Annotated in this window: 78 protein-coding genes, 1 other RNA gene and 1 riboswitch (1 of these 80 running past the window's edge); of the genes, 37 read left to right on the forward strand and 42 right to left on the reverse strand. The window is 73.5% G+C overall.

Translation table 11 applies throughout. The features are described 5' to 3' along the window. Nucleotides 1–1,954 carry the 3' portion of a DHA2 family efflux MFS transporter permease subunit gene (locus tag ACH4J0_RS04450; RefSeq protein ID WP_396236181.1) on the forward strand. Its footprint begins 149 nt before the window's first position, so the window shows 1,954 of its 2,103 coding nt (coding positions 150–2,103); its start codon lies beyond the left edge, outside the window; it ends in the stop codon at nucleotides 1,952–1,954. Nucleotides 1,955–1,978: 24 nt separating this feature from the next. Here the strand turns inward: ACH4J0_RS04450 and ACH4J0_RS04455 are convergent, their stop codons facing one another. Next, nucleotides 1,979–2,455, reverse strand: a complete 477-nt coding sequence (locus ACH4J0_RS04455; protein WP_396236182.1) for a MarR family winged helix-turn-helix transcriptional regulator — start codon at nucleotides 2,453–2,455, stop codon at nucleotides 1,979–1,981. Nucleotides 2,456–2,517: 62 nt separating this feature from the next. On the opposite strand from ACH4J0_RS04455, the gene ACH4J0_RS04460 reads away from it, so the two are divergent. Next, nucleotides 2,518–2,928: a cupin domain-containing protein gene (locus ACH4J0_RS04460; protein ID WP_396236183.1), complete on the forward strand. Its 411-nt coding sequence runs from the start codon at nucleotides 2,518–2,520 to the stop codon at nucleotides 2,926–2,928. Between the two features lie 146 nt (nucleotides 2,929–3,074). Here ACH4J0_RS04460 and ACH4J0_RS04465 read toward each other — a convergent pair whose 3' ends face one another. After that, nucleotides 3,075–3,248 (reverse strand): hypothetical protein, encoded by a 174-nt coding sequence (locus ACH4J0_RS04465; protein WP_396236184.1) that lies wholly within the window; start codon nucleotides 3,246–3,248, stop codon nucleotides 3,075–3,077. A gap of 210 nt (nucleotides 3,249–3,458) precedes the next feature. On the opposite strand from ACH4J0_RS04465, the gene ACH4J0_RS04470 reads away from it, so the two are divergent. After that, nucleotides 3,459–3,785 carry an antibiotic biosynthesis monooxygenase family protein gene (locus ACH4J0_RS04470; protein WP_396236185.1) on the forward strand — a complete coding sequence of 109 codons (327 nt, stop codon included), beginning with the start codon at nucleotides 3,459–3,461 and terminating at the stop codon, nucleotides 3,783–3,785. A gap of 107 nt (nucleotides 3,786–3,892) precedes the next feature. Here ACH4J0_RS04470 and ACH4J0_RS04475 read toward each other — a convergent pair whose 3' ends face one another. Beyond that, a complete protein-coding gene (locus ACH4J0_RS04475) occupies nucleotides 3,893–4,771 on the reverse strand; it encodes a LysR family transcriptional regulator (RefSeq protein WP_396236186.1) in 879 nt (292 codons plus the stop codon). A gap of 148 nt (nucleotides 4,772–4,919) precedes the next feature. On the opposite strand from ACH4J0_RS04475, the gene ACH4J0_RS04480 reads away from it, so the two are divergent. After that, the gene (locus ACH4J0_RS04480) at nucleotides 4,920–5,345 is read left to right on the forward strand and encodes an MFS transporter (RefSeq protein WP_396236187.1); all 426 of its coding nucleotides are present in this window, start codon (nucleotides 4,920–4,922) and stop codon (nucleotides 5,343–5,345) included. Nucleotides 5,346–5,358: 13 nt separating this feature from the next. Continuing rightward, the gene (locus ACH4J0_RS04485) at nucleotides 5,359–5,760 is read left to right on the forward strand and encodes a hypothetical protein (protein ID WP_396236188.1); all 402 of its coding nucleotides are present in this window, start codon (nucleotides 5,359–5,361) and stop codon (nucleotides 5,758–5,760) included. Nucleotides 5,761–5,886: 126 nt separating this feature from the next. On the opposite strand, the gene ACH4J0_RS04490 is transcribed toward ACH4J0_RS04485, so the two are convergent. From ACH4J0_RS04490 to ACH4J0_RS04515, 6 genes are all read right to left on the reverse strand, one after another. Next, the gene (locus tag ACH4J0_RS04490) at nucleotides 5,887–6,834 is read right to left on the reverse strand and encodes an ECF transporter S component (protein ID WP_396236189.1); all 948 of its coding nucleotides are present in this window, start codon (nucleotides 6,832–6,834) and stop codon (nucleotides 5,887–5,889) included. A gap of 102 nt (nucleotides 6,835–6,936) precedes the next feature. Next, nucleotides 6,937–8,538 carry an ABC transporter ATP-binding protein gene (locus ACH4J0_RS04495; RefSeq protein WP_396236190.1) on the reverse strand — a complete coding sequence of 534 codons (1,602 nt, stop codon included), beginning with the start codon at nucleotides 8,536–8,538 and terminating at the stop codon, nucleotides 6,937–6,939. Next, nucleotides 8,535–9,641 carry a CbiQ family ECF transporter T component gene (locus ACH4J0_RS04500; protein WP_396236191.1) on the reverse strand — a complete coding sequence of 369 codons (1,107 nt, stop codon included), beginning with the start codon at nucleotides 9,639–9,641 and terminating at the stop codon, nucleotides 8,535–8,537. The genes ACH4J0_RS04495 and ACH4J0_RS04500 overlap by 4 nt, the downstream gene beginning before the upstream one ends. A gap of 21 nt (nucleotides 9,642–9,662) precedes the next feature. Then, on the reverse strand, nucleotides 9,663–10,352 hold the full coding sequence (locus tag ACH4J0_RS04505) for an SCO2322 family protein (RefSeq protein WP_396236192.1): 690 nt from the start codon (nucleotides 10,350–10,352) through the stop codon (nucleotides 9,663–9,665). Further along, nucleotides 10,352–11,608 (reverse strand): prenyltransferase/squalene oxidase repeat-containing protein, encoded by a 1,257-nt coding sequence (locus ACH4J0_RS04510; RefSeq protein WP_396236193.1) that lies wholly within the window; start codon nucleotides 11,606–11,608, stop codon nucleotides 10,352–10,354. The genes ACH4J0_RS04505 and ACH4J0_RS04510 overlap by 1 nt, the downstream gene beginning before the upstream one ends. Before the next feature lie 106 nt (nucleotides 11,609–11,714). Then, nucleotides 11,715–11,788, reverse strand: a riboswitch (cobalamin riboswitch). Between the two features lie 102 nt (nucleotides 11,789–11,890). Continuing rightward, the gene (locus tag ACH4J0_RS04515) at nucleotides 11,891–12,538 is read right to left on the reverse strand and encodes a TetR family transcriptional regulator (protein ID WP_396236194.1); all 648 of its coding nucleotides are present in this window, start codon (nucleotides 12,536–12,538) and stop codon (nucleotides 11,891–11,893) included. Between the two features lie 261 nt (nucleotides 12,539–12,799). Here ACH4J0_RS04515 and ACH4J0_RS04520 point away from each other — a divergent pair, with 261 nt between their 5' ends. The 3 genes from ACH4J0_RS04520 (at nucleotide 12,800) to ACH4J0_RS04530 (ending at nucleotide 16,061) form a co-directional block, all read left to right on the forward strand. Then, the gene (locus tag ACH4J0_RS04520) at nucleotides 12,800–14,110 is read left to right on the forward strand and encodes a glycosyltransferase family 4 protein (RefSeq protein ID WP_396236195.1); all 1,311 of its coding nucleotides are present in this window, start codon (nucleotides 12,800–12,802) and stop codon (nucleotides 14,108–14,110) included. 143 nt (nucleotides 14,111–14,253) lie between these two features. Then, a complete protein-coding gene (locus ACH4J0_RS04525) occupies nucleotides 14,254–15,003 on the forward strand; it encodes a class I SAM-dependent methyltransferase (RefSeq protein ID WP_396236196.1) in 750 nt (249 codons plus the stop codon). Continuing rightward, entirely contained in the window at nucleotides 15,000–16,061 is a 1,062-nt protein-coding gene (locus ACH4J0_RS04530) for a prenyltransferase (protein ID WP_396236197.1), read from the forward strand. The genes ACH4J0_RS04525 and ACH4J0_RS04530 overlap by 4 nt, the downstream gene beginning before the upstream one ends. Before the next feature lie 127 nt (nucleotides 16,062–16,188). On the opposite strand, the gene ACH4J0_RS04535 is transcribed toward ACH4J0_RS04530, so the two are convergent. The 4 genes from ACH4J0_RS04535 to ACH4J0_RS04550 form a co-directional block, all read right to left on the reverse strand. Continuing rightward, nucleotides 16,189–17,112 carry a hypothetical protein gene (locus ACH4J0_RS04535; protein ID WP_396236198.1) on the reverse strand — a complete coding sequence of 308 codons (924 nt, stop codon included), beginning with the start codon at nucleotides 17,110–17,112 and terminating at the stop codon, nucleotides 16,189–16,191. A gap of 209 nt (nucleotides 17,113–17,321) precedes the next feature. After that, the gene (locus ACH4J0_RS04540; protein ID WP_396236199.1) at nucleotides 17,322–18,302 is read right to left on the reverse strand and encodes an N-acetylmuramoyl-L-alanine amidase; all 981 of its coding nucleotides are present in this window, start codon (nucleotides 18,300–18,302) and stop codon (nucleotides 17,322–17,324) included. A 7-nt stretch (nucleotides 18,303–18,309) separates the two neighbouring features. Beyond that, complete coding sequence (locus ACH4J0_RS04545; protein WP_396236200.1) at nucleotides 18,310–19,566, reverse strand: hypothetical protein; 1,257 nt, start codon at nucleotides 19,564–19,566, stop codon at nucleotides 18,310–18,312. 193 nt (nucleotides 19,567–19,759) lie between these two features. Further along, on the reverse strand, nucleotides 19,760–20,413 hold the full coding sequence (locus ACH4J0_RS04550) for a class I SAM-dependent methyltransferase (RefSeq protein WP_396236201.1): 654 nt from the start codon (nucleotides 20,411–20,413) through the stop codon (nucleotides 19,760–19,762). Nucleotides 20,414–20,589: 176 nt separating this feature from the next. On the opposite strand from ACH4J0_RS04550, the gene ACH4J0_RS04555 reads away from it, so the two are divergent. Then, nucleotides 20,590–21,672: an alcohol dehydrogenase catalytic domain-containing protein gene (locus ACH4J0_RS04555; RefSeq protein ID WP_396236202.1), complete on the forward strand. Its 1,083-nt coding sequence runs from the start codon at nucleotides 20,590–20,592 to the stop codon at nucleotides 21,670–21,672. Between the two features lie 84 nt (nucleotides 21,673–21,756). Here ACH4J0_RS04555 and ACH4J0_RS04560 read toward each other — a convergent pair whose 3' ends face one another. Further along, nucleotides 21,757–21,930, reverse strand: a complete 174-nt coding sequence (locus ACH4J0_RS04560; protein ID WP_396236203.1) for a hypothetical protein — start codon at nucleotides 21,928–21,930, stop codon at nucleotides 21,757–21,759. Between the two features lie 201 nt (nucleotides 21,931–22,131). Continuing rightward, a complete protein-coding gene (locus tag ACH4J0_RS04565) occupies nucleotides 22,132–24,165 on the reverse strand; it encodes an alpha/beta hydrolase family protein (protein ID WP_396236204.1) in 2,034 nt (677 codons plus the stop codon). 396 nt (nucleotides 24,166–24,561) lie between these two features. Between ACH4J0_RS04565 and ACH4J0_RS04570 the strand changes: the two genes are divergently transcribed. From ACH4J0_RS04570 to ACH4J0_RS04580, 3 genes are read left to right on the forward strand one after another with little or no spacing between them, the layout of a single operon-like run. Next, entirely contained in the window at nucleotides 24,562–25,398 is an 837-nt protein-coding gene (locus ACH4J0_RS04570) for a Nif3-like dinuclear metal center hexameric protein (protein WP_396236205.1), read from the forward strand. A gap of 23 nt (nucleotides 25,399–25,421) precedes the next feature. After that, nucleotides 25,422–26,165, forward strand: coding sequence for a zinc ribbon domain-containing protein (locus ACH4J0_RS04575; protein WP_396236206.1), 744 nt, complete (start codon nucleotides 25,422–25,424; stop codon nucleotides 26,163–26,165). 4 nt (nucleotides 26,166–26,169) lie between these two features. Then, on the forward strand, nucleotides 26,170–27,360 hold the full coding sequence (locus tag ACH4J0_RS04580) for a bifunctional RNase H/acid phosphatase (protein WP_396236207.1): 1,191 nt from the start codon (nucleotides 26,170–26,172) through the stop codon (nucleotides 27,358–27,360). A 16-nt stretch (nucleotides 27,361–27,376) separates the two neighbouring features. On the opposite strand, the gene yaaA is transcribed toward ACH4J0_RS04580, so the two are convergent. Further along, a complete protein-coding gene (gene yaaA / locus ACH4J0_RS04585) occupies nucleotides 27,377–28,162 on the reverse strand; it encodes a peroxide stress protein YaaA (protein WP_396236208.1) in 786 nt (261 codons plus the stop codon). 20 nt (nucleotides 28,163–28,182) lie between these two features. On the opposite strand from yaaA, the gene ACH4J0_RS04590 reads away from it, so the two are divergent. From ACH4J0_RS04590 to rnpB, 3 genes are all read left to right on the forward strand, one after another. After that, nucleotides 28,183–28,620, forward strand: a complete 438-nt coding sequence (locus ACH4J0_RS04590; protein ID WP_396236209.1) for a type II toxin-antitoxin system death-on-curing family toxin — start codon at nucleotides 28,183–28,185, stop codon at nucleotides 28,618–28,620. 175 nt (nucleotides 28,621–28,795) lie between these two features. Beyond that, nucleotides 28,796–30,304 carry an MFS transporter gene (locus ACH4J0_RS04595; RefSeq protein ID WP_396236210.1) on the forward strand — a complete coding sequence of 503 codons (1,509 nt, stop codon included), beginning with the start codon at nucleotides 28,796–28,798 and terminating at the stop codon, nucleotides 30,302–30,304. A gap of 13 nt (nucleotides 30,305–30,317) precedes the next feature. Then, nucleotides 30,318–30,715, forward strand: an RNA gene (rnpB, locus tag ACH4J0_RS04600) — RNase P RNA component class A. 78 nt (nucleotides 30,716–30,793) lie between these two features. Here rnpB and ACH4J0_RS04605 read toward each other — a convergent pair. Together ACH4J0_RS04605 and ACH4J0_RS04610 are read right to left on the reverse strand one after the other, a co-directional pair. Further along, the gene (locus ACH4J0_RS04605; protein ID WP_396236211.1) at nucleotides 30,794–31,051 is read right to left on the reverse strand and encodes a Prokaryotic metallothionein; all 258 of its coding nucleotides are present in this window, start codon (nucleotides 31,049–31,051) and stop codon (nucleotides 30,794–30,796) included. Between the two features lie 93 nt (nucleotides 31,052–31,144). Next, nucleotides 31,145–31,543, reverse strand: a complete 399-nt coding sequence (locus ACH4J0_RS04610; RefSeq protein WP_396236212.1) for an ACT domain-containing protein — start codon at nucleotides 31,541–31,543, stop codon at nucleotides 31,145–31,147. Nucleotides 31,544–31,712: 169 nt separating this feature from the next. On the opposite strand from ACH4J0_RS04610, the gene ACH4J0_RS04615 reads away from it, so the two are divergent. After that, a complete protein-coding gene (locus tag ACH4J0_RS04615) occupies nucleotides 31,713–32,378 on the forward strand; it encodes a PadR family transcriptional regulator (protein WP_396236213.1) in 666 nt (221 codons plus the stop codon). A 56-nt stretch (nucleotides 32,379–32,434) separates the two neighbouring features. Here ACH4J0_RS04615 and ACH4J0_RS04620 read toward each other — a convergent pair whose 3' ends face one another. Together ACH4J0_RS04620 and ACH4J0_RS04625 are read right to left on the reverse strand one after the other, a co-directional pair. Beyond that, entirely contained in the window at nucleotides 32,435–32,644 is a 210-nt protein-coding gene (locus ACH4J0_RS04620) for a hypothetical protein (RefSeq protein WP_396236214.1), read from the reverse strand. A gap of 44 nt (nucleotides 32,645–32,688) precedes the next feature. Beyond that, entirely contained in the window at nucleotides 32,689–32,907 is a 219-nt protein-coding gene (locus ACH4J0_RS04625) for a hypothetical protein (RefSeq protein ID WP_396236215.1), read from the reverse strand. A gap of 428 nt (nucleotides 32,908–33,335) precedes the next feature. Here ACH4J0_RS04625 and ACH4J0_RS04630 point away from each other — a divergent pair, with 428 nt between their 5' ends. Beyond that, the gene (locus tag ACH4J0_RS04630) at nucleotides 33,336–34,034 is read left to right on the forward strand and encodes a bifunctional DNA primase/polymerase (RefSeq protein WP_396236216.1); all 699 of its coding nucleotides are present in this window, start codon (nucleotides 33,336–33,338) and stop codon (nucleotides 34,032–34,034) included. A gap of 75 nt (nucleotides 34,035–34,109) precedes the next feature. On the opposite strand, the gene map is transcribed toward ACH4J0_RS04630, so the two are convergent. After that, nucleotides 34,110–34,955, reverse strand: a complete 846-nt coding sequence (gene map / locus ACH4J0_RS04635; protein WP_396236217.1) for a type I methionyl aminopeptidase — start codon at nucleotides 34,953–34,955, stop codon at nucleotides 34,110–34,112. A gap of 106 nt (nucleotides 34,956–35,061) precedes the next feature. Between map and ACH4J0_RS04640 the strand changes: the two genes are divergently transcribed. Beyond that, nucleotides 35,062–35,292: a hypothetical protein gene (locus ACH4J0_RS04640; protein ID WP_396236218.1), complete on the forward strand. Its 231-nt coding sequence runs from the start codon at nucleotides 35,062–35,064 to the stop codon at nucleotides 35,290–35,292. 192 nt (nucleotides 35,293–35,484) lie between these two features. Here ACH4J0_RS04640 and ACH4J0_RS04645 read toward each other — a convergent pair whose 3' ends face one another. Continuing rightward, nucleotides 35,485–36,813: an MFS transporter gene (locus ACH4J0_RS04645; protein ID WP_396236219.1), complete on the reverse strand. Its 1,329-nt coding sequence runs from the start codon at nucleotides 36,811–36,813 to the stop codon at nucleotides 35,485–35,487. A 46-nt stretch (nucleotides 36,814–36,859) separates the two neighbouring features. Then, nucleotides 36,860–37,471, reverse strand: coding sequence for a hypothetical protein (locus tag ACH4J0_RS04650; protein WP_396236220.1), 612 nt, complete (start codon nucleotides 37,469–37,471; stop codon nucleotides 36,860–36,862). 47 nt (nucleotides 37,472–37,518) lie between these two features. Here ACH4J0_RS04650 and npdG point away from each other — a divergent pair, with 47 nt between their 5' ends. Both npdG and ACH4J0_RS04660 read left to right on the forward strand, forming a co-directional pair. Further along, a complete protein-coding gene (gene npdG / locus ACH4J0_RS04655) occupies nucleotides 37,519–38,211 on the forward strand; it encodes an NADPH-dependent F420 reductase (protein ID WP_396236221.1) in 693 nt (230 codons plus the stop codon). Between the two features lie 111 nt (nucleotides 38,212–38,322). After that, on the forward strand, nucleotides 38,323–38,517 hold the full coding sequence (locus tag ACH4J0_RS04660) for a hypothetical protein (RefSeq protein WP_396236222.1): 195 nt from the start codon (nucleotides 38,323–38,325) through the stop codon (nucleotides 38,515–38,517). Here the strand turns inward: ACH4J0_RS04660 and ACH4J0_RS04665 are convergent. After that, nucleotides 38,514–39,329: a site-2 protease family protein gene (locus ACH4J0_RS04665; protein WP_396236223.1), complete on the reverse strand. Its 816-nt coding sequence runs from the start codon at nucleotides 39,327–39,329 to the stop codon at nucleotides 38,514–38,516. The genes ACH4J0_RS04660 and ACH4J0_RS04665 overlap by 4 nt on opposite strands. 194 nt (nucleotides 39,330–39,523) lie before the next feature. Here ACH4J0_RS04665 and ACH4J0_RS04670 point away from each other — a divergent pair, with 194 nt between their 5' ends. Then, a complete protein-coding gene (locus ACH4J0_RS04670) occupies nucleotides 39,524–42,916 on the forward strand; it encodes an AfsR/SARP family transcriptional regulator (RefSeq protein ID WP_396236224.1) in 3,393 nt (1,130 codons plus the stop codon). A gap of 139 nt (nucleotides 42,917–43,055) precedes the next feature. On the opposite strand, the gene ACH4J0_RS04675 is transcribed toward ACH4J0_RS04670, so the two are convergent. The 3 genes from ACH4J0_RS04675 to panB all read right to left on the reverse strand — a co-directional run bounded on the left by ACH4J0_RS04675 (nucleotide 43,056) and on the right by panB (nucleotide 45,967). Beyond that, nucleotides 43,056–43,880 carry an ABC transporter permease gene (locus ACH4J0_RS04675; protein WP_396236225.1) on the reverse strand — a complete coding sequence of 275 codons (825 nt, stop codon included), beginning with the start codon at nucleotides 43,878–43,880 and terminating at the stop codon, nucleotides 43,056–43,058. Next, nucleotides 43,877–44,902, reverse strand: a complete 1,026-nt coding sequence (locus ACH4J0_RS04680) for an ATP-binding cassette domain-containing protein (RefSeq protein ID WP_396236226.1) — start codon at nucleotides 44,900–44,902, stop codon at nucleotides 43,877–43,879. The genes ACH4J0_RS04675 and ACH4J0_RS04680 overlap by 4 nt, the downstream gene beginning before the upstream one ends. A 195-nt stretch (nucleotides 44,903–45,097) precedes the next feature. Continuing rightward, the gene (gene panB / locus ACH4J0_RS04685) at nucleotides 45,098–45,967 is read right to left on the reverse strand and encodes a 3-methyl-2-oxobutanoate hydroxymethyltransferase (RefSeq protein ID WP_396236227.1); all 870 of its coding nucleotides are present in this window, start codon (nucleotides 45,965–45,967) and stop codon (nucleotides 45,098–45,100) included. Nucleotides 45,968–46,248: 281 nt separating this feature from the next. On the opposite strand from panB, the gene ACH4J0_RS04690 reads away from it, so the two are divergent. The 3 genes from ACH4J0_RS04690 (at nucleotide 46,249) to ACH4J0_RS04700 (ending at nucleotide 50,023) form a co-directional block, all read left to right on the forward strand. Further along, the gene (locus tag ACH4J0_RS04690; protein ID WP_396236228.1) at nucleotides 46,249–47,892 is read left to right on the forward strand and encodes a DHA2 family efflux MFS transporter permease subunit; all 1,644 of its coding nucleotides are present in this window, start codon (nucleotides 46,249–46,251) and stop codon (nucleotides 47,890–47,892) included. Nucleotides 47,893–48,134: 242 nt separating this feature from the next. Next, nucleotides 48,135–48,752 (forward strand): TetR/AcrR family transcriptional regulator, encoded by a 618-nt coding sequence (locus tag ACH4J0_RS04695; RefSeq protein ID WP_396236229.1) that lies wholly within the window; start codon nucleotides 48,135–48,137, stop codon nucleotides 48,750–48,752. Nucleotides 48,753–48,979: 227 nt separating this feature from the next. Next, complete coding sequence (locus tag ACH4J0_RS04700; RefSeq protein ID WP_396236230.1) at nucleotides 48,980–50,023, forward strand: endonuclease/exonuclease/phosphatase family protein; 1,044 nt, start codon at nucleotides 48,980–48,982, stop codon at nucleotides 50,021–50,023. Nucleotides 50,024–50,038: 15 nt separating this feature from the next. On the opposite strand, the gene ACH4J0_RS04705 is transcribed toward ACH4J0_RS04700, so the two are convergent. After that, on the reverse strand, nucleotides 50,039–51,793 hold the full coding sequence (locus ACH4J0_RS04705) for an NAD+ synthase (protein ID WP_396236231.1): 1,755 nt from the start codon (nucleotides 51,791–51,793) through the stop codon (nucleotides 50,039–50,041). Between the two features lie 175 nt (nucleotides 51,794–51,968). On the opposite strand from ACH4J0_RS04705, the gene glnA (ACH4J0_RS04710) reads away from it, so the two are divergent. Together glnA (ACH4J0_RS04710) and ACH4J0_RS04715 are read left to right on the forward strand one after the other, a co-directional pair. After that, on the forward strand, nucleotides 51,969–53,330 hold the full coding sequence (glnA, locus tag ACH4J0_RS04710; RefSeq protein WP_380419757.1) for a type I glutamate--ammonia ligase: 1,362 nt from the start codon (nucleotides 51,969–51,971) through the stop codon (nucleotides 53,328–53,330). Nucleotides 53,331–53,528: 198 nt separating this feature from the next. Then, complete coding sequence (locus tag ACH4J0_RS04715) at nucleotides 53,529–54,233, forward strand: class E sortase (RefSeq protein WP_396236232.1); 705 nt, start codon at nucleotides 53,529–53,531, stop codon at nucleotides 54,231–54,233. 397 nt (nucleotides 54,234–54,630) lie between these two features. Here the strand turns inward: ACH4J0_RS04715 and ACH4J0_RS04720 are convergent, their stop codons facing one another. Next, the gene (locus ACH4J0_RS04720) at nucleotides 54,631–54,804 is read right to left on the reverse strand and encodes a hypothetical protein (RefSeq protein WP_396236233.1); all 174 of its coding nucleotides are present in this window, start codon (nucleotides 54,802–54,804) and stop codon (nucleotides 54,631–54,633) included. Between the two features lie 69 nt (nucleotides 54,805–54,873). Here ACH4J0_RS04720 and ACH4J0_RS04725 point away from each other — a divergent pair, with 69 nt between their 5' ends. Both ACH4J0_RS04725 and ACH4J0_RS04730 read left to right on the forward strand, forming a co-directional pair. After that, nucleotides 54,874–55,170, forward strand: coding sequence for a hypothetical protein (locus ACH4J0_RS04725; RefSeq protein ID WP_396236234.1), 297 nt, complete (start codon nucleotides 54,874–54,876; stop codon nucleotides 55,168–55,170). A gap of 112 nt (nucleotides 55,171–55,282) precedes the next feature. After that, complete coding sequence (locus tag ACH4J0_RS04730; RefSeq protein ID WP_396236235.1) at nucleotides 55,283–58,309, forward strand: bifunctional [glutamine synthetase] adenylyltransferase/[glutamine synthetase]-adenylyl-L-tyrosine phosphorylase; 3,027 nt, start codon at nucleotides 55,283–55,285, stop codon at nucleotides 58,307–58,309. 63 nt (nucleotides 58,310–58,372) lie between these two features. On the opposite strand, the gene ACH4J0_RS04735 is transcribed toward ACH4J0_RS04730, so the two are convergent. Further along, nucleotides 58,373–59,338 (reverse strand): phosphatase PAP2 family protein, encoded by a 966-nt coding sequence (locus tag ACH4J0_RS04735; protein WP_396236236.1) that lies wholly within the window; start codon nucleotides 59,336–59,338, stop codon nucleotides 58,373–58,375. 317 nt (nucleotides 59,339–59,655) lie between these two features. Between ACH4J0_RS04735 and pulA the strand changes: the two genes are divergently transcribed. The 3 genes from pulA to ACH4J0_RS04750 all read left to right on the forward strand — a co-directional run bounded on the left by pulA (nucleotide 59,656) and on the right by ACH4J0_RS04750 (nucleotide 70,127). After that, nucleotides 59,656–65,196 carry a pullulanase-type alpha-1,6-glucosidase gene (gene pulA, locus ACH4J0_RS04740; protein WP_396236237.1) on the forward strand — a complete coding sequence of 1,847 codons (5,541 nt, stop codon included), beginning with the start codon at nucleotides 59,656–59,658 and terminating at the stop codon, nucleotides 65,194–65,196. 574 nt (nucleotides 65,197–65,770) lie between these two features. After that, nucleotides 65,771–68,101 (forward strand): M4 family metallopeptidase, encoded by a 2,331-nt coding sequence (locus ACH4J0_RS04745; RefSeq protein ID WP_396236238.1) that lies wholly within the window; start codon nucleotides 65,771–65,773, stop codon nucleotides 68,099–68,101. Between the two features lie 289 nt (nucleotides 68,102–68,390). After that, nucleotides 68,391–70,127: a carbohydrate-binding module family 20 domain-containing protein gene (locus ACH4J0_RS04750; protein WP_396236239.1), complete on the forward strand. Its 1,737-nt coding sequence runs from the start codon at nucleotides 68,391–68,393 to the stop codon at nucleotides 70,125–70,127. A 115-nt stretch (nucleotides 70,128–70,242) separates the two neighbouring features. Here the strand turns inward: ACH4J0_RS04750 and ACH4J0_RS04755 are convergent, their stop codons facing one another. Continuing rightward, entirely contained in the window at nucleotides 70,243–70,995 is a 753-nt protein-coding gene (locus ACH4J0_RS04755) for an SDR family oxidoreductase (protein ID WP_396236240.1), read from the reverse strand. 433 nt (nucleotides 70,996–71,428) lie between these two features. Here ACH4J0_RS04755 and ACH4J0_RS04760 point away from each other — a divergent pair, with 433 nt between their 5' ends. From ACH4J0_RS04760 to ACH4J0_RS04770, 3 genes are all read left to right on the forward strand, one after another. Beyond that, nucleotides 71,429–72,487, forward strand: a complete 1,059-nt coding sequence (locus tag ACH4J0_RS04760) for an alpha/beta hydrolase (protein ID WP_396236241.1) — start codon at nucleotides 71,429–71,431, stop codon at nucleotides 72,485–72,487. Between the two features lie 173 nt (nucleotides 72,488–72,660). Then, on the forward strand, nucleotides 72,661–73,455 hold the full coding sequence (locus tag ACH4J0_RS04765; protein WP_396236242.1) for a hemerythrin domain-containing protein: 795 nt from the start codon (nucleotides 72,661–72,663) through the stop codon (nucleotides 73,453–73,455). Nucleotides 73,456–73,667: 212 nt separating this feature from the next. Continuing rightward, nucleotides 73,668–74,069: a hypothetical protein gene (locus ACH4J0_RS04770; RefSeq protein WP_396236243.1), complete on the forward strand. Its 402-nt coding sequence runs from the start codon at nucleotides 73,668–73,670 to the stop codon at nucleotides 74,067–74,069. A 210-nt stretch (nucleotides 74,070–74,279) separates the two neighbouring features. Here the strand turns inward: ACH4J0_RS04770 and ACH4J0_RS04775 are convergent, their stop codons facing one another. Further along, nucleotides 74,280–74,894, reverse strand: a complete 615-nt coding sequence (locus tag ACH4J0_RS04775; protein ID WP_396236244.1) for a DUF6891 domain-containing protein — start codon at nucleotides 74,892–74,894, stop codon at nucleotides 74,280–74,282. A 69-nt stretch (nucleotides 74,895–74,963) separates the two neighbouring features. Between ACH4J0_RS04775 and ACH4J0_RS04780 the strand changes: the two genes are divergently transcribed. Next, nucleotides 74,964–75,926: a DUF1152 domain-containing protein gene (locus ACH4J0_RS04780; RefSeq protein WP_396236245.1), complete on the forward strand. Its 963-nt coding sequence runs from the start codon at nucleotides 74,964–74,966 to the stop codon at nucleotides 75,924–75,926. 12 nt (nucleotides 75,927–75,938) lie between these two features. Here the strand turns inward: ACH4J0_RS04780 and ACH4J0_RS04785 are convergent, their stop codons facing one another. The 3 genes from ACH4J0_RS04785 to ACH4J0_RS04795 form a co-directional block, all read right to left on the reverse strand. Further along, nucleotides 75,939–76,484, reverse strand: coding sequence for an FHA domain-containing protein (locus ACH4J0_RS04785; RefSeq protein WP_396236246.1), 546 nt, complete (start codon nucleotides 76,482–76,484; stop codon nucleotides 75,939–75,941). A 125-nt stretch (nucleotides 76,485–76,609) separates the two neighbouring features. Further along, nucleotides 76,610–77,149, reverse strand: a complete 540-nt coding sequence (locus ACH4J0_RS04790) for a DUF1697 domain-containing protein (RefSeq protein ID WP_396236247.1) — start codon at nucleotides 77,147–77,149, stop codon at nucleotides 76,610–76,612. A gap of 127 nt (nucleotides 77,150–77,276) precedes the next feature. Next, entirely contained in the window at nucleotides 77,277–77,633 is a 357-nt protein-coding gene (locus ACH4J0_RS04795) for an arsenate reductase family protein (RefSeq protein WP_396236248.1), read from the reverse strand. 131 nt (nucleotides 77,634–77,764) lie between these two features. Here ACH4J0_RS04795 and ACH4J0_RS04800 point away from each other — a divergent pair, with 131 nt between their 5' ends. Beyond that, nucleotides 77,765–78,982: a cytochrome P450 gene (locus ACH4J0_RS04800; RefSeq protein ID WP_396236249.1), complete on the forward strand. Its 1,218-nt coding sequence runs from the start codon at nucleotides 77,765–77,767 to the stop codon at nucleotides 78,980–78,982. Between the two features lie 635 nt (nucleotides 78,983–79,617). Here ACH4J0_RS04800 and glnA (ACH4J0_RS04805) read toward each other — a convergent pair. Continuing rightward, the gene (gene glnA, locus ACH4J0_RS04805; protein ID WP_030282683.1) at nucleotides 79,618–81,030 is read right to left on the reverse strand and encodes a type I glutamate--ammonia ligase; all 1,413 of its coding nucleotides are present in this window, start codon (nucleotides 81,028–81,030) and stop codon (nucleotides 79,618–79,620) included. A 306-nt stretch (nucleotides 81,031–81,336) separates the two neighbouring features. Between glnA (ACH4J0_RS04805) and ACH4J0_RS04810 the strand changes: the two genes are divergently transcribed. After that, the gene (locus tag ACH4J0_RS04810) at nucleotides 81,337–81,804 is read left to right on the forward strand and encodes an RDD family protein (RefSeq protein ID WP_396236250.1); all 468 of its coding nucleotides are present in this window, start codon (nucleotides 81,337–81,339) and stop codon (nucleotides 81,802–81,804) included. Nucleotides 81,805–81,915: 111 nt separating this feature from the next. Here ACH4J0_RS04810 and ACH4J0_RS04815 read toward each other — a convergent pair whose 3' ends face one another. The 6 genes from ACH4J0_RS04815 to ACH4J0_RS04840 form a co-directional block, all read right to left on the reverse strand. After that, nucleotides 81,916–82,614: a DUF4191 domain-containing protein gene (locus tag ACH4J0_RS04815; RefSeq protein WP_396236251.1), complete on the reverse strand. Its 699-nt coding sequence runs from the start codon at nucleotides 82,612–82,614 to the stop codon at nucleotides 81,916–81,918. A gap of 100 nt (nucleotides 82,615–82,714) precedes the next feature. Further along, nucleotides 82,715–82,921 carry a hypothetical protein gene (locus tag ACH4J0_RS04820; protein ID WP_396236252.1) on the reverse strand — a complete coding sequence of 69 codons (207 nt, stop codon included), beginning with the start codon at nucleotides 82,919–82,921 and terminating at the stop codon, nucleotides 82,715–82,717. 240 nt (nucleotides 82,922–83,161) lie between these two features. Then, a complete protein-coding gene (lipA, locus tag ACH4J0_RS04825) occupies nucleotides 83,162–84,115 on the reverse strand; it encodes a lipoyl synthase (RefSeq protein WP_363436186.1) in 954 nt (317 codons plus the stop codon). A 153-nt stretch (nucleotides 84,116–84,268) separates the two neighbouring features. Further along, on the reverse strand, nucleotides 84,269–85,066 hold the full coding sequence (gene lipB / locus ACH4J0_RS04830) for a lipoyl(octanoyl) transferase LipB (RefSeq protein WP_396236253.1): 798 nt from the start codon (nucleotides 85,064–85,066) through the stop codon (nucleotides 84,269–84,271). 213 nt (nucleotides 85,067–85,279) lie between these two features. Continuing rightward, nucleotides 85,280–87,211 carry a helix-turn-helix domain-containing protein gene (locus ACH4J0_RS04835; protein WP_396236254.1) on the reverse strand — a complete coding sequence of 644 codons (1,932 nt, stop codon included), beginning with the start codon at nucleotides 87,209–87,211 and terminating at the stop codon, nucleotides 85,280–85,282. Nucleotides 87,212–87,340: 129 nt separating this feature from the next. Continuing rightward, nucleotides 87,341–88,714: an MFS transporter gene (locus ACH4J0_RS04840; protein WP_396236255.1), complete on the reverse strand. Its 1,374-nt coding sequence runs from the start codon at nucleotides 88,712–88,714 to the stop codon at nucleotides 87,341–87,343. Nucleotides 88,715–89,010: the final 296 nt, after the last annotated feature.

Raw genomic sequence — 89,010 nt, forward strand, 5'->3', positions numbered from 1 at the left:
CCTCGACCAGACCATCGTCTCCACCGCGCTGCCCACCATCGTCAGCGACCTCGGCGGCCTGGACCACCTGTCCTGGGTGGTCACCGCCTACCTGCTGGCGTCCACCGCCGCCACCCCGCTCTGGGGCAAGCTCGGCGACATGTACGGCCGGAAGCGGTTCTTCCAGGCCTCCATCGTGATCTTCCTGATCGGCTCGGTGCTCTGCGGACTCTCCCAGAACATGGGCGAGTTGATCGCCTTCCGGGCCCTCCAGGGCCTGGGCGGCGGCGGCCTGATGGTGCTCTCCCAGGCGATCGTCGGCGACCTCGTCGCGCCCCGGGACCGCGGCAAGTACCAGGGCCTCTTCGGTGCCGTCTTCGGCGTCACCAGCGTGCTCGGACCGCTGCTCGGCGGCCTGTTCGTCGACCACCTCAGCTGGCGCTGGGTCTTCTACGTCAACCTGCCGATCGGCGTGGTCGCCCTGGTGGTGATCGCCGCGGTGCTGCACGGGCGGGAGGTCCGGCGCGAGCACCGGATCGACTACCTCGGCACCGCGCTGATCGCCGCCGTCGCCACCTGCCTGGTGCTGATGACCTCGCTCGGCGGCACCACCTGGGCCTGGGACTCCTGGCAGATCGTCGGCCTGGGAGTGCTCGGGATGGCGCTGCTGCTCGCCTTCGTCCAGGTGGAACGGACGGCCGTCGAACCCGTCCTGCCGCTACGGCTGTTCCGCTCGCGGACGTTCAGTCTGGTCGCGGTGATCTCCTTCGTGGTCGGCTTCGCGATGTTCGGCGCGCTCACCTACCTGCCGACCTTCCTCCAGGTCGTCCAGCAGGTCTCGCCCACCATGTCCGGCATCCACATGCTGCCGATGGTGCTCGGCATGCTGCTCACCTCGATCGGCTCCGGCCAGATCGTCGCCCGCACCGGCCGCTACCGGATCTTCCCGATCGCCGGGACGGCCGTCACCACGATCGGACTGGTGCTGCTCTCCCGGCTGGACGAGCACAGCGGCACCGCCGAGATGAGCCTCTACTTCCTGGTCTTCGGCCTCGGGCTGGGCCTGGTGATGCAGGTGCTGGTGCTGATCGTGCAGAACTCGGTCGGCTACCAGGACCTCGGCGTGGCCACCGCCGGCGCCACCTTCTTCCGCTCCATCGGTGCCTCCTTCGGCGTCTCCATCTTCGGAACGATCTTCGCCGGCGGCCTGCGCTCCCGGCTCGCCGACGCCCTGGCCGGCCAGCCGCTGCCGCCGGGCTTCCAGGCCGAGCAGATCGGCGCCGACCCCCGGCTGATCACCCGGCTGCCCGCCGCCGCCCAGGCCGGGGTCCACCACGCGTACGCCGAGTCGATCACCCGGGTGTTCCTGTACGCGGTGCCCGTCGCGCTGGTCGCCTTCGTCCTGTCACTGTTCCTGCGGGAACAGAAGCTGCGCTCCACCGTGACCGCGCCCGACCTGAGCGAGTCCATCGGGATCAACCCGGTCGAGCGGTCCTCCCTGGACGAGATCGCCCGCGCCCTGTCCGTCCTGAGCACCCGCGAGGCCCGGCACGACCTGTTCCGGCGGATCACCGCCACCGCCGGGCTCGACCTGCTGCCCGCCTCCAGCTGGCTGCTCCTCCAGATGCACCACCACGGCTCGGTGGAGCCCGCCGAACTCGCCGAGCGGCGGGTCGTCCCGTTCGCGGTCGTCGAGGAGGCCGTCCGCGAGGTGGAGGGCCGGGGCCTCGCCGCCCGCACCGGCGGCCTGCCACTGCGCCTCACCGAACCCGGCGAGGAGGCCGCGCTGCGCCTGGTCGACGCCCGGCGCACCCAGCTGGCGCAACTGCTGGGCGACTGGGACGAGCAGCAGTACGACGACCTCGCCGCCCTGCTCACCCGGCTCAGCACCGCCCTCTGCGCCGACCGGCGCGACCGCCCCGACCCGCCGACCGACCCCCAGTCGCCGTACCACGGCGAGGGGCGGTCGTTCTAGCCTCAACGCCCCCACGGACCTGGCTCACGGACCGCCGAACCACCGAGGGGTGTCGAGCCGGAACGGGTCCCCGGGGGCCAGCTGCCGCAGGCCGTCCTCGATCCGGCGGAGCTGCTCCTCACCGAGGGTCTGCGACCACTCCGCGCGCAGCTCGTCGAAGATCCGGGCCGAGCGCACCAGGCAGTCCACGCCCCGGCCGGTGAGCCGGACCACCTTGCGGCGGGCGTCGGCCGGGTCGCTGCCGCGCTCGACGTAGCCGAGCTGCTCCAGGTTCTCGATGGTCTTGCCCGCCGCCTGCTTGGAGACGCCGAGCCGGCGGCCCAGCTCGACGGCGGTGGTGCCCTGCGGGCCGATCGCCTGGAAGACGAAGCCGTGCATCGGCCTGAGGTCCGGGTGCCCCTCGCGGGCGATGCGCTCGTGCAGCTCGTCGATGATCGTCCGGAAGGCGAGCAGCAGGCGCAGCGGCAGCTCGAAGCCGGGCGGGGCGGGTTCGCTTGACACGATAGACAACCTCATTGACCATATAGACAACGCCATTGACCATCTTAGGGGGTTGCTCCGCCATGCCCGTGATCCGATCCGCCGACGCCCGCCGTACCGAGACTCCGAACGCCGTCATGACCACCCACGCCTCGCCCACCCAGGGTTCGACCTCCCTCGCCCAGTGGCGGGTCGAGATGCCCGCCGACCGGCAGGGCCCGCTGCACGCCATGGACACCGAGCAGATCTGGACCTTCCTGGCCGGCTCGGCGGAGGTGGACCTGGCCGGGGAAACCGTCGCGGTCGCCGCCGGTGACACGCTCGTCCTCCCCGCCGACGCCCCGCGCCGGATCGCCACCGCCGAAGGCTTCACCGCCGTCGTCGCCTCCCCCTCCCCGTCCCACGCCTACAACCCCGACGCCCGCACCCCCGACGGCGCCTGCGCCCTCGCGCCGCGCGACGCCGAGCGACTCCTCCCGCCGTGGGTCGCCTGAGCCGCGACGGCCGGCCGGGCATGACGGCGGGCCGGGCGTGACGGCGGGCCGGGCGTGACGGCGGGCCGGGCGTGACGGCGGGCCGGGCGTGACGGCGGGGACGGCCGAGGGGCTCACCCTCGGCCGTCCCCACGCGGCGATCGTCGTTACTGCTGGTCCTCGATGTCGTCCCGCAGGTCGTCCAGGTTCTGCTGGCCCTTCTGCCGGGCCTCGGAGGCCTTCTGCTGGGCGTCCTCCCTGGGCTGCTGGCCGCCCATGCGCTGCTTGGCTTCCTCCTCGGCCTGCTGTGCCTTGTCCTTGAACCGGTCGCCGACACCCATGATCGCTCCCAGGTGGTTGGATTCGGGGGTCCTCCACCAGGCTGGCACGCCCTTTCCGCCCCTGCACGTCGGCAGTCGGCTACCAACCGTCACCAGTGCCCGACCGCTCGGGCCGTCGCGCGTGAGGTGTAGGAGACTGCTGGCCGTAGGCAGCAACCGGGCCGGCGGCCGCGCCGTGGGCGCGACCCCGGCGGATCAGTGAGGAGCGGCATGTCCGTCGTCAAGATCAACGTACTGACGGTGCCCGCCGAGCAGCGCGAGGTGCTGGAGCAGCGCTTCGCCTCGCGGGCCGGCGTGGTGGAGAACTCCGACGGCTTCGAGTGGTTCGAGCTGCTGCGCCCGGTCGAGGGGACCGACCAGTACCTCGTGTACACCCGCTGGCGCAGCGAGGAGGACTTCAAGGCCTGGATGGAGGGCCCCATGAAGTCGGCCCACCAGGGTGGCGGCGAGGGCGGCGAGGCGCCGAAGCGGCCGGCCGCCTCCGGGTCGACGCTGTGGTCCTTCGAGGTCGTCCAGTCGGCGGGACCGAAGGCCTGACGGCGCCGGGGTAGGACGGGCGGCGCGTCCCGGGGTTGCGGGGCGCGCCGTTCGCCGGTCGCTCGATCGATCCGGTCGTCCTCAACGGAGCTGTGCGGCGGGCGCGTTCAGGCCGCGGCGGCGTAGAGGACTTCGCGCAGGCCGGGGACGGACTCGCGGTCGGCGCGCCAGACCAGGCGCAGGTGCAGGGGCGGGGGGTCGAGGGGGAGGCGGACGAGGGTGCCGGCGGCCAGCGGGTCCCGGACGGCGAACTCGGGGAGGAGGGCGATGCCGAGGCCCTGTTCGGCGCAGGCGCGGGTGACGGCGACGCCGCCGGTGCGGACGCGTTCGACGTCGTTGCCGAGCAGGCGTTCGCCGGCGAGCCAGAAGGAGCAGGCCGGGGCGTTCACCAGGAGGCGCTGGCCGCGCAGGTCCTCGCGGGTGAGCGTGGTGGCGCGGCTGAGCGGATGGGCCGGGGCGGCGACCAGGGCGAGCGGGACGTCCTTGAGGTCGAGGTGGTCGAGCGGGGCGGGCGGCAGGTAGAACCCGAGGTCGCCGAGCGGGCCGGCGGTGTCCAGGATCAGCGCGGCCTCCAGGGCCCCGGCCGCCACGCCGCCGAGCAGGCCGTCGCGGGCGGTGTCGGTGTGCAGGGAGACGTCGAGGTCGGGCCGGCGTTCGGCGAGCCGGGCCAGGACGGCCGGGACATGGGTCGCCGCTATGGTCTCCAGGGCGCCGAGCCGGAGCCGGGCGCGGTCGGCGACCACCTCCCGGCGGGCCTGTTCGGCCTGGTCGAGCAGGCGGCGGGACCACGGCAGCAGCCGCTCGCCGGCGGCGGTGAGGGTCATTCCGCGCGGGGCCCGGTCGAACAGCTCGATGCCCAGGCTGCGTTCGAGGGTGCGGATCTGCTCGGAGACCGAGGAGGGCGCGAGACCGAGCGCCACGGCCGCCGCGGTGACGGTGCGGTGGGTGACCACGGCTTCGAAGACCCGCAACTGACGAAGTTCCACTGGTTTCTCCGGTTCCTGCACGTGTTGCGGGACAGCGTACGGCTGCGTTCGGGTATTCCGAACGGTGCGTGAGGGATCGGCGGTGGAGCGGGGCGGGGCCGCGGAGCACAGTGGGTGGCCGATCCCCCCAACGGCTTGGAGAAATCCGATGACCACCCCTGCCCTCCTCGCCGATCCACCGGCCGCGAGCCGTGCGCCGGCCCGTACGCGCGCCCTGCTCGGCATCGCCCTCGGCTACTTCATGGTGCTGCTCGACACCACCGTCCTCGCCGTCGCCGAACCCGACGTGGCGTCCTCGCTGGGCAGTTCGACGGCCGGGCTGCAGTGGGCCGTGACCGGCTACAGCGTCGCCTTCGGTGCGCTGCTGCTGTCCGCCGGGGCCGCCGCCGACCGCTACGGTGCCCACCGGGCCTTCCGCTTCGGCATCGCCGCCTTCGGCGCGGGCTCGCTGCTCAGCGCGTTCGCACCGGACATCTGGGCACTGGTGCTGCTGCGCGCCGTCCTGGGCGTCGCGGCGGCGGCCTGCGTCCCGGCGAGCATGGCGCTGATCACCCGGCTACCCCGAACCGGCTGAGCGGGCCGGGGCGGTGGCCGTCTGGGCCGCGGTCAGCGGCTGTGCGATGGCCTTCGGGCCGCTGGTCGGCGGGGTCCTGGTCGACCTCGCCGGGTGGCGGGCGGTGTTCCTGGTGAACGTCCCGCTCGCCCTCCTGGTAGTGGCCCTGGTGGCCGGACGGGCGGTGCACTGCCCGCGCGGGGAGCGGCGCATCGACTGGTGGGGTCAGCTGGCCGCCTGCGCGACCCTCGCGCTGTTCACGGACGCGCTGATAGCCGTCGGCAACGGTGCTTGGCCGCACGCGAGTTGCTCCGCCGCCGGGGCGGCCCTGGCCGCCGCGGCCTTCGTCCGGCGCGAGAAGCGGTGCAGCCCCGCGCGGCGGGCGGGCTGCTCAACGCCGTCCGGCAGGTCGGGGCGACGGTGGGCGTGGCGGTGACGGGCGCGTTCGTCGGTGGAAGCAGGGGAGGGCTGGCGGCGGCGATGCTGCTCCCGGCGGTCGTCTGTGCGCTGTCGGCGGTTCTCGTGCGGCGGAGCCGGGCCGCAGGCTGAGCGGCCGGTCGGCTCAACTGGGCCCGTCCACCCTCTCGGGACGGAGCCCCCCGTGCCGGTCGTCATCGCCACCCTCGGGACCGAGCCCGGCCGGCGGCGGGCGGAAGTCGACCGGCGCGTCGAAGGCCGCCCGGCGGGTGGCGCGGCGCAGGGCGCGCAGCACGGGCGTGCCGAGGGTGAGGCACAGGACGACGGTCAGCGCGGCGCGCGGCAGGTCCCAGCCGAGGGAGGTGGTGAGGCAGTAGGCGGCGAAGCGGACCAGGTTGGCGGGCAGCGGGTCGCCCGGGACGAAGGAGACGGAGCCGGCCATCCCGCCGATGTACGGCCAGCCCTGGAGGTTCATGACGGTGCCGTACGACACGGCCGACACCGCCCCGTACCCCGCCAGCAGCAGGAGTTCGTGGCGCCCGCGCAGGGTGGCGGCGCCGGGCAGCAGGCCCGCGCCGAGGCAGACCCAGCCCATGGCGAGCATCTGGAACGGCAGCCACGGCCCGACCCCGCCGGTGAGCAGCGCGGAGGCGAACATCGACAGCGAGCCGAGGACGAACCCGAAGCCCGGGCCGAGCACCCGCCCCGACAGCACCATCAGGAAGAACATCGGCTCCAGGCCTGCCGTCCCCGCGCCGAGCGGGCGCAGGGCCGCACCGGCCGCCGCCAGCACCCCCAGCAGGGCGACGGACTTGGCGTCCAGCCCCGGCGCACCGCCGCCCGCCGAACGGCCCTCGGAGATCTGCGCGACGACGACCGCGAGGAGCAGCGGGAGCAGCAGGGCGAACAGCCAGGGCGCGTCGGCGGAGTGGCCGACCAGGGCGGACCTGGTGGAGGCGAGCAGCGGCCAGCCGAAGGCCGTCACGCCCACCAGGGAGACCAGGGACAGCGTCGCGACGGACCGGCGCCCGAGCGGGACGGGACGGTTGCTCATGCGCCCACCTCGCTGCGCTCGGCAGGGGCCTTCGCCCATGCGCGCCTGTCGATGATGAGCTCGCTGCGCTCGCTCATGCGCCCACCTCGCTGCACTCGGCAGGGGCCTTCGCCCACGCGCGCCTCTTGATGACTCGCTCGCTCATGCGCTCAGCGCCTTCGCGACCTGCTGGACGGTGAGCCACGGCCCGGGCGCCAACACCTTGGCGACCTGCGGCGCGAAGGCGGGGGAGGAGACCACCACCTCCGCCGTCGGCCCGTCCGCGACGATCTCGCCCTCGGCCAGGATCAGCGTCCGGTGCGCCAGCTCGGCGGCCAGCTCGACGTCATGGGTCGCCAGCAGCACGGCGTGCCCCTCGCCGGCCAGCGAGCGCAGGATCTCCACCAGCCGGGCCTTGGCCGCGTAGTCCAGGCCGCGGGTCGGCTCGTCCAGGAGCAGCAACGGGGGCCTGGCGGTGAGGACGACGGCGAGGGCGAGGGTGAGCCGCTGGCCCTCGGAGAGGTCGCGGGGGTGGGTGGCGTCGGCGATGCCGGGCAGCAGGCGTTCGACCAGGGCGCGGCAGGTACCGGCGGCAGCGCCCGCGTCCGTGTCCGCGGCGGCGCACTCGGCGGCGACGGTCTCGCCGTACAGCAGGTCGCGCGGGTCCTGGGGGACGAGGCCGACGTGCCGGACCAGTTCCGCGGGGCGGGTGCGGTGCGGGGTGCGGCCGCCGACGGTGACGCTGCCGGAGGCCGGGGCGTGCAGCCCGACCAGGCCACCGAGCAGGGTGGACTTGCCGGCGCCGTTGCGGCCCATCAGGGCGGTGATCTCGCCGGGGCGCAGCGCGAGGTCGACCCCGCGCAGGGCCTGGACCGGGCCGCGTCGCACGGCCAGTCGGTCGGTGACGGCGATCGGCGCGGCCTCCGGGGTGCCGGCGGCGGCGGGCGCACGGCCGTCCAGCTCGGCCCGCAGCGGAGCGGCCTTGCGGCGGGCGTCGCGGACGGACAGCGGCAGCGGGCGCCAGCCCGCGAGCCGGCCGAGGCCGACCACCGGCGGGTGCACGGGGGAGTGTGCCATCACCTCGGCGGGCTCCCCCAGCACCGGTTCGGCGCCCGGGGTCAGCAGCAGCACCTGGTCGGCGTACTGGACGACCCGCTCCAGCCGGTGCTCGGCCATCAGCACGGTGGTGCCGAGGTCGTGCACCAGCCGCTGGAGGACGGCCAGCACCTCCTCGGCCGCGCCCGGGTCGAGCGCAGAGGTGGGCTCGTCGAGGACCAGCACGCGCGGGTGCACGGTGAGCACCGAGCCGATCGCCACGCGCTGCTGCTGGCCGCCGGAGAGGGAGCCCAGGGCGCGGTCGCGCAGGTCGGCGAGGCCGAGCAGGTCGAGGGTCTCCTCCACCCGGCGCCGCATGACGTCGCCCGGCAGGCCCAGGGACTCCATGCCGTAGGCGAGTTCGTCCTCGACGGTGTCGGTGACGAACTGCGCCATCGGGTCCTGGCCCACCGTGCCGACCAGGTCGGCGAGTTCGCGCGGCCGGTGCTCGCGGGTGTCCCGGCCGCCGACGGTGACCCGGCCGTGCAGCACCCCGCCGGTGAAGTGCGGCACCAGGCCGCTGACCGTGCCCAGCAGGGTGGACTTGCCGGAGCCCGACGGGCCGACCAGCAGGCAGAGTTCTCCCTCGGGGACGGTCAGGTCGACGTTCGAGAGAACCGGCTCGGCCGAGTCCGCGTACCGGACGGAGACCTGGTCGAAGGTGATCACGAAGCCCTCCGGGGCGGGGTCGGGGCGGCGAACGCCGGTACCAGGCCGAGGAGTACGGCCAGCACGGCGGCCAGCGGCAGCGCGGGGACGGTCGGCGGGATGACGGTGGGGGCGAAGGCGGCCGGATCCCGGGAGGCGAGCCAGGTGACCAGGGTGGCCACGGCGATGCCCGAACCGGCGGTCAGCCACTCGGGAAGCGCCCAGGGGTCGGGCCGGTAGCGTGTCCTGACGGACCGTCGGCTGCCGAGCAGCAGCCCGGCGAACGCGGCGGCCAGGCCGAGCAGGAGCACCGGCGGCGCCCAGCCGGTGCCGCCCGCGGTCAGCAGCCCGTAGGCGGCCAGGCAGACCCCGAGCAGCCCGGCCAGGGTCAGCGCGGCGGTCACCCGGGCGAGGCGGCGCGGGACGTCGGCGGTCCGGCCGAAGCCGCGGGTGTCCATCGCCGCCGCCAGGGCGATCGAGCGCTCCAGCGCGCCCTCCAGTACGGGCAGTCCGACGCTCAGCACGGCGGCGACGCCCCGGTCCGCGCGGCCGCGCAGTCGGCGGGCGGCACGCAGCCGGCGGACGTCGGCGACCAGGTTCGGCGCGAAGGTCATCGCCACCACCACGGCCACGCCCGCCTCGTAGAGCGCGCCGGGCAGCGCGCGCAGCAGCCGGGCCGGGCTGGCCAGCGCGTTGGCGGCGCCGACGCAGACCAGCAGGGTGGCCAGGCGCAGCCCGTCGTACAGGGCCGAGAGCAGGCCTTCGAGGGTGACCCGCCCGCCGATCCGCACCCCCTGCGCCCATACGGGGAGGGGGAGCTGGGGCAGGTTGAACAGCACGTGAGTACCGGGGACCGGCGACCCGAGCAGCACCGCGAAGACCAGCCGGATGCCGAGCACCAGCAGCCCGAGCCGCAGGAACGCCCCGTACGAGCGCGACCAGGGCGCATCGCCGCGGCGCGCCGCGACCACGTAACCGGCGGTCGCGGCGAGCAGCAGGAGGATCACCGGATTGGTGGTGCGGGTCGCCGCCGCGCCCAGCCCGAGCGCCCACAGCCACCAGGCCCCGGGGTGCAGTTGGCGCGGGCCGGTGGGCGGTCTGGTGCTACGGGCGGGGCTGCTCACGGAGACGTCCTGGGGAGGGGGTTAGGAGTGACGGCGGCGGCGGGCCTGCCAGACGGCGCCACCGGCGAGGACGGCCACCAGCGCACCGCCGGCGGCCGGGCCGAGGTCAGGGCCGAGGTCCGGGCCGCCGTCGTGCTCGGCGGGCTCGGCCGCCTTGGCGGACCCGCCTGCCGCGACCACCTGGTCGCCGCAACCCGCCTCGGGGTACCCGGCGATGGCGCACAGCAGGCCGTTGGAGTCGTAGCGCAGCGGCGGGGCGACGGCGGCCAGCACCTCCGCCGAGGTGGCCCGCGGCGCGACGCCGACGCAGGCCGTCCGCGGCCCGGGCGGCTGCGCGGCGGACGCCCCGGCGTCCTCGGCCGTCCCGAAGTCCAGCACCACGGCCACCCGCTTGCGGCCGTCCTGGGCGGGCGTGGCCGCACAGACCTCGTCGAACCGGGGCGCCGTCCGCGGCTCGGCGGCGTCCTGCCCGCCGTCCGGGCTGACGGCGAACCGCCACCCGTCCACCGCCCCGTCCGGCGGCACGGCGATCGCGGGTCCCTGCTGCTGGTACGCCCACGCCCCGCCGTCGCCGCCGCGCCAGAACGACCAGTACCGGTACCCGGCCGCGTGCGCGGGCGCGGCGGAGAGCAGCAGCACCAGCGCCCCGAGGAGGGGCGGGAGGGCGGCGCCCAGGGCCCGGCTCCTCCGGGGGTCAGGGGCGGAACGCATCAGAGGTTCGGGTTGCGCTTGCGCTGGAGGCTGAGCAGGAGGCCGCCGCCGATGCCGATGAGGAGGCCGACGATGATCAGCCAGAACTGGCCCATGCCGTCGCTCTTCTTCTTCGCCGGGGTGGCGTCCGCCGAGGTGGCCGCGTTGGCCTTGGGGACCGGGCCGAGGGCGGTGAGCTGGCCGGTGAGGTCGGCGGTGGAGCGGTGGGCGGCCTGGGAGACCAGCAGGAGGCTGGCGGTGGCGGCGGCGTCGGTGCCGTTCTTGGTCCAGGTGGCGCCCTGTCCCTCCAGCCAGTCCACGGCGTCGGTGGCCTGTTCGGGGTGGCCGCTCTGGATCAGGGCGAGGGAGGCCCAGGCGGTGGCGGTGTAGTCGGGCTTGGGGTCGGCGCCCGGGGTGGTGAGGGTGAGGTGTTCGTCGCCGGCCGTGAGCTGGGCGGCCAGGTAGGCGCCGACGGCCTCGCCGGACTCGGCGTGCGGGATGGTGGCGGGCGCGGAGCCGTCGGCGCAGACGAGGGCCGTGGGGGTCGCGTCCGCGTGCACCGAGGTGGCGACGGGCAGGTGCCCGCCGGCGGCGGCGAGGGCGGCCTGGGCGCTGGCCAGGGTGTTGGGGGCGAGGGTGCCGGCGGCCGGGTCGGGCTGGTAGGCGAAGGCGCCGCGCTGGTCGACGGGGGCGGTGCAGCCGAGCTGGAAGCGGGCGAGGCCGTCGAAGGCGTTCTTGCCGGCCGCGCCGCCGGTGCCCGGCTTGGCGACGCCGGCCGGGTCGGTGCGGGCGGCGAACAGCGCGTTGACGGCGAGTCCGGTGGAGTTCGCGTCGCCGGGGTTGCCGGGGTTGTAGGGCCAGCTGCCGTCGGCGTTCTGGTTGGCCTTGAGCCACTGCACGCCCTTGTCGACGGCCGGCTGGTGGCCGCCGAGGGCGACCAGGGCCTGGACGGCCACGGCGGTGGCGTTGCTGTCCTCGGTCTTGGCGTCGCAGGGCGCGCCGGCGGCCCGGTAGGAGGGCCAGCCGCCGTCCTCGCACTGCTGCCCGGTGAGCCAGTCCACCGCGGAGTCGGCCGGGGTGACCTTGGCCGCCGTCAGCGCCGTGAGCGCGAGGGACTGCCGCCAGACGCCGTCGTAGGTCGGGTCGCTCTTGCCGTACAGGCCGTCCGGGACGGCGGCGGCGGGCGACGGGCTGTCGGCGAGGGCCGGTCCGGCGGCGACGCCGGCGAGCAGCGCGGCGGACAGGGCGGCGGCGCCCAGGCGGGCGGCGGTCAGCATGGTGCGGGTGTGCCTTTCGGTGAGCGGTGGGGGCCCGGGCGGGGCCGTTCCGTAGTCCTCGACGGGTGCCGGGCGCGGGGGCCCGGCTCGCCGCTCGTCCCTCCCCGGGTGCTCCGGCTCGCCCGGCGCGCGGCCGGGCTCACGGTTGCGGGTCAGCGCCGGATTCGCACCGGCTTCCCCCGGGGGAGGAGCGGGATGGAGTTGTGCTGCCCGTCGACTCTAACCGCCGGGCCGCGGCCCGCGGGCCTCCCGGAGCAGGAACAGGTTCCAGTCGTCAGGCCGTCACGGCAGGGTCAGCAGCCGGGCCGCGGTGTGCAGGTCGGCCCGGACCTCGGCGATCGAGGCGCGCCCGGAGAGCCAGGCGACCAGGGCCGAGTGCCAGGTGTGCTCGATCACCCGGACGGCCGCGCGCTGGCTGTCGCTGGGCGGCCCGGACTGGCCGATCGCGTCCAGGATGAGCTGTCCGGTGGCGGCGCTGACCAGGTCCACCTCCGCGCCGACCGAGCGGTCCGCGAAGCACATCGCGCGGACCATCGCCTCGGCCAGCAGCGGTTCGCGCTGGAGCGAGTGGAAGGCCCGGGTGAGCGTGTCGGCGACCCTGGGCGCCGGGTCCCGGTCGGTCGGCGGGTGCCGCCGGATGTGCTCCTGGAGCTCCTGCAACTGCTCCAGCATGACCGCGACCAGCAGGTGGACCTTGGACGGGAAGTACCGGTACAGCGTGCCGAGGGCGACCTGGGCGCTCTCCGCGACCTCCCGCATCTGCACCGCCTCGTACCCGCCGCGGGCGGCCAGCGCGGTGGCGGCCCGCAGGATCCGGCGGCGCCGTTCGGCCTGGCGTGCGGACAGCGGCGGTTCGGCCGGGGGCGCGGCGGCGGGGCCGGCGGCGGAGGGGCTCGCGGAGGGGCTCACGGACGTGGTCGGCGACGACAAGGGTGCTCCCGGGGGCGCGTGGGTGGCGGCGTGCTCCAGAAAGGTCGGCCCGAAGGCGACCCGCGGTCGGTCGGGCGGGCGTGGCGGGAATCACCAGCCCTGGCTCCTGAGCGAAAGCTACGGGCCGGTATCTTCGAGGTCTCTCATTGTTCACACGGTCGATGAAGAGTTCCGCAGCCACTGAAACCTGATCTACTTTAGCGACCGGCGGCACCGATGGGGCCGCTCGCACCGAATAGCAGCCAGAGATGAGGGCCCAGGATGACCGCGCAGCCGCTGCGGATTGCCCTGCTGTCATACCGCGGGGACCCGTTCTGCGGCGGTCAGGGCGTGTACGTACGGCACCTCTCCCGTGAGCTGGCCCGGCTCGGCCACCACGTGGACGTGATCGGCGCCCAGCCCTACCCCGTGCTGGACGAGGTCGAGGGCCCCGGAACGGTGCGCCTGGTCGAGCTGCCCAGCCTGGACCTCTACCGCGCCGAGGACCCCTTCCGCACGCCCGCCCGCGGCGAGTTCCGCGGGCCGGTGGACGTGCTGGAGTTCGCGACCATGCGCACCGGGGGCTTCCCCGAGCCGCTCACCTTCTCGCTGCGCGCCCGTCAGTACCTGGCCCGGCACAAGGGCCGCTACGACGTGGTGCACGACAACCAGACCCTCGGCTACGGCCTGCTGGGCCTGGCCCGGCACGGCTTCCCGCTGGTCACCACGATCCATCACCCGATCACCGTGGACCGGCAGTTGGAGCTGGGCGCGGCCACCACGCGGGCGAAGCGGCTGTCGCTGCGCCGCTGGTACGCCTTCACCCGGATGCAGCGCCGGGTCGCGGCCCGGCTGGACCACGTGATCACCGTCTCCGGCACCTCGCAGCGCGAGATCGCCGAGCACCTGGGCGCCGCCCCCGGCGCGATCTCGGTGGTGCCGATCGGCGCCGACACCCGGCTCTGGTCGCCCTCCGGGGAGGTCACACGGGTCCCCGGCCGGATCGTCACCACCTCCAGCGCGGACGTCCCGCTCAAGGGCCTGGTCTTCCTGGTCGAGGCGCTGGCCAAGGTCCGCACCGAGCGGGACGCCCACCTGGTGGTGGTCGGCAAGCCGCAGAAGGGCGACGGGCCGGTGGCCGAGGCGGTGCGCCGCTTCGGGCTGGCGGAGCACATCGAGTTCCGCACCGGCCTGACCGACCAGGAGCTGGTCGACCTGTACCGCTCGGCCGAGGTGGCCTGCGTCCCGTCGCTGTACGAGGGCTTCTCGCTGCCCGCCGCCGAGGCGATGGCCACCGGCACCCCGCTGGTCGCGACCACCGGCGGGGCCATCCCCGAGGTGGCCGGGCCGGACGGCGAGACCTGCCTGGCCGTGCCGCCCGGCGAGGCGGACGCGCTGGCCGCCGCGCTCGGCCGGCTGCTGGACGACCCGCGGCTGCGCGCCGAACTGGGCGCGGCCGGCCGGGAGCGGGTGCTGGCCCGGTTCACGTGGGAGCGGGCCGCCGAGCTGACCGCCGACGCGTACCGGGCGGCGATCGCCACCGGCGTCGGCGCCCGGGCCCGCTCCGGGCCGGGCTGGCGGTACGTGCCCTGAACCGGGCGGCCGGGTGGTCGCGGCCGGCGCCGAGCCCGACCGCGTCGGCCCGGTGAGTGCGCGTGACCTGACGAAGCTTTCTGGCGAAGTGTCCTGACGAGACGTCAGGGACGCTTGGTAGCAAAAGGAATGGGAGCCCTGCAGTGCTGACCGTCGATTTCTCGCGCTTCCCGCTCGCCCCCGGCGACCGGGTGCTCGACCTGGGCTGCGGCGGGGGCCGGCACGCGTTCGAGTGCTACCGCCGCGGCGCCAATGTGATCGCCCTCGACCAGAACACCGAGGAGATCGCCGAGGTCAAGAAGTGGTTCGCCGCGATGGAGCTGGCCGGTGAGGCCCCCGAGGGCGCGTCGGCGGTCGCGATGGAGGGCAACGCGCTGGCGCTGCCGTTCGAGGACGAGTACTTCGACAAGATCATCATCTCCGAGGTGATGGAGCACATACCCGATGACAAGGGCGTGCTCAACGAGATGTTCCGGGTCCTCAAGCCGGGCGGCCTGCTCGCCGTCACCGTGCCGCGCTGGCTGCCGGAGAAGATCTGCTGGGCGCTGTCCGACGAGTACCACGAGGTCGAGGGCGGCCACATCCGGATCTACCGGGGCGACGAGCTGCTCGGCAAGCTCAGGGACGCCGGCCTGGAGCCGTACGGCACCCACCACGCCCACGCGCTGCACTCGCCGTACTGGTGGATCAAGTGCGCCGTCGGCGTGGACAACGACAAGGCGCTGCCGGTCAAGGCCTACCACCAGCTGCTGGTCTGGGACATCGTCGGCACCCCGGTGATCAGCACCCTCACCAAGGCCGCCGAGAAGGCCCTCAACCCGGTCATCGGCAAGAGCTTCGTCGCCTACGCGTCCAAGCCGAACCGCACGGAGCCCCGGCGGGCGGGCGCATGACCGCCGCCGTCCCCGAGGTGCTGCTGCTCGACGGGGTGCTGGACGCCGAACAGGCGGCCGACACCGTCCGCAGCATCCTGGCCGAGCAGCGCCCCGACGGCGCCATCCCGTGGTTCGCCGGTCACCACCTCGACCCGTGGGACCACACCGAGGCCGCGATGGCCCTCGACACCGCCGGCGAGCACGCCGCCGCCGAGGCCGCCTACCGCTGGCTGGCCGCGCAGCAGAACCCGGACGGCTCCTGGTACGCCGCGTACACCGACGGCGAGGTCACCGACCGGGCCAAGGAGAGCAACTTCTGCGCGTACATCGCGGTCGGCGTCTGGCACCACCACCTCAGCGCGGGCGACGACGCCTTCCTGGAGTGGATCTGGCCGGTGGTCCGGCAGGCGCTGGACTTCATCGTCCGGCTGCGGCTGCCCGGTGGCCCGATCGCCTGGCGGGTCGACGAGGACGGTGCCGCCGCCGAGGAGGCGCTGCTCACCGGATCCTCCAGCATCCTGCACGCGCTGCGCTGCGGCCTGGCCATCGCCGACTACCTGGAGGAGCCGCAGCCCGACTGGGAGCTCGCGGCCGGCCGGCTGCGGCACGCCATCGCCCACCACCCCGAGCGGTTCCTCGACAAGGGCCGCTACTCGATGGACTGGTACTACCCGGTGCTCGGCACCGGCCTGCGCGGCGAAGCGGCGCTGGCCCGGATCGAGCGGGACTGGGAGCGCTTCGTCGTCCCGGGCCTCGGCGTGCGCTGCGTCAGCGACCGCCCGTGGGTGACCGGCGGCGAGAGCGCCGAACTGGCTCTCGCGCTCTGGGCGATCGGCCAGTCCGACCGCGCGGTGGACATCCTGCGCTGGATCCAGCAGCACCTGCGCCACCAGGACGGCTCGTACTGGACCGGGTACGTCTTCGAGGACGACGCGATCTGGCCCGAGGAGCGCACCACCTGGACGGCAGGGGCGCTGCTGCTCGCTGTGGCCGCGCTCGGCGGGGACCCGGCGACCGTCGCGGTCTTCGGCGGGGAGCAGCTGCCCGCCGGGCTGGTGGTCCAGGACTGCTGCTGAGGCGTGTCGACGGTTCTCGCCGCGGCGCGAACCGTCGGACACGCCCTGGTCCACGAACGCCGAAGGGGCGGAACCGGTGATCCGGTCCCGCCCCTTCCGCACGCCCCGGGGCGTGCCGTGGGCGGCGTCAGCCGCGCTGGATGCCCGCGGTGTCGGCCAGCACGCCCTGGGTGCCGTCCGGCAGCTGGGCGACCAGGGCCGAGCCGCGCTGCTCGACGGCCAGGTACCAGGTGCCCGGCACGACCTCGCCGACCGGGGCACCGGCCGGGTTGTCCTTCGGGGCCAGCTGGCGCGGCACCGGGACGGCGAACCAGAACGGCTGGAAGTCCGCCGCCGGCGCGCCCGGCTGCGGGGCGGCGGCCGGCGCCGGCTGCGGGGCCGGGGCGGCGGCGTCCTGCGGCTGCACCGGCTGGCCGGGCTGCGGCTGGCCGGCGGCCGGGTAGCCGTAGCCACCGGGGACCGGCTGGGCGCCGAAGGCAGGCTCGTGGCCCTGGGCCGGGTAGCCGTACTGGCCGGGCTGGCCGGGGGCACCCGGGTGACCGGGCTGACCCGGCACCGGGTAGCCGCCCTGGTACGGGACGGCGGCCGGGCGGTCGCTGACCAGCGGGGCCTTCAGCGCGGGCACCAGCGGAGCCGCCGCGGCCGCACCGGCCAGCACGATCAGCGAGATGAGGCCGAGCCAGGCGCCGAAGCCGTGGCCGAAGCTGGGGTCCGACGGGCCACCGCCCAGCGACCAGACGGAGGTCCACAGCGCCGCGACGGCGAACGCGGTGCCCCACTGGTCCAGCCGAAGGCCGAGCACCTGGCGGTTGGCGGCGGCGGGGCCCTGGAAGCGCTGCACCAGGATCAGGACGGCGGCGGCGATGCCCAGCAGGAAGATCGAGGGCAGGATGGGGAACAGCTGGGTGCTCCACGCGTTCTGCGAGGTGTTGTCCCCGCAGTACCGGCTGCTGCAGGTCACGGTCCAGTAAGGCAGGAAGGAGGCGATGAACAGCAGGACGGCCGCGCCTGCGACGGCGGCGTCTCCCCTGGTGAGAGCGCGCAGATTCACTTACGTTCCCCTCGTTGACGTGTCGTGGACGGTGCTTCGCGCGGTCGGGCTGACCGGCCGAAACTCCCGAACGGACCAGAAGCCTAGGCCCAACCGTCCTGCTGGTGCACGGTGGGCTCGGGAACGGGTCGAAGTCGTTGCGAACCGTGCGGGCGTCGCGGTGGGTCGTCCACCGGGCCCACTCGTCCCAACTCCCTTGCCGGGCCCGCTCAGTGCGTGGTCAGGAAGGCGGTCAGCGCGTCGGCGATCCCCTGGGCGGCCTGCTGCCGCCACTGAGGGTCCGTCATCCGTCGGGCGTCCGCGGAGTTGCGCATGTTACCGCACTCGATGAACACCTTGGGAACGGCGGAGAGGTTGAGGCCGCCCAGGTCGGAGCGGGTGTCCAGGCCCTCGTTCGCGATGTAGTCGGCGTACGGCTCGCCGGTCGCGGCGTGGAAGCTGTCGCGCAGCAGCAGGCCGAGGCGGTGGGAGGGTTCGACGATCGCGGAGTTGTCCGCCTTACCGGCGACCACCTTGGCGGGCATGATCACGTGGAAGCCGCTGCCGCTCGCCGGTCCGCCGTCGCCGTGCACCGAGACGGCGACGTCGGCGTGCGCGTCGGCGCCCGCCCGGGCGCGCTCGTCCACGCACGGGCCCCAGGGGCGGTCGCCGTCCTGCACCAGCACCACCTTGGCGCCCCGGGCGGTCAGCAGGGCACGGGCCCGGCGGGAGACGTCCAGGGTGTAGTCGGCCTCGGTGTAGCCGGCGTTGGTCTCGGTGCCGGTGGTGTCGCACTCCTTGTGGCCGTTGCCGACGTCCACCTGGCGGTTGATCTCGGTGGGGTGGGAGAAGTTGCCGGGGTTGTGGCCGGGGTCGAGCACGACGGTGCGGCCGGCGAGGCCGGCGGGCGCGGTCTCGGTGGGCGTGGCCGTCGGCGCGTTGCCGGTCGGTGCGCCGCCGGCCGGCGTGCCGCTGGTCGGCGGTGCCCCCGGGGTGGCCGGCGCCTGGCCGGTGGGCGGTGCGGCGCCGGACTGCGCCGCGGCGCTGGGCGGCGCCGCCGTGGCGGCGGTAGTGGCGGCCGCGGGGTCGGAGTGGTCCAGGGCCCGCCAGCCGAACCAGCCCGCCGTGCAGAGCGGGACGACCGCGGCCACCACGGTGGTGGCGCGCAGCAGGGCGGAACGGCGGGGCGGTCGGGAGATCGGGCCGGTCACGGGTGGTTCAGATCCTGTCCGAAGTGGGCGCGGTGAGGCCGTAAGCGGTCGCGATCGGCTTCCACTTGGTCAGGAAGTCGTTCTTCGCCTGGGTGGCCTGCGGGTTGAGTTCGTCCGCCTTCTTCTTGTCCGCCGTGGTCGGCGCGGTGCCGGAGCAGCCCTGGCCGGCCACCGCGCGGGCCCAGCTCGCGTACGCCTTGTCGATGTCGGAGGACAACTGCCAGGCCGACTTGAGTGAGTTCACCGCGTCCGGGCCGCCCGGCAGGTCCGTGACGCTCAGTTTGGAGAGCTTGGCCAGCAGGCCGTCGCGCTGTCTGGCGCCGCTGTCGAAGACCTGCGCCGCGCTGTCGATGTCGGCCTTGGCGGGGCAACTGGTCACCTTGGCCACCGCGTTGCCGATCTGGGTGCGGGCGTTGCCGCCCTCGGTGAGCAGGCTGTCCAGCGCCTGGGCCTGGGCCTGCGCCTTCGGGCCGGCGGTGCTCGCGGTCGGGGAGGGCGTGTCGGAGGGCGCGGCCGTGGCGCTCGGCGCGGCGTCCGTACCGGTGGGCGCCGGGGCGGGCTGCGGGTTGCCGGAGCCGGTCGCGCCGGCGGCCGGAGGAGCGGGCGCGGCCTGGTCGTCCTTGCCGCCGCTCCCGGTCGCGTACAGCAGGCCGGCGCCGACCGCCACCACCAGCAGCAGCGCGAAGCCGATCAGCAGCGGGGCCTTGCGGTCGGCCGGACGGTCCCGCTCGTCCTCCTCGTCGACCGGCTGGGCGGGGTGGGACTGGCCGCCGTACCCGGGCTGCCCGTACGGGGCCTCCCCGTACGGGCCCTGCTGGTACGGGCCGGCCGTGGGCGGCGGCGGATAGACGTAGCCGGGGCCGGGGAGCTGATCGTCCCGGGAACCGCGGTCCTGCGGGGTCGCGCGGGAGGGGAACGGCGTGGACCCGTACGGTCCCGCCGCGGGCGGGGCGCCCGGGGGCGGCGGGGTGATCCGGGGGAGGGCGGTGGTGGGTGCCCCGGGGCCCGGCTCCGGGGTGGCCGTCGGGGCAGGGGCCGGTGCCGACATGTCCGGCGGCGGGCCGAAGCCCGGGGCGGTGGACAGGTACGGCCGGGCGCCCAGCGGCGGACCCTGGTCGCCGACCGCGCCCGCGGCGGGAGGCGACGGCGGTGCGGCGGGGGCGGACTCGGCGTCCGGGCGCTGCGGATTGCGGACCCAGCCGCCCGCGCCGCCGCGCGCGGTCGGGTCCCAGACCGCCGGAGCGGTGTTGTGCTGGTCCGTCATGTGCCGCTGGCCCCCACCGTCCGCCGATGCTCTGCCTGGTGCTGCCGCCCGTGCCGCAGCTGCCTGGTGCTGCGCGGACACCGTACCTTTCGAGCCCCCGCAGGACAGCCCCGGCACGACGTTAGAGCATCGGGGCGGGGCTGTGGGGGTGATCCCGCGGAGCGGTCGGGGGAGCGGCGGTCCGGCTGCCCGACTACCCGGCGGTGCGGCGCAGGACGCGCAGCGAGCCGGTCACCGAGACCTCCTCGAAGCCCTCGGCCAGCGCCCGCAGGTACACCCGGTACGGGGCCTGGCCCCCGTCCGCCGGGTCCGGGAACACGTCGTGCACCACCAGCAGGCCCTCCGGCGCCAGGTGCGGCGCCCACCCCTCGTAGTCCCCGGTGGCGTGCTCGTCGGTGTGCCCGCCGTCGATGAAGACCAGGCCCAGCGGCCGGCCCCACAGCGCGGCGATCCGCGGGGAGCGGCCGACCAGCGCGATCACGTGGTCCTCCAGCCCGGCGGCGTGCAGGGTGCGGCGGAACCGGGGCAGGGTGTCCATCCGCCCGACCTCCGGGTCCACCAGTGTCGGGTCGTGGTACTCCCAGCCCGGCTGCTGCTCCTCCGAGCCGCGGTGGTGGTCCACGGTCAGCGCGACCGTCCCCGCCTCCCGCGCCGCGGCCGCCAGCAGGACCGCCGAGCGGCCGCAGTAGGTGCCGATCTCCAGCACCGGCAGCCCGGTGCGCCGGGCCGCCGCCACCGCCGCCGCGTACAGCGCGAGGCCCTCGTCCACCGGCATGAACCCGGTGGCCGCCTCGAACGCCGCCAGCACCTCCGGCGCCGGGTGGGCGCCCTCCAGCAGGTCGGACATGCGGTGCTCCTCGGGTTCGGGCGACGGTCGGGACGTGCTCGGACCCTACTGGACGGTAGCGGCGAGCGGCGGTGGCGGGTGGCCCCGGCCGGTTCCGGAACGCGTTCCAGTGGCCGGCGGGCAGCCGTGCCAGAATCGGCCCGACCCTTGACCCGAGGCACACCGGGAGCAGACCCATGCGCGCAGCCGTCCTGCACGAGACCGGCCAGGACCGCCTCGACGTCCGCGGGGACGTCACGGCGATCGGCTTCGGACCGGGCACGGTGCGGGTCCGGATGCGCGCCGCCAGCCTCTGCCACTCCGACCTCTCCGCGATGAGCGGCGTCCTGCCGCAGCCCGCGCCGTTCGTCCCCGGGCACGAGGGCGCCGGGGACGTCGTCGAGGTCGGCGAGGGAGTGACCGGCGTCGCGCCCGGGGACCGGGTGGTGCTCTGCTGGATGGCCCCCTGCGGCCGGTGCGCCCACTGCGCCCGGGGCCGCGGCCACCTGTGCGTCGCCAGCCTGCGGCGGCTCGGCGCGCCCGGTTTCCGGCTCGCCGAGGACGGCACCGAGGCCTCCGGCTTCTACGGCACCGGCGCCTTCGCCGAGGAGGTGGTGGTCGCCGCCGACGCCGTCATCAAGGTGCCCGCCGACCTCCCGTACGAGGCCGCAGCCCTCATCGGCTGCGGAGTGACCACCGGCATCGGCGCCGCCGTCAACACCGCCCGGGTGGAGCCCGGCGCCACGGTCGCGGTGATCGGCGCGGGCGGCGTCGGGGTGGCCACCGTCCAGGGCGCCCGGGTCTGCGGCGCCGCCCGGATCACCGTCGTCGACCCGGTGGCCTCGCGCCGCGAGCGGGCGCTGGCCTTCGGCGCCACCGAGGCGATCGCCCCCGAGGAGCTGAGGGCGGCGGCCAAGGCGCTGCCCGGCGGCGGCTTCGACCACGTCTTCGAGGCGGTCGGCCAGGCGGCCACCGTCCGGGCCGGCTACGACGCGGCCCGGCGCGGCGGCGCGGTCGTCGTGATCGGCGCGGGCGCGCAGGACGACCTCGCGCAGTTCACCATGGGGGAGCTGTTCTTCAACGAGAAGCGGCTGCTGCCCTCGCTGTACGGCGGGGCGCCGGTGGCCCGCACCATCGCACTGGTGGTGGACCTGTGGCGCGCCGGGCGGATCGACCTCGACGGGATGATCACCCACCGGGTGGGGCTGGCGGAGGTGAACCGGGCGATCGAGCAGATGCGCAGCGGCGAGGCGCTGCGGACGGTGGTCTCGCTCGGGTAGCCCCGGATCACCGGGCGCCGGAACGCGCGAGGGCCCGCCGGTCGTCCTCGGCGGGCCCTCGCGGGTGCGGTTCGTTCCCCGGGATCAGCCCCGGGCGCCGGCCGCGCGGTGGCGACCGTGCGGGTCCGTCCCGGGAGTGTCGTCGGACGCGGAGCCACCGCGGTGGCGACCGTGCGACGCGGTGTCCTCGGCCGTCTTCTCGTCGGCGTCGGTCCCGGTCATCGCGGGTCCGGTGGTGTCGGTGAGGGTGTCGGACATGAGAATCGTCTTCCGTGCGGAGGGTGCGGGTCATCGGCGCCCGTCCGGCGCCTGCGGCACGGTCGGGTCCCCGATCGGGCGCTCGGTACGCGCCCACAGCCGGTGATCGCGGCCCGTGCCCCGGCCACCATAACGGCCGGGACTGACGAGATCCTATCGACTTCGTGGGGCGAGTCCCGCCCCGTCCGGGGGCGGGCGGGATCAGCCCGGCCGGCCGGTCCGCAGGAACCCGGCCAGCAGCTCGTGCAGCACGGCGGCGCCCTCCTCGGCGAGCACCTCGTGCCCGGAACCGGCCGCCTCCACGTACCGGAAGTCCGCGCCCTCGACCCGCCCGATCCGCAGCAACTCGTGCCGCAGCGAACGGGACTGGCTCACCGGCACCACCTCGTCCCGGTTGCCGTGCACCACCAGCAACGGCGCGCTCAGCCGGTGCGCCAGCTGGAGCACGTCACGCGGGCCGCGGGCGTCCAGGAGCGGCTCGCCGCCGCCGAGCCGGACGGCCAACGCCCGTACGGAGGGCGCCGCTTCGGCGAGCAGCCGGGCGCCGGACAGGAACGGCGCGACCACCGCGCAGCGGGCGACCTGCTCGGCCGGGGCGTGCGCGGCCGCCAGCAGCGCCAGGAACGCGCCGTAGCTGACCCCGAACAGGGCGGGCGGTTCCAGGCCGAGCGCCGCGCGCTGGCCGGCGATGCCCTCCAGCAGGTACAGCACGTCGTCCAGGTCGGGCCCGCCCCAGGCGCCCCGGATGGACAGCGCGTGCCGCACCCCGTAGCCGGTGGAGCCGCGCTGGTTGGGGGCGACCACCGCCAGTCCCTCGGCGGCCATCCGCTGGAGCGCCGGGTCGAACTCCAGCCGCCACGCGTCCGCCGGCCCGCCGTGCAGTGCCAGCACCAGGTGCGGGCTGCTCAGCCAGGTGTCGCCGCCGTACACCACGGCCTCCAACGGACCGGCTGGGCCGGCTAGTTCGAGACTCTGCGCGGGCTGCCAGCGGCCGCCGTCGCCGGCCGGGGTGCTGCCGTCCAGCCGCCAACCGGCGGGCGCGGTCCGGGCGCCGCGCGGCCCGCCGGACTGCCAGGGCGGCACGGCCTCCCGCCACGGGCCGGGCGACCCCGGTCCCAGCGGCGCGAGTTGGAGCGGCAACGGCATCGGGGCGGAACCGGCCGGCGCCGGTCCGTGCGCCAGCAGGGCGTCCACGTCCAGGGTGGCCAGTGCCGCCGGGTGGTCGGGCGAGGAGTACGGGATCCGCAGCCCGGCCTCGCCCCAGTGCCCGACCGCGCCCAGCCGCCCGGGCGGCACCGGCAGCGGGTCCAGCCGTCCGACGGCGGGCCGCCACAGGGCGAGCGCGGACCCGGCGCCGTGGTCGATCTGCACCGCGACCCGGGGGCCGTCCGCGCCCTGCCGCAGCGCGACCGGCCGCAGGAACATGCCCGCGACGTGCAGGCACTCCGGGAACCGCAGCGGCTCCCCGCCGCCCAGCACGCCCCAGCCCAGCCGGTCGGTGCCGGGCGCGTCGCTGCGCACCATCGCGAAGCCGCTGTCCGGGTCGAACAGCACCAGCCGGTCGTTGCTGTGCTCGCCGATCTCCAGCAGCGGGGTGGCGGTGCCGCTGCGCAGGTCCAGCACCACGCTGCGGACCAGCCCGCCGGCCACCCGGTCCAGCGCGAGCAGCGCGCCCGCGTGGTCCAGCCAGGTGCCACCGCCGTGCAGGCCGGGGACCTCGGCGACCCGTTCGGGCTCGCTGCCGTCCGCCCTGACCAGCCACGCGGTGGTCACCGGGCGGCTGTCCGTGCCGAGAGCGACCGCCACCGGAGTGCGCGGGCCGGCACCGGGCGGCACCGGGAGCGGCAGCAGCCGCAGGCCGGCCAGTCGGAGCGAGGCCACCTGCTGCTCCACGGTGCCGTTCTCCCCGGAGGAGAGGCGGACCAGGTCGTGCCGCTCGCCGTCGTGCCGGCAGACCAGCACCGAGCCGTCGGGCAGCGCGACCAGCTGCGAGCGCAGGTCCTCCGACCGGTTGCCGGGCAGCGGCAGCGCGGACGGTTCGGCCGGTGCACCGTCCGGCGGGAGCCGCCAACCCTCCACGTACCAGCCGCTGTCGGCGGCCGCCGCCAGGCAGGCCGCACGGCTGCCGTCGGCGGCGAAGGCGAAACCCGTCCGGCGCAGTGCCCGGGTGGTGGTGCGGGTGGCCACCTTCACGCCCCGCTCACCCTGATGTGCCACCACATCCCTCTCGTCCATGGCCGGGGCAACTCCCGTTCGCAGGAGTGAAGTTAGTTTCGAGAAAACCGAGGCCTCAACGCAGAGCCGGTCACTTCACCCGTAAGGGTGAGCAGGGGGCGGTTTCGAATTCGTCCGAGGGCATCACTGTGCGCCACGGGCGCCGGGCGTGCGGACGCGCACGGTCCGCGCGGGCCCGTACGAACGCCCCGCCGCAGGTTGACGCCGGGCCGCACCCGGGTTGACGCGCACCCGTACGCCCACGGGACCGGTGTCCGGACGACCACCGCACCGGTGTCCGGACGGCCACCCCGCCGGCGCTCGGACGACCACCCCGCCGGCGCCCGGATGACCACCGAGCCCGTCCCCCGATCGGCCGAGGCCCGACCGCCCCCGCGCGCACGGTAGTCTCGACAGGTGCCGAAACTGTCCGACGTCATCACCGCCCTCGAAGAGGTCTACCCCCCGCAGTGGGCGGAGTCCTGGGACGCCGTCGGCCTGGTCTGCGGGGACCCTCAGGCCGAGGTCGGCCGCGTGCTGTTCGCCGTCGACCCCGTCCAGGCCGTCGTCGACGAGGCCGTGGAGTGGGGCGCCGACCTGGTGGTCACCCACCACCCCCTCTACCTGCGCGGCACCACCAGCGTCGCCGCCACCACCTTCAAGGGCCGGGTGGTGCACATGCTGATCACCAACGGCATCGCGCTGCACGTCGCCCACACCAACGCCGACCACGCCGACCCCGGCGTCTCGGACGCGCTCGCCGAGGCGGTCGGGCTGCGGGTCACCGGCCCGCTGGTGCCGGACCCGACGGACCCGCTGGGCCGTCGCGGCACCGGTCGGATCGGCCTGCTGGAGCCCCCGCTGACGCTGTCCGCCTTCGCCGCGCGGGTCGCCGTGGGCCTGCCCGCCACCGCCGCGGGCGTGCGCGTCTCCGGCGACCCGAACCGGCTGGTGAGCCGGGTGGCGGTGTGCGGCGGCTCCGGCGACAGCTTCTTCGCCGACGTACGGGCGGCCGGCGTGGACGCCTACGTGACCGCCGACCTGCGCCACCACCCGGCCTCCGAGGCCACCGAGGCCGCGCCGGTCGCCCTGGTCGACGCCGCCCACTGGGCCACCGAGTGGCCCTGGCTCGGCCTGGCCGAGCGCGCCCTGCTGGCCGCCGCCGACCAGCGCGGCTGGGCCGTGGAGACCAAGGTCTCCCACCGGGTCACCGACCCGTGGACCGCGCACGCCCCTATGTCCTTCACCGCCTGACCCGATTCACAGGAGCTTTCCCCTTGAACGCCGCGCCCGCCGACCAGATCCGCCTGCTCGACCTCCAGGCCATCGACTCGAAGCTCGACCAGCTGGCCCACCGGCGCCGGGGCCTGCCCGAGCACGCCGAGATCGAGAAGGCCACCGCCGACCACACCGCGCTCAAGGACCTCGTCGTCGCCGCCGAGGCCCAGAAGGGCGACACCGCCCGCGAGCTGACCAAGGCCGAGCAGGACGTCGAGCAGGTCCGGGCCCGCGCCGCCCGCAACCAGCAGCGACTGGACTCCGGCGCGATCACCTCGCCGAAGGACCTGGAGAACCTCCAGCACGAGATCGGCTCGCTCGCCAAGCGCCAGGGCGACCTGGAGGACGTCGTGCTGGAGATCATGGAGCGCCAGGAGAGCGCCAAGTCCCGGGTCGAGGAGCTGAGCGCCCGCCTGGAGCACTCCACCGTGGTCCTCAAGGAGGCCGAGGCCCGCCGCGACGCCGCCTTCGCCGAGATCGACGGCGAGGCCGACAAGGTCAAGCGCGACCGCGAGACCGTCGCCGCCGTCATCCCGGCCGACCTGCTGAAGCTGTACGCCAAGCTGCGCGAGACCCAGGGCGGTGTCGGCGCGGCCCGCCTCTACCAGCGCCGCTGTGAGGGCTGCCGGACCGAGTTCTCGATCACCGAGCTGAACGCCATCAAGGCCGAGCCGGCCGACAAGGTCGTCCGCTGCGAGAACTGCTCGCGGATCCTGGTCCGCACGGCCGACTCGGGCGTCTGACCCGGTGGCGGCGCGCTTCATCGTCGAGGCGGACGGCGGGTCCCGGGGCAACCCGGGGCCGGCCGGCTACGGCGCCGTGGTCCGGGACGGCGACACCGGGCAGCTCGTCGCGGAGGCCGCCGAGTTCATCGGCCACGCCACCAACAACGTGGCGGAGTACCGGGGCCTGATCGCCGGACTCAGGGCGGCCCGCGAGCTCGACCCGGACGCCTCCGTGGACGTCCGGATGGACTCGAAGCTGGTCGTCGAGCAGATGTCCGGGCGCTGGAGGATCAAGCACCCCGACATGCAGCCGCTCGCCGCCGAGGCGCGCGCGGTCTTCCCGCGCGGCCGGGTCACGTACACCTGGATCCCGCGCGAGCGGAACAAGGAGGCCGACCGGCTGGCCAACGAGGCGATGGACGCGGGCCGCGACGGCCGCCAGTGGGAGCCCCGCAGGGCCGCCGAGGCCGTCGAGGCCGCCGAGCCCGTCGACGTCGTCGGCGCCCTCGTGGCCGAGCCGCCCCCGGAGAAGCGCGCCCCCGGCGCCGCCGGCGCCCCCAGGGTCGGCTGGGCCGCCCCCGCCGACCTCGGCACCCCGACGACCTTCGTCCTGCTGCGCCACGGCGAGACCCCGCTCACCCCGGAGAAGCGCTTCTCCGGCAGCGGCGGCACCGACCCGGAGCTGTCCGACAAGGGCCGCTGGCAGGCCGAGCGGGCCGCCGAGGCGCTGGCCGCGCGCGGCAGCGTCCAGGCGGTCGTCGCCTCCCCGATGCGCCGCACCCGGCAGACCGCCGAGATCGTCGCCGCCCGGCTCGGGCTGGAGGTCCGGTACGAGGACGGGCTGCGCGAGGTCGACTTCGGCGCCTGGGAGGGGCTGACCTTCGCCGAGGTGCAGGAGCGCTACCCGGACGACCTGTCGGCCTGGCTCGGCTCCGCCAAGGCCAAGCCGACCGGCAGCGGCGAGAGCTTCACCACCCTCACCCACCGGGCCGGCGCCGCCCGGGACAGGATCCTCGCCCGGTACCCGGGGAAGACGGTGCTGGTGGTCTCGCACGTCAGCCCGATCAAGACGCTGGTCCGGCTCGCCCTCGGCGCGCCGCCGGACTCGATGTACCGGATGGAGCTGTCCGCCGCCTCGCTCTGCGCCGTCCAGTACTACGCCGACGGCAACGCCTCGCTGCGGCTGCTCAACGACGGCTCGCACCTGCGCTGAACCCCCGCCGGCAGGGTCAGTGCACCTCGGTGACCACCACGTCCAGCTGCCACGGCTTGCGGGCCGTGCCCTCCGCGGCCAGCTCGACGTGGTGGCCCAGCGCCAGCAGCGCGTCCATCAGCTCGGCCGGCGTCTTCGGCTCGGCCCCGGCGACCAGCAGGTCCCGGACGATCCGTCCCTTGGTCGCCTTGTTGAAGTGGCTGACCACCGTGCGCTTGCCGTCCCGCTCCTGGAGCACCCGGACGGTCGCGGTGCGGGAGGCCACCTCGCCGGCCGGCCTCCAGGCCGCCGCGTACGCGGAGCTGCGCAGGTCCAGCACCAGGCCGTCCGCCACCTCGGGGAGCACGGAGGCCGTCGCGCTCCGCCAGTACGCGCCGAGCGCCCCCAGCGCCGGGAGCTTCACGCCCATCGAGCAGCGGTAGGACGGGATGTGGTCGGAGATCCGCACGGCGCCCCACAGACCGGAGAACACCAGCAGCGAGCGCTCGGCGCGGTCGTACACGGCGGTGTCCAGGGTGGCCAGGCCCAGGTTGTCGAACAGCACCCCGGTGTACACCTCGGCGGCCGGACGGGCCCCGGCGGTGGGCAGGCCGGCGTTCTTGGCGATCTCCCCGCGCAGGCCGGGAGTGAGGCCGAGCACCTCGGCGGCGGTGTCCTCGTCGCCCCGGCACAGCCTGACCAGCGCGTCCAGCACCGCGCCGCGCGCCGCCGTCAGCCCCGGCAGCGACAGCCGTTCGAGCGCGACCGGCTCGCCGTCCCCGGACGCGGCCTTGCCCTCCGAGGGCGGCAACAGCACCAGCACAGCGGACTCCTCAACACTTCGTGGCGGGCGGACCACGCCACCCTACTGCGACCGCCCCCACCGCCGGAGCGGCCCTCGGAAGGGGACTGAGGCCGGAGGCCCGGTGGCAATTCGGTGGGAATGTCCGGCGTTCCCCACAGAACGTCCGCGACCTCGGTGGCCTGCTCTCGGCGATCGCCCGTCCGCAGGCCAGCCTGTTCGGCTCCGACGCCTACCCCGACCTGTGGTCCAAGGCGGCCGCCCTCGGGCAGAGCCTGTCCCGCAACCACCCGCTCGTGGACCGGAACAAGCGCACCGCCTTCGAGGCGATGCTGCTGTTCCTGGACTACAACGGTGAGCCGTACACCGACCCGCACCCGGACGACGCCGTGGCCTTCGTGCTGCGCCTCGCCACCGGCGGCTACGACGACGCGATCGCCCTCGCCGCCGAGGACCTCAGGGCCCTCCTGGGGCGCTGAGACCGAGGACGGGGCTCCGGCGCGTCCGCCGCGGTCCTCCGTCCGCACTCACCCGGTTCCGCCCTGCGCCGGCCTGCATGCCCCGCCGAGAACCACGCGTCGAGGCCGCCGCCCGGACACCCGGACGGTCCGTCGTTCCACCCCGCCCCCGCCCCGGGGGTGGGAGGATCGGTCCGTGCCCGATCCTCATCCCCCCGCCCCCACCGCCGCCCGCGTCCCCGACACCGGACGGCGCCGCCGTCTGCTCGTCCTCGCGATCTGCTGCCTGAGCCTGTTCATCGTCGGCCTGGACAACACCGTGGTGAACATCGCGCTGCCGGTGATCCAGAAGGACCTGGACGCCCCGGCCTCCGGTCTCCAGTGGATCATCGACGCCTACACCCTGGTGCTGGCCTCGCTGCTGATGCTGTTCGGCTCGGTGGCCGACCGCTTCGGCCGCCGCCGGGTGTTCCAGATCGGGCTGACCTGCTTCGCGCTCGGCTCGCTGCTGTGCAGCCTGGCGCCGAGCCTGGAGTGGCTGGTGGCCTTCCGGGCGCTGCAGGCGGTGGGCGGCTCGATGCTCAACCCGGTGGCGATGTCGATCATCACCAACACCTTCACCGACCCGAAGGAGCGGGCCCGGGCGATCGGCGTCTGGGGCGGCGTGGTCGGCATCTCGATGGCGCTCGGCCCGCTGCTCGGCGGCTTCCTGGTGGACGGAGCGGGCTGGCCTTCGATCTTCCTGATCAACGTCCCGGTGGCCCTGATCGCCATACTGCTGACCGCCCGTTACGTTCCCGAGTCGCGTGCGCCGCGGCCGCGTCGGCTCGACCCGGTGGGGCAGCTGCTGATGATCGTGCTGCTCGGCTGCGGCACCGCCGCGATCATCGAGGGCCCGGGCAACGGCTGGACCTCCCCGCTGATCCTCGCCCTCGCCGCGGCCGCGGTGGCCGCACTGATCGCCTTCCCGCTCTGGGAGCGGCGGGTCGCCGAGCCGCTGGTGGACCCGCGGTTCTTCGCCAGCGCGCCCTTCACCGGAGCCACCGTCACCGCGGTCTGCGCCTTCGCCGGACTCGGCGGCTTCCTCTTCCTCAACACCCTCTACCTCCAGGACGTCCGGCACTACGGCCCGGTCGAGGCCGGTCTGTGGACGCTGCCGATGGCCGGGATGATGCTGGTCTGCGCGCCGCTGTCCGGACGGATCGTCGGCAGCCGGGGGCCGCGCCTGCCGCTGGTGGTGGCCGGGCTCGGCATGGCCGCGAGCGGCCTGCTGCTCACCCGGCTGACCGCGGACTCCCCGGCCGCACTGCTGCTGGTCGCGTACGCGCTGTTCGGGTTCGGCTTCGGCCTGGTCAACGCCCCGATCACCAACGCGGCGGTCTCCGGCATGCCGCGTTCCCAGGCGGGCGTGGCCGCCGCCGTCGCCTCGACCAGCCGCCAGGTCGGCCAGTCCCTGGGGGTCGCGGTGATCGGTACGGTCGTCACCTCGGCCGTGGTCGGTCCGATGGCCACCGGCTTCGCGCCGGCCAGTCACGCCGGCTGGTGGATCCTGGTGGGCCTGGGCGGCGCGGTCCTCGTCCTCGGCCTCCTCACCACCGGTGCCTGGGCCACCGGCACCGCCGCCCGGGTGGCCGCCCGCCTCGGCGCCGAGCCCCCGGTGGCCCGGTCCGGTGTTCGGGAGGTCCCGCCCGAGCGGCTACCATGACCACTACGGCGGAAGAGCCGGCCGGGCGGTCGCGACGGGTCCCTGACCCGCCGAGGAACGTCCGGGCTCCACAGAGCAGGGTGGTGGGTAACGCCCACCCGGGGTGACCCGCGGGACAGTGCCACAGAAAACAGACCGCCCACCGCTCAGGCGCGTGGGTAAGGGTGAAACGGTGGTGTAAGAGACCACCAGCGACCGGGGTGACCCGGCCGGCTAGGTAAACCCCACCTGGAGCAAGGTCAAGATCGGTGCCTCCGGGCGCCGTGCGCGAGTGTTCGAGGGCTGCTCGCCCGAGCTCGCGGGTAGACCGCACGAGGCTGTCGGCAACGGCAGCCCTAGATGGATGGCCGTCTCCCCGGGCCGCGCAAGCAACCCGGGTGACAGAACCCGGCGTACAGGCCGCCTCTTCCGCCCCTGGTCATCCGAAGGCCCTCCGACCCGAGCACGGGTGGGAGGGCCTTCGGACGTTCAGGGGCGTGGCCGGGCGGGTTAGGCCGGGTGGGCGCCGACGGCGTCGCGGATCTGTTCGCCGAGGTCGCTGTTGATGCGGGCGCAGTTGGCGCAGCAGAAGAACATTCCGGCCACCTCGACGCCGTGGCCGACGATGCGGACGTTGCACTGTTCGCAGCGGGGGGCGAGCTTCTCCATCGCGCACTCGAAGCTGTCGAAGGTGTAGGTGTCGCCGGTGACCGTCTTGATCTCGAAGGCGAGCCAGTAGTCGTTGCCGCAGGTGACGCAGGTGGCCATGGCGGCCGTCTCCTTCCGGTGGGGCCGGCCCTGGCGGGGCGGCTCCCTTCCAGTGTCGAAGGGCCGGTCGTCGGCGGCCACCCGGCGGGACCGTCAGGCGGAGCGGGCGGAGAGCTCCTCCAGTGCCCGGACGGCGCGGTCGGCGTCGTCGGCGGCGACGAACAGGTGGTCGTGGTGGAAGCCGGCCACCACGTTGCAGCTGATCCCCTCCTCGGCGAGCCGTCCGGCCACGGCCGCGGTCAGTCCGACGGCCTCCAGCGCGGAGTGGATCCGCAGGGTGATCCAGGCCGCCACGTACTCGTAGCGCAGCCCGAGGGCGTCCGCCTCCTCCTGGGCCACCACCACCGTCACCCCTTCGGGTTCGGCGACGGTCACCACCGGCCGCATCCCGGCGGGCACCCTCGCGGGGAGGGTGCAGTAGACGTACCGCCCCGGGTTGAGCTGCGGGCGCATCCCGCGCAGCAGGGTCGCAAGGTCTCGTTCACCGGCCATGCCCGTCACCGTATCCGCTCGCCCGCCGCCCGTGCCGTCCGGTGGAGCCGTGTCGGAATCCGTTGACGAACAACAGTCGCCGATATATCGTCGAACTATCGAGACAGTGACTCGACTGGCTCGGAGAAGAAAACGGAACCTCAAGGAGGTGGGCGCGGTGCGCTCAGGAATGCGATTTCGGGGAGAGGACCCGCGCGGCGGCGGACGACGCCGCGGGCCGGGCCCGGAGTTCCGGGGGATGCCCGGGGAGGGCTTCGAGGGGCGGCCGGCCTTCGGCGGCTTCGGCCCGCCGTTCGGCGGCGGCGGCCCCGGCCGGCCGATGGGCGGCCCGTTCGGGCACGGCTTCGGCGGGCACGGCGGTCGGCGCGGCGGTCCGCACGGGCGGCGCGGCGGCCGGGCCCGGCGCGGTGACGTCCGGGCCGCGCTGCTGGCACTGCTCAAGGAGCGGCCGATGCACGGCTACGAGATGATCGCCGAGATCACCGAGCGGACCAACGGGGCCTGGCGGCCCAGCCCGGGCTCGATCTACCCCAACCTCCAACTGCTGGAGGAGGAGGGCCTGATCACCGCGGAGGAGGTCGGCGGCAAGCGGCTGGTCTCGCTCACCGAGGCGGGCCGGGCCGCGGCCGAGGCCGGGCCCGCGGAGCCGTGGGCGGAGGCCGGCCGCGAGGTCGACTGGGAGGCCGTCCAGGAGGTCGGCCAGGCGCTGGCCGCGGTCGACCAGGCGGTCCAGCAGGTGATGCGCACGGGCACCGAGGCGCAGCGCGCCAAGGGCCTCGCGGTGCTGACCGAGGCCCGCAAGAAGCTGTACCTCATCCTCGCCGAGGATGACTGACCGGCCTGGGGGCCGCGGGTCCACCGGTGAAGCGGTGGACGGGGCGGTGCGGCCGCTCAGGGGCGGACCACGAACAGGGCCACGCAGGCGAGCAGCAGCACCGCCCACCCGAACCAGAGCCAGCCGTCCGGGCCGATCGTCACGGAGTAGAGGGACACCACCACCAGCAGCACCCCCGTCACCCCGGCGACCTGCCGGTTGTGGTGGGCGGCCGCCTGAGCGCGGCTCCTGTGGTGCCGTACCGGGTGCCGGACCGTCCTGGCCATGGCGACCTCCCGGGGAGGCGAAGGGGGAACGGGCGGGCGGACCGTCAGCCGGAGGCCGCCTCGTCGTACTCGTAGCGCCAGAACCAGCTGAGCCCCCGCACCTGCTTGCTCCGGACGTACACCAGCGTGCGCGCGGGGGAGCCGCCGTGCGCGGGGACCGGGACCTTGTACTTCTTGGGTACGCCGAGCATCGGCCCCAGCGGGATCGGGAGGACCTTCCCGTCCAGGGGGCCGCCGACGAATTCGGTGTCCGCGCTCTTCACCCCTCCAGGGTCTCACCTCCACGCGGCGGCCACGCCGGGAGCACCCCGCGGCGGAGGCCCGGTGAGGGCGCGGTGCCCGGGGTGTGACCGGGGAGGCACCGCCCCCGGTCATCGGGAGGCCCCGCGCACCCTTATCCTTCCTGTACGCCCTCGGGGTCCACCCCGGGTCAGCGGGCCCCGTACGGGCCGGGCGAGGCGCGAGTCAGCGCGCCCTCCGGCCGTCACCGGCGCGGACAGCGTGCTGCCGCGACAGGCGTACCGAGACCCGGGCGTCGGCCGTCCGGTGACCCCGGGCCGCGGTCGGCAGGGCGCGGACAGCAGGGCCGAGCACCGCCCCGGGAAGCAGCGGGGGGCGCTGTGCGTTGCGTCGGAGTGGTACGTCGAACGCTGTGTCGCACCAGGCACGGCAGTTGCGCGGAAGGGGCCCGATGGAAGCCGGCAGCAGGTGGACGACCTGGTGGCAGAAGCGTGACCGACAGCGGGCCCGCCCCGAAGGTGCGGACCCGGCCGCCAGACTGGACCAGCTGCTCGGCGCCGTACGCGCCGGATTCCCCCTCGCACCCGCCGCCCACCCGGCCGGCTACCGGTGCTCCTGTGACCGGGTGGCCTGCCCGGCCCCGGCCCAGCACCCGGTCTCCTTCGCCTGGCAGACCCAGGCGACCACCGACCCCGAGCAGCTCTCCCGCTGGCTCTCCCGCGATCCGCAGGCCAACTTCGTCACCGCCACCGGGCGGGTGCACGACGTGCTGGACGTCCCGGCCGAGGCCGGCCGGCTGGCCCTGGAGCGGCTGACCGCGCTGGGCGTCGACGGCCCGGTCGCCGCCGTCGGCGAGGACCGCTACCTGTTCTTCACCGCCACCCGCGGCACCCCGCAGGACGAGGACGAGTGGTGGGACAGCGCCCTCGACTCGACGCCCGACACCATGTCCGAGCACCCCGGCCTGCGCTGGCACTGCCGCGGCTCGTACACCCTGCTCCCGCCGGCCGCGCTGCCGGACGGCTCCCGGGTGCGGTGGCTGCGCGGGCCCGAACTGCCGCTGCCGGACCCGCTGCGGGTGCTGGACGTGCTCACCGACGCCTGTACCGAGGTGGGCGCCGTCGCCGAGGAGCAGTGGCTGATCGGCTGATCCGCTGCTGCTCGCCCGCTCGCCTCCGGCGCGCCCCGAGTCGAAGGGCGCGCCGGGCCGCGGTCACGGCAGGGTTCACGGCAGGGTGAGGATCTCCGCGCCGTCCGCCGTGACCACCAGGGTGTGCTCGAACTGGGCGGTGCGCTTGCGGTCCTTGGTGACGACCGTCCAGCCGTCCGGCCAGATCTCGTAGTCGTAGGTGCCCAGGGTGAGCATCGGCTCGATGGTGAAGGTCATGCCGGGCTTGATGACCTCGGTGGCCCGCTCGCTGTCGTAGTGCGGGATGATCAGGCCGGAGTGGAACGACGTGTTGATGCCGTGTCCGGTGAAGTCCCGCACCACGCCGTAGTCGAAGCGCTTGGCGTAGGACTCGATGACCCGTCCGATGACGTTGATCTGACGGCCCGGCTTGACGGCCTTGATCGCCCGGTTGAGCGACTCCCGGGTGCGCTCGACCAGCAGCCGCGACTCCTCGTCCACGTCCCCGACCAGGTAGGTGGCGTTGAGGTCGCCGTGCACCCCGTGGATGTACGCGGTGGCGTCGATGTTGACGATGTCGCCGTCCTGGAGAACCGTCGAGTCCGGGATGCCGTGGCAGATCACCTCGTTGACGGAGGTGCAGACGGACTTGGGGAAGCCGCGGTAACCCAGGTCGGACGGGTAGGCGCCGTGGTCGCACATGTAGGCGTGGGCGACGGCGTCCAGTGCGTCCGTGGTGACGCCGGGGGCGATCAGCTTGGCCGCCTCCTCCATCGCCCGGGCGGCGATCCCGCCCGCGATCCGCATCTTCTCGATCGTCTCGGCGGTCTGCACCTCGGGCCCGGTGTACGGCGTCGGCGCGGGCTTGCCGACGTACTCGGGGCGCGCGATGTGCGCCGGGACCTTGCGGGTGGGGGACTGGATGCCGGGTACGAGAGCCATGGCGGCGAGTCTAGCCGCCGGGCTCCGTCGTCCTCCGGTGGTGTGCGGACCGGTCCGGCGCGGGGAATGATCGGTACCGACCCCAATCTTCGGACGGGAGAGCCCCATGCCCCTCGGATTCCACCGCAAGCCGACCGGCCGGCCCGGCGAGTGGTTCTACTGCATCAAGCACGGCAAGGTCGAGGAGGGCCCCGAGTGCCCCGCCAAGGACCGCCTCGGCCCCTACGCCACCCCCGACGAGGCCGCCCACGCCCTCCAGACCGCCGACGAACGCAACCGCGAGTGGCAGAACGACCCCCGCTGGAGCGACAAGCCGAAGGACGAGGGGGCCGAGTAGCACCGTGGCCGTGCGCCGGGACGCCGGGGCCGCCGCTCGCCGGCGGAGGTCGTGCGGCGGCCCCACGAGTGCGGGGCGAGCGAGATCGACCGGACCATCGACGAGCGCGTGGCCGGCCCCTCGCCGGGTGTTCCCACCGAGGACGTCATGCGGGGGACGCCGGCCCGCGGTGAGTGAGGCCTTCCGGCCCGGTCACGCCGCGGGGGCGGTGTCCAGTGCCGCGCGTTCGTGGGCGGCGCGGACGGCTGCGGCGTGGGGGTCGGTGCGGTCGTCGTGGGCGAGCAGCCTGGGAAGGGCGGCGGCGACGGCGAGGACGGCGGCGATGCAGGCCAGGCCGCCGGTCCAGACGGCGGCGCGGACCCCGATCAGGCCGGCCATGGTGCCGGCCCGGACCTGTCCGAGCTGGGGGCCGACGGAGTAGCTGAGCAGCTCGACGCCGGCCATCCGGCCGCGGACCCGGTCCGGGATGGACTGGTTCCACATGGTGGAGCGGGCGATCCCGCTGACCTGGTCCGCACCGCCGGCCAGCGCCAGTCCGAACAGCACCAGCCAGACGTTCCCGGCCAGGCCGGCCAGCGTCATGGCCGCGCCCCAGCCGACCGCGGCGACCACCAGCAGCCGGCCGTGCCGGTGCACCCGGGACGTCCAGCCGCTGGTCGCGCCGACCAGCAGGCCGCCGACGGCGGAGGCGGCGTACATCGGGCCGAGCGCCCAGCCCGCACCCAACTCCGAGGCCAGGAAAGGGAAGACGGCCACCGGGAAGGCGAACAGCATGGCGCAGGTGTCGATCGCGTAGGTGCCGAGCAGATCCTTGCGGCTCCACGCGTACCGCACGCCGGTGAGCACGGCCCGTACGGACGGGCGTTCGGCGCCGGTGGGCGGCGGGACCGCCCTGATCCGGACGAGCAGCAGCAGTGAGACGACGAAGGTCAGCACGTCCAGCGCGTACGCGGTCCGCACCCCGGAGAAGGCCACCACGACACCGGCCAGCGCCGGCCCGGCCACCGAAGCGACGTTGTGGTAGAGCGACTTGAGGGCGAAGGCGGCCGTCAGGTGCTGGTGGGCGACGATCCGCGGCAGCAGCGAGTCCAGGGCCGGGCGCTGGAGGCCGTCGCAGGCCGCGACCAGTGCGGCGACCAGGTACAGCGGCCAGAGCACCGGGTGCGGCAGCAGGGCGTTGAGCAGCAACAGCCCGGCGAGCAGGCCGAGCGCGGCCTCGGAGCGCAGCACCAGCTTGCGGCGGTCCAGGGCGTCGGCGAGGGCGCCGCCCCAGAGGCCGAAGACGATCAGCGGAACGAGTTCGACGGCGCCGATCAGGCCGACCGCGAAGGAGGAACCGGTGAGTTCCTTGATCTGCATCGGCAGGGCGACGTACGTCAGGAAGCTGCCGAAGCTGGTGACGCAGCCGCTGGTCCACAGGTAGCGGAAGTCGCGGGAGGCGCGCCACGGGGACAGGTCGGGCGCCAGCGAGCGCAGCAAGGCGCGTAGCCGACCGGTATGCGGTGGTTCGTCATCGTTCACGAACCACCATCCTCGGGCGGCTACTCGGCTGCCGGCAAAGGGTTTTTCACCAGCGGCTGAGCGAGGGCGCCGAGGTCAGCCGCCCGGCGAGCTCGGCCAGTCGGCCGAGGGCGGAGCGGCGGCCGACCGGCTGCCCGGCGGCGGCGCTGACCAGGTGCTGGGCGAGGTCGAAGGGCTCCTCGGCGGCGGTGCCGACGGCGAGGCGCTCGTGCGCGAGGCCGGCGAGGTCACCGCGGGACTCGGCGACCGGGGTGGCGCCGTCCAGCGCGAGCACGGTCGCGCCGTGCCGGCGGGCGTCCCGCACCCGCTCCAGCAGCGGGGCGCCCGCCGCCCCGGGGGCCACCACCAGCACGGTGGCGCCGCGCCGGGCCTCGGTGAGCCGCCGCAGGTCGTGCGCCAGGTGGGCCGGGGCGGCGGCGGGAGGGCGGTGCCGCAGCAGGGTGGGGGCCAGTCGGGGGACGGCCGACCAGGCGGCCTCGTCCTCCAGGTGGGCGGCCAGGTGCCAGGGCTCGTACGCCGCCGTGCCGACCAGCAGCAGTTCGCCGGCCCCGCGCCGTTCGACCGAGCGCCGCAGCGAACCGGCGAAGCCGCCGACCGCCTCCAGCCAGCCGGTGCCCGTGAGGCGCTCCCGGAGTGCCGAAACTCTCACAGCGTCCATGCGGGCCAGGATGTCGCGCCCGGCCTCCCGTTTGGGAAGATCGGCCCATGACTTCCCTCGATTCAGCGACAAACCCGGCCCACGAGCTGCCGGACGTCTCGCAGTTGGTGGTCGGCGTCCTCGGCGGCACCGGCGACCAGGGGCGCGGCCTGGCCCTGCGGCTGGCCAAGGCCGGCCAGCAGGTGATCATCGGCTCCCGTGACGGCGCCCGGGCCGAGGCCTCGGCCGCCGAGCTGGGCGTCGGCGTGCGCGGCGCCGACAACGCCACCGTCGCCCGGGAGAGCGACGTGGTGATCGTCGCGGTCCCGTGGGACGGCCACGCCGCCACCCTGACCGCGCTGCGCGAGGAACTGGCCGGGAAGATCGTCGTCGACTGCGTCAACCCGCTCGGCTTCGACAAGCAGGGTGCCTACGCGCTGAAGCCGGAGGAGGGCAGCGCCGCCCAGCAGGCCGCCGCCCTGCTGCCGGACTCCCGGGTCACCGCCGCCTTCCACCACCTCTCGGCGGTGCTGCTCCAGGACGAGACGGTGGAGCGGATCGACACCGACGTCATGGTGCTCGGTGACGACCGGGCCGCCACCGACGTGGTGCGGGCGCTGGCGGGCCTGATCCCCGGCATGCGCGGCATCTACTCCGGCCGGCTGCGCAACGCCCACCAGGTCGAGGCCCTGGTGGCCAACCTGATCTCGGTCAACCGCCGTTACAAGGCCCACGCGGGCCTGCGGATCACCGACGTGTGATCCGGGAGCGCCGCGCCGACCTCACCCCTGGGACCGTCCGGAGGTGAGGTCGGCGACAATGGGGGGCGGCCGTCACCCGGCCGTCCGTACCGGTCCTAGGAGCCCCTCGCCATGCCTCGCACGTCCCTCTTCGCCCTGCTCGTCGTCGTCCTCGCGCTGGCGGCCGCCGTGGTCTCGGTGGTCGAGGGCTTCTGGCTCGGGCTGATCTGGCTGCCGCTGGCCGGCGTGGCCAGCAACGTGCTGTGGATGAACCGGCGCCGGGCGAAGCTGGCGGAGGCGGCTGAGCAGGGCCAGGACCTGGCCTAGCTCTTCCAGAAGCTGAACAGGTACCGGCCGACCGTCGCGTAGTCGGTGTCCACGCCGAACAGGCTCATCAGGCCGTGGACGATGCCGAAGAAGAACGAGTTCACCTCCGGCTGCCACAGCAGCGCGAACACGGCGAGCATCCCGTACGGCGCGAACGGCTCGACCGAGCGCCGGGTCTTGGCGGAGAGCCAGGGCTCGATGATCCCGTAGCCGTCCAGGCCGGGCACCGGCAGCAGGTTCAGCACGGCCGCGCTGAGCTGGAGCAGGCCGAGGAAGCCGAGGGCGCAGGCGAACGGCGAGACGTTGAGCTCGTAGCCGTACCAGGAGGCGTGCACGTCCGAGCCGTCCAGCCAGCCGGCGCCGACCGGAATCAGCAGCGCCGCCGCGAACACCAGGTTCACCAGCGGCCCGGCCGCCGAGATCAGGCTGTGCTTGAGCCGGCCCTGGATCCGGTGGCGCTCGATCCACACCGAGCCGCCGGGCAGGCCGATGCCGCCGAGGATCACGAAGACGATCGGCAGCACGAAGCTGAGCAGCACGTTGGTGTACTTCAGCGGGTTGAGCGTGAGGTAGCCCTTGGCGCCGACGGTGATGTCGCCGCCGTGCAGCGCGGTGCGCGCGTGGGCGTACTCGTGCAGGCAGAGGGAGACCATCCAGCCCGACACCACGAACAGGAACACCCCGAACCGGGCGTTGCCGTAGCCCGAGTACACCGCCCAGGCGGAGGTGCCCAGGGTGGCGAGGAGCACCCAGAACACCGGGCTGATCCGGCGGTCCTCGCTGCGGGAGCGCGGCGTGGCGGCGAAGGTCATCTGTGGGTGCTCCGGATGCGGGGGAAGGCGGTGGGTACGGGCTGGGGTCGATCATGCCGGGCGGGCCGGTGACCGGACAAGCCGCTCCGGGTGAACGTCCGACGGGCGTCGCCCGGTTCCGGCAACGCGCGGGCCGGGTGGGCCTCCGGAACAATTGTGCGCCCGGACCCCGGCCGATCGACCAGAATGGACCGGTGCACTACGGCATCCTCGGCACCACCACGGCCCACCACGACGACGGCACGCCGGTCCCGCTCGGCGGCGCCCGGCTGCGGGCGCTGCTCACCGCGCTCGCCCTGCGGCAGGGCCGGCCCGTCCCGGCCGACCTGCTGGTGGACGAGGTGTGGGAGGCCGAGCCGCCGCAGGACTCCTCCGCCGCGCTGCAGACCCTGGTCGGCCGGCTGCGCCGCACCATCGGCCGGGAGCGGATCGGCTCCGGCCCGGCCGGCTACTGGCTGACCGGCCCGGACACCGACCTCGCGGACTTCCAGCGGCTGAGCACCGAGGGCCGTCGTGCCCTCGACGCCGGAGACCACGCGCTGGCCGCCGAACGGCTGCGCGCCGCCCTGGCGCTGTGGCGCGGCCCCGCCCTGGCCGACCTGCCCGACCGCGCCGGCCCGGCCGCCCGGCTGGAGGCCCAGCGGGACGAGGTCCGCCGCCACCGGATCACCGCCGACCTCGGACTCGGCCGGGCCACCGAACTGGTCGCCGAGCTCGCCGAGTTGTGCGAGCGCCAGCCGCTGGACGAGCCCTTGCAGCTGCTGATGCTGCGGGCCCTGCACGAGAGCGGCCGCACCGCCGAGGCGCTGCGCCACTACGAGCGCACCAGGCGCGCCCTGGCGGACGAGCTCGGTGCCGATCCCGGCCGCCGGCTCCAGGCGCTCCACGCCGAGTTGCTCAAGTCCACGGAACCGGGGCCGCGACCGGGACCGCGAGCGGAGGCGGGGCCCCATCCCGAGCCGGCCGTCCCCGCGGCCGCGGCGGACCCGACTCCCGCTCCCCAACTCCCGCGCGCCGCGGGGAACCTGCGCGGACGGCTGACCAGCTTCGTCGGTCGGGACGCCGATCTCGTCGCCCTGCGAAGCATGGTGACGCGCCGTCGGCTGGTCACCCTGACCGGCCCCGGCGGCTCCGGCAAGACCCGGCTGTCGGTCGAGAGCGGCCGCGCCGAGCAGGCGTCCGGCCACTGGCCGGACGGCGTCTGGTTGGCCGAACTCGCCCCGCTGGAGAGCCCGGAGGCCGTTCCCGCCGCCGTGGTCTCCGCCCTGGGCCTGCGCGAGATCGTGCTGCACAGCAGCAGCATGGTCGCCGAGGTGATCGAGAAGCGTGCCGAGGATCCGGTGCGCCGACTGGTCGAGCACTGCGGCCACCGCCGGATGCTGCTCGTCCTGGACAACTGCGAGCACCTGATACAGGCCGCCGCCGACCTCGTCGACACCCTGCTCGCCGAGTGCCCCGGACTGACCGTGCTCGCCACCAGCCGCGAGCCGCTCGGCGTGCCCGGCGAGACGGTGCTGCCGGTCGAGCCGCTGCCCGACCCGGTGGCCCTGCAGCTGTTCACCGAGCGCGCCGCCGCCGCCCGTCCCGGCTTCGACCCGCGGAGCGACCCGCAGGCCTGTGCCGAGATCTGCCGCCGCCTGGACGGCCTGCCGCTGGCCATCGAACTGGCCGCCGCCCGGCTACGGGTGATGACGGCCCGCCAGATCGCCGACCGCCTGGACGGCCGGTTCGCGCTGCTCACCGCCGGCAGCCGTACCCTGCTGCCGCGCCAGCAGACCCTGCGCGCGGTGGTCGACTGGAGTTGGGACCTGCTGGGCAAGCGGGAACGGGCGGTGCTGCGCCGGCTCTCGGTGTTCGCGGGCGGCTGGCAGCTGGAGGACGCCGAGGCGGTCTGCGCCGACGGCACCGAGGTGGTCGGCCCGGAGGTCGCCGACCTGCTGCTCTCCCTGGTCGACAAGTCCCTGCTGGTCGCCGACCTGGGCGACGACGGCGGCCAGCCGCGCTACCGGATGTTGGAGACCATCCACGAGTACGCCACCGAGCGCCTCGCCGAGTCCGCCGCCGAGCAGCACGCCACCGGCGCCCGCCACCTGGCGCACTTCCGTGCGCTGGTCGCCACCGCCGACCTGAGCATCCACGGCCCACAGCAACTGCACTGGCTGGCCGTGCTGGAGCGGGAGCAGGACAACATCCGGGCCGCGCTGCGCCGCGCGATCGACCTCGCGGACGAGGAGCAGGCGCTGGTCCTCGCCCTCGGGATGGGCTGGTACTGGTCGCTGCGCGGCTACAGCATGGAGGCGCGCGGCTGGTGCAACGCGATCGCCGCGCTCGGCCCGGACCCGTTCGGCCCGGACGTCCCGCCGCCGGTGCCGCTGGAGCGCAACGTGCTGGCGTACGGCGTGCCGATGCCCGAGGGGGTGGTCGAGGAGGCCCGCCGGCTGCTCGCGGTGTTCGGGCTGATCGGACTGTTCGAGGGGAACCTGGACGTGCTCGGTAATCCGGAGGCGGTCGGGACCGCCGAGCGGCTGCTGGACGTCTACACCGAGGACCTGCCGCAGTCCTACCGGTTCCCTGCGCTGATGCGCGTGTTCAGTGCCTTCCTGGCCGGCCGCCTGGAGCTGATGAAGGACCTGATGGACGACGCCGTCCGCGGCTGCGAGCGGTACGGCGACGCGAGCGACCTGGCGTTCGCCCTGCAGGTCCGGGCCAGGATGCTGAACGACCGGCCGGAGGGCGAGGAGCAGAGCCTGCGGGACGGCCGGCGCTCCCTGGAGCTGTTCGAGCAGGCCGGCGACCTCTGGGGGGTGTCCCAGGCGCTGTCGGCCTGGGGCGAGTCGCTGGCCAACCGGGGCGACACCGAGGGCGCCGCCGCCGCGTACGAGCGGGCGATCGGACTGGCCGAGGAACTGGGAGCGCCGCACGAGGTGCCGATGCTGAAGGTGAGCCTCGGCAGTGTCCTGCTGGAGCGGGACATGGAACGCGGCGAGCGGATCGTCCGGGAGGCGCTGGCGGCCATCGACTCCCCGGCGCTCAACCAGTCCACCACCGGCGCCGTGCTGATCGGCCACCTGACGCTCTGTGGCCTCCACGCCCACCGCGGCGAGTACCAGGAGGCCCTGGCCGGGCTGGAGGAACTCGAAGCGATCACCGTGGGCGGGTTCGTGCCGGGCATCGTGAGCGGGCTGCTGCTCAGCACCCGCGGCTGGGTCACGGCCCGGGCCGGGGAACCCGAGGCGGGCCTCGCCCTGATGCGGGAGGGCCGACGCCGGCTGCTGGAGATGACGGCCGCGAGCGGGTTCGCCGACCAGATGACGGTCATGGTGGTGCCCGCCGCGGTCGGGGTGCTGCGCTCCTTCGCGGAGCGGTACGGCGACCTGGAGCGCGCCCGGCAGGCGGCGGTGCTGCTCGGGGCGCACAAGGGGCTGAACGGCCCGAAGGGCGGCTTCCTGGACCGGATGGAGCGCGAACGGTCGGCGGCCGCGCTGCGCGAGCTGCTGGGGGAGGAGGCCTTCGGGGCGGCCCATGAGGCGGGCGCGGAGATGACCCAGGAGCAGACCCAGGCGGTGCTGTCGGAGCTGCTCGACTAGGGCCCGTCCGAGTACGGCCGCGCCCGCGGGTACGGCCGCGGGCGCGGCCGGGCGGTGCCCGTCCCCTGGTCACCGCCCGACCGGCCGTCCACCGGCCGACGTCCTGTCCGGGGTCGCCGGCCGGCTCCACCCGGCTCGCTCAGGTCCGCTTGCGGAAGCGGGCCACCGCGAGCGGGGCGAAGATCGCGGTCGCGGCGGCGGACCAGACCAGCACGATCATCACCGGGTGGGCCACCGCCCCCTCGCCGTTGAGCAGCGCGCGGGAGGCGTCGGCCAGCGCGGACAGCGGGTTGACCTTGGTGAAGGCCTGCAGCCAGCCCGGCATGGTGTCGGTCGGCGCGAAGATCGAGCTGCCGAACTGCATCGGCATCAGGACCAGCATGGAGACGCCCTGGACGGCCTGGGCGCTCTTCAGTGACATGCCCAGCAGCATCGAGATCCAGACGATCGACATGCCGAACACCAGCGACAGCCCGACCGCGGCCAGCAGCTCCGGCACGCCGGTCTTCAGCTCGAAGCCGAGGACGAAGGCGAACGTCAGCAGGATCGCGGAGGAGAGCAGTGCCCGCAGCGTCTCCGCCACGATCTTGGAGAGCAGGACGGAGGCCCGGCCGATCGGCAGGGTGCGGAAGCGGTCCATCACCCCGCTCTGGAAGTCGCTGTTGAGCCCGGTGCCGACGGCCAGCGCCAGCGTCATGCCGGTCTGCCCGAGCAGGCCGGGGATCATGAACTGCTTGTACGCGTCCTGGTTCCCGGCGAACATGGCGCCGCCGAAGACGTAGACGAACAGCACGGTGAAGACGATCGGCATCAGCACGGCGTCGAACATCGACTCCGGGTCGGCCTTGATCCGCATCAGGTTGCGGCGGGTCAGCGCGCCGATGTGGCGCAGGGTGCCGGCCGGGCCGATCCGGGTGTCGGCCCCGGAGTCGACCCGGGCGGGGGTGAGCGTGGCGGTGGTCATGCGACGGGCTCCTTGACGAGGTCGGCGGCGGGCGCGGTGGCCGCGTCGGCGGTGGGCTTGCCGGTGATGGCGAGGAAGACCTCGTCCAGGCTGGGCACCTTGGTGTCGATGCCGGCGATGGCGAAGCCGCGTCCGCCGAGCACCCCGATCACCGCGGTGAGCTGCTCCTCGTCGACGAGCGGCACCGCGAGGAGGCCGTCGTCGGGGGAGACGGTGGCGGAGGTGATCCCGCTCTCGCGCAGGCAGCGGGCCATCTCCGGCAGTTCGGCCCGGTGGGCCGGGCGGACCTGGAGGATCTGGCCGCCGACCTCGGCCTTGAGCTCGGCCACGCCGCCGTTGGCGATCACCTTGCCCCGGTCGATGACGGTCAGTTCGTCGGCGAGCTGCTCCGCCTCCTCCATGTACTGGGTGGTCAGCAGCACGGTGCTGCCCTCGGCGACCATCCGCTGCACCTCGTCCCAGACCTCGTTGCGGGTGCGCGGGTCCAGGCCGGTGGTGGGCTCGTCCAGGTAGAGCACCCGGGGACGGCCCATCATGCTGGCGGCCAGGTCGAGGCGGCGGCGCATGCCGCCGGAGTAGGTCTTGGCGGTCCGCTTGGCGGCCTCGGTGAGCGAGAAGCGCTCCAGCAGCTCGGCGGCCCGGGCCTTGGCCTCGCGGCTGGAGAGGTCGAGCAGCCGGCCGATCAGGTAGAGGTTCTCGTAGCCGGAGAGCAGCTCGTCCACGGAGGCGTACTGGCCGGTCAGGCCGATGGTGCGGCGCAGCTGCTTGGGCTGGCGCAGGACGTCGTAGCCGCCGACGAACGCGCTGCCGGCGTCGGGCCTGATCAGCGTGGAGAGGACGCGGACCAGCGTGGTCTTGCCGGCGCCGTTGGGGCCGAGCAGGGCGAGGACGGTTCCCTCGCGGACGGTGAGGTCGACGCCGTCGAGGGCCTTGGTGGTGCCGAACTGCTTGACGATGCCGTGCACCTCGACGGCGTTCCCGGCTTCTCCCCGCGTGTTCGGGGCGGTGGCGATTCCTGTCATGCCTCCAGGTTGTCCGCCCCGCCTGTCACCCCCCTGTCGCGCGCCCGGGCCCGCTGTCAGGCCGCTGTCACGGCCGGTCCCGGCATGACAGCGGCCCCGCTCCGACCTGGGAGCGGGGCCGCTGCCGCTGTTCGCTCACTCGCCGCCGGGCGCTCGGCCCGGCGCCGACGTCCGGCCCAGGAGCGGGCATGCCCGTCAGTGGAAGCTGTGCTCCGCCGCCGGGAACGCGCCGGTGCGGACGTCCGCCGCGAACTCGCGGGCGGCCTCGCCGAGGACGCCGCGCAGGTCGGCGTACTTCTTGACGAACTTGGGCACCCGGCCCGCCGTCATGCCGGCCATGTCGGTCCAGACCAGCACCTGGGCGTCGGTCTCCGGGCCGCCGCCGATACCGACGGTCGGGATCGCCAGCTGCTCGGTGACCTGGGCGGCCAGCTCGGCCGGGACGGCCTCCAGCACCACCGAGAAGGCGCCGGCCTGCTGCACGGCCTTGGCGTCGCGCAGCAGCTGGTGGGCCGCCTCGTCGCCGCGGCCCTGGACCGGGTAGCCGCCGAAGGCGTGCACCGACTGCGGGGTGAGGCCGATGTGGGCCATCACCGGGATGCCGGCCTCGACCAGCAGCTCGATCGAGCGGGCGCTGCGCTCGCCGCCCTCCAGCTTGACCGCGCCGACCCCGGCCTCCTTCATCAGCCGGGCCGCGTTGTGCATGGCCTGCGCGGGCGACTCCTGGTAGGAGCCGAACGGCAGGTCGGCGACGATCATGGCGCGCTGGGTGCCGCGGACGACGGCGGCGGAGAGCATCACCATCTGATCCATGGTCACCGGCACGGTGGTCTCGTAGCCGAGGTGGCAGTTGCCGGCCGAGTCACCGACCAGCAGGACGGGGATCCCGGCCTCGTCGAACACGCCCGCGGTGAGGGCGTCGTAGGCGGTGAGCATGGCCCACTTCTCGCCGCGCTGCTTGGCGGCGGCGAGGTCGCGGACGGTGACGCGGCGGTTGGTGACCCCGCCGTAGAGGGTGGCGTTCGCCGCCTGGTTCTGGGCAGGCGAAGGCGAAGAAGCGTTCATCGAACGGGCTCCTGAAGGGTTGTCGTCTCGTGGCGCCGTACGGCGTCCCCGGATCACCTCCATGCTTGCACGCCCCGGCGCGAGCGCAAAGAGGGGTGCGGTGGGCGGGGTGCGATCCACGCCACACCGGCCCCTGGCATCCCTCCGGGCTTTGCCGCTTTTTTACGAAACGGACTCGTCTCGTATCGTATTGGCCGCTAGTCTGTTGCCCCGGGGGGTTACGAGACGTCCGCGACTCGCAAATGCCCGCCAGTGCCACGCCAACACGGACGGGAAGACCAATGACCACCGCAGCCGCGCCACCTCGTGTGCCGGAAGCCATCCACCGCCGACGCTGGGCGATCCTGTGCACCCTGGTGCTCGCCCTGCTCGTCGTCGTGCTCGACAACTCGATCCTCAACGTCGCGATGAAGACCATCGCGACCCCCGCCCCGGTCGGACTGGGCGCCACCCAGAGCGACCTGGAGTGGGCGATCAACTCCTACACCCTGGTGTTCGCCGGGCTGCTCTTCACCTCGGGCCTGCTGGGCGACCGCTTCGGCCGCAAGCTCGCGCTGCTGACCGGCATGGTGGTCTTCGGCATCGCCTCGCTGCTGTCCTCGATGTCCGGATCGCCCGGTGAACTCATCGGCTACCGCGGCCTGATGGGCGTCGGCGCCGCGCTCGCGATGCCCGCCACCCTGGCGATCATCATGAACGTCTTCGAGCGCGAGGAGCAGCCCAAGGCGATCGGCATCTGGGCCGGCGCGGTCGGCCTGGCCATCGCCATCGGCCCGATCACCGGCGGCCTGCTGATCGAGCACTTCTGGTGGGGCTCGGTCTTCCTGATCAACGTCCCGATCGTGATCGTCGCGGTGATAGCGATGGCGATCCTGGTGCCCGAGTCCAAGGACCCCAACCCGGGCGCGCTCGACCCGGTCGGCGTGCTGCTGTCGATCGTCGGCCTGGTCGCGCTGATCTACGGCATCATCAAGGGCGGCGAGCTGGCCGACTTCACCGCGTTCGCGGCCTGGGGGCCGACCCTGCTCGGCGTGGTCGCGCTGGCCGCGTTCGTCCTGTACGAGCGCCGCATCCCGTTCCCCGCGCTGGACGTCACCTGGTTCCGCAACAAGGTGTTCAGCGCCTCCGTGGTCGTGGTCGGCGTGATCTTCTTCGCGCTGATGGGCGTCTCCTTCTTCGGCGTCTTCTACATCCAGAGCGTGCGCGGCTACAGCGCGCTCCAGGCCGGTCTGCTGATGCTGCCGCTGGCCGTCGCCCAGCTGCTGTTCGCCCCGCGGGCCCGGCTGGTGGTCGAGCGCCTCGGCGTCGCCGCCACCGCCGCCGGCGGCATGGTGCTGGTCGCGCTCGGTTTCGTCGGCTACACGGTGCTGACCGCGACCACGCCGATCTGGGTGCTGATCGTGCTCGGCCTGGTGATGGGCACCGGCATGGCGCACGTCATGCCGCCGGTCACCGTCGCGATCATGGGCTCGTTGCCCCGCGAGAAGGCCGGCGCCGGCTCGGCCGTCAACAACACCTTCCGCCAGGTCGGCGGCTCGCTCGGGGTCGCCGTGCTCGGCGCGGTGCTCTCCACCGTCTACCGCGACGGGATGTCCGACACCCTCACCCACCTGCCCGAGGGGCTGCGGGACAAGGCGGGCGAGTCGCTGGAGGCCACCCTGGCCATCGCCGACCGGATCCCGAACGGCGCGGGCAAGGCGCTGATCGCCCCGGCGAACGACGCCTTCATCCACGCCATGCACGTGGTCGCCTCGCTCTCGGTCGGCATCTCGCTGGTCGGCGCGCTGGTCGCCTGGTTCCTGCTGCCGCGCCGCGCCGCGGCCCCGGCCGGTCCGGGCGGTCCGGGTGGCCGGGCCCCCGAACAGCAGGGCCAGGACTCCGAGCAGCAGGGCCAGGCGCGGGAGGCCGCGGCCGCGGAGGCCTGATCCGCGGAGGCCGCCCCGCGGAGGCCGACCCTCAGGCGTCCGACCTGCGGGCGCCTGACCTGCGGGCGCCTGACCTGCGGGTCGGCTGAGCGACAATGGCCCTGCCGACCGGTACGCCCGGCCGGCGGGGCCTCGGCCCGGCACGGGGGAGACCCCGCCCGTGGACCGGACCGACCGATACGCCACGGCGCCCGCGGGGCCCGGGACCCAGCGAGGGAGAGACAGCCGGGATGAGGACGGACATGCCGAGTGCCGACACCGGGCAGCCCTGCGCGGCGGTACGCCGCGGCCGGCCCCGCAGCGAGGCCGCCGAGCAGGCCATCTTCACCGCCGTCGAGGACCTGATGGCCGACGGCAACACGCTGTCCGAACTCACCATCGAGGGCATCGCCACCGCCGCCGGCGTCGGCAAGGCCACCATCTACCGGCGCTGGCCCAACAAGGAGGCACTGCTGGTCGACGTGGTCAGCCGGCTGGAGGAGCCGATCCCGGCCCCCACCGGTGGCGGCGCCCGCGAGGACCTGATCGCGATGGTCGACCACATCCGCCGCCGGGGCCTGGCCAAGCGCACCCGCTGGGTCCTCAAGGCCGCGCTCGGCCAGATGGCGTCCCTGCCCGAGCTGTACACCGCCTACCGGGAGCGGGTGATCAGGCCGCGCCGGGAGGTCGGGCTGCACCTGATCAGGCAGGCCGTCGCCGAGGGCGTGATCCGCGACGACCTCGACGTGGAGCTGCTCGGCGACCTGCTGATGGGGCCGATCCTCTACCGCAGCATCCTGTCGGACGACTCCGACCTGGACGACCCGGAGCTGTCCCGCAAACTGGTCGACTCCGTCCTCGACGGCGTCGCGCCCCGCTAGGGCCTGCGCGCTCCGCCCCCGCCCGCCGCGCGCTCCGCGCATGCTGCGTGCCCGGCGTGGCCTGGCTCACCAAACCGGGCCACGCCGGAACCCGCTCCCGGGGCAGCGCGTCTGTCCCGGCATACGCTGAGCCGGATCCGATCAAACCGGCACCAGTCCGGCACCGCGCCCGCACCCCACGGACCGGACACCGGACCGGCGGCGGCACGAGCGACGGGAGCCACGGCATGGCGCAGGCGGACAGCACCGAGCGGACCACGGCCCGTGGGGGTGCGGGCACGCCCGCCGACCGGACCGGCGGCTTCCTCGGCCTGCGCCACTGGGGCCGGGACGCCCGCGGCAGCAACACCTGGCGGCGCGGACTGCTGATCGCGGTGCTGGCCCTGCTCGTCGCCGTGCTGCTGGCCTTCCACGCGGAGATGCCGAACGGCGTCGGCAACCTCGGCAGCCTGCTGGAGACCTTCCTGCCCTGGGTCGGCCTGGCCGTCCCGGTGCTGCTGGTCCCCGCGCTGCTGCGCCGCTCCGCCACCGCGCTGCTCGCGCTGCTGCTGCCCACCGCGCTGTGGGCCAACCTGTTCGGCGGGTTGGTGTCGGACAAGAGCGGCGGCACGGGCGACTGGACGGTGGTCAGCCACAACGTCGAGGCGGGGAACACCGACGTGCCGGCCACCATCCGCGGCCTGGTGGCCTCGGACGCCCAGATCGTCGCCCTCCAGGAGCTGGCCGGCAACCAGCTGCGGTCGTACGAGACCGGGCTCGCCGGGGCCTACCCGTACCACACGGTGGAGGGGACGGTCGGGCTCTGGTCGAAGTACCCGATCGGCGACGTCTCCCCGGTGGACCTGAAGATCGGCTGGACCAGGGCCTTCCGGGCCCGGGTCACCACCCCGCAGGGCCCGGTCGCGGTGTACGTCGCGCACCTGCCGTCCGTCCGGCTCAAGGCCGAGAGCGGCTTCACCGTCCACCAGCGGGACGTCAGCGCGCAGGCGCTCGGCGACGCGATCCAGGCCGAGCCGGTGAAGAAGGTCCTGCTGCTCGGCGACCTCAACGGCACCATGAACGACCGCAGCCTGGCGCCGGTCACCTCGCAGATGCGCTCGGCCCAGGGCGCGGCCGGGGACGGCTTCGGCTTCAGCTGGCCCGCGGCGTTCCCGATGGCGCGGATCGACCAGATCATGAGCAAGGGCGGGCTCAGGCCCGTGGACTCCCGCACCCTGCCCCGGGACGGCAGCGACCACCTCGCGGTGGCCGCCACCTACCGGTTCCAGTGATGCGTGGGGGCTGTCCTAGCCGCGCCGCCAGCGGTTGGTGATCGGCAGGCGGCGGTCCCGGCCGAAGTTCTTGACCGAGGTCTTCGGGCCCGGCGGGTACTGGCGACGCTTGTACTCGGCGGTGTCGACCAGCCGGACCACCCGGTCCACCACCGCCGGGTCGAAGCCGGCCGCGACGATCGCGTCCCGGCCCTCGTCGCCCTCGATGTAGCGGTCCAGCACGCTGTCCAGCAGGTCGTAGTCCGGCAGCGAGTCGGTGTCCACCTGGTCCGGCCGCAGTTCGGCGGACGGCGGCTTGGTGATGGTGTTCTCCGGGATCGGCGCCACCTCGCCGCGCCGCTCGGCCTCCTCGTTGCGCCAGCGGGCGAGGCGGAAGACCAGCGACTTGTAGACGTCCTTGATCGGGCCGTACGCGCCCACCGAGTCGCCGTACAGGGTCGAGTAGCCGACCGCCAGCTCGCTCTTGTTGCCGGGCGCGAGCACGATGTGCCCCTCCTGGTTGGAGATCGCCATCAGCAGGGTGCCGCGCAGCCGGGACTGGAGGTTCTCCTCGGCCAGACCGGTCAGTTCGGTGGCGCTCAGGTAGGCGTCGAACATCGGGGCGATGGAGACGGTCCGGAAGTGAAGCCCGGTGCGTCGGGCCAGTTCGGCCGCGTCGTCCCGGGAGTGCTGGGAGGAGTAGCGGCTCGGCATCGAGACGCAGTGCACGTTGTCGGCGCCGACCGCGTCCACCGCGATCGCGGCCACCAGCGCCGAGTCGATGCCCCCGGAGAGGCCGATCAGCACCGACCTGAAGCCGTTCTTGACCACGTACGCCCGGGTGCCGGCGACCAGCGCGGCCCAGATCTCGGCCTCGTCGGCCAGCCGCGGCGCGATGTCGGCGGTGAGCTTCCCGCCGGGGGCCGGTGACGCCTCGCCACCCAGCTCGGCGCGGACCAGGTGCAGTCCGTCGCTCAGCAGCAGGCCGTCGGTGTGGTCGCTGCTCGCCTCCGGCAGGTCGAGGTCCAGCACCAGCAGGTGCTCCTCGAACTGCGGGGAACGGGCCAGGACCCGGCCGTCCGCGTCGACCACGATCGAGTCACCGTCGAAGACCAGCTCGTCCTGGCCGCCGACCATGTTGACGTACGCCAGGGCGCAGCCCGCCTCGACCGCGCGGCGCCGCACCAGCTCCAGCCGCTGGTCGTCCTTGTTCCGCTCGTACGGCGAGCCGTTGATCACCAGCAGCAGCCCGGCTCCGGCCTCCCGTGCGGCGGTGACCCGGCCGCCGTCCTGCCAGATGTCCTCGCAGATCGCCAGTGCGACGTCCACCCCGTGCAGCCGCAGCACCGGCAGCTGGTCGCCGGGGACGAACCAGCGGAACTCGTCGAAGACGCCGTAGTTGGGCAGGTGGTGCTTGGCGAAGCGGGTGACCACCTCACCCCGGTGGAGCACCGCGGCGCAGTTCTGCGGCGACCCGGCGGGCCGCCCGAAGCGCGGCGAGGCGTGCTCGGAGCGCCCGAGGTAGCCGACCACCACCGGTACCCCGCCCAGCCCGTCGTCGGCCAGCCTGCCCGCCAGCTCGACCAGGGCGCCGCGCGAGGCCTCGACGAAGGAGTGGCGCAGCGCGAGGTCCTCGACCGGGTACCCGGTCAGGACCATCTCGGGGAACGCGACCAGCTGGGCGCCGGCCTCCACGGCCTGCTTCGTCCAGCGCACCACCTCATCGCCGTTGCGGGCGAGGTCACCGACCCAGGGGTCGATCTGGCACAGGGCGACACGGAGATTGGGCATGCCTCGAAGTGTAATCGTCTAACTGACGCAATGTGCTGCGGCGGCGAGCCTCAGGGGGGTCGGCCCTGCCGCGGTGCCCGGTGATCGGCCATGATGGGGGCAACCGCTCCGCGGGGTCTCTCGGGAGCCTTCCGGGCGTAACACGAGCGTAAAGAGCAGAGGTGAGACTGTCCCCATGGGCAAGCAGCAGCAGTTCGTGCTTCGGACGCTCGAAGAGCGTGACATCCGGTTCGTCCGGCTGTGGTTCACCGATGTGCTCGGGTTCCTGAAGTCGGTCGCGGTGGCGCCGGCCGAGTTGGAGCAGGCCTTCGAGGAGGGCATCGGGTTCGACGGCTCGGCGATCGAGGGATTCGCCCGGGTGTACGAGTCCGACATGATCGCCAAGCCGGATCCGACCACCTTCCAGATCCTGCCGTGGCGCTCGGAGACCCCGGGCACCGCGCGGATGTTCTGCGACATCCTGATGCCGGACGGCTCGCCCTCCTACGCCGACCCCCGGTTCGTGCTCAAGCGCACCCTGGAGAAGGCCTCCGACCTGGGCTTCACCTTCTACACCCACCCCGAGATCGAGTTCTTCCTGCTGAAGAACCTGCCCGGCGACGGCACCGCGCCGATCCCCGCCGACCAGTCCGGCTACTTCGACCACACCCCGCGCGGGGTGGGCCACGACTTCCGCCGCCAGGCGATCACCATGCTGGAGTCGATGGGCATCTCGGTCGAGTTCTCGCACCACGAGGGCGCCCCCGGCCAGCAGGAGATCGACCTGCGCTACGCCGACGCGCTGTCCACCGCCGACAACATCATGACCTTCCGGCTGGTCATGAAGGAGGTCGCGCTGGAGCAGGGCGTGCACGCGAGCTTCATGCCCAAGCCGTTCTCCGAGCACCCCGGCAGCGGCATGCACACCCACGTCTCGCTGTTCGAGGGCGACCGCAACGCATTCCACGAGTCCGGCGCCGAGTACCAGCTGTCCAAGGTCGGCAGATCGTTCATCGCCGGCCTGCTGCGGCACGCCGCCGAGACGGCCGCCGTCACCAACCAGTGGGTGAACTCCTACAAGCGCATCTGGGGCGGCTCCCAGCGCACCGCCGGCGCCGGCGGCGAGGCCCCCTCGTACATCTGCTGGGGCCACAACAACCGCTCGGCGCTGATCCGGGTGCCGATGTACAAGCCGGGCAAGCAGGGCTCCACCCGGATCGAGGTCCGCTCCCTGGACACCGGCTGCAACCCCTACCTCGCCTACGCCGTCACCCTCGCGGCCGGCCTCAAGGGCATCGAGGAGGGCTACGAGCTCCCGCCCGGCGCCGACGACGACGTGTGGGCCCTGTCCGACTCCGAGCGCCGCGCGCTCGGCATCCAGCCGATGCCGCAGAACCTCGGCGAGGCCATCGACCTGATGCAGCGCAGCGAGCTGGTCGCCGAGACCCTGGGCGAACACGTCTTCGACTTCTTCCTGCGCAACAAGCGCCAGGAGTGGGAGGAGTACCGCTCCGAGGTCACCCCGTTCGAACTGCGCAAGAACCTCCAGGTGCTGTAGGCCCAGGCGTCATCAGGGGTCCGCCCGGCGACGGCCGCCGGGCGGACCCCTGCGCGTTCCCGGCCCCGGCGTCGTTCCCGGTCCCCGGCGCTACTGCGTTCGGGGGACGGGCGTCGCCCCGGAGTGTGTCCGCTTGCGGTCGGGCGGGACGGGGCGCTGGAGTGGCGGCCGGTTCGGTGGCGGCGACGGGAGCCCGGGATGGCGCAGCGGCGGGTCGTGGTGGTGCGGGCGGTGGCCCGGGGCGCCGGGGACGTGCTGTTGACGTCAGGTCTGCTGGTGGTGCTCTTCGCGGTGTACGTGCTCTGGTGGAGCAACGTGGCGTCGGACCGGGCGGCGGACCGGGCCGCCGGGCGGCTTCGGGACAGCTGGTTGGTCGCCGCGCCGCCGGCGGAGTCCCCGGTGCCGGTGGCCGGGCTGGACCGGGGCGACCTGGGCTTCCTGCACGTGCCGGCCCTGGGTCGGGACTTCCAGGTGCTGATCAGGCCCGGCACGGACGACGAGACCCTGGCGGACGGCGTGGCCGGTGCGTACACCGTGCCGTACCGCTCGGTCCCGCCGTGGGAGGGCGAGGGCAACTTCGCCCTCGCGGCGCACCGTGACGGCCACGGAGCGAAGTTCCACGACCTGGACCGGGTCGGCCCGGGTGACGCCGTGGTGGTCGAGACCAGGGACCGGTGGTACGTGTACCGGGTCGACGGCGTGCTGCCGGAGACCTCCCCGGACGACGTGGGCGTGATCGCGCCCGTCCCCACCGGGTCGCCGTACCGTGCGCCGGGGCGCTACATCACGCTGACGACGTGCACCCCGGCCTACACCTCGCTGTACCGGCTGGTGGTCTGGGGGAGCCTGGTCCGGGAGGAGGCGATGGCGCCGGGGCGGGTGCCGCCGGCGGAGCTGCGCTGAGCGGGGCCTGCACGAGCCGCCCGCTCAGGGCCCCTGCCCGCGGCGTTCGACGCTCAGCAGGTCGACCTCCATGGTGACCGGGTCGGTGCGGGTCGGCGGGTCGTGGAACGTCCCGTCGCCGATCGAGAGGTTGAGGATCAGATAGGCGGAGAAGTCCGGGCCGACGCCCGTCCCGTCGGACCACCACCACCAGGTCGCCGGTGCGGAGCTGGAACCCGTCGCCGCCGGACCTGCAGGAGTCGCCGGTGGTCAGCAGCCCGGTGTCCCAGTTGCCGCCCGCGCGGTGGCGGGCGGTGACGGTGAGGTGCCCGCCGGCCGTGCTCAGCGCGTCGGTGGTCAGCCGGCCGAGTTTCCAGCCGTTGGGATTCTCGGTGCAGTCGGCGTACGCGGCGGTCTTTCATCCCCACCGTCGGCCCGGTCCCAGGTCCAGCGTGGCGAAGCGGTCCAGCAGGGCGGTGGTGTCCTTCGACCGCCCGGTCACGGGGACGGCCCCGGCGGGGACGGCGGCCGGCGTCACGACGGCCGTCACCGCCACCGCCATCGCCAGCGCCGGCGGCAATCGGATGGCCATGTCGCCCAGGATCCCCGCCGGGCGGCGTGTCCGCTGACCTGTTATCCGGCCTATCTCTTCGTGGGCACCATGAGCACCGTCGTGTCCCTCTGGGTGATGTTCCGGGAATGGGTTCTGGGCCGACATCCGACGTCCTGGACGCGCCGCCGGGTGGAGATCACCCGGATGTCGGAACGCCGGCGGCTCGCCCTCGCCCTCGCCCTCGCTCTCACGGGCGCGGGCGCGGGCGCGGGGTTGGTCGGCGTGCTCTCCGGCAGTGTGCTCGACCGGGAGCCCCTGTTCCTGACGGGCGTCGCCGCGACCGGTTCGGTGCTGCTGTCGGCCCTGCTCTGGCACCTGGTGAACCGGATGCCGGAGCGGGTCTGACGCCGGAACGACCGTCCGCGCCACCGGCCCCGTGGCGCGGGCGGACCGGCTCCTGGGAAGGTAGGTCCAGGACCGCGTGACCGCGCGGGCCACTGGGCGTGCCGGGAGAGCGATGACGGTGGAGGAGCAGCGGGCCGGGAGCCGGATCAGCCGGCCCGAGATCAGGCTGGTCCGGCGCGGGTTCACCGATCCCGCCAGGGCGGTGCGGCTGCTGGACGGTCCGGGCCTGGAAGGTCTGGCCGACGACCCGGTGCTGCTGGACGCGCTCGGCGCCACCGCCGACCCCGACCTCGCGCTGCTGGGCCTGGCCCGGCTGCTGGAGGCCGCCGACGAGCCGGAGCGGAACACCCTGCGCGACACCCTCACCACCTCCAAGCCGCTGCGCGACCGGCTGCTCGGGGTGCTCGGCGTCTCCATCGCGCTCGGCGACCACCTGGCCCGGCATCCCCACGACTGGCACGCGCTGGTCACCTTCGAGCTGCGCGACATGCACCCGGGCCCGGAGGACTTCCGCCGCGCCCTCGCCGAGGGCGTCGGGGACGGCGCCCCCAGCCCGGCGAACGCGCTGCGGGTCGCCTACCGCCGCTGCCTGCTGGCCATCGCCGCCCGTGACCTCACCGGCACCACCGACCTCGCCCAGACCGCCGCCGAACTCGCCGACCTGGCCGGCGCCACCCTGCAGACCGCCCTGGACCTCGCCGCCGAGCAGGACCCGGAGGCCGCCGCGGCCTGCCGGCTCGCGGTGATCGGCATGGGCAAATGCGGCGGCCGCGAACTCAACTACGTCTCGGACGTGGACGTCATCTTCGTCGCGGAGCCGCGCGAGGGCGTGGACGAGCACGCGGCGGTCAAGGCCGCCACCCGGCTGGCCGCCGCGCTCACCCGGCTCTGCTCGGACACCACCGGCGAGGGCACCATCTGGCCGGTGGACGCCAACCTGCGCCCCGAGGGCCGCAACGGCCCGCTGGTGCGCACCCTGGCCAGCCACCTCGCCTACTACCAGCGCTGGGCCAAGACCTGGGAGTTCCAGGCGCTGCTCAAGGCCCGCCCGGTCGCCGGGGACGCCGAGCTGGGCGCCGCGTACGTCGAGGCGCTCGCCCCGATGGTCTGGCAGGCCGCCGCCCGGGAGAACTTCGTCACCGACGTGCAGCAGATGCGCCGCCGGGTGATCGACTCGATCCCGGCCCCCGAACTGGACCGCCAGCTCAAGTTGGGCCCGGGCGGGCTGCGCGACGTCGAGTTCTCCGTCCAGCTGCTCCAGCTGGTGCACGGCCGCACCGATCCGGCGCTGCGCAGCGGCAACACCCTGGAGGCACTGGCCGCGCTCTCCCGCGGCGGGTACGTCGGCCGGGCGGACGCCGCCTCGCTGGACGCCGCCTACCGCTTCCTGCGCTCGCTGGAGCACCGCATCCAGCTGCACCGGCTGCGCCGCACCCACCTGATGCCCACCGCCGAGGAGGACCAGCGCCGCCTCGCCCGCTCGCTCGCCGCGCTGATCAACGACGACACCCGCTCCGACCCGGTGGCCGCGCTGCAGCGCGAGTGGAAGCGGCACGCGGTGGAGGTCCGGCGGCTGCACGAGAAGCTGTTCTACCGTCCGCTGCTCGACGCCGTCGCCGAACTGCCGGCCGGCGCCGCGGGCCTGACCCCGGACGCGGCCCGGGCCCGGTTGGAGGCGCTCGGCTACGCGGACCCGGCCGCCGCGCTGCGGCACATCAGTGCACTCGCCTCCGGGGTGAGCCGCAAGGCAGCGATCCAGCGCACCCTGCTGCCGGTGCTGCTCGGCTGGTTCGCCGAGTCCGCCGATCCGGACGCCGGGCTGCTCAACTTCCGCCAGGTCTCCGACGCGCTCGGCCGAACCCCCTGGTACCTGAGGCTGCTGCGGGACGAGAGCGCCGCCGCCGAGCAGTTGGCCAGGGTGCTGTCGGCCGGCCGGCTCGCCCCCGACCTGCTGCTGCGCGCCCCCGAGGCGGTGGCCATGCTGGGCGACCCGCAGGGCCTGGCACCGCGCGGCCGGGCGGCGCTGCAGTCGGAGGTGCTGGCCGCCGTCGGCCGGGCCGGGTCCGCCGCCGCCGCCGTGGCCGCCGCCCGCTCGGTGCGCCGCCGGGAGCTGTTCCGCACCGCCGCCGCGGACGTGCTCGGGCGGCTCGGGGAGGACCCGGCCGAGGCGCTGGACGCTGCGGGGGAGGCACTGACCGCGCTCAACGCCGCCACCCTCCAGGGCGCGCTGCGCGCCTGCGTCGCCGGCTGGGAGGCCGAGCACGGGGACCTGCCGACCCGGATCGCGGTGATCGCGATGGGCCGCTTCGGCGGGCACGAGCTGGGCTACGGTTCGGACGCCGACGTGCTGTTCGTCCACGAGCCGCTGCTCGGCTCGCTGGAGCAGGAGGCGGCCCGGGCGGCCCAGGCGGTCTGCAACGAGCTGCGCACCCTGCTGGGCGCGCCGTCCACCGAGCCGCCGCTGCTGGTCGACGCCGACCTGCGGCCGGAGGGGCGCAGCGGCCCGCTGGTGCGCACCCTGGCCTCCTACGCGGCGTACTACCGGCGCTGGTCGCACGCCTGGGAGAGCCAGGCCCTGCTGCGGGCGGAGCCGGTGGCCGGGGACGAGGAGCTGGGCGCCCGGTTCCGGCGGCTGATCGACCCGCTGCGCTACCCGGGCGCCGGGGTGCCGGAGCGCGACCTGACGGAGATCCGCCGGATCAAGGCGCGGATCGAGGCCGAGCGGCTGCCGCGGGGGGCCGACCCGACCACCCACACCAAGATCGGCCGGGGCGGGCTGGCGGACGTGGAGTGGACGGTGCAGCTGCTCCAGCTCCAGCACGGGCACGAACTCCCGGCCCTGCGCACCACCCGGACCAGGGCCGCGCTGGCGGCCGCCGCCGGGGCCGGGCTGGTCGGGCCGGCCGACGCGGAGGTGCTGGAGGCGGCGTGGGTGCTGGCCTCCCGGGTGCGGTCGGCGGTGATGCTGGTGCGCGGACGGCCGGGGGACAGCTTCCCGGGGGACGCCCGGGAGCTGAGCGGGGTGGCCCGCTACCTCGGGTACGGTTCCGGGCACAGCGGGGAGCTGGTGGACGACTACCGGCGCACCACCCGGCGGGCCCGGGCGGTGGTGGACCGGCTGTTCTACGGGGCCGGCTGAGTTCCCGGGCACCCACACGAACAGGGGCCCCTCGGGAAGGGCCCCTGTTCCCGGCGCACCGCGCTAGCGCCGGGCGCTGCTGACCGTCGGTTCGCTCCACTGCTCGGGAACGGTGACCGGCTGGTCGGCCGACTCCCGGGAGGGCACCTGCGGCAGCTTGTAGACCCACTCGTGGTAGAGCCAGCGGGCGGTGAGGAAGCCCACCGCGAGGCAGATCTCGCCGCCGACGGCGTCCATCCAGAAGTGGTTGGCGGTCGAGATGATGACGGTCAGGGTGGCCAGCGGGTACAGCAGGCCGAGTACCCGGACCCAGGTGCGGCGGGCCAGGGAGAAGATCGCCAGTCCGCACCACATCGACCAGCCGATGTGCATCGAGGGCATGGCCGCGTACAGGTTGGAGACGTGCGCGGCGGGCCCCGAGGCGAAGGAACCCCAGGTGTGGTGGGTCTGGACGGTGTCGATGAAGCCGCCGCCGGTCATCAGCCGGGGCGGGGCCAGCGGGAAGAAGTAGAAGCCGATCAGGGCGATCCCGGTGGTGACGAACAGCACCGTGCGGGCCGCGACGTAGCGGCCCGGGTGGCTGCGGTAGAGCCAGACCAGCACGCCGATGGTGATGATGAAGTGCAGCGTCGCGTAGTAGTAGTTCATCCCGGTGATGAGCCACCCGACGCTGTCCACGGCGTGGTTGATCGAGTGCTCGACGGCGATGCCGAGGTGGTGCTCCAGCTTCCAGATCCAGTGCGCGTTCCGCTGCGCCACCGTCTCCTGCTCGGGGACGGCGTTGCGCACGATCGAGTAGAGCCAGTAGCTGACGCCGATCAGGGCCAGCTCGAACCAGATCCGCGGCCGGGCCGGTGAGCGGCGCTGGTCGCGGATGCGGTTGCGCAGGGCGGCGGTACGGGACTGGGCGGCACGGGTGGCTCCTTCGGCCGGCCGGGCCGTGTCGGCCCGGGTTGCCTCGGAACCGCCGTCGTGGGCCGCTTCGGCGCGTGCGGCGTCGCCTCGCTGGATCTCGGTCGGTTCCCCCATGGACGAGAAGTCTGCCAGACCACTCGTAGCCGTCTGCTCATCCTCCGGAAGTGGATTCTTCACCGGGCGTCCCCCTCCGGGGGTAGGGGACGGATCCCACCGGGGTAGGGGGTGCGATCGAGTCTGGTGCTTACCGGTGGGACGGACATACGTCCCATTGTCATGCCGTACGCCGTTGGGACGTAACCGGGGTCGCCGACAGGGTCGTGGCCTGGATTTTTCCAGGAAGAAACGGTTTCTGCATCTTGCTGAAACATATTGCAGGCCGCTAGCTTCCTGGGAAATCGATCGCCCCTTCCCCCTAAGGGAGCCCCTCAGTGGCCGATACGCCGCTCCGCCCCCGACGGAGCCGTTCCCGCCGCAGACCCGGCCGCACGGCCGTACTGCTGGCCGCCGCGCTGACCGCCGCCACCCTCGGCGGCGCCCCCGCGGCGCTCGCCGCCGCCCCGCCGCCCCCGCCCTCCGACGCCGCGCTGGCGGCCACCGCAGGGCGGCACGACCTCACCCGCGAGCAGTTCTACTTCGTCCTGCCCGACCGCTTCGCCAACGGCGACACCGCCAACGACACCGGTGGCATCACCGGCGGGCGGCTGGACAACGGCTTCGACCCGAGCGACAAGGGCTTCTACCACGGCGGCGACCTGGCCGGCCTGATCCAGAAGCTCGACTACATCCAGAACCTCGGCACCACCGCGATCTGGATGGCCCCGATCTTCAAGAACAAGCCGGTCCAGGGCACCGGCGCCGACGCCTCGGCCGGCTACCACGGGTACTGGATCACCGACTTCACCCAGGTCGACCCGCACTTCGGCACCAACGAGCAGCTCAAGGAGCTGATAGCCAAGGCGCACGCGCGCGGCATCAAGGTCTTCTTCGACGTCATCACCAACCACACCGCCGACGTCATCGACGACGCGGAGCAGCAGCACGGCTACCGCTCGACCGGCGCGTACCCGACCCTCGACGCCGACGGCAACCCGGTCGACGAGACCGCGGTCGCCGACGCCGGAGCCCCCTGGCCGAAGATCACCAAGGACTCCTTCCCCTACACCCCGGTCTTCCGCACCCCGGCCGACGCCAAGGCCAAGAACCCCTCCTGGCTCAACGACCCCGCGCTCTACCACAACCGGGGCGACTCGACCTTCGTCGGCGAGTCCGCCACCGAGGGCGACTTCGGCGGCCTGGACGACCTCGACACCCAGGACCCCCGGGTGGTCAAGGGCTTCGAGCAGGTCTACCAGCAGTGGGTCAGGGACACCGGGGTGGACGGCTTCCGGATCGACACCGTCAAGCACGTCAACATGGCCTTCTGGCAGCAGTGGGCCCCGGCGCTCAAGGACTTCGCCGCCAAGCAGGGCGACAAGAGGTTCTTCATGTTCGGCGAGGTCTACTCCGGCGACCCGGCCGTCACATCGCCCTACGTCACCAAGGGCAAGCTGCAGGCCGCACTGGACTTCCCGTTCCAGGGCGCGGCCCGCTCCTACGTCTCCCAGGGCGGCTCGGCGAAGAACCTCGCCGACGTCTACGGCCAGGACTACCGCTACACCAGCGCCGACACCGACGCGTACGAGCTGCCGACCTTCCTCGGCAACCACGACATGGGCCGCTTCGGATCCTTCCTGCTCGCCGACAACCCGGGCGCCGACGACGCGACCCTGCTGAAGAAGGACCGGCTCGGCACCGAGTTGCAGTTCCTCACCCGCGGCCAGCCCGTCGTCTACTACGGCGACGAGCAGGGCTTCACCGGCGCGGGCGGCGACAAGGACGCCCGGCAGGACATGTTCGCCTCCAGGACCGCCTCCTACAACGGCGACCGCGTCCTCGGCGGCCCCTCCGGACCGGCCGACCGGTACGGGCAGGGCGGCGACCTCTACCAGGGCATCGAGGGCCTGGCCAAGCTGCGCCGCGACAACCCCGCACTGGCCGACGGGGCGCAGATCGAGCGCTACGCCGCCGACGGCGCGGGCGTGTACGCCTTCTCCCGGATCGACGCGGGCCAGCAGGTCGAGTACCTGGTGGCGGTCAACAACGCCACCGAGGCGAAGACCGTCACCCTGGACACCTTCTCGGCGGGCATGGGCTTCGACCGGATCTACCCCTCGGTGGGGGAGCGGATCACCAGCGGCGGCGACCGCAAGGTGACCGTCACCGTCCCGGCGCTGTCCTCCGTGGTGTTCAAGGCGGGCGGCAAGCTCGCCCCCGTCGCGGCCGCGCCGCAGCTCTCGGTGCAGCCGCCCGCCGACGGGTCCACCGGTCTCGTGACGGTCGGCGCCAAGGCGGACGGCGGCTTCAACCGGGTCAGCTTCGCCGCCCAGATCGGCAACGGGCCCTGGCGGACGCTGGGCACCGCCGACACCGGCAAGTCAGGCGCTGACGGTCAAAGACTCTTCGAGGTCACCCAGGACCTGGGCGCCGTCGCCCCCGGCACGGTGGTGCGCTACAAGGCCGTCCTCCAGGACTCCAGCGGCCACCTGCGCTCCGCCACCGCGAGTTTCACCACCGGCACGCCCGCACCCGCGCCGGTGCCCACCGCCGGAGCCCGCCCGTACGCCGTCGTCCACTACAACCGGCCGGACGGCGACTACGACGGCTGGAACCTCTACGCCTGGGGCGACCTCGCCGACGGCGAGGGCACCCAGTGGCCCGCCGGGCACCCCTTCACCGGGCGGGACGCGTACGGCGCCTTCGCGTACGTGCGGCTCAAGCCCGGCGCCTCGGACGTCGGCTTCATCGTGGAGAAGAACGGCGTCAAGGACGTGGACGCCGACCGCCACATCGACGTCGGCGCCACCGGCGAGGTGTGGTTGAAGCAGGGGGACCCGACCGTCCGCACCACCGACCCGGGCCCGGCCGACAGCCAGCCCGCCGGCACCGCCGTCATCCACTACAACCGGGCCGACGGCGACTACGACGGCTGGGGCCTGCACGACTGGACCGGCGCCGCCGACCCCACCGACTGGGGCAAGCCGCTGATGCCCGTGCGCCGCGACGCCTTCGGCGCCGTCTTCGAGGTGCCGCTCGCCCCCGGGGCGACCAGCCTCAGCTACATCCTGCACAACGGCAACGACAAGGACCTGCCCGCCGACCAGTCGCTGGACTTCGCCGTCAACGGCAAGGAGGTGTGGATCCTGGGCGGCCGCGAGGGCTACCTGCTGCCGCAGAACCCCGCCGCCTCCTCGCAGTTGGACCTCTCCGCGGCCAAGGCCCAGTGGATCGACGCGAAGACCGTCGTCGTCCCGGCGAACTACGGCGCCACCGACCAGGCCCTGGCCGGCGGCACCAGCGCCCAGCTGGTCTACGACCCCGCAGGCGGCATCCGCGCCGACAAGGGCGTGCTGACCAAGCCCGGCCAGTGGATCCGGCTCACCCCCGTCGCCGGCGGGCTCACTGCCGCCCAGAAGGCCGCATACCCGCACCTGGCGGGCTACCGGGCCTTCACCGTGGACGCCCGGGACACCGCGCGCGTCCCGGCCGCGCTGCGCAGCCAGCTGCTGTTCACCGAACACCTGCCCAGCGGGGCGGCGCTGGCCGCCACCGGGGTGCAGACCCCGGGCGTGCTGGACGACCTGTACGCCGGCCGCACCGGCAAGGTGGACTTCGGCCCGGCCTACTACGACGGCAAGGTCGCCCTCTCGCTCTGGGCGCCGACCGCGCAGCAGGTGTCCGTCCAGGTCTTCGACAGTGCCACCGGGGGGAACCCGAAGACGCTGCCGCTGAAGCTGGACGACGAGACCGGCGTGTGGGAACTCGTCCGAGACAAGGGCGAGTTGGACGGCAAGTACTACCTGTACCAGGTGAAGGTCTGGGCGCCCTCGGTGCAGCAGCTGGTGGTCAACACCGTCACCGACCCGTACTCGGTGGCGCTGTCCACCGACTCCAGGCGCAGCCTGGTCGCCGACCTCGACGCCAAGGAGCTCAAGCCCGCGGGCTGGGACGACCAGCCCCGGCCGGCGGCCGTCCCGCCCGCGAAGGAGCAGATCCAGGAACTGCACGTCCGGGACTTCTCGGTGGAGGACACCACCGTCCCGGCCGCCGAGCGCGGCACCTACCTGGCGTTCACCGAGCCGAACTCGGCCGGCATGCAGCACCTGCGGGACCTCGCCAAGGCCGGGGTGACCACCGTCCACCTGCTGCCGACCTTCGACATCGCCACCATCCACGAGAACCGGGCGGACCAGAAGCTGCCGCCCTGCGACCTCAAGTCCCTGCCCCCGGACGGGCCGAAGCAGCAGGAGTGCGTGGCGGCCGTCGCCGCCGACGACGCGTACAACTGGGGCTACGACCCGCTGCACTACAACGTGCCGGAGGGCTCGTACGCCACCGATCCGAACGGCACGGCCCGTACCGTGCAGTTCCGGCAGATGGTCCAGGCGATGCACGCGGCCGGGCTGCGGGTGGTGCTGGACGTGGTCTACAACCACACCGCCGCCAGCGGCCAGGCCGAGCACTCGGTGCTGGACCGGGTGGTGCCCGGCTACTACCAGCGGCTGGACACCGACGGCAAGGTGACGACGGACAGTTGCTGCGCCGACACCGCGCCCGAGCACGCCATGATGAACCGGCTGGTGGTCGACTCGGTGACACTGTGGGCCCGGGAGTACCAGGTCGACGGCTTCCGCTTCGACCTGATGGGCCTGGACCCGAAGTCCACCATGCTGGACGTGCAGGCCGCGCTGCGGAAGATGACGCCCGAGTCCGACGGCGTCGACGGCAAGAACGTCTTCCTCTACGGCGAGGGCTGGAACTTCGGCACCGTCGCGAACAACGCCCGGTTCGAGCAGGCCACCCAGGCCAACATGGCCGGCACCGGCATCGCCACCTTCGACGACCGGCTCCGCGACGCCGCCCGCGGCGGCAACTTCATGCTGGGCTCCGCGCCCCAGCAGGGCTTCGCCTCGGGCCTGTACACCGACCCCAACGGCTCGGCGGCGAACGGCAGTCCGCAGGAGCAGAAGGACCGGCTGCTGCACCAGATGGACCAGCTGAAGGTGGGGCTGACCGGGAACCTGGCCGGCTACTCCTTCACCGACAGCTCGGGGAAGGCCGTCACCGGCGCCCAGGTCGACTACAACGGCTCCCCGACCGGGTACGCGGCCGCGCCCGGCGAGGCGGTGGAGTACGTGGACGCCCACGACAACACCGACCTGTTCGACGCGCTCGCGTACAAGCTGCCGACCGGCACCGCGCCCGCCGACCGGGCCCGGATGCAGGCGCTCGGCCTGTCGCTGACCGCACTCACCCAGGGCGCGGGCTTCGCCCAGGCCGGCAGTGACCTGCTGCGCTCCAAGTCGCTCGACTCCAACTCCTACGACTCGGGCGACTGGTTCAACGCGATCCACTGGCCCGATCCGTCGACGGGGGCTACACAGGGCAACGGCTGGGGCCGCGGCCTGCCGATGGCGAAGGACAACCAGGAACTCTGGCCGACGGCCGGGTCCCTGCTGGCCAACCCGAAGCTCACCGTGGGCGCGGCCGACATCCGGGCGACGACGGCGCAGTACCAGGACTTCCTGCGGATCAAGCAGTCCTCGCCGTTGTTCTCGCTGCCCACGCTGGCCGACGTCCAGCGGCGGCTGTCGTACCCGCTCTCCGGCACGCCCGATGAGACGCCCGGAGTGATCACCCTGCACCTGGACGGCACCGGGCTGGCCGGGGCGCAGAAGGGCATCACCGTGGTCTTCAACGCCACGCCCACCGCGCAGGCGCAGACCGTGGCGGCCCTGAAGGGGACGGGCCAGGCGCTGCACCCGGTCCAGGCGGGCGGGGCGGACCAGGTGGTGAAGCAGTCCGGCTTCGACGCCGCGACCGGCACCTTCACCGTGCCGGGCCGCACCGTGGCGGTGTTCGTGCAGAGCTGATTCCGCCGCCGTCCGATCCCCGGGCCCCGCACCGCCGACCAGGCGGCGCGGGGCCCGGTTCCGTTCCGGCCGGAGAATGGCCGGAAACCGGTGGTGGCACGGCCGGAAGTGTGACGTGCCGCCCCGGCGCGACGCTGCGCGCCACCCGCCGGGGCGTGCGGGCGGCCTGATCGCTGGTCAGTCACCACCGGTGGTGATCGAACTTTACGAGTGGCATGAAAACCGTGTTCAAGACTTGGTCATGCCGCCACACAACTGACTAACCGTCGTGCATACGGTTTCGGTAATGAATCGGCCAATCGGTGGCATGCATCTGTCATTAACGGCGCGTTTGCTGCCACGATTCCTCCGGCTGCAGACGAGGGGGCCCCACCTCCCGGTGCAGCTGCCCCAGTTCAGGTGCAGCGCGTCCCGACCTGCAACGAACCCCTGCACGACTTGTGAGCACCGCTACCCGCACCCCCGTTGCACCCGGCGGGGGCCCCCACTGCGCCGCAACCCCGCGGCCCAGGTTCTCTCCACCGTGCGCCCCGAGTTGATCCGCTCGCCGTGCCGGTCGGAAAAAGGAGTCCGCATGTCACGTCACGCTCACGTCCGGAAGGCGGCCGTTGTCATGGCCGCCACCACCGCGTTGCTGGTCACCGGCATACCGGTGATCGCGCAGGCCGCCCCGGACGCGCCGGCCGCCGTCGCCTCCCAGCAGGTCAGCCGGGCCGCGCTGATCGCCTCGGCGAACCAGCAGACCACCTCCCTCGCCCAGGCCCTCGGCCTGACCAGCAAGGAGCAGCTGGTCACCAAGGACGTCGTCCAGGACGCCAACGGCGGCCGCCACCTGCGCTACGAGCGCACCTACGCCGGGCTCCCCGTCCTCGGCGGCGACCTGATCGTCCACCAGGACGCCGCGGGTGCCACCAAGAGCGTGACCAAGGCCAGCGAGGCCAACCTCGCGGGCGTGGACACCACCCCCACCCTTGCCGCGCCGAAGGCCCAGGAGGCCGCGCTCGCCGCCGAGCAGGGCTCCGTCGACGGCGCGCCCCGCCTGGTCGTCTGGGCCGCCGACGGCACCCCGAAGCTCGCCTGGGAGACCGTGGTCAACGGCCGCGAGTCCGACGGCACCCCGAGCAAGCTGCACGTCGTCACCGACGCCAAGACCGGTGCCGTGCTCAGCAAGGCCGACGGCATCAAGCGCGGCAGCGGCACCGGCGTCTTCGTCGGCAACGTCCCGCTGACCACCACCCAGAGCGGCTCGACCTACTCCCTCAAGGACGCCACCCGCGGCGGCCAGTACACCACGGACATGAAGAACGGCACGTCCGGCAACGGCACGCTGTTCTCGAAGTCCTCCGACACCTGGGGCAACGGCCAGGTCAGCAACCGGGAGTCGGCCGCCGTCGACGCCCAGTACGGTGCCGCCGTCACCTGGGACTTCTACAAGAACACCTTCGGCCGCAACGGCATCAAGAACGACGGTGTCGGCGCGATGAGCCGGGTCCACTACGACACCGGCTACGTCAACGCGTTCTGGGACGACAGCTGCTTCTGCATGACCTACGGCGACGGCTCGGGCGACACCCACCCGCTCACCGAACTCGACGTGGCCGGCCACGAGATGAGCCACGGCGTCACCTCGGCCACCGCCAACCTGAACTACTCGGGCGAGTCCGGCGGCCTCAACGAGGCCACCTCCGACATCATGGGCTCGATGGTCGAGTTCTACGCGAACCTGGCCGCCGACACCCCGGACTACCTGATCGGCGAGCTGATCGACATCAACGGCAACGGCACGCCGCTGCGGTACATGGACAAGCCCTCCAAGGACGGCCAGTCGGCCGACTCCTGGTACTCCGGCGTCGGCAACCTCGACGTCCACTACTCGTCCGGTGTCGCGAACCACTTCTTCTACCTGCTGGCCGAGGGCAGCGGCGCCAAGGTGATCAACGGCGTCAGCTACAACAGCCCGACGGTCAACAACATCACCGTCAGTGGCATCGGCCGGGACAAGGCGCAGCAGGTCTGGTACAAGGCGCTCACCGCCTACATGACCTCCACCACCGACTACGCCGCCGCCCGCACCGCGACCCTGAACGCGGCCACCGACCTGTACGGCGCCAACAGCGCCGAGTACAACGCGGTCGCCACCGCCTGGGCCGCCGTCAACGTCGGCTCGCTGCCCAACCCGGGCGGGGTCAGCGTCACCAGCCCGGGCAACCAGTCCACCGCGGTGGGCGGCTCGGTCAACCTGCAGATCAAGGCCTCGGGCGGGACGGCCCCGCTGTCCTACTCGGCCAGCGGGCTGCCGGCGGGCCTGGCCATCAACGCCGGCACCGGCGTGATCACCGGCTCCCCGACCACCGCGGGCAGCTCCAACGTCACCGTCACGGTGAAGGACTCGGCCGGCAAGAGCGGCACCACCAGCTTCACCTGGACGGTCACCGGCGGTGGCGGCGGCTCCTGCACCCCGGCCCAGCTGCTCGGCAACCCGGGCTTCGAGACGGGCTCGGCGGCGCCGTGGACGACCAGCTCCGGCGTGGTCGACAACAGCTCCTCCGAGGCGGCCCACGGCGGCAGCTGGAAGGCCTGGCTGGACGGCTACGGCAGCAGCCACACCGACACGCTGTCCCAGACGGTGACCATCCCGTCCGGCTGCAAGGCGACGCTGAGCTTCTGGCTGCACGTCGACACCGCCGAGTCCGGCTCGACGGCGTACGACAAGCTGACCGTGTCGGTGAACGGCACCACGCTGAAGACCTACTCCAACGTGGACGCCGCGGCCGGCTACCAGCAGCGCACCTTCGACCTCTCGGCCTACGCGGGCCAGACGGTCACCGTGAAGTTCACCGGCACCGAGGACTCCTCGCTGCAGACGAGCTTCGTGATCGACGACACCTCGGTCCAGACCGGCTGAGGACGTACCGGCTCCTGAGGGACCGGTGAACCAGGACAGGTGAGGGCCCGGCGGCTACGGCTGCCGGGCCCTTGTCGTGTTCCTCGGGCCGGGGTGCCGTGGAGACGTGGTGCGGAGACGTGTTGCGGAGACGTGCTGGGGAGGCGTGTTGCAGAAACGTTCAGTCTTGACCCTTGACGGCCTCTCCGGGCCGCCCTAGGTTCAGCGCTGCAAGTTTCCGGCAAGTTACAGAAACTTCCTTCAGGCTTCACCCCGGCTGCCCCACCCCCAGCCACTCCCAGGAGACAACGTGGTCACCACCGCCCCCACCCGCCGGACCGCCCGCGCGGCCGGCGCGCTCGCCGCCTCGGCGGCGCTCGCGCTCTCGTTCACCGGGAGTCTCGGCGCCCCCGCCGCCCAGGCCTCCCCGCCCGCGAACAACGGCAAGGACGTCACCGCCACCCTCTTCGAGTGGCGCTTCGACTCGGTCGCCCAGGCCTGCACCACGACCCTCGGTCCGAAGGGCTACGGCTTCGTCGAGGTCTCGCCTCCCCAGGAACACATCCAGGGCCCGCAGTGGTGGACCTCCTACCAGCCCGTCAGCTACCAGATCGCCGGGCGGCTCGGCGACCGCACCTCCTTCAAGAACATGGTCGACACCTGCCACACGGCCGGGGTCAAGGTGATCGCCGACGCGGTCGTCAACCACATGACGGCGGGCTCCGGCACCGGCACCGGTGGCACGGTGTACACCAAGTACAACTACCCCGGCACCTACCAGGACCAGGACTTCCACACCTGCCGCCAGCCGATCACCAACTACCAGGACCGCACCAACGTGCAGGACTGCGAACTGGTCAACCTCGCCGACCTGGACACCGGCAGCGCGTACGTCCAGACCACCATCGCCCACTACCTGGACGACCTCGGCTCGCTCGGCGTCGACGGCTACCGGATCGACGCCGCCAAGCACATCGCCGCCGCCGACCTCGCCGCCATCAAGGCCCGGACGGCCAACCCCAGCGCCTTCTGGGTGCAGGAGGTCATCTACGGCGCAGGCGAACCGATCCAGCCCACCGAGTACACCGGCAACGGCGACGTCGACGAGTTCCGGGTCGGCACCGACCTCAAACGCGTCTTCACCAGCGACAAGCTCGCCAGCCTCAGCAACTGGGGCGCCTCCTGGGGCTACCTGCCGAGCAACCAGGCGCGCAGCTTCGTCGACAACTGGGACACCGAGCGCAACGGCTCCACCCTCAACTACACCTACGGCAACACCTACACGCTGGCCAACGTCTTCCTGCTGGCCTCGACCTACGGTTCGCCCAACATCTACTCCGGCTACGCCTTCACCAACAACGACGACGGCCCGCCGAACGGCGGCACCGTCAACGCCTGCTACCAGGACGGCTGGAACTGCACCCACGCCTGGCGGCAGATCGCCAACATGGTCGGCTTCCGCAACGCCGTCGCGGGCACCGCGGTGACCGACTGGTGGTCCGACGGCAACAACGCGATCGCCTTCGGTCGCGGCAACCGGGGCTACGTCGCGATCAACCACGAGAGCGGCGCGATCACCCGGACCTTCCAGACCGGGCTGCCGGCCGGCACGTACTGCGACGTCCAGCACGGCGACCCGCAGCCGGGCGGCGGCTGCACCGGCCCGACGTACCAGGTCGGCGCCAACGGGCAGTTCACGGCGACGGTCGGTGCGGGCGACGCGGTCGCGCTGTACGTCCAGCCCGGCACGACCGTCTCCGGTGCCTCCTTCAACGTCAACGCGACCACCTCGTACGGGCAGAACGTCTACGTGGTCGGCGACGTCCCGGCGCTCGGCGGCTGGGACCCGGCCAAGGCGCTGCCGCTGTCCTCGGCCGGCTACCCGGTCTGGTCGCTCGCGCTCTCGCTGCCGGGCGGCACGTCCTTCCAGTACAAGTACGTCATCAAGGACGCGAGCGGGGCGGTGATCTGGGAGTCCGGTGCCAACCGGACGGCGACCGCTCCGGCCTCGGGGAACGTCACGCTGAACGACACCTGGCGGCCGTAGGGCCTCCCGCCGGAACCCCGTCGGCCGTGGGCCGGCGGGGTTCCCGCGTGAACGGCGCCGTGCGCCACCGCCACCCGCCCGACGGGTGGGCCCGCGGCGTTCCGGTTCCGTTCCGTCAGCCCCGGCCGATGTACGGCATGGCCGTCGCCATCACGGTGGCGAACTGGACGTTGGCCTCCAGCGGCAGCGCGGCCATGTGGCGGACGGTGCGTGCCACGTCCGCCACGTCCATGGTCGGCTCGGGCGCGATCCGGCCGTCCGCCTGGCGCACCCCCGCGCCCATCGCGGCCGTCATGTCGGTCGCCGCGTTGCCGATGTCGATCTGTCCGCAGGCGATCCGGTACGGGCGGCCGTCCAGCGACAGCGACCTGGTCAGGCCGGTGACCGCGTGCTTGGTCGCGGTGTAGGCGATCGAGTGCGGGCGCGGGACGTGCGCGGAGATCGAACCGTTGTTGATGATCCGGCCGCCCTGCGGGTCCTGGCCCTTCATCTGCCGGAAGGCGGCCCGGGCGCAGAGGAAGGCGCCGGTCAGGTTGAGGTCGACCACCGCCCGCCAGTCCTCGACCGCCAGTTCCTCCACCGGGACGGCCGGGCCGAAGGTGCCGGCGTTGTTGAACAGCAGGTCCACCCGGCCGTGGCGCTCGGCGGCGGTCGCGAACAGCGCGTCCACCGCGGCCGGGTCGGTGACGTCGGTCGGTACCACCTCGGCGGGCAGGGTGCCCGCGGGGAACGCGTCGGCCGCCTCCCGCAGCTGCTCGGCCCGGCGCCCGGCGAGCACCAGCCGCCAGCCGGCCGCGGCCAGTTCGACCGCGACGGCCCGGCCGACGCCGCTGCCGGCTCCGGTGACGACGGCGACCTGCTCGATCATGGTGCTCTCCTCGGTGGCTCGGTGCGGTGGCTGGATACCGGTACGGTCACGCTCCGTCCGGTCGGCGTCGGGGCGCGCTGAGGAGATCGTTCCGGATGTGGCGGGCCGCCGTCACTGGTCAAAGCACCCAAAAACCGGACGGCCCGGCAGGTCGGCGACCGTGGCCCCCGCCGTCCGGCCCCCGCCGTCCGACGGGAGCGGTGAAGGGCTTTACCTGATCGCGAACAAACATTGGATTTCCGGTGGCCGCCTCGCAACCGGGCCACCCCGGCCCACGTCATAAGATCGCAGAAGGTGCGCCTCCCGCGAAGGTCGGTGCGCCACCCGCTCCGGGGACCGCACAGCGCCGCGCCCCCGGGCCTTTCCGGCCCCACCGGGGGGCCGCCGCCCGGTCAGACGGACCGGGCGCGACATCGGTCGGAGAGTCCTCACCGTGCTTAGGCAGTCGTCCCGTTCCCGTGCCGTCCTGACCGGCGCCGCCGTGCTCACCCTGGCCGCCTCGCTCGCGGCCTGCGGGGGGTCCGACGACGGCAAGGGCAAGAGCTCCGCGGCCGACGGCACCCCGGCGGCGACCGCCGGCTCGGGCGCCCCTGCCACTTCGGGCACCGTCGCGGGCACGCCGACCGGCGAGCAGCCCACCCCGGCCAACGGGAAGGTGCTGATGCCGAGCGGTCCGGCCGCCAGCCTGAACAAGGTCCGGGACACCGCCGCCGGCCCGATCATGATGACCAAGGTGACCGGCGCGAAGTCCGGTGTCACCGGCCAGGTCTGGGTCTGGCTGCCGCCCGAGTACAACGACCCGAAGTTCGCCAAGACCGGCTTCCCGGTGCTCACCCTCTACGCGGGCGGCCAGAGCAACGGCTACAACACCTGGACCGACAACCAGTTGCCGATCCAGGAGGCGGACGAGCAGCTGGTCAAGCAGGGCAAGGCCCACCCGTTCATCATGATCATGCCGGTGCAGAACTTCAACAGCGACGAGAAGAACGCGCTGGACTGCTCCGACATCCCGGGCCAGCCCAAGATGGGCACCTGGATGGCCGAGGACATCCCGGCCTGGGTCCGCGCCAACTTCCGCACCCTCCAGGGCCGCGACAGCTGGGGCATCATGGGCGCCTCCACCGGTGGCTTCTGCAGCGCCAAGCTCGCCCTCCAGTACCCGAACGTCTACAAGGCCGCGGTGCCGATCGACGGCTACTTCATCCCGGACTCCGGGCTGTGGAAGGGCCACGACGCCGAGAAGGCCGCCAACAACCCCAACCTGCTGATCACCCAGGGCAAGGCCGACGTGAAGATGTACGTCACCGCGGGCGGCGCCAACGGCTACGAGAAGGAAGTGGTCAAGAGCTGGGTGGCCAAGGCCGTCGCCCCGGTGAGCATCCAGTACTACGAGCAGCCCGGCGGCAAGCACCTGACCTCGGACTTCAAGAAGATGATCCCGGACACGCTGCAGTGGCTCACCGCCAACCTGGCGGGTCCGGCCTCGGACTGACCCGGAACGGCACCGGGTTCCTCGTCCGACGGGAGGGCGCTCCGCCCGCGCGCAGGCCCGTGACCTGCGCGTCAATCGGACATTGATTCGCTTCTGATCGACTGCGAGCACCTTGGATGGGGCGGTCCTCACCGGCCGCCCCGTCCGCCTCGCCACGTCGTGAAGAGAGTGTCATGCCGATCCACCTGCTGCCCCAGCCCGTCCCCTCCGTCCCCGCGCAGGCAGGGCCCGGGGTCGACTCCCGGGGCGCGGACGCGTACGGGCCGGCCGCGGACGAGGAACCGTTCACCGTCCGGTTCGCCGGCCTGCGGCTGGTGCACGCCGCACTGCGCCGGGACCTCGCCCGGCTGCCCAACGCGCTGCGGCTGCTCCAGCCCGACGAGGAGGACAAGGGCGAGGCGCTGCTGCGGCACTGGACGTTCATCACCGCGATGCTGACCTGCCACCACGAGCAGCAGGACACCCGGATCTGGCCGATCGTGCGGCGCTTCGCGCCCGAGCTGCGACTGCTGCTCAACTGGCTGGAGGCCGACCACCACAACCTCGACCACTCGTTCACCCGGGTCACCACGCTGGTCCGGATCGCCAGCCGGGACACCGGGAGCGCCTGGCCGGTCGCGTACGCGATGGAGGACCTGGCGGCCCGGCTGGAGACCCACCTGCGGATCGAGGAGCGGCAGTTGCTGCCCCGGATGGAGCTGGTGGTGACCGACGGCTCTCGGCTCGGCGGCCTCGGCGAACTGCTCGACCTGCTGCGCTCGGCGGACGGCCCGGGCACGGCGGACGCGCTGGCCTGGCTGCTGGACGGGGTCGACCCGGTGCGGGTCGAGCGGCTGCTCGCCGAGTGCGACGACGACGTGGCCCGCAACTGGCCGCACTGGCAGGCGACCTACCAGCGTTGCACCGCGCCGCTGTGGGGACCGGCGGGCGGCGACGCGACCGAGGGTCTGGGCAGCCTCGTCGACTGAGCGCCGGGCCTTTTCGCGGGTCGTCGATCTACGCGCGTGGCTTGTGCCGGTGGCATGTGCCCGACGCGGAACCGCCGGAGGCCGAACGGAATGGACCCCAACTCCTCTGTTCCCCGAGGGGATTCGACCCGTCCCTCCCCGGGGCCCTACCGGGGGAGGCGTACCGCCGACGGTCGATGGCGGGGAGACTCCCGCCCCCTACCGTCGAAGCCATGACCACTGCCCGCAGCACACCCGCCGCCGCCCGTACCCGGAACCGCTCCCTGCCCGCTGTCCGCCGCCCGGCGCTGCTCGCCGCCGCCGCCGTCCTGGCCCTGGGCGCCGGACTGACCGCCTGCGAGGGCGGCGTCGCGCTCTGCCTGGACGACAACAGCTGCACCCTGTCCGTCAAGACCGACGGCGCCGATGCCTCCAAGACCGTCAAGGTCTTCGGCGGCGACCACCCGCTGGACATGACCGTCGGGCACATCACCGACGGGAACGCCGACGTGACGATCGGCGGTGAGAAGAAGACCGTCGACAAGGGCAGCGAGACGACCGTCGGCGGCGTCAAGGTGACCCTGCGCAAGGCGGACAAGGGCGACCACTACACCGAGCTGCACGTCAACCGCTGACCGCCGCCCGGCCACCGGCGGCCCGCAGTCCCGAAGTCCCGCACTCCGTAGTCCCGTACTCCGTAGTCCCGAAGGCCGCAGGCTCCGAGGCCGTCGTCCCGGAGGTCACAGGCCCCGAGGCCGTAGTCCGAAGTCCGAAGTCCCGCAGTGCTTCCCCGGCGCCCGGCGGACGTCGGACACCGGCGGGCGTCCGAGCGGTGCCCACCGTCCCTACTCCGGCAGGCGGTTGAGCCACTCCAGCGGAGCGACCCGGATCGCCGTCCGCGGGGACCCGTTCCACTCCACCGGAAGACCGACCGCCTCCAGCGCGGCCACCACGGCCCGGCCGATCTCCGCCGTCCGCCGCGCCGCTTCCTCCGACTCCTCGCCCGACCCGTCGTCGGATCCCTCCTCGGTGCGGAACGTGCCGTAGCGCAGCATCAGCCCGCGTCCGGCCGCGGCCGCCTCGGTGTCCTGCTGGTGGAAGAAGACGAAGCCCCGGGAGTCCTCGTCGGCCTCACCGCCGATCTCCGCGTAGCCGCAGCCCGCACAGCAGGTGAAGTCCATCGCCGCGACGATGCCCTGGTCCTCCAGCAGGTCGAAGGCGTCCACCAACCGGTCCACGTCCGTGGTCGCCGGCCAGTCGGCCTGCTCGGCCAGCCGCTCGGCCCACAGCGGAGCGACGATCCGCTCCGCCTCCTCCTGCGTCAGCCCCTGGTCGTCGAGGACCTCGACCAGGGACTCGGCTATCTCGTCCGGCTCCTGGAAGCCGCACCGGATCAACTCGCGAGCCCGCTCCTGGGCTTCGAGCAGCACGTCGGGGGTGAGCGCCGTGTCCTGGGTCATGCCCGGATCCTCGCACCCGTCACTGACAATTCCGGCCTGCGGGCCCCACCGGTGCGCTACCGTCCGCCGGTGACCTCTCTGCTGCAACCCCCGCTGATCACCCGCCTGCTGGCCGCCGAGCGCGTCCTGGTCGCCGGAGCCGGCGGCGGGTTCGACGTGTACGCCGGACTGCCGATCGCCCTCGCCCTGCGCGCCGCGGGCAAGGAGGTGCACCTGGCCAACCTCTCCTTCACCCACCTCTACGGTCTGCCCGGCGAGGTCTGGCAGGAGCCCGACGTGGCCAGGATCCGACCGGACACCGCGGCCCCCGAGGGCTACTTCCCCGAACGCACCCTGGCCCGCTGGCTGCGGTCGCACGGGATGCCCGACACCGTGTGGGCCTTCCCGACGGTCGGCGTCCGACTGCTGCGCGAGGCCTACCGCAGACTCGTCGCCCACCTCGGCGTGGACGCGATCCTGCTGGTGGACGGCGGCACCGACATCCTGATGCGCGGCGACGAGGCCGGACTCGGCACCCCCGAGGAGGACATGGCGAGCCTGGCCGCGGTGGCGGGCCTGACGGAGGTGCCCGAGCGGCTGGTCGCCTGCCTGGGCTTCGGCATCGACGCCCACCACGGCGTCAACCACGCCCTGGTGCTGGAGAACCTCGCCGCGATCGACCGGGCCGGCGGATACCTCGGCGCCTTCTCCATCCCGCGCGGCAGCCGGGAGGGAGCGCTCTACCTCGACGCCGTCGAGCACGCCCGGGCCGCCTTCCCGCAGCACCCCAGCATCGTCAACGGCTCGGTGGCGGCGGCGCTGCGCGGCGAGTTCGGCGACGTGCGGTTCACCGAGCGGACCAAGGACGGCGAGCTCTTCGTCAATCCGCTGATGACGCTCTACTTCGGCGTCACGGTCGAGGCGCTGGCCGCCGAGAACCGCTACCTGGACCGGCTGGAGCACACCGTGCTGACCCGGCAGATCAGCACCGCCATCGAGGAGTTCCGGGACGAACTGCCCCGGCAACGGCCGCCCCGGCAGTTCCCGCACTGAGCCGCGGCCGCCTCAGTGCGGGGCGAGCCGGAACTCCAGGTTGCCGAACCGCACCTGGTCGCCCGGCCGCACCGGGATCCCGCCCGCGATCCGCCGCCCGTTCACGTGGGTGCCGTTGGTCGACCCGAGGTCGTACAGCACCCAGCCGCCGTTCTCGTGCCGCAGCTCGGCGTGGCGCCGGGAGACCGAGGCGTCGTGCAGTCGCAGCCCCGAGCCGGGGATCCGTCCGATCGTCAACAGCCCCGCCCCGGTGTGCGGCAGGCTCAGTCCCGGCAGCCGCTCGCTGCGCCAGGCCCGGTTCAGCCGGTCGCCGAAGGCGGACACCCGGCCGACCGTCCGCAGCACGAACCGCTCGACCGGCCCGCCGGTGGGCAGCCCGGCCACCGCCGCGTCCAGCTCGCCGCGGCTGGTGGCCCGGAGGACGATGTCCATCCGGCCGAGGAAGGTGTCGTGGGACAGCCGGCCGCTGCCCGCTCCGTCCCGCAGCACCCCGAGTGCCTGGTCCCGTTCGGCGTCGGAGGGCCGGACGGCGCCGGTGGGGAGCTCAGGCTGCGTCATGGCCCGATTGTCGGATCGACCGGCTCGGACTGTCCAGATCACGCCGCGGTCCGGCGCACGGTTCGTACGTCACTGAGCGACAGACGCCCGCTCCGACCGCGCGGTTCCGGCGGGGAGACGACACGTCAGGCCCTCCGGGCCGCCGCCAGGATCTTCTCCGTGGTGTGCAGGAACCGGGAGGTCACCGCGCCCCGGTACCGCTTGCCGAACATCTCCTTGGTGACCCACTTGCCGTCCTGGAGGTGGACCACGATGTACGCGGCCCCGGGATCGGCGCCGAGCATCTCGACGTCGCCCTTCACCGAACGGTGCGGGAGGGCGAGTTCGGCCGGCAACGGCTCGGAGAGGAAGGCGATCACCAGGCGGACGTCCGGCGTCACCTCGACGCCCCGGAACGGCTCGGCGGCGAGCAGCTCGGCCACCTCCTCGACCGTCCGCAGCAGCACCGGCACCGGGTAGCCGAGCGAGCGCTCCAGGTGCTCCTCGATCCGTGCGGTGAGCGCGGCGCGGTCCGGCTCGTCGGTGCTGAAGAAGACGTTCCCGCTCTGGATGTACGAGCGGACGTTCCCGAGCCCCAGCTCGGCGAAGAGCGCCCGCAGCCGCTCCATCCTCACCGTCCGGCCGCCGACGTTGATGGCGCGCAGGAACGCGATGTACGTGGTCATGGTGGTCACCTCGCCAGTCTGGCACCGGCCACCGACAACGCCCGTCCGTCGGGTGCCGCTCCAGCCCGGTCAACTGGCACCCGGGCCGACCGGTGGAGAGGATCCAGCTCCACCGGCCGGCCGGACCTTACGGCAGAACGGACTTGAGTGCCTCGGGCGTCCGGGCCACCACGGCGTGCCCGTCGTCCGCGGTGATGATCGGGCGCTGGATCAGCACCGGGTGCTCGGCCATCGCGGCGATCCAGCGCGCCCGCTCGCCCGCCTCCCGCGGCCACTCCTTCATCCCCAGGTCCTTCGCGACCTGCTCGTCGGTGCGGGTGATGTCCCAGGGCTCCAGGCCCAGCCGCTCCAGCACCTGCTCCAGCTCGGCCGCACTTGGCGCGTCCTCCAGGTAGCGCCGCACGGTGTACTCCACCCCGGCGGCGTCCAGCTCGGTGAGCGCGGTCCGGCACTTGCTGCAGCGCGGGTTGATCCAGATCTCCATGCTCGCCAGCCTATCCGGGACCCCGGCCGACCCACCGGTAGCGGGAACTCCGCCGGGCCCACCGGTGGTTCACGGACCAGGAACCGGGACGTCGGAACATCGGACGTCGGTACGTCGGAGGGGAGCACCGCATGGACGGCGCCGCGATCATCGAGCAGCTGATGACCACGGAGGTCAGGGCCGACCCGTACCCGCTCTACGCCAGGGCGCACCGACTCGGCCCGGTGGCCCCGGCCGGGGACGGGATGTTCGTGGTGAGCGGTTACGCCGCCGTCAACAAGGTGCTGCGCACGTCCGCCTTCGGCGTGGCGACCGCCGACATGATGGCCGGCCTCGCTCCCGAGTTCGCCGAGCACTCCTCGCTCGCCCTGTTCGGCCGCTCGATCCTCCAGCGCAACGCCCCCGACCAGCCCCGGGTCCGCTCGCTGATCGCCTCGGTGTTCACCGCCCGCCGGGTCGCCGCGCTGCGCCCGGCCGTGGAGGCGGCGGTCGGCCGGCTGCTGGACGAGATGGCCGAGCAGGGCGCCGACGGCTCCCCGGTGGACTTCATGGACGCCTTCGCCTTCCGGCTGCCGGTCGGGGTGATCTGCGAGCTGCTCGGCGTCCCCGAGCGGGACCGCTACCGCTTCCGCGGGCTCGCCTCCGACCTGACCGTCGCCCTGGAGATCGTCCAGGACCTCGACGACCTGGACGAGGCCGACCGGGCCGCCGACGAGCTGTCCGGGTACTTCGCCGAGCTGGTCGCCGAGCGGCTGGCCCGCCCGCAGGACGACCTGGTCAGCGACCTCGCCCGGATCGCCGCCGACGGCGGCGGGCGGCTCTCCGGCCAGGAGCTGCTGGCCAACCTGGTGCTGCTGCTGGTGGCCGGCTTCGAGACCACCACCAACCTGCTCGGCAACGGCCTCGCCCTGCTGTTCCGCCACCCCGAGGCGGCGGCCGGGCTGCGCACCGGCTCCTTCTCCCCGGCCGGGTTCACCGACGAGGTGCTGCGCTTCGACTCCCCGGTCCAGGCCACCGGCCGGGTCGCCCTGGCGGAGGGCTTGTCGATCGAGGGGCTGCCCGTGCCGGTCGACAGCGGGCTGACCCTGCTGATCGGCGCGGCCAACCACGACCCGGCCCGGTACGACCGGCCCGGGGTCTTCGACCCGACCCGCACCGACAGCCAGCCGCTCAGCTTCGGCGGCGGCCCTCACTTCTGCCTGGGCTCCCAGTTGGCCCGGCTGGAGGGCGAGGTGGCGGTGCCCGCCCTGCTGGACCGTTTCCCCCGGCTCGCCCAGGGCGGCGTCCCGACCCGGCGGGACCGCCTGGTGCTGCGCGGTTACGAGACGCTCCCGGTGACCGTCCGGTGACCGTCGACTGACCTCCGTCGCTGCCCCGCCCTCCGCTGCCCCCGGGCCGGGAACCCGGGACGTCCGGCCGCTCGTGACTCATCCCCTCGTGGGGGAGCACGGAGGGACGGAACCGGTCGTTCCTCGTGAATCACCCAGGCCGGTCAGCCAGGAGGTCCCCGCCGTGCCAGCGCCCCGTCCGCCGCGGCTCGCGGTCGCGAAGCCCCGGGTGCCGCGCTGGGCGCCCTGGCTGCCGATCATCCTGCTGCTCCTGGACCTGACCGCCGAGGCGGTCGTCCCGGACGCGGTCGCCGCCGGCTTCCTGCTGACCGCCCTGCCGGTGGTGGCCGCGTTCAGCTACGGCCCGGTGCCGACCGCGGCCACCACCCGGCGCCGCGCTGGGCCTCCAACTCCTGCTGCCGCTGCGCGCGGGCCACGTCAACGAGCAGCACGGCCCCCGACCGGCTGGTCTCCTTCCTCGCCCAGGACGTCCACCAGTACGCCGGCCTCCTCGCCGACGACCTCGCCGTCCTCGCCCTCACCCCCGAACGGACCTCCGGCCGCCCCGCCCCGCCGGTCCGTTCGCCGGAGCCGACACGGGTGTGCCCCGACCGGAGGGCGATCCGGCCGGGGCACACCCCGATGGACGGCGGTCCCTACAGGTCGTAGTAGAGCTCGAACTCGTGCGGGTGGGGCCGGAGGGCGATCGGGGCGATCTCGTTGGTGCGCTTGAAGTCGATCCAGGTCTCGATCAGGTCCGGGGTGAAGACGTTGCCGGCGAGGAGGTACTCGTGGTCGGCTTCGAGGGCCTCCAGGACGGCGGGGAGGGAGGAGGGCACCTGGGGGACGTTGGCGTGCTCCTCGGGGGCGAGCTCGTAGAGGTCCTTGTCGACGGGCTCGAGCGGCTCGATCTTGTTGCGGATGCCGTCGAGGCCGGCCATCAGCATGGCGGAGAAGGCCAGGTAGGGGTTGGAGGACGGGTCCGGGGCGCGGAACTCGATGCGCTTGGCCTTGGCGTTGGAGCCGGTGATCGGGATGCGGATCGCGGCCGAGCGGTTGCGCTGGGAGTAGACCAGGTTGACGGGCGCCTCGAAGCCAGGGACGAGGCGGTGGTAGGAGTTCACCGAGGGGTTGGTGAAGGCCAGCAGCGAGGGGGCGTGCCGGAGCAGGCCGCCGATGTAGTAGCGGGCGGTGTCGGAGAGGCCGGCGTAGCCCTGCTCGTCGTAGAAGAGCGGGGAGCCCTCGCTCCACAGCGACTGGTGGACGTGCATGCCGGAGCCGTTGTCGCCGAAGATCGGCTTGGGCATGAAGGTGGCCGTCTTGCCGTTCCGCCAGGCGACGTTCTTGATGATGTACTTGAACAGCATCAGGTCGTCGGCGGCGTGCAGCAGGGTGTTGAACTTGTAGTTGATCTCGGCCTGCCCGGCCGTGCCGACCTCGTGGTGCTGGCGCTCGACCTCCAGGCCGGACTTGGCCAGCTCCAGGGACATCTCGGCGCGCAGGTCGGCGAAGTGGTCGACCGGCGGGGTGGGGAAGTAGCCGCCCTTGTACTTGACCTTGTAGCCGCGCACGTCGCCCTCAGCGGCGCCGGAGTTCCAGGCGCCGGCCTCCGAGTCGATGTGGTAGAAGGACGCGTTGGCGCTGGTCTCGAACCGCGCCGAGTCGAAGACGTAGAACTCGGCCTCGGGCCCGAAGAAGGCGGTGTCGGCGATGCCGGAGGAGGCGAGGTAGGCCTCGGCCTTCTTGGCGACGTTGCGCGGGTCGCGGCTGTAGGCCTCGCCGGTGACCGGGTCCTGGATGAAGAAGTTGATGTTGAGGTGCTTCTCGGCCCGGAAGGGGTCGAGGCGGGCGGTGGCGAGGTCCGGCACCAGGGCCATGTCGGACTCGTGGATGGCCTGGAAGCCGCGGATCGACGAACCGTCGAACATCAGGGTCTCGGACGGATCGAAGGTCGCCGCAGGTACGGAGAAGTGCTGCATGACGCCCGGCAGATCGCAGAAGCGGACGTCGACGAACTTCACGTCGTTGTCCTGGATGTACTGCTTCACTTCGGCGGCGTTGTTGAACATCCATCCTCCTCGGCGTGCGAATTGGGCTCACCCTAGGAAGGGGGCGTTTCCAGTCGGTGACCCGCTCGTTTCCTAGATGTTAACCGCGACCGCCGAACGGGCGGCAAAGTCGTACGGGTCGGGGCAAATCACCCCGCCAACCTGGGGGTCGTCGCCCAAGTGGTCTGGACCACTTGGTAAGCCCGGTGAGCGGGATTCACCCGGTCGTGGGCGGACGCCGGACGCACGTGGAGCGGCCCCGGGCCGCGCCCCGCCGGGAGGGGAGCCGGTGCGGGGGTACGGCGTGAGCCCGGTTAGTGTGGATTCGTGGACACCAGAGAAGCGTTGGGATCGTGGATCGACGGCCCCAAGGCCGCCGCCGAGAAGATGGGCACCGACTTCGGCTACCGCGGCGAACGCCTCGGGCTGCCCGAGGAGGGCCCCGGCTCGATCGCCGGCCCCGGCCGACGGATCGGCGCCCTGTTCGTGGACGGCTGGCTGGTCTCGCTGGTCTCCTTCGGCCTGCTCGCCAAGGGCGACCCGGCCGAGGCCAACCTGTGGACCCTTCCGCTCTTCTTCCTGGTCGCGGTCGTCCTGCTGTCCACCACCGGCACGACCCTCGGCAAGCGGCTGTTCGGCCTCCGGGTGGTCCGCCTGGACGGCCGCCGCGCGACCATCCCGCAGGTGCTGCTGCGCACCCTGCTGCTCTGCCTGGTGGTGCCGCCGCTGGTCTGGGACCGCGACACCCGCGGCCTGCACGACAAGGCGGTCGGCACCGTCGCGGTGCGGATCTAGGGCCGACGGCCCCGGGCGCGGACCCGGCACCCGCCGCCCGTCGCACGACGTGGAACGGCCCCGCTCCGGAAGCTTCCGGAGCGGGGCCGTCGTCGTCGCGGGAGGGGAGGGTCAGCGGGTCTGGCCGCCCTTGGGCATCCGGGCGCCCTTGGGCATCGGGCCCTTGGGGATCGGCGCCTTGGAGAGCAGGTCGCCCAGTGCGCGCAGGCGGTCGTTGGTCTCGGTGACCTGGGCGGCGGTGATGGCGCGGGGCAGGCGCATCAGGTGGATCTGCAGCTTCTTCAGCGGGATCTCGCCCTCGCCGTTGCCCACCACGATGTCGTGCACCGGCACGTCGCCGACCACACGGGCCATCTTCTTCTTCTCGGAGGCCAGCAGCTGGCGCACCCGGTTCGAGTTGCCCTCGCCGATCAGCGCGATGCCGGCCCGACCCACCGCGCGGTAGACCGCGTCCTGGTTGCGGGTGACCGCGACCGGGGTGGAGCTGGAGCTCCAGCCGCGCCGGATGTTGTTCAGCACCGCGGCCACAGCACCCGGCTGCCCCTCCATCTGCCCGAACGCGGCGCGCTCGGCCCGGCGTCCGAAGACGATCGCCATGGCCAGGACGGCCACGATGAAGCCCAGGATGCCCAGGTAGATGGGGTGGTCGATCGCGAAGCCGATGGCGAGGAACACGCCGAAGGTCAGCAGGCCGACGCCGGCGATGATCAGGCCGATCTTGGTGTCGACCTTCTTGGTCATGGTGTACGCCAGGCGGATCTGCTTCAGTCGCCCGGGGTTCTCGGATGTTTCCCTCGCCATAACGCTCATGGTACGTGGCGCGGGTACGGGATATCCAAGCCCGGGTACCCGTTCGCCCGAACCGTGACCCGTGCGCCCGGTCACCGTCGCGCACAGCGACGTCAGGGCCTCACTGCCGTACGGTCCGTGCTGCCGCTGCCCCGGCCGCCTTCGAAGCACCCAGGGCGTCGTGCCGCCGGTCGGCCGCGTACTCGCGGTTCTCGCACACCGCCGCCCAGGCGTTGCGGCGTGCGTGCCGCTGGCCGTGCGCCAGCAGGACGCTCTCGGCGAACCGCAGCGCCGCTCCCACCGAGCGGATCCGCACCTGCATCTGCATCCCGAACAGCTCCTCTTGCGACCGTCGTGGCTGAGCCGTGGTCGAGTCGTTGGGTGAGTCGTCACGCGAGTCGTTGGCTGAGTCGTGGCTGAGAAGAGTCGAACGCCCACGGGGCGTCCATCGTCCCCACCCCGTGTTACCAGTCCGTGACCAGGCAGTCAAAGCGTGGTGAAAGCCGGAAGGGCGGAGCCGCAGCTCCGCCCTTCCAATGGCCGACATGGCGCGAAACCGACCCAGGGGTCAGACCGCGGCCTGCTCGCGCCGCTCCAGCGCCTGCCGGTACAGCCGGCCGGCCCGGTACGACGAACGCACCAGCGGGCCCGACATGACGCCCGCGAAGCCCAGCTCCTCGGCCTCCTCCTGGAGCTCGACGAACTCCTGCGGCTTCACCCAGCGCTCGACCGGGTGGTGGCGCAGCGAGGGGCGCAGGTACTGGGTGATGGTGATCAGCTCGCAGCCGGCTCCGACCAGGTCGGCCAGCGCCTGGCTGACCTCCTCGCGGGTCTCGCCCATGCCCAGGATCAGGTTGGACTTGGTGACCAGCCCGGCCGCGCGGGCCTGGGTGATGACGTCCAGCGAGCGCTCGTAGCGGAAGGCCGGGCGGATCCGCTTGAAGATGCGCGGGACCGTCTCGACGTTGTGCGCGAGCACCTCGGGGCGGGAGGAGAAGACCTCGGCCAGCTGCTCGGGCACCGCGTTGAAGTCGGGGATGAGCAGCTCGACGCCGGTGCGGCCGGCGGCGCGCTCGGCGGTCATCGCGTGCACCTGGCGCACGGTCTCGGCGTACAGCCAGGCGCCGCCGTCCTCCAGGTCGTCGCGGGCGACGCCGGTGATGGTGGCGTAGTTGAGGTCCATGGTGACGATGGACTCGGCGACCCGGCGCGGCTCGTCGCGGTCGAACTCGGCGGGCTTGCCGGTGTCGATCTGGCAGAAGTCGCAGCGGCGGGTGCACTGGTCACCGCCGATGAGGAAGGTCGCCTCGCGGTCCTCCCAGCACTCGAAGATGTTGGGACAGCCGGCCTCCTGGCAGACCGTGTGCAGTCCCTCCTTCTTCACCAGCGACTGGAGGGCGTTGTACTCCGGGCCCATCTTCGCGCGGGTCTTGATCCACTCGGGCTTCCGCTCGATGGGGGTCTCGCTGTTGCGGACCTCCAGGCGGAGCAGCTTCCTGCCGTCGGGCGCGACAGCGGACACGTGCGACTCCTAGAACTAGACGGGGTACCCCCAGGGTACGCCTGTGGTTGTACGGCCTTCGCCGGGCCTGTCGCCCTGCAATCGCAGGGCAACGTGGCTACCGGCCAGTAGATTCCCAGTGATTCCCGCCGACCGGGAAGGATGCGTCGGGACTCAGCGGCTGAGCGCCGGCTCCGGCAGCTCGGCGAGCACGTCCTTCAGGTGCCGCTCGACCGAGGGCAGCGCCTCGCTCACCGGGACGTCGCGCCCCAGCTCACCGGCCAGCGAGGCGACGCCCGCGTCCCGGATGCCGCACGGCACGATCTTGTCGAAGTACGTCATGTCCGGGTCGCAGTTGAGTGCGAAGCCGTGCATGGTCACCCCGCGCGCGACCCGTACGCCGATCGCCGCGAGCTTGCGGTCGCCGCCGCGCTGCCCGGCGTTGGACGGCGCGTACTCGGGCCCGGCCAGCCGCGGGTCGATGCCCAGCGGCAGGCCCAGCCGCAGGGTCAGCTTGCCGATGTCCACCACCTCGGCCGGGTCCACCACGGCGTCCGGGATGTTCTCGCCGAGCACCCAGACACCGCTGCGGCCCTCGACCCGGGTGGTGCCGATGCCGAAGTCGGCGGCGGCGCGGATCAGCGCCTCCTCCAGCCGGCGGACGTAGGCGATCACGTCGATCGGGTCGGGCAGCTTGACGATCGGGTAGCCGACCAGCTGGCCGGGGCCGTGCCAGGTGATCTCGCCGCCCCGGTTGACCTCGACCACCGGGGTGCCGTCCAGCGGGAGGTCGGCGGGGTTGGTGCGCTTGCCCATGGTGTAGACGGGCGGGTGCTCCAGCAGCAGCACGGTGTCGGGGATCTCGTCCGCGACCCGCAGCGCGTGCAGGCGCTGCTGCTCCTCCCACGCCTCCTCGTACGGGACGACCTGTTCGCCTATGCCCAAACGAACGAAACGCACGTTCTCGCTCACCGCTGCCGCTCCTTGCCAGGCGTTCGAGACCAACCTGGCCACTGTACGCCCACGCCCCCGTCACCCGATCGGCCGTACTGGTCGGCCCTCCCGTCCAGCCGGTCGCGGGGTTCGTGCACCCCTGCCGGGGCCCGTCCGGTCACCCCGTCCAGTCGTCCCGTTCAGCCGTGCCGTCCAGTCGTCCCGTCCAGTCGTCCCGTCCAGTCGTCCCGTTCAGCCGTCCCCGCCTCCGGCGAGCAGTTGCAGGCGCAGTGCCAACTGCAGCTCCAGCGACCGCTCCGGCTGGTTCCAGTCCTGCCCGAGCAGCGCCTCGACGCGGTCCAGCCGCTGCACCACCGTGTTCACGTGGACGTGCAGCTCGTCCTTGGCCCGGGTGAGGCTGCCGCCGCAGTCGAAGTAGGCGCGCAGGGTGCGCACCAGCTCGGTGCCGCGGCGGGCGTCGTAGGCGAGCAGCGGGCCGAGCACCGCGCCGACGAAGCCGTCCACGTCGTGGCCGTCGCCGAGCAGCACCCCGAGGAAGCCGAGCGCGCGGGCCGAGGCGCCCTCCCCGGCGCGGCCGAGCACCCGCAGGGCGCGCACGCAGCGCAGGCCCTCGCCGTAGGAGGCGGCCAGCGCGGCCGGGCCGGCGGCGGGGCGGCCGGCGCCGACGGTGACCGGGAAGCCCGCCAGCCTGGCCAGTCGCTCGGCGGCCCGCCGGGCGGTCGAGTCGGCGGTCTGCTCGGGGTCGTCGCCGTCGCCCGGCACGACGGGCACCAGCAGCACCACCGCCTCGCCGTGTTCGGCGCTGACACCGCGGGAGCCGAACAGGTACCGCCGGGCCGCGCCCGCCAGCCGTCCCCGGCCGTCGACGTCGCGGTCGGCGGGCTCCGCGACCAGCACCAGGTGCGGCCGGGCGAGGTCGACCCCGAGCCGGCGGCCGCGCGCGGTGAGCCCGGCCGGATCGCGTTCGGGGGCGGTGAGCAGGTCGGTGAGCAGCTCGCCGCGGACCCGGTTCTCGGTCTCCGCGACCGAACGGCGCAGCAGCAGGAGCAGCGCGGTGACCACTCCGGCCCGCTCGAACAGTCGCCGGTCGGCGTCGTCGAGGTCGGGCCGGCCGCGCAGCACCAGGGTGCCGAGCGTGTCGTGCCCGGCCAGCACCGCGCACACCCACAGCTCGCCGTGCCGTACGGAGCGGCCCTCGGCCCGGGAGGAGGCCACCGCCCCGGCCAGTCCGGCGGCGGGGGCCGACCGCCCGGCCAGCGGCTCGCCCTCGGCGTCCAGGACGGCTATCTCCCCGTCCAGCAGGTGGGCGACGGCGGCGGCCACGTCCGGCACCTCGGCGCCGCGCAGCACCAGGTCGGTAAGCCGGTCGTGCGCCTGCTCGGCGCGCTGGACGGCGGCGGAGTGCGCCCGCACCAGCTCGTTGGCGGCGTTCAGCTCGGCGAGCGCGGCCCGGGTGTCGGCCAGCGACTTGGCGGTGTCCAGGGCGATCGCGGCGTGCGCGGCCAGGGTGCAGAGCAGCGCGACCTCGTCGGGGGAGAAGGCGCGCGGGGAGCGGTCGGCGGCGAACAGCACACCGATGACCTGCCCGCCGAGCAGCAGCGGCACCCCGATGATCGCCACCAGGCCCTCGTCCAGCACCCCGGCGTCGATCGTGCCGGTGTGGTGGAAGCGTTCGTCGGTGCGGTAGTCGGGGGTGGCGTACGGGCGGGCGGTCTGGGCGACCAGCCCGCCCAGGCCGTCGCCGAGGCTGAGCCGCAGGGTCTGGAAGAGGACGGAGACCGAGCCGTCGGTGACCCGCATGTAGGTGTCGCCGGCGGCCTCGTCCGGCAGGGTCAGGTACGCGGTGTCGGTGCCGAGCAGCATCCGGGCGCGGCGGACGATCGCCTGGAGCACGGTGTCCAGGTCCCGGGAGGCGGCGAGGTCCCCGGCGGTGTCGAACAGTGCCGTCAACTCGGCCTCGCGGCGCCGGTGTTGGCGCAGGGTTCGGTGCACCCGCAGGGCCTGCCAGGTGGCGGAGTCGATCTCGGCGAGGACGCCGGCCGGCGCCCCGCGGCGGCGGGCGTCGGCCAGCACCTCGGCGAAGTCCTCGGTGGCGGCGCCGGAGGCGAGCAGGTCGAGCAGCCGTCGCAGTGCGGGCGCGGCGCTCTCGTCGGGGTGGTTCATGGCGCGTGGTTCATGGTGCGGGCCGCCAATCGGCGTCGGTTCCGTCGGTGCCGAGAAGTCGCTCCCGGGAGGCCGCCCTCGGATCGGAGACGTCGGTTCCGGGAAATCGCGATGCTATCGGCTCGACCCTCAGGTGACGGCGGGCTTTCCGACCGCGCCGCCGTCCACCGGCCGGCCCTCCGCCCCCCTCTCCTCGACCTCCGCCAGGTCCTGCCCCCTGGTCTCCCGCCCGCACAGCACCGCCAGTACGGTGAGCGCCGCCGCGATGGCGACGTACACCGAGATCGGCGTGGCGCTGCCGTAGTCCTTGAGCAGCGCGGTGGCGATCAGCGGCGCGGGTGCGCCGGCCGCCACCGACGCGAACTGGGCACCGATCGAGGCCCCCGAATAGCGCATCCGGGTCGCGAACAGCTCGGAGAAGAAGGCCGCCTGCGGCGCGTACATCGCGCTGTGGAACACCAGGCCGACGGTCACCGCCAGCACCAGCGCCCCGAAGGACTCGGTGTCCACCATTCCGAAGAACACGAACGCCCACACCCCGACCCCGGCCGCGCCGACCAGGTACACCGGCTTGCGCCCGACCCGGTCCGAGAGCGCCCCGAACAGCGGGATCAGCGCGAACTGGATCGCGGAGGCGATGAGGACGGCGTTCAGCGCGCTCTGCTTGTCGAAGTGCGCGTGGGTGACGGCGTAGGTCAGCACGAACGTCGTCATCACGTAGTACGAGATGTTCTCCGCCATCCGCGCGCCCATGGCCACCAGCACCTCCCGCCAGTGGTGCCGCAACACCCCCACCAGCGGCGGCTTCTCCTCCGTCCTGCCCTGCTGGGCCGCCAACGCCCGCCGGAACAGCGGCGATTCGTCCACCGCCAGCCGGATCCACATACCCACCCCGACCAGCACCGCCGACAGCAGGAACGGCACCCGCCACCCCCACGCCAGGAACGCGCTCTCCGACTGCACCGCCGTCATCAGCGACAGCACGCCCGCCGCCAGCAGGTTCCCGGCCGGTGCCCCGCCCTGCGGCCACGAGGCCCAGAAACCCCGCCGCCGCTGGTCCCCGTGCTCCGACACCAGCAGCACCGCCCCGCCCCACTCGCCGCCGAGCGCGAACCCCTGCACCAGCCGCAGCGCCGTCAGCAGCACCGGCGCGGCCACCCCGACCGAGTCGTACGTCGGCAGCAACCCGATCGCCGTGGTCGACCCGCCCATCAGCAGCAGGCTCACCACCAGCAGCTTCTTGCGCCCCACCCGGTCCCCGAAGTGTCCGAACACCAGCGCCCCGATCGGCCGCGCCGCGAACCCGATCGCGTAGGTCAGGAACGACAGCAGCGTCCCCGTCAGCGGATCGGTGTTGGGGAAGAACAGCTTCCCGAAGACCAGGGCCGCAGCCGTTCCGTACAAGAAGTAGTCGTACCACTCGATCGTCGTACCGATCAGGCTCGCAGCCACCACCCGCGGGAGTGAGCTGCTCACCGCCGAACCACGTGCAGAACCCTTCATGGCCACCACTTCTCCCAGAACCGGACGGGGACGATGTCGCCACAAGGTAGGAACCCCACGCCGCCGGGACTATGTGGTTGACCCACGTAGCCCATGAGACGGATGTAGCCGCCCACCCCATGACCGGCTCGGCTCCTGGTCGTTGCCCGCTTTCCGCCACCCCCTGTTCGGAGCGTCGACCTCATGACGACGGCCCGGGGCCCCCGGGGGGCCCGGGGGCGGGGGCGGGGGGGGGGTGTGGGGGCGGGCCCCCGGGGGGCCCCCGGGCGGGGCCCCCCCCGGGGCCCGCGGGGCGC

Origin of the sequence: Kitasatospora sp. NPDC017646 (assembly GCF_044329365.1) — a bacterium.
GTDB lineage: Bacteria > Actinomycetota > Actinomycetes > Streptomycetales > Streptomycetaceae > Kitasatospora.

What these genes read in the sequence shown, in the direction of transcription:
- ACH4J0_RS04460 (WP_396236183.1), top strand. Translation starts at nt 2,518, where the DNA reads ATGCCCGTGATCCGATCCGCCGACGCCCGCCGTACCGAGACTCCGAAC.
- ACH4J0_RS04630 (WP_396236216.1), top strand. Translation starts at nt 33,336, where the DNA reads ATGGAAGCCGGCAGCAGGTGGACGACCTGGTGGCAGAAGCGTGACCGA.
- ACH4J0_RS04820 (WP_396236252.1), bottom strand. Translation starts at nt 82,921, where the DNA reads ATGCAGATGCAGGTGCGGATCCGCTCGGTGGGAGCGGCGCTGCGGTTC.
- ACH4J0_RS04640 (WP_396236218.1), top strand. Translation starts at nt 35,062, where the DNA reads ATGCCCCTCGGATTCCACCGCAAGCCGACCGGCCGGCCCGGCGAGTGG.
- ACH4J0_RS04795 (WP_396236248.1), bottom strand. Translation starts at nt 77,633, where the DNA reads ATGGAGATCTGGATCAACCCGCGCTGCAGCAAGTGCCGGACCGCGCTC.
- ACH4J0_RS04675 (WP_396236225.1), bottom strand. Translation starts at nt 43,880, where the DNA reads ATGACCACCGCCACGCTCACCCCCGCCCGGGTCGACTCCGGGGCCGAC.
- ACH4J0_RS04725 (WP_396236234.1), top strand. Translation starts at nt 54,874, where the DNA reads ATGAGCACCGTCGTGTCCCTCTGGGTGATGTTCCGGGAATGGGTTCTG.
- ACH4J0_RS04790 (WP_396236247.1), bottom strand. Translation starts at nt 77,149, where the DNA reads ATGACCACGTACATCGCGTTCCTGCGCGCCATCAACGTCGGCGGCCGG.
- ACH4J0_RS04620 (WP_396236214.1), bottom strand. Translation starts at nt 32,644, where the DNA reads ATGGCCAGGACGGTCCGGCACCCGGTACGGCACCACAGGAGCCGCGCT.
- ACH4J0_RS04660 (WP_396236222.1), top strand. Translation starts at nt 38,323, where the DNA reads ATGCCTCGCACGTCCCTCTTCGCCCTGCTCGTCGTCGTCCTCGCGCTG.
- ACH4J0_RS04815 (WP_396236251.1), bottom strand. Translation starts at nt 82,614, where the DNA reads ATGAGCGTTATGGCGAGGGAAACATCCGAGAACCCCGGGCGACTGAAG.
- ACH4J0_RS04785 (WP_396236246.1), bottom strand. Translation starts at nt 76,484, where the DNA reads ATGACGCAGCCTGAGCTCCCCACCGGCGCCGTCCGGCCCTCCGACGCC.
- ACH4J0_RS04610 (WP_396236212.1), bottom strand. Translation starts at nt 31,543, where the DNA reads ATGGCCGGTGAACGAGACCTTGCGACCCTGCTGCGCGGGATGCGCCCG.
- ACH4J0_RS04770 (WP_396236243.1), top strand. Translation starts at nt 73,668, where the DNA reads ATGACCACTGCCCGCAGCACACCCGCCGCCGCCCGTACCCGGAACCGC.
- ACH4J0_RS04565 (WP_396236204.1), bottom strand. Translation starts at nt 24,165, where the DNA reads ATGGACGAGAGGGATGTGGTGGCACATCAGGGTGAGCGGGGCGTGAAG.
- npdG (WP_396236221.1), top strand. Translation starts at nt 37,519, where the DNA reads ATGACTTCCCTCGATTCAGCGACAAACCCGGCCCACGAGCTGCCGGAC.
- ACH4J0_RS04835 (WP_396236254.1), bottom strand. Translation starts at nt 87,211, where the DNA reads ATGAACCACCCCGACGAGAGCGCCGCGCCCGCACTGCGACGGCTGCTC.
- map (WP_396236217.1), bottom strand. Translation starts at nt 34,955, where the DNA reads ATGGCTCTCGTACCCGGCATCCAGTCCCCCACCCGCAAGGTCCCGGCG.
- ACH4J0_RS04665 (WP_396236223.1), bottom strand. Translation starts at nt 39,329, where the DNA reads ATGACCTTCGCCGCCACGCCGCGCTCCCGCAGCGAGGACCGCCGGATC.
- ACH4J0_RS04560 (WP_396236203.1), bottom strand. Translation starts at nt 21,930, where the DNA reads ATGTCCGACACCCTCACCGACACCACCGGACCCGCGATGACCGGGACC.
- ACH4J0_RS04800 (WP_396236249.1), top strand. Translation starts at nt 77,765, where the DNA reads ATGGACGGCGCCGCGATCATCGAGCAGCTGATGACCACGGAGGTCAGG.
- ACH4J0_RS04775 (WP_396236244.1), bottom strand. Translation starts at nt 74,894, where the DNA reads ATGACCCAGGACACGGCGCTCACCCCCGACGTGCTGCTCGAAGCCCAG.
- ACH4J0_RS04465 (WP_396236184.1), bottom strand. Translation starts at nt 3,248, where the DNA reads ATGGGTGTCGGCGACCGGTTCAAGGACAAGGCACAGCAGGCCGAGGAG.
- ACH4J0_RS04730 (WP_396236235.1), top strand. Translation starts at nt 55,283, where the DNA reads ATGACGGTGGAGGAGCAGCGGGCCGGGAGCCGGATCAGCCGGCCCGAG.
- ACH4J0_RS04755 (WP_396236240.1), bottom strand. Translation starts at nt 70,995, where the DNA reads ATGATCGAGCAGGTCGCCGTCGTCACCGGAGCCGGCAGCGGCGTCGGC.
- ACH4J0_RS04745 (WP_396236238.1), top strand. Translation starts at nt 65,771, where the DNA reads ATGTCACGTCACGCTCACGTCCGGAAGGCGGCCGTTGTCATGGCCGCC.
- glnA (WP_030282683.1), bottom strand. Translation starts at nt 81,030, where the DNA reads ATGTTCAACAACGCCGCCGAAGTGAAGCAGTACATCCAGGACAACGAC.
- ACH4J0_RS04650 (WP_396236220.1), bottom strand. Translation starts at nt 37,471, where the DNA reads ATGGACGCTGTGAGAGTTTCGGCACTCCGGGAGCGCCTCACGGGCACC.
- ACH4J0_RS04615 (WP_396236213.1), top strand. Translation starts at nt 31,713, where the DNA reads ATGCGATTTCGGGGAGAGGACCCGCGCGGCGGCGGACGACGCCGCGGG.
- ACH4J0_RS04605 (WP_396236211.1), bottom strand. Translation starts at nt 31,051, where the DNA reads ATGGCCACCTGCGTCACCTGCGGCAACGACTACTGGCTCGCCTTCGAG.
- ACH4J0_RS04720 (WP_396236233.1), bottom strand. Translation starts at nt 54,804, where the DNA reads ATGGCCATCCGATTGCCGCCGGCGCTGGCGATGGCGGTGGCGGTGACG.
- glnA (WP_380419757.1), top strand. Translation starts at nt 51,969, where the DNA reads ATGGGCAAGCAGCAGCAGTTCGTGCTTCGGACGCTCGAAGAGCGTGAC.
- ACH4J0_RS04550 (WP_396236201.1), bottom strand. Translation starts at nt 20,413, where the DNA reads ATGTCCGACCTGCTGGAGGGCGCCCACCCGGCGCCGGAGGTGCTGGCG.
- ACH4J0_RS04530 (WP_396236197.1), top strand. Translation starts at nt 15,000, where the DNA reads ATGACCGCCGCCGTCCCCGAGGTGCTGCTGCTCGACGGGGTGCTGGAC.
- ACH4J0_RS04520 (WP_396236195.1), top strand. Translation starts at nt 12,800, where the DNA reads ATGACCGCGCAGCCGCTGCGGATTGCCCTGCTGTCATACCGCGGGGAC.
- ACH4J0_RS04470 (WP_396236185.1), top strand. Translation starts at nt 3,459, where the DNA reads ATGTCCGTCGTCAAGATCAACGTACTGACGGTGCCCGCCGAGCAGCGC.
- ACH4J0_RS04505 (WP_396236192.1), bottom strand. Translation starts at nt 10,352, where the DNA reads ATGCGTTCCGCCCCTGACCCCCGGAGGAGCCGGGCCCTGGGCGCCGCC.
- ACH4J0_RS04555 (WP_396236202.1), top strand. Translation starts at nt 20,590, where the DNA reads ATGCGCGCAGCCGTCCTGCACGAGACCGGCCAGGACCGCCTCGACGTC.
- ACH4J0_RS04705 (WP_396236231.1), bottom strand. Translation starts at nt 51,793, where the DNA reads ATGCCCAATCTCCGTGTCGCCCTGTGCCAGATCGACCCCTGGGTCGGT.
- ACH4J0_RS04695 (WP_396236229.1), top strand. Translation starts at nt 48,135, where the DNA reads ATGCCGAGTGCCGACACCGGGCAGCCCTGCGCGGCGGTACGCCGCGGC.
- ACH4J0_RS04545 (WP_396236200.1), bottom strand. Translation starts at nt 19,566, where the DNA reads ATGACGGACCAGCACAACACCGCTCCGGCGGTCTGGGACCCGACCGCG.
- panB (WP_396236227.1), bottom strand. Translation starts at nt 45,967, where the DNA reads ATGAACGCTTCTTCGCCTTCGCCTGCCCAGAACCAGGCGGCGAACGCC.
- ACH4J0_RS04480 (WP_396236187.1), top strand. Translation starts at nt 4,920, where the DNA reads ATGACCACCCCTGCCCTCCTCGCCGATCCACCGGCCGCGAGCCGTGCG.
- ACH4J0_RS04840 (WP_396236255.1), bottom strand. Translation starts at nt 88,714, where the DNA reads ATGAAGGGTTCTGCACGTGGTTCGGCGGTGAGCAGCTCACTCCCGCGG.
- ACH4J0_RS04510 (WP_396236193.1), bottom strand. Translation starts at nt 11,608, where the DNA reads ATGCTGACCGCCGCCCGCCTGGGCGCCGCCGCCCTGTCCGCCGCGCTG.
- ACH4J0_RS04765 (WP_396236242.1), top strand. Translation starts at nt 72,661, where the DNA reads ATGCCGATCCACCTGCTGCCCCAGCCCGTCCCCTCCGTCCCCGCGCAG.
- ACH4J0_RS04700 (WP_396236230.1), top strand. Translation starts at nt 48,980, where the DNA reads ATGGCGCAGGCGGACAGCACCGAGCGGACCACGGCCCGTGGGGGTGCG.
- ACH4J0_RS04680 (WP_396236226.1), bottom strand. Translation starts at nt 44,902, where the DNA reads ATGACAGGAATCGCCACCGCCCCGAACACGCGGGGAGAAGCCGGGAAC.
- ACH4J0_RS04490 (WP_396236189.1), bottom strand. Translation starts at nt 6,834, where the DNA reads ATGGGCGAAGGCCCCTGCCGAGCGCAGCGAGGTGGGCGCATGAGCAAC.
- ACH4J0_RS04690 (WP_396236228.1), top strand. Translation starts at nt 46,249, where the DNA reads ATGACCACCGCAGCCGCGCCACCTCGTGTGCCGGAAGCCATCCACCGC.
- ACH4J0_RS04735 (WP_396236236.1), bottom strand. Translation starts at nt 59,338, where the DNA reads ATGGGGGAACCGACCGAGATCCAGCGAGGCGACGCCGCACGCGCCGAA.
- ACH4J0_RS04715 (WP_396236232.1), top strand. Translation starts at nt 53,529, where the DNA reads ATGGCGCAGCGGCGGGTCGTGGTGGTGCGGGCGGTGGCCCGGGGCGCC.